The sequence below is a fragment of the Stenotrophomonas sp. Steno-Z10-HUANG genome (genome assembly GCF_056393075.1).
Map to the genome: position 1 here is coordinate 172255 of NZ_JBWJPA010000004.1, position 113741 is coordinate 285995.

Consider the following 113741-nt stretch of genomic DNA (forward strand, 5'->3'; position numbering starts at 1 on the left):
CAGGTCACCGAGCGAACGGCCATTGCGGCGGCTGGAGATGAACAGGATCATGAAATCCTGCACCGCGCCGGCCAGCACCACGCCGGCGATCAGCCACAGCGTACCCGGCAGGTAGCCCATCTGCGCGGCGAGCACCGGGCCCACCAGCGGGCCGGCGCCGGCGATCGCGGCGAAGTGGTGGCCGAACAATACGTGCTTGTTGGTCGGCACGTAATCCAGGCCGTCGTTGTGGATCACCGCCGGGGTGGCGCGGGTCGGGTCCACGCCCAGCACCTTGTTGGCGATGAACAGCCCGTAGTAGCGGAACGCGACCAGGTACAGCGACACCGCCGCGGCCACGATCCACAATGCGTTGATGTGTTCGCCGCGGCGCAGCGCCACGACACCCAGGCAGAATGCGCCGATCAGGGACAGCAGCGCCCAGCCGGCCTTGGAGAAACCTTTCATCGAGTCACCTCGCGGGAAGACCGTTGCAAGAGTCCTCCCGCCGCGGCCGGGGGTCAACGCTCCGGCGCGCCGGCGGCGTGCGACTTTGGTCTTAGCCGGCGCGGCTGCCGGGGTGGGATCGCCCGGCAACGCGACACCAACGCCTGTGCTGGAACAATCGGTTGCGGAGATGGCGATTGGCGTGGCCATGGCCGGCGCCCATTGTCGGGAGATCACAAGGGAGGCTTGACCATGAGCGACCACAACCTCGCGCGGGTGCTGCGCAGCATCCGCGGGATGCCCACCTCAGACGGTGCCGGCGTGCGCCTGACCCGGGTGATCGGCACCCCGGCGCTGCCCGATCTGGACCCGTTCCTGATGCTCGACGAGTTCGGCACCGACCGCCCGGAGGACTATATCGCCGGCTTTCCGGAGCACCCGCACCGCGGCTTCGAGACCGTCACCTACATGCTCGACGGACGCATGCGCCATCGCGACAACCACGGCAACGAAGGCCTGCTCACGCCCGGCAGCGTGCAGTGGATGACCGCCGGCCGCGGCCTGGTGCATTCGGAAATGCCCGAGCAGGAATCCGGGCGCATGCGCGGCTTCCAGCTATGGGTGAACCTGCCCGCGCGCGACAAGATGACCGAGCCGAAGTACCAGGAGTTCGCCCCGGACCGCATTCCGCAGGTGGCACCGGCCGAGGGCGTCACGGTCAAGGTGATCGCCGGGCAGGTGGGCGAGGTGCATGGCCCGATCGTGCAGCCGGCCACCGATCCGCTGTACCTGGACGTGGAGCTGGCGCCGGGGCGTGACTGGGCCTACGACCTGCCGGACGGGCACAACGCCTTCACCTACGTGTTCGAGGGCGGGCTGACCCTGGGCGACGGCGAGGCCGCGCGCGAAGTCGCGCGGCACGAGCTGGCCGTGCTCGGCGGCGGTCGCGGGCTGCGCCTGCGCGCCGGCACCGACGGTGCGCGCCTGATCGTGGTGGCCGGGCGCCCGCTGCGCGAACCGGTGGCGCGCCACGGGCCGTTCGTGATGAACACCCGCGAGCAGTTGATGCAGGCCTTCATCGACTACCAGGAAGGGCGCTTCTGAGCGCCGCGCGCGGCCCGGCATGACCGCCGGGACCGCGCCGGCGGGGCGTTACTTGCCGGCGAAGTTGGCGGTCGCGTCGCCGAGGGTGCCGGTCAACTGCTGCAGGCTGGCGAGCTCGGCGGCGTCGCCGGCGTCGATCCAGATCTGCGCGTAGCGGTTGCGGTCGAGCTTGACCGCGGTGATGCGCCGCGTCTCCAGCCCGGGCATGTCGCGCCCGCCCATGTCCAGCCTGTACCAGTACAGTTCCTCGCCGGCGAAACGGCCCTTTTCGGCGCGCAGCGCACGCACCAGGCTCAGCCCCGGGTCGCGCCCGGTCAGCATCACGTTCAATACCGTGCGGCCATCGCCGGTGGTGGCCTTGCAGACGATGAAATCGCTCTGCGCCTGCTTCTGCCACTGCAGGCCGCTGCCGGACGGCAGCAGCGGGCATTGCCCGGCCTGCTGGGCGGAAACAGCGGCGCTGCCGGCCAGCAGCAGCGCGCAAGCAACGATACGAGCGTGTTTGAGCATGCGTTGTCCCCCGGACGCCGGCCACCGCGGGCGCGGCGGCAATGTTGTCTGTCTGCAATCGGATACACCCGCGGGTGCTGTTGCCCCTGCCCGATGCGCGCGTCCCCGTTGCGCGCCAGGTGTGTTTCCACGGTATTACAAAAACGCCGGGCGCCGCAAACCGGCCGCTGGCCGACACGACGACGGCCCCGCGCGGGGGCCGTCGCCGGTGCAGGCCGCGGGCGGCGTCAGCGCGTGTCGCTGCCCATCCACTTGTAGGCCAGGCCGCCGATCAGCGCCCCGAGCAGCGGCGCCACCCAGAACAGCCACAGCTGGCCGATCGCCCCGGGCCCGGCGAACACCGCCACGGCGGTGGAGCGCGCCGGGTTCACCGAGGTATTGGTGACCGGGATGCTGATCAGGTGGATCAAGGTCAGCGCCAGGCCGATGGCGATCGGCGCGAAGCCCGCCGGCGCCTTGCCGTGGGTGGCGCCCATGATCACCACCAGGAACATGGCGGTCATCACCACCTCGCACAGGAACGCGGCGGCCACGCCGTAGCCGCCCGGCGACAGGCTGCCGTAGCCGTTGCTGGCGAAGGCGCCGGCCTGGGTGCCGTCAATGGCGAACCCGGCCTGGCCCTGCGCGATCTGCAGCAGGATGAAGGCCGCCAGCAGGCCGCCCAGCACCTGGGCGACCATGTAGGGCACCAGGTCCTTGCCGGCGAAACGGCCCCCGGCCCACAGGCCGAGACTGACCGCCGGATTGAAGTGCGCGCCGGAGACGTGCCCGAACGCATACGCGCCGGTCAGCACGGTCAGGCCGAACGCCAGCGCCACGCCATGGAAACCGATCCCCAGTGGATTGCCGTCACCGCCGAACTTGGCCGCCAGCACCGCGCTGCCGCAGCCGCCCAGCACCAGCCAGAAGGTGCCGAGGAACTCGGCCGCCAGTCGTTTCCCCATGCTCATCGTCCGCTCCCCCGCAATGACCCGGAATGGGCACCGCGAACATACCCAAGAACCGGCGGGGCGGCGTATTCAAAGCGTTAACCCGGCCCTCAGCCCGGCAGCGGGATGAACTCCTTGTCGTCGCCGGGGATGGTGCCGAAGCGGCCCTCGCGCCAGTCGTCCTTGGCCTGTTCGATGCGTTCCTTCGAGCTGGAAACGAAGTTCCACCACAGGTGGCGGGGGCCGTCGAGCGGCTCGCCGCCCATCAGCATCGCCTTGAGCGGGGTCCTGGCGCGCAGGCGCCCACGCGCGCCCGGCTCCGGGATCACCAGGTGCTGCACCGGGATGTCCACGCCGTCGAGCTGGGCCTGGCCCTCCAGCACGTAGAGCGCGCGTTCCACGTGCGAAGCGTCCAGGTCGATCTCCGCGCCCGGTTCCAGGTCGATGGCGACATTGAGGGTGTCGGCGAACACCCGCACCGGCGATTCCTCGCCGTAGGCGCGGCCGGCGATCACCCGCAGCCAGGCGCCGCCGCGGTGCTGCTGCGGCAGCTGCGCCGCGCTGAAGTGATGGAACTCAGGTGCGGTTTCCTCGTGCTCCTTGGGCAACGCCACCCAGGTCTGCATGCCGTGCAGCGGGTGGTCGTGCGCGCGCTCGGGCGGCGGCGTGCGTTCGGAATGGGCGATGCCGCGGCCGGCGGTCATCCAGTTGACGTCGCCGGGGCGGATGACCTGCTCCGAGCCGAGCGTGTCGCGGTGGCCGATGGCCCCGGACCACAGGAAGGTGACCGTCGCCAGGCCGATGTGCGGATGCGGGCGCACGTCGATGCCCTGGCCGGGCGCGAACACCGCCGGGCCCATGTGGTCGACGAACACGAACGGCCCGACGCTGCGCGCCTGCAGCGTGGGCACGGCGCGGCGCACCTGGAAACCGCCGAGGTCATGGACGCGGGGGCTGATGATCGTGGTCATGGGCGGGCTCCGGTACGGGGACGGGCAGGATGGCATGCGCCGCACGCGGTTGTCGGCGGCGGGACCGTAACGGACCGTTGCCGCGGTGGGCTCAGGCCGCGCCGCGGTCGCGGCGCGAGGCCAGGCGGTCGGCCAGGCGGGTGGGCTCGGGCAGCCGGTAGCGGGTGAGGCAGGCCAGCACCAGCGGCAGGCAGGCCTCCACCGAGACATGGTTGCCCGGGGAGATGAACAGCGGGTTGCAGCGCGGCTTGCTGCGCAGCACCCAGCCGACCTGGCGGCCCTTGTGCGACAGCGGCGCATGGTCGCCCCGCTGCGGACCGGGTTCGCTGTATTCGCCGACCAGCCGGCTTTTGCCCACGCCGATGCTGGGCAGGCCGGTCAGCACCCCCAGGTGCGCGGCGATGCCGAGCCCGCGCGGGTGGGCGATGCCGTGGCCGTCGACCAGCACCAACTCCGGCGCCTCGCGCAGTTGCGCCAGCGCCTGCAGCACCGCCGGCAACTCGCGGAAGCTGAGCAGGCCGGGGATGTAGGGCAGGGCGGTGGGCAGCCGCACCAGGGTCGATTCGAGCGGCTGCAGGCTGCCACCATCGACCCGCACCGCCACCGAACGGGTGGTGCGGCCCTCGTCCTCGAAGCCGCTGTCCACCCCGGCCACGCGCGACGGCAGCGCCGACAGGCGGTCGTCCAGCCGCACCTGCGCGGCCAGTTCGACCTGCTGGCGGCGCAGCGCGGCCAGGGCGGCGGGGGCGATGTCGGCGGGGGGCTGGAAGCGCATGCGGCAAGCCTGCCATGCGCGCCGTGTCGGCGCAGTGCAGGCGGGGCGCGCGGAGCGATGCGGCTACAATCAGCGCGTTGCCTTCCCCCGACCGGAGACTTTCGCAGTGACCCGCAAACTCGTGCTGTTGCGCCATGGCCAGAGCCAGTGGAACCTCGACAACCGCTTCACCGGCTGGGTGGACGTGGACCTGACCGAGCAGGGCCGCCGCGAAGCCGCCGCCGCCGGCCGGCTGATGAAGGAGGAAGGGCTGCAGTTCGACGTCGCCCACACCTCGGTGCTCAAGCGCGCCATCCACACCCTGCAGGGGGCGCTGGCCGAGCTGGGCCAGGACTGGCTGCCGGTGAACAAGTCCTGGCGCCTCAACGAGCGCCACTACGGCGGCCTGCAGGGCCTGGACAAGGCCGAGACCGCCGCGAAACACGGCGAGGAACAGGTCAAGGTATGGCGCCGTTCCTACGACATCCCGCCGCCGCCGATGGACCTGGAAGACCCGGGCCACCCGATCCACGACCGCCGCTACGCCGGCCTGGACCGCAATGCGCTGCCGGGTACCGAATCGCTGGCCACCACCCTGGAGCGGGTGCTGCCGTACTGGCACGATGCCATCGCCCCGCAGCTGAAGGACGGCAGGACCGTGCTGGTCACCGCCCACGGCAACTCGCTGCGCGCGCTGTACAAGTACCTCAACAATGTCAGCCGCGAGGAGATCCTCGAGCTCAACATTCCCACCGGCATCCCGCTGCTGTTCGAACTGAACGATGACCTGAGCGTGCAGTCGTTCCGCTACCTGGGCGACCCGGAAGCGGCCAAGAAGGCGGCCGAGGCGGTGGCCAACCAGGGCAAGGCGAAGTAACCCCGGCTTGCTTGAAGCATCGAGACACCCGGCTGCGGCCGGGTGTTCTCGTTTGTGTCCCCGCCGCTGCCGGTTACCCGACGCCCCCACTGCCCAGCGATGCACCTTCAGTACCGATACGGGACGGGCGCGGTCGCGAGGCAGCTCGGCGTTTGCACTGGACCGGATTGTCGGCGCAGCGCGCGTTGTCGCGCAGGGCGAGATCCTTGCCGACGCCGTAGCCGAACCAGGCCAATGCCAGCAAAAAGAGCATTGCCCAGGGAATGATCCTTTCAAGGTGATCCGGGTTCTGCATTGAAGCGGACGCTGCCTGCGGCGGCGTGTCGGCTTCGAGCAATCGTTCCGGTTCCACACCCAGCGCGGCAGCCATCGCCATCCGTGATTCGTGCGCGGCCCTGCCCCGGCTTCCAGCCGCTGCGCGGTGCGCGGGCTCAACCCGGCCACGGCCGCCAGATGCTCCTGCGACCAGCCGCGCGCCTCGCGCAGTGTCCTGATCCGGTTGCTGTCGATCTTCATCGGTTCCTGGTCCATGTGACCGCATCCATCCTGCCAAAGCAGCGGGCACACTGCCGCAGCGTCGTGGCGGCCGGCCACGACAGCCACACGCCAGATCCACGACAGCCCTTTCCGATCAACGGTTTGTGGAAAGGCCGGGCGCCCGGGCTATGCTGCGGCCGGTTGTTCCATCCAAACGCACGGGGAAGCGCATGAACACGTCCACGGAACGGCGCCATTTCTGGCGCGCACCCTTCCATTCCCCGGCCTGGCTGGTGCGCGCCGATGGCAGCATCCATGGCGGGCAGGTGCACGATGTGTCGCTCAAGGGGGCGTTGTTCGAGACCGAACCCGGTGGCGACTGCAGGCTGCACGAGCGCTGCCAGCTGCAGGTCGAACTGTCGCAGGACACACCGATCCGCATGCAGGCCACCGTGGTGCACGTGGAAGGGCGCCATGTCGGCCTGCGCTGCGACGAGATCGACCTGGACAGCATCACCGCGCTGCGCCGCCTGATCGAACTCAATGCCGCCGATCCGGCGCTGCTGGAGCGCGAACTGGGCGCGCTGGTCCGGTACGGCTGAGCCACGCCGGCCCCGGGGCCGCGCGATGTGCGGGTTGCCTCCCGAGATACGCCCCGCGTCGGCTCGCCGGACCATGACGGCTGGGGGCGTGGCGCTGCGCTACGCTGCACCGGCCCGGCGCCATCGCGTGCGCGTTGCGCCGCCGGCAGGCCTTTCCCGACGAGGAGCAGCGTGATGACCGGCAAGAACACGATCTGCCTGTGGTACGACGGTACCGCCCTGGATGCCGCCACGTTTTATGCGGCGACGTTTCCCGACAGCCGCGTGGGTGCCGTGCATCGCGCGCCCGCCGATTACCCCGCCGGCCGCCAGGGCGATGTGCTCACGGTCGAGTTCACGGTGCTCGGCATCCCGTGCCTGGGCCTCAACGGCGGCCCTGCGTTCCGTCACAGCGAGGCGTTCTCGTTCCAGGTTGCTACCGACGACCAGGCCGAAACCGACCGCCTGTGGAACGCGATCGTCGGCAATGGCGGGCAGGAGAGTGCCTGCGGCTGGTGCCGCGACAGGTGGGGCCTGTCCTGGCAGATCACGCCGCGCGCGCTGACCGCCGCCATCAGCGATCCCGACCCGGCCGCGGCCAGGCGTGCGTTCGAGGCGATGATGGGCATGCGCAGGATCGACATCGCCGCGATCGAGGCCGCGCGTCGCGGCTGAGTCGCGCATCGGCGCGGCATGACCTTCGGCCTATCCGCGGGCGGGCGCCATCGCCTACGCTCGCGGATTGGCCGCGCGCAGGCGCGGCGTTCCCTGCAAGGCCGGAGATCCGCATGACCCTTTCCAAGCTCGTCCCGTTGTCCCTGACCGTCGCCATCGCCGCCTCGCTGGCCGCCTGCGGCGGCAACAGCGACGCCGCACCGCCCGCCGCCGACGCGGCCGCCAAGCCGGCGTTCGACCTGTCGCAGATCAAAACCCCGTCGGTGGCGTTCAACGTGGCCGACCTGGACCCGGCGGTGTCGGCCTGCGCCGACCTCAATGGCTTCGTCAACGGCAAGTGGCTCAAGGCCAACCCGGTGCCGGGCGACCAGGTGACCTGGGGCAGCTTCGAGATCCTGCGCGAGCGCTCGCTGGAGGTGCAGCACGCGCTGGTGCAGCAGGCCGCCGCGGCCAACGCCAAGGCCGGCACCGTGCAGGCGCAGATCGGCGACATCTGGAAGACCGGCTCGGACGAGGCCGCGATCGAGGCCGCCGGCATCACCCCGCTGCAGCCGGAGCTGGACAAGATCGCCGCGCTCAACGACAGCGCCGCCATCGCCGGCTACCTGCGCCAGGCCTACGCCCAGGGCCAGGGCTTCCTGTTTTCGCTGTACGCCAGCCCGGACTTCAAGGACTCGGGCAATGTCATCGCCTATGTCGGCCAGGGCGGCCTGGGCCTGCCGGAAAAGGGCTACTACTTCGACGAATCGCAGGCCGGGATCCGCGAGGCCTATGTCGCCTACATCGAACGGATGCTGGTGCTGTCGGGCGTGGAGGCCGCGCAGGCCAAGGAACAGGCCCAGGCGGTCATGGCGTTCGAAACCCGGCTGGCCAAGGCGTCGCTGTCGCGCATCGAACTGCGCGACCCGGCCAAGCGCTACAACCCGGTCAGTGCCGCCGACGCCGACCGGCAGACGCCGAACTTCAGCTGGACCGCGCTGTTCGACACCCTGAAGGTGCCGGCCAAGGACAAGTTCTCGCTGGCGCAGCCGGGCTTCTTCGCCGAGCTCGACAAGATGCTGGCCGAGGTGCCGGCCAGCACCTGGCAGGCCTACCTGCGCTTCCATACCGTGGACAACGCGGCGCCGTACCTGAGCAAGGCCTTCGAGCAGGCCAATTTCGATTTCTTCAGCAAGACCCTGCGCGGCCAGCAGGAAATGCAGCCGCGCTGGAAGCGCGTGCTGGAGTCGGTCAACGGCGCGATGGGCGAGGCGCTCGGCCAGCTGTACGTGGACGCGGTGTTCCCGGCCGAGTCCAAGGTGGCCATGCAGCACCTGGTGGAGAACCTGTCGGCCGCGCTCAAGGCGCGCCTGGAGACCCTGCCGTGGATGGGCGAGGAAACCAGGAAGAAGGCGCTGGAGAAGTGGGCCAGCTTCACCCCCAAGATCGGCTATCCGGACAAGTGGCGTGACTGGTCGGGCCTGGCCACCCGCGGCGACAGTTACCTGGGCAACATGCAGGCCGCGCGCGCGTTCAACTACCGCTACATGCTGGACAAGATCGGCAAGCCGGTGGACAAGACCGAGTGGGGCATGACCCCGCAGACGGTCAACGCCTACTACAACGCGACCAAGAACGAGATCGTGTTCCCGGCCGCGATCCTGCAGCCGCCGTTCTTCGACGCCAAGGCGGACCCGGCGCTGAACTACGGCGGCATCGGCGCGGTGATCGGCCACGAAATGATGCACGGCTACGACGACTCGGGCAGCCAGTTCGCCGCCAACGGCAACTTCGACAACTGGTGGACCGACGCCGACCGCAGCGCCTTCAACGGCCGCACCGACCAGCTGGTCGCGCAGTTCGATGGCTACGAGGCGCTGCCCGGGGTGAACGTGAAGGGCAAGCTGACCCTGGGCGAGAACATCGGCGACCTCGGTGGCCTGACCGTGGCCTACGACGCGCTGCAGATGGCGCTCAAGGAAGACCCGTCGAAGAACGTGGCCGTCGACGGCTACAGCCAGGACCAGCGTTTCTTCATGAACTGGGCCACGGTGTGGCGCCGCAACTTCACCGAGGGCGAGCTGCGCGTGCGCCTGAACACCGATCCGCACGCACCGGCCAACTTCCGCGCCAACGGTGCGCCGTCGAACATGCCGTCCTTCGCCGCAGCGTTCCAGTGCAAGGCGGGTGATGCGATGGTGCGTGGCGACGACAAGCGCGTGGTCATCTGGTAAACCGCCGGTAGTCCGGCTGGCAACCGACGCAGGGCCCGGCGCATGCCGGGCCTTTGCGTTCTGGCGCCTGCTGCCGCGTACGCCCGCGTGGCGGGCCCGCTGCGGCGATGGCGGTGTCCTGCCGACGGTGGCCGCAGCGCCGGCCTGCGGCCCGCGCTGGCGTCCGTCGCGGGCGACTCAGTGCGCCCGGCGAAGCGGCGCCGCCGCGCGATGCCGTTCGCGCAGATACAGGAACAACGGCAACGCCAGCGACGGGCCGACCAGCAGGCACGACAGCGGCAGCCACAGCCGCGGCATCGCCAGCCTGCGGCCTTCGGCGACCACCAGCACGGCCACGGCGATGCCCGAGACCAGCACGTCCGCCCAAGCAAAGGCCGCGATGCGGCCGGAGGTGGCCTGCTGCACCAGCAGCGGCAGGTCGAGGCCATGCGCGGACAGCCACGGAACGAACTGCGACAGCGGCAATGCCGTGCCGGCGATGCACAGAAGCAGGTAGAGGAACTTCACGGTGTCTCCTGACGTGGGCAATGCGCCATGCGGCTGGGCGCTGCCGGCATGGAGGGGCGGTGGGACGGCACGCGCGCCGGTGCGCCACACCGGTAGCGGTAGCGCACGCATTGCTGGCCGGTGCGGGTGGCGACGCGCCGGCGCCGGTCCGCGTAACGCTGGAAGCCCGCGCCGGCGCGCCAGGTCGCACCCTCGCCGGACAGCCCGGCGATCAGCGCCGGCCCGGTGTCGCCGCGGACCACGACGGCTTTTGTCGGACCGTCGCTTTCCCGGCAGGCGAGGGGGCGGGGCGCGATACGCAGGGCAGGCTTGTCCGCGTCCGACGCGCAGGCGTCGGGGCTTCCGGCCCAATGCCCGGTGAAACGCGCCGGTACGGCCACCCTGCCAGCGCCCGCCAAAGCCGGCAGTGGCGGCAGCCACAGGGTCAACCACAGCAGGTTATCCATTGCTCTCCCTGGCGATCCCGCGCGGCGAGCCGCAGGGCCGGTCGGCCGGCCGCGCTCACCGTGGCGCGTATTGTGCGGCATGCAGCCGGTCACCGGGGCCGCTGCGGCGCTGCCGCGGAGATGCCGGCCGCGGTCGGTCGTGGTATTGATCGGCCACGCCACGGGATGGCGGATCATCGATCAACGGGAGGCACGCATGGTGCCGGAAGCAGGCGGGGCGCACGCGCCGCTGCAGTGGACAATCGCCGCGCTGGCATTCGCCGCGCACCTGCTGGTCGCCGCGCGTGCGCTGACCCGGGCCAACCGCACCCCGGCCTCGCGCGCGGCCTGGGTGGCGGTGGTGATGCTGGCCCCAGGGCTGGGGATGCTCGCGTACCTGCTGCTGGGCGAGACCAGCATCGGCCGCGCACGGTTCCGCCGGATGGAACAGGTACTGCGGCGGATGACGGCGGCCGCGGCCCTGGCGCCGCCGCCCGCAGCGGTTGCGGTGGTGGACGGCGCGGTGCCGCTGCTGGAACTGGCGCGCACCATCAACGGCCTGCCGGCGGTGGGCGGTAACCGGGTGGAGCTGCTGGGCGAGGAGGACAGCCCGGCCGATGCGCCCGAGCGCGATTGCCGCCGCGCGCTGGACGCGCTGGTCGCCGATATCGAACAGGCCCGCGAGAGCGTGCACATCGCCGTCTACATCTGGCTCGACGACGGCGCCGGCGGCCGCCTGGCCGACGCGGTGGCCGCCGCCGCACGGCGCGGGGTGGCGTGCCGGGTGATGGTCGACGCGCTGGGTTCGCGCGCCTTCATCGACGGGCCGCGCTGGCAACAACTGGCCCAGGCCGGGGTCCGGCAGCTCAAGACGCTGGACGACATCCATCGCCTGCAGCACGTGGCGTTCAGCCGCATGGACCTGCGCGACCACCGCAAGATCGTGGTCATCGACAACCGCATCGGTTACTGCGGCAGCCAGAACCTTGCCGATCCCGAGTTCCGGATAAAGCCGGCGCAGGCGCCGTGGATCGACCTGCTGCTGCGCTGCCAGGGGCCGGTGGTGGCGCAACTCCAGTTCCTGTTCCTCAGCGGCTGGATCCCGGAAACCGGCGAAGCCGGGCTGGATGGCTACGCCGCGGCGGCGGCCCCGGCGTGGCATGACGACGGCTGCGTGGCGATGGCCTTCGAGACCGGGCCGGTCGCGCGCCACAACGTCATGGCCGACGTGTACGTGGCCTGCATCTACGCGGCGCGGCGCGAGCTGGTGATCACCACGCCGTACTTCGTGCCGGACGAGTCGATCCTGCGCGCGATCTGCGCGGCGCCACGGCGCGGCGTGCGCACCACGCTGGTGCTGCCGCGGCGCAACGACTCGTGGCTGGTCGGGCAGGCCAGCCGCAGCACCTATGGCGACCTGCTGCGCAGCGGGGTCGAGCTCCACGAGTACCCGCTCGGCCTGCTGCATGCCAAATCCATGACCGTCGACGGACAGGTCAGCCTGGTCGGCTCGGCCAACATGGACCGGCGCAGCCTGGAGCTGAATTTCGAGAACAGCCTGCTGGTCGCCGACCCGCGGGTGACCGCGGCGATCCGCCAGCGCCAGCAGCGCTACCTGTCGGTGTCGGTGCCGGTGACCGTGGAGCAGGTCCAGCGCTGGTCCTTCGCCACGCGGCTGGTGCAGAACGCGGTGGCGATGATGTCGCCGGTGCTGTGAGCGCGCCGGCCCGGCCAGTCAGCCGGCCGGGCGCGCGTGCGCCCGGGCGCGCAGCAGGCCACGGAACTCGCCGAGCAGGCGCGCGTCGACCAGCCGGTTCTTCTCGCGGTTGAGGATCGCCAGCGCGTCGTCGGTGTGCATCGGGCCCCGGTAGGGACGGCGCGAGGTCAGCGCGTCGTAGCCGTCGGCGATGGTCAGGATGCGCGCCTCCAGCGGGATTTCCTCGCCCTGCAGGCCGTGCGGATAGCCGCTGCCGTCCCAGGCTTCGTGGTGGTGCAGGATCAGCCGCGCCACGGCGGCGGCGTCGTCGCGGCCGGTGGCCGCGAACAGGCGCGCGCCGCGCTCGGGATGGGTGCGCATCTTCTCCATCCGCGGTTCGTCCAGGCGGCCGGGATGCAGCAGCACGTCGTCGCGGATGCCGATCTTGCCGACGTCGTGGAAGCGCGCCGCCAGCGCCAGTTGCTCCAGCTGCGCGCCGGACAGGCCGCAGCGTTCGCCCAGGCCATGGGCGAGCAGCGAAACCCGGTCGCAGTGCTGGTCGGTGTAGCTGTCGCGTTCGTCCAGCGCGGCGGCCAGCACGGAGATGCCGCAGCTGTCGTTTTCAAGGGGAATGGACAGGCCCGGGGCCGAGAAGGTCGAAGACATGGAGCGCCGCACCGCAGTGGGAAAACGGCCTGGCCGGGAGGAGGGCGGCTATTGTCCTCGCCGCCCCCGTTCCTGGCAAACCTCTCATCCGCTCACGCCGGGCGCAGGGTGGCCAGCAGCGCGCGGGCGGCGTTGAAGCGGTCCGCGCCTTCCGGCAACGGGTGGCGGATGCGCAGCTTGTCCGGGCCATCCATCTGGTAGAGCCTGGGCTGCTTCTGGATCAGCTGGATCACCGCCATCGGGTCGATGTCGGGCTTGGCCTCGAACACGATGCGGCCGCCGTTCTCGCCCAGTTCCAGCTTGCGGATGCCCAGCGCATTGGCCTGCAGCTTGAGCTCGGCAATGGCGAACAGGTGCTTGACCGCATCCGGCAGCAGGCCGAAGCGGTCGATCATCTCCACCTGCAGTTCGCGCAGGGCGGCGCTGTCGCGCGCGCTGGAAATGCGCTTGTACAGGGTCAGGCGGGTATGCACGTCGGGCAGGTAGTCCTCCGGGATCAACGCCGGCACGTGCAGCTCGACCTCGGCACCGCGCACTTCCTCGCCGGCGTCCAGGTCGGGCAGCTTGCCGGAGCGGATCGAACGCACCGCGCGTTCCAGCAGTTCGGTGTAGAGGCTGAAACCGACTTCGGCCATCTGCCCACTCTGGTCCTCGCCGAGCAGCTCGCCGGCGCCGCGGATCTCCAGGTCGTGGGTGGCCAGGGTGAAGCCGGCGCCGAGCTCGTCCATCGAGGCGATGGCGTCCAGCCGCTTCTGCGCGTCGGGGGTGATCGAGCGCTTGTCCGGCACCACCAGGTACGCGTAGGCGCGGTGGTGCGAACGGCCGACGCGGCCACGCAGCTGGTGCAGTTGGGCCAGGCCGAAGCGGTCGGCGCGGTTGATGATGATGGTGTTGGCGTTGGGGATGTCGATGCCCGACTCGATGATGGTGCTGGCCAGCAGCACGTTGAAGCGCTGCTTCTGGAAATCCAGCATCACCTTTTCCAGCTCGCGCTCGGGCATCTGCCCGTGGGCCATGCCGATGCGCGCTTCGGGCACCAGCTCGGACAGCTCGCGCTGCATCCGTCCCATGCTCTCCACGTCGTTGTGCAGGAAGTACAGCTGGCCGCCGCGCGACAGTTCGCGCTGGAACGCCTCGCGCAGCTGCGCGTTGTCCCATTGGGTGACGAAGGTCTGCACCGCCAGCCGGTTCGGCGGCGGGGTGGCGATGATCGACAGGTCGCGCAGCCCGGCCATGGCCATGTTCAGCGTGCGCGGGATCGGCGTGGCGGTGAGCGTGAGCAGGTGCACGTTGGCGCGCATCGCCTTGAGCGCTTCCTTCTGGCGCACGCCGAAGCGCTGCTCCTCGTCGACGATGACCAGGCCCAGGTCCTTGAATTTCACGTCCGGCTGCAGCAGCCGGTGGGTGCCGACGATCACGTCGATGCTGCCGTCGGCCACCTTGTCCAGCTCGGCCTTGATCTCCTTGGTGCTCTTGAAGCGCGACAGCACTTCCACCTTGAGCGGGTAATCGGCGAAGCGGTCGCGGAAATTGCGGTAGTGCTGCTCGGCCAGCAGCGTGGTGGGCACCAGCACCGCCACCTGCTTGCCGCCGCTGGCGGCGGCGAAGGCGGCGCGCACCGCCACCTCGGTCTTGCCGAAGCCGACGTCGCCGCAGACCACGCGGTCCATCGGCTGCGACGACTGCAGGTCGCGCAGGGTGGCCTCGATCGCGGCCAGCTGGTCCGGCGTTTCCTCGAACGGGAAGCCGGCGGCGAACGGCTCGTACATGGCGCGGTCGATGTCCAGCGCCAGGCCGGCGCGGGCCTGGCGCCGGGCCTGGATCTCCAGCAGCTCGGCGGCGACGTCGCGCACCTTCTCGGCGGCCTTGCGCTTGGCCTTGGCCCATTGCTCGCCGCCGAGCGAATGCAGCGGCGCGGTTTCCGGCGAGGCGCCGGAGTAGCGGCTGATCAGATGCAGCTGCGCGACCGGCACGTACAGGCGGTCGCCCTTGGCGTACTCGATCTCCAGGAATTCGCCGGGCATGCCGCCCACGTCCATCGCGATCAGCCCGCGGTAGCGGCCGACGCCATGGTCCTCGTGGACGATGGGCGCGCCCTCGGTCAGTTCGCCGAGGTCGCGGATGATCGCCTCCGGCTCGCGCCCGGCGCGGCGGCTGCGGCGCGGCTGGCCGGCGCGCTCGGGGAACAGCTGGCGTTCGGTGAGCACCGCCAGCGGTGGCTCGGCCAGGGCGAAGCCGTCGTCCAGCGGCGCCACGGTGATCGCGAAGCGCGGCGTGTCGGCGGCCAGGAACGCCGGCAGCCCGGGCACCACCGGCGGCCGCAGGTCGGCGGCCTGCAGCACTTCCAGCAGCGCCTCGCGGCGGCCCGGCGAGTCGGCCGCCACCAGCACCCGGCCGGGGTAGTGCTCGAGGAAGGACTTCAGCGCCTGGCCGGCGGGGGCGTCCTTGGCCGCCACCGGCAGCGGCGGCAGCGGCTGGTCGCCCAGCGCCTGCGCTTCGGCGATGCGCGGGTGGTCGGCCGGCCACACGTCCACCCGCGGCTGCCGGTTGAACTGCTCGCGCAGGCTGTCCGGCGACTGGTAGATCTCCTCCGGCGGCAGCAGCGGCCGTTCGATGTCGTGGCGGCGCTGCTCGTAGCGGCTGCCGGTCTGCGCCCAGAACGCGTCGGCGGCCTCGCCCACGCCGGGCGCGACCACGGTCAGGAAGCCGCTGGGCAGGTAATCGAACAGGGTGGCGGTGCGCTCGAAGAACAGCGGCAGGAAGTATTCGATGCCCGACGGCAGCACGCCGGCCTTGAGGTCCTGGTAGAGCGGGCTGCGGCGGGTGTCCACGTCGAAGCGCTCGCGCAGCGTGGCCAGCACCTTCGCCAGGCTGGCCTCGTCCATCGGCACTTCGCGGCCGGGCAGCATCTTCACCGCCGCGACCTTGTCCAGCGAACGCTGCGATTCGGGGTCGAATTCGCGGATCGAGTCGATGTCCTCGTCCAGCAGCTCGATCCGCAGCGGCGTGTCGGCGCCCATCGGGTAGACGTCGAGCAGGCCGCCGCGCACGGCGAAATCGCCCGGATCCATCACCTGCGGCACGTTGCGGTAGCCCGCGCTCTCCAGGCGGCGCTTTTCTGCGTCCATGTCCAGGCGCTGGCCGACCCGCAGGTCGAAGCTGCCGCCCACGATGTAGCTCAGCGGCGCCAGCCGCTGCAGCAGGGTCTGCACCGGCACCACCACGATGCCATGGGTGAGCCCCGGCAGCCGGTGCAGCGCGGCCAGGCGCTGGGAAATGATGTCCGGGTGCGGGCTGAACTGGTCGTAGGGCAGGGTTTCCCAGTCCGGGAACGGCACCACCGGCAGCGTGGCGTCGTCGCCCAGCAGGGTCTGCAGGTCGGCCACGGCCTGGTGCGCGCCGTGGTTGTCGCGGGTGACCAGCAACAGCGGCTTGCCATGCGCCTGCGCGGCACGGGCCACGTGCCAGGCCAGCGCGCTGGTCGATGCGGGGGCGCGCCACCAGGCGCGGAGCTGGCCCGCGCGGGGCAGCGGCGGAACGGGATAGGAGGTGGGGAGCGACATGACGTCGCTGATTTTATAGGAGTGAGTGGAGAGGAGTGAGGAGTGAGGAAAAGCAGGGGCAAGTGAAGATGCGTGAGTAGTGGGAAGGGGCAACGGCAACGGCCAAAGCCGGGGTTGAAAGCCAAAGCCGTCCTTCCTTCGAAGGTGGAAATCGCGCTTGCTTCCCGCTCCTGCCTCTTCTCACTCCTTTCGCTCACTCCCGCGCTTCAGCCACCTGTGGGGCAAGAGCGATCTCCGCCGTCGCGGAGATGACGGCTTTTGCTCCTGCTTTTTCTCACTCCTCACTCCTCTTCACTCACTCCTGGCCCTCAGCTGGCCAGTTCCAGCACCATCCGCACCAGGCCCGGGGTGCCGGACGGGTGCGGCACCTGCTTGAAGCCCAGCGAAGCGGCCAACTGCAGCATCGGTTCGTTGTCCTGGGCGATATCGCCGTACATGCGGTCCAGGTACTTGCCGCGCGCCCACTTGACCAGCTTGCGCATCAATTGCCGGCCCAGGCCCTGGCCGGCCAGGAAGCGGCTGACGAGGATGGCGTACTCGGCGTCGCGGGTGCCGGGGATGATCGAGGCGCGGGCCACCGCGCCGACCACGGCCTCACCCGGCGGCAGCGGCTCGGCCGCGACCAGCGAGATTTCGGTCTTGGGATTGGGATGGGTCAGGCGCTGGGCGGTTTCGTCCGACAGCACGTCAACGGCCTGCAGGAAGCGGTCGCGGACTTCCTCCGGCCCGAACAGCGCGAATGCGCCCTGCAGCGGGGCACCGTCCTCGGGGCGGATGGGACGGATGAGCAGTTCCCGGCCGCTGGGTGCCTTGAAGTTTTCATGCCACGGGGGCATGCGGTTGCGGGTAGCCATGACTGCGGTTCCTCCAGAGTCCACCGATTCTTGCACCTGTGGCGTGAGGTTCTGTGAACGTGATTCAACCGTGGCGAGCGGGGCCGCCCAGGGGCCACGCGCCATGCCGGCAGGTCCGCCGCGGCCACCGCCGTCGCGCGCTGGCCCGGCTCAATCGCCGCTCTTTATCCACTCCAGCCGGGTCGAGGCGCCGGCTTCGCCCAGTTCGCGCTGCAGCACCGGCAAGGCCGGCGCCAACGCCTGGTCGAACTGCCAGGGCGGATTGAGCAGCAGCATGCCGCTGCCGTTCAGGCGCAGCGGCGAATCGTCCGGGCGCACCATCAGTTCGGCCACCAGCGCCGATTTCGCCGGCAGCGCGGCGGCCTTGCGGAAGAATGGCAGCAGGCTGCGGCGCTGCTTGATCGGGTACCACACCGCGCACTGCGCCTGCGGCATGCGCGCCAGGATCTCGCGCACGGTGGCGATGATCTGCGGGTATTCGGCGTCCTGCGCCTCGTAGGGCGGGTCGATCAGCACCAGCGCGCGGCCGATCTTCGTGGCGCCGGCTTTGGGCGGCAGCAGGGCGCGGATGCTGTCGTAGCCGTTGCCGGCCAGCACCTGCACGCGGCGGTCGCGCGCGAACAGCTCCCTCAGCGCCGCGGCTTCCTCCGGCTGCAGCTCGCAGGCGGCCAGCCGGTCCTGTTCGCGCAGGGCCTGGGCGGCCAGCAGTGGCGAGCCGGGGTAGGCAACCAGGCCACCCACCGGGTTGTTGGCCTGGATCGCGCGCAGGTAACGCTCGACCACTTCCGGCAGGGCCGGCGCGGCCATCAGCCGGCTGATGCCGACGTCGGCCTCGGCGGTCTTGCGGCTTTCCTCGGCCGACAACAGGTAGCGGCCGCGGCCGGCATGGGTGTCGAGCACGAAGAACGGCGCGTCCTTGCGCTTGAGCGCATCGATCAGGGCGAGCAGGACGATGTGCTTGAGCACGTCGGCATGGTTGCCGGCATGGAAGGCGTGGCGGTAGTTCATCGGTGCAGTGTACGGGCGCCGCCCCGGGGCGGCTATGCTGGCGCCATGTCCGAACAGCCTGCCCGGGTGCTCGTCGTCGAAGACGAGGCCGCCATCGCCGATACCGTCCTGTATGCGCTGCGCAGCGAGGGCCACGCGGCCGAGCACTGCGCGCTGGGACGGCTGGCGCTGGAGCGGGTGCGCGCCGGCGGCATCGACGTGGTGGTACTGGACGTGGGCCTGCCCGACCTGGGCGGCTTTGAGGTCTGCCGCCAGCTGCGCACGTTCAGCCAGGTGCCGGTGATCTTCCTCACCGCGCGCAACGACGAGTTCGACCGGGTGCTAGGGCTGGAGCTGGGCGCCGACGACTACGTCGGCAAGCCGTTCTCGCCGCGCGAACTGGTGGCGCGGGTGCGCGCGCGGCTGCGGCGGCCGGCGCAGCCGCTGGCCGCGGACGCCGAGCCCGGCTGGGTGCGGCAGGGGGTGTTCGCGATCGACCGCGAGGGTCGGCGGGTGCGCTACCGCGACGTGCCGCTGGACCTGACCCGCTACGAATACGCGCTGTTGGCGGCGCTGCTGCAGCGGCCGGGGGCGATCCTCAGCCGCGCGCAGCTGATGGAGCGCGGCTGGGACCATGCCAGCGACAGCGCCGACCGCACGGTGGATACGCACGTGAAGACCCTGCGCGCCAAGCTGCGCGCGGCGGGGGCGCAGGACGATCCGATCCGCACGCACCGGGGCGTGGGATATGCGCTGGATGTCTGATTGCGGAAGATCCAAGGCTTTCGCCGCCCTTCGGAGCGCGGGCTGTTTCTCTTTGCCTGTGCAAAGGGAAGCCGCCAGGGCAAAGCACGGACCGGACGCGAGCCGATGCGATCAAGCCGCATCGGTTCCCTGTGCTCCTCGCGGGCCAGGGAGACGACGCACCGCGCGCTTCATTCAGATGTGTGCGCATGTCCGCTCCTCGGGTCGCTGCGGTACTCGGCCCGCTTTACGGCCATGGGAAGTCAGCATCCAGGAGCAAAAGCACAGTCGCGGCACCGGCCGGATGGCAATGCTGGACGCCGGCAGCCAAGAGCAGCGGAATGGCGTCAGCTGCTTTTGCCTTTCGAAATCCCCTTCCGCCGCGACGGAGCCGGCGGGAAAAACCCGAAGGGCGACGTGCATGGGTGTACGTTTTTTTTCCACGCGCCAGGGATGCCGCGTAGCAAAATCCCGCCGGCGGAGTGGACCCGATGCGCTTGCGCAGCGGGCGCGGAGGCAGGGGCGTGCTTTCTCTTGGTTACTGCTCCTTGCACGAGCAAAGAGAACCAACTCGCTCGCCGAAGGGGACCGAAAGCGTTTGCTCCAGAAACGAAGGCGGCGATAAATGCGCCTGGGCCTGAAACTCTTCCTCGGCTTCTTCCTGATCGTCGGCATCGCCGCGTTCTTCGTGATGCGGGTGTTCGTCGACGAGGTCAAGCCGGGCGTGCGCCAGGCGATGGAGTCCACCCTGGTCGACTCGGCCAACGTGCTGGCGGTGATGGCCGCGCCGGATCTGAAGGCCGGGCACATCGCCGATGGCCGCTTCGCCGCGCACATGGCGACCGCGCAGCGGCGCGACCCGCGGGCGATGGTGTGGCGGTTCCCCAAGCGCAGCATCGACTACCGGGTCACCGTGACCGATGCCCGCGGCATCGTCGTCTACGACTCGCGCGGGCAGGACGTGGGCCGCGACAACTCGCGCTGGAACGATGTCTACCGCACCCTGCGCGGCCAGTACGGCGCGCGCTCGAGCCCGGGGACCCCGGGCGACGCCGACAGCACCGTCATGCACGTGGCCGCGCCGGTCTACGATCCGGACGATGGCCGCACCCTGATCGGGGTACTGACCCTGGCCCAGCCCAATGACAGCATCGATCCGTTCATCACCGCCAGCCAGCGCGCCATCGTCGCGCGCGGCGCGTGGCTGATCGGCTCGGCGGCGCTGATCGGGCTGTTGATGACCTGGTGGCTGGCGCGCGGCATCGGCAGCCTGAGCCGCTATGCGAAGGCGGTCAGCGCCGGCGAACCGGTGCCGCCGCCGAGGCCGCGCGGCGACGAGATCGGCGACCTCGGCCAGGCGCTGGAGACCATGCGCCGCAAGCTCGAGGGCAAGGCCTATGTCGAGCAGTACGTGCAGTCGCTCACGCACGAGATGAAGAGCCCGCTGGCGGCGATCCGTGGCGCTGCCGAGCTGTTGCAGGAACCGCTGCCCGAGGCCGACCGCCAGCGTTTTGCCGCCAACATCGCGCAGCAGGAGCGGCGCCTGACCGAGACCATCGACCAGCTGCTGCGGCTGGCCGAGGTGGAACAGCACGGCTGGCTGCAACGGCGCAGCGCGGTGGACCTGGCGGCGCTGTGCCGGCAGCTCGCCGAGGACGCGGCGCCGCGCCTGCAGGCCGCCCGCCTGGCGCTGCACTGCGAACTGCCCGCGCACGCCAGCGTGCAGGGCGATGCGTTCCTGCTGCGGCAGGCGCTGGACAACCTGCTGGACAACGCCATCGCGTTCTCGCCGGAAGGCGGGCGGATCGGGCTGCGGCTGGCGGCCGCGCAGGGCGGCTGGGAGGTGGCGCTGTCCGACCAGGGGCCCGGGGTGCCGGACTACGCGCTGGAACGGGTGTTCGAGCGCTTCTATTCGCTGGCCCGCCCCGGCAGCGGCCAGCGCAGTTCCGGGCTGGGCCTGCCGTTCGTGGCCGAAGTCGCGCGCCTGCACGGCGGCCACGCGTACCTGCGCAACCGCGTGGAGGGCGGTGCGGAGGCGAGCCTGTGGTTGCCAATGACGTAGGTGCCGGGCTTGCCCGGCACGGGGCTGCGCCGGGATAGCTTCATGCGGGGCAAGCCCCGCAGCTACGCCGGCGGTGATGCGTCATCGCCCAGCGGAGCAGGTTCCGGCGCAGGGCGGTCGGCGAAGACCGGATGGTCGGCGCGCGGCCGGTCCAGGTGGTAGCCCTGCACCATGTCCACGCCCAGCGCGCGCAGCATCTGCAGCGTCGCCTCGTCCTCGACGAACTCGGCCACGGTCAGCTTGCCCATGCCGTGCGCCACTTCGATGATGGCGCGCACGAACACCTGGTTGTCGCGCTCGCTGGGCAGGTCGCGGATGAACATGCCATCGATCTTGAGCACGTCGGCCTGCAGGTTCTTGAGGTAGGCGAACGAGGAAAACCCGGTGCCGAAGTCGTCCAGACAGATCGGGCAGCCGGTGTCGCGCAGGGCGGCGATGAAGCGCGCCGCGTCGCCCATGTCCGAGACCGCCGAGGTTTCGGTCAGTTCCACCAGCAGCCGCCGCGGCGCGACCTGCCACTGGCGCAGCTGGCCGCCGATCCATGCCGGCAGCTCGGGGTCGTCGAACGAGCGCCCGGAAATATTGACGGCGATGGCCGGCAGGTTCGGGTGGCTGGCCAGCAGTTCGATGCTGCGGCCGATCACCCAGCGGTCGATCTGCAGGATCTTGCCGCTCTTCTCGGCGGGTTCGATGAACTGCGCGGGCATGATGAGCTGGCCGGGGTTGGCCTCGTCCTCCATCCGGATCAGCGCCTCCAGGTGCGCCAGGCGGCCGTCGGCGGCGTGGTGCACGCCCTGGAAATGCAGGCGCAGCAGGTCGTGCTCCAGCGCGCGCGCGATGCGGTCGTTCCATGCCAGGCGGGTGGCCATCTCACGCGAGCTGTCGCGGTCGGGGCGGTAGACGTTCCAGCGGTTCTTGCCGGTGTGCTTGGCCTGGTACATCGCCGCGTCGGCATGGGCGACCAGGTCCTCGGCATTGTCGGCGTGGGTGGGGAAGTGGGCGATGCCCAGGCTGGTGGTCAGGCGCACGGTGTGTTCGTGCAGGCGCAGCGGCGTCTGCGAGATCCGCGCCACGATGCGTTCGGCCAGGTGCTGGGCGTCGTCCAGGCTCGCATGCGGCATCAGTACCGCGAACTCGTCGCCGCCGAGCCGGAACAGGGTCTCGCCGCTGCGCACCAGGGTGCGGATCTCGACCGCCATGCGGTTCAGCACCGAATCGCCGGCGCGGTGGCCGAAGGTGTCGTTGATGTACTTGAACTCGTCCAGGTCGAAGAACAGCAGCGCGGCCTGGCTGGGGATGCGTTCGGCGGCGTGGAAGAAGCGCGCCAGCTCGTCCTCGAAGCGGCGCCGGTTGTACAGGCTGGTCAACGGGTCATGCTGGGCCAGCCGTACCAGCTGTTCGGCGGTCTGGCGCTCGTGGGTGATGTCCTCCTGCACCCACAGCCGGCCGATGAAATGTTCCTGCGCGTCGCGCACCGGGTAGGCGTCGTGCATGACGATGCGGCCGTCGTGCAGGCGGATTTCCAGCCGCTTGTGCAGTTCGGGCGAGACCTTGGCCTCGTCCATGTGCCGGCGGAACTCCAGCGGGTCGATCATCAGCCGCTGCGACGCTTCCAGCCACTGGTCGGTGGTGTTGCCGACCACGGTGATGCCTTCGGGGAAATCCCACATGGCCAGGAACGCGGCGTTGCAGTAGGTGGCGCGGTTCTCGTGGCTGACGAACAGGATCCCCAGGTTCATCGCGCCGAGCAGCGCCAGCAGGCGCGCGCGCTCCTCCTCCAGCCGGGTCATGAACTGGCGGCGTTCGTCGATCTCGGTCTGCAGTGCCTGGGCGTGCGCGAACTGCAGGGCGCGCTGCTGCACCAGTTCCTCGACCATGTCGTCGAACGCGTCGGCCAGGTGCCCGAGCTCGTCGTTGCCCTGCATCGCGATCGGCCTGGGTTCGCGGCCCTGGCTGAGCTCGTCCACCGCCTGGGTCAGGCGGGTGAGCGGTGCCCCGAACAGCAGGCCGACCCGCCGCCGCAGCAGCCACATCGCCGGCAGCAGGCCGAGGATGCCGAACGCCGACACCGCCAGCAGGCCCCACATCAACACGTGGTCCACCCGTGCCTGCGGCAGCAGGAACACCTGGTACCAGCCGGGGCCGTGGATCCTGGACCATGCGACCCAGTGGCTGCCGTCCGGGGAGCGGCCCACGCCGTGGTCGCCGCGGCCATGGGCGATCATCCCGTGCACTTGGGCCAGCAGCGGGTCGTCGAGCGCGGACAGCTTCAGTTGCCCGTCGGCGGCGGCGATGCGGCGGCTGAACTGCGGGTGCGCGATGAGCGCGCCGTCCGCGGCCATGACCAGCTGCACGCCGGTGCTGTCGTTGTCGGTGGCGTGGTCGATCAGGCTCTGCACAAGCACATCGTGGCCGAGCGTGCCGACCCAGCGCCCCTCCCAGTCCAGCGGCTTGATCACCGACACCATCCAGGTATTGGCCTGCCGGTCCAGGTAGACCGGCGTCCAGAACACCCTGCGCTGCGGGTTGCGTCGCGGGTCCGAGCCCTGCATGGTCGGGTAGCCGGCATTGGTGGCGCTGGCGTCGGCGTTGCTGCCCCAGTCCATGCCATGCGCATAGACCATCAGCCCGTCCTCGACGAAGTCCATGTAGACCGAGAAGAACGGCGGCACCAGCGCCGGGCCCTGTTCGCGCAGCAGGTCGTAGGCGACCACCGCGCGCAGGCGCGCCGAAGCGTCCAGGCCGTGCGCGGGCTGGTGCAGGTACAGGGTGGGCGCGCGCTCCGGGTCCACCTGCCCGGGCTGCAGCCGCCACAGGCCGTCGGGGCTGCGCGCGAACAGGGTGTCGAAGCGGGCCAGCACGGCCTGCCGGTCGGCGTGGTCCAGCCGCCACAGCAGTTCCCGCTGCAGCCGCTGCACGCTCTGTTCGGCCTGCAGGAACTGGCCTTCGCTGGCCTGGGCGCGCAGGTCGACGCTGCGCTGCGCGACCATCGGCACCACCCGGTCGGTGATTACCCGCATGGCCACGTAGCCGAATGCGCAGAGCAGCACGAGGAGGGCGAGGAACAGGCCCCAGATGCTCAGGGACAGCCGGTGGATCAGCGACGTACGCGACCTGGCATGCAGCACGTAGGGTTCCTTCGGGGAATGGCGGCGCAGCCAGAGGGTGCCGGGCGGCGGGACAGCGCGGATTCATACTATGTCGTGGCAGGTGTCCGCAACCGGCCGCTGCCGCCGCTGCGCGGCACTCGCCGCCAGCGGCTTCACCCCCACTTCAAATTCGCCACAAACCGCGCCCATCCGGCACGGCCACGCTGTGCCCGTTTCCACACGAGGACGGGCCATGACTTCCCTGAAACTGCTGTTGCGCTTCGCCGTGGTCGGCGGGCTGGCGTTGCTGCTGCTGATTCCCCTGCTGCTGATCCGCGGCACCATCGCCGAGCGCGAGCGCTACCGTGACCAGGCCATCGAACGGGTGGCGCAGAGCCGCGCCGGGGCGCAGTCGCTGATCGGCCCGGTGCGGGTACTGCCGTGGACCCAGCAGCGCGAGGTCGAGGTGGTCGAGGCGGGCATGCGCAAGAGCGAGCTGCGGACCGAGCATGGCTATGACCTGCAGATGCCGCGGCAGTTGCGGATACAGGGCGAGCTGCGCCCGGACGAGCGCCGGGTGGGCCTGTTCCGGGTGCCGGTGTACAGCTGGCACGCGCGGGTGCAGGCCGAGTTCGCCGATGCCGCCTATGCCGCCGTGCCGGGCCGCGTCTACGGCCGGCCCTACCTGGCGCTGGGCATCGCCGACGTGCGCGGCCTGGTGGGTACGCCCAACCTGCGGGTGGACGGGCGCGCGCTGCCACTGCACGCCGGTTCGCTGGCGCTGGAGGGCGCGTCCAAGGGGCTGCACGCCATGCTGTCGCCGCTGGGCCAGCCGCAACAGGGCACCTTGGCCGAGGGCCGCAGGGTGGAGCTGGAGTTCGTGCTCGACGGCACCCGCTCGCTGTCGGTGGTGCCGGTGGGCGACGACACCCGCGTGTCGCTGGCCTCGACCTGGCCGCATCCGCTGTTCGGCGGCAGCTTCGCGCCCAATGAGCGCCACATCGACGATGCCGGGTTCAAGGCCGACTGGGCGGTGTCCTCGCTGGCCTCGGCCGCGCAGGAACAGCTGCGCCGCGACCTGCGCAGCGATGGCGGCTCGGTCGAGGCGCTGGAGGTGGCGCTGGTGGACCCGGTCGACGTGTACACGCAGGTCGACCGCGCCAGCAAGTACGGCATCCTGTTCGTGCTGCTGACCTTCGTCGGGTTCGCCCTGTTCGAGCTGATCAGGCGGCTGCGGATCCATCCGCTGCAATACCTGCTGGTCGGGCTGGCGCTGGCGATCTTCTTCCTGCTGCTGCTGAGCCTGTCCGAGCACATCGTCTTCTGGCAGGCGTACCTGGTGTCGGCGCTGGCGTGCATCGGCCTGCAGGGTTTCTACCTCAGCGGGGTGTTGCGCAGCTGGCGGCACGGGCTGGGCTTTGCCACCCTGCTGACCCTGCTGTACGGGGTCCTGTACCTGCTGCTGGCGTCGGAGAACAATGCGCTGCTGATGGGCTCGCTGCTGCTGTTCGGGATCCTCGCGGCGATCATGTGGCTGACCCGCAAGGTGGACTGGTACGACCTCGGCGGCGGTCTGCGGTGAACCCGATGCGGTTGAGCACACGGTTGCTCCGGCGGCTGCGGCAAGGGCTGCCGCCGGGGCTGGCGGCAGCGGTGCTGCGGGTGGAGCAGGGCGCTGGCTGGGCCGCTTCGCCGCTGGCGGCACTGGGACTGGGGACGGCCCCGCGCCACGGCTGCCTGTGCCTGCAACTGGACGCAACGCTGGCCGAGCGGATCCGCCAGCGCGGCGCCGCAGGCCTGCCCGCGCTGGACGGTGCGGGCCGCTGGCAGGCGCTGGGCCGTCGTGGCCTGCGCTTCAGGGCGGTGCTGCGGGAACGCCAGGTGGTGGTGTGCGATGCCGTGCACCGGCGGCTGTGGCTGTTGTGGCGCGAACCGGGAGCGGCCCGGTGCGCACGCGGTTACTGAAGCTGGAACGGGGGCGCGATGCGTTTCCATCATGGACTGTCACTGCTCGCGATCGTCGCGCTGCCGCTGCTGGCCGGCGTGGCGGTGGCCGTCGAGGCGGGGTACAGGAGGGTTCCGGCCGTCGGCGTGGTGTTGTCGGCGTTGCCCGCGATGGGGCTCGCTTTGATCGTCATCGTGCCGGTGGCATCCCGGTGCTCGGCGTCATGGGATGTCAGCCTGGCGATGCCACGGCTGCTCGCGCCGGAAGAACGCCGGACCCTGTGGCGCACGAGCGTGCTTTGCCCCACGGTCTACCGGTTCAGGCGCGATGGCCGCGGCGGATGCCTTGTCTCCGACGGGGATGGCGGTGCCCTGGTCGGCTGCGGTTGAGGCGCTGCTGCGCGGCAAACGCGCGGCGCTAGAATTCCGCCATGGACGCCTCTCCCTCCATCGCCGCCCTGCGCGGCACCGACCTGCTGCCGGTACTGGACGACGTGGCGCGCCTGCGCATCCGGGTATTCAAGGACTGGCCGTATCTGTACCGGGGCAGCCTGGACTACGAGCGCGACTACCTGGCCGCCTATGCGGCCACGCCGGATGCGGTGTGCGTGGTGGCGCGGGCCGGCGATGAGGTGGTGGGCGCCTCCACCGGCCTGCCGTTGCTCGATGACGGCCCGGCGTTCCGCGCGCCGTTCGAGGCGGCCGGCATCGATCCGGCGCAGGTGTTCTATTTCGGCGAGTCGGTGCTGCTGCCGGCCTGGCGCGGGCGTGGCATCGGCCATGCCTTCTTCGACGCCCGCGAGGCGCATGCGCGCGCGCTCGGGCGCTTCGCGATGACCGCGTTCTGCGCGGTGGACCGTGACCATGACGACCCGCGCCGGCCTGCCGGCCACCGCGACAACGACGGGTTCTGGCGCAGGCGCGGCTATGCGCGGCAGCCGGGCATGACCCTGCACCTGTGCTGGGACGAGGTCGGTCGCGGCGAGCTGTCGCACGCGCTCACTGTCTGGACCCGTGCCTTGGAGCCGGCCGCATGAAGATCGCCGTTGCCCGTTACCGGATCGGCGCTCCGGCCGGTTTCGACGCCTTCGCCGCGCGCCAGCGCCAGGAACTGGAGGCCGCCGCCGCGGCCGGCGCGCGCATCGCGGTGCTGCCCGAATACCTGTCGCTGGAACTGGCGGCCACCTTCGACGCGGGCATCCAGCGCGACCTTGCGGCGTCGCTGGCGGCGATCCAGCGTTACCGGCAACCCTGGCTGCAGCTGTTCGCCGGCCTCGCCCGCGACCTGGACATGCACGTGGTCGCCGGCACGTTCCTGCTCGACACCGGTCATGGCCGCTACCGCAACCGCTGCGACTGGCTGACGCCGCAGGGCACGCACCTGTGGCAGGACAAGCTGCAGCTGACCGGCTTCGAGCAGGCCACCGGGCTGATCGACGGCGGCGACGTACTGAAGGTGTTCGAGATCGACGGCATCCGCGCCGGCGTGGCGGTCTGTTACGACAGCGAGTTCCCGCTGCCGGTGCGCGCGCAGTACGAGGCGGGTGCGCGGCTGCTGGTGGTGCCCAGTTGCACCGACACCGAGGCCGGCGCCACCCGCGTGCGCGTGGGCTGCCTGGCGCGGGCATTGGAGAACCGCATGTTCGTGGCGCAGTCGGTGACCGCGGGCGAGGCCGGCTGGAGTCCGGCGCTGGACGTCAATACCGGCGAAGCGGCGGTGTATGCGCCGATGGACCGCGGCTTCCCCGACGACGGCATGCTGGCGCGCACCGCTGACGGCCAGCCCTGGACGGTCGCGGAACTGGATTTTGCCGCCTTCCAGGCCAGCCGCGCGCAGGCGCAGGTGGCCAACGACCGCGACTGGCCGGGGCAGTGGCGACCGGCGCTGCAATGCGCCGTGGTGTCGCCGGGCTGAGCCCGCGCCGGCGCTGCGCAGGCCCGCTGCGGCGGCAACGCGCCGCTGCCCATGCGCGACCATGACCATTGGCCGGCTCGGCCGCCGGCGGCGCTGGCTAGACTCGGGCCTTTGTCGTGATCGGCCGCGGGCCGGGGGAAATGATGATCAAGCGGTGCTTGCTGGTACTGGGCATGGGGCTGGCGTTCGCTGGTGGCGCGGGCGCGGCCGAACAGGTCGATCTGGACATGGTGGGCAAGATCCGCCAGGAAGCGTTCCACCGTTCGCAGGTCATGGATACCTTTTCCTATCTCACCGAAAGCATCGGCCCGCGCCTGACCAACTCGCCGGCCATGACCCGGGCCAATGCCTGGACCCGGCAGAAGTTCGGCGAATGGGGGCTGACCAGCGCGCATGACGAGGCCTTCGACGACTTCGGCCGCGGCTGGGAGTTCGAGTCGGCCAGCGTGGAGATGCTGGAGCCACGCCTGACCCAGCTGTATGCGCTGCCCAAGGCCTGGACGCCGGGCACCAACGGCACCATCGAAGGCGAAGTGGTCAAGGTCGACATCAAGAAGCTGGCCGACCTGGAAAAATACAAGGGCACGCTGCGCGGCAAGATCCTGCTGCTGGGCGACGCGCGCGAGTACAAGCGCGGCACCGAGGCCGACTCGCACCGGCACGACGCCACCTCGCTGGAGGGGCTGCAGGAGTTCACCATTCCCAAATCCGCGGACAAGGACCGCGCCAAGCGGGTCAAGGAGTACGCCGAACGCCAGGAACTGGTGCGTGCGACCAATGCCTTCTTCGCCGCGGAGGGCGCGCTGGCGTCGATCAGCATCAGCGGCTGGGACAACGGCATCATCCGCGTCGGTGGCGGCGGTTCGCGCAAGGCCGGCGAACCGGTGGGCATCCCCGAGCTGGCGATGATCGCCGAGCACTACAACCAGCTGGCGCGCGCGCTGGAGCGCAAGCAGCCGGTGAAGCTGCGGGTCAACGTCGATGCGCGTTTCACCGACGAGACCGACCAGCCGGGCCACAACACCATCGCCGAGATCCGCGGCACCAGCAAGGCCGACGAGATCGTGATGCTGGGTGCGCACATGGACTCCTGGCACACCGGCACCGGCGCGGCCGACAACGCCGCCGGCGTCGCGGTGATGATGGAGGCCATGCGCATCCTCAAGGCGGTGGGCGCCAAGCCCCGGCGCACCATCCGCGTGGCGCTGTGGAGCGGCGAGGAGCAGGGCCTGATCGGCTCGCAGGCCTACGTGGCCAGGCACTTCGCGCATTACCCCGAGCCCACCGACCCGGCGCAGAAGGCGCTGCCGGCCTCGCTGCGCGAGCCGACCGGTCCGCTGCAGAAGCTGCGCGACTACGACAAGTTCTCGGTGTACTTCAACATGGACAACGGCTCGGGCCGCTTCCGTGGCATCTATGCGCAGGAGAACATCGCCGCGATGCCGATTTTCGAGGCCTGGCTGAAGCCGTTCAACGACGTCGGCGCCGCCACCGTGGCCAGCCGCAACACCGGCAGCACCGACCACATCAGCTTCGACCGGGTCGGCCTGCCGGGCTTCCAGTTCATCCAGGACCGGCTGGACTACTTCAGCAACGTCCACCACAGCAACCTGGACACCTGGGACCACGCCGAACCGGAAGACCTGAAGCAGGCCGCGGCGATCGTCGCCGCGTTCGCCTACAACGCCGCCATGCGCGAAGAGAAGATGCCGCGCAAGCCGCTGCTGGAAGACTGACGCCACGCAACGCAGGCGGAAACGACAAGGGGCCGCATCGCGGCCCCTTCGTCTTCCGGCGGTCCTTCGCTGCCGCCGGCAGCGGCCATGGCTCAGCTCGACGCCGCGCGCACGGCCTCGGGCAGTGGCGCGCTGCGGCCGGTCTGGGTGTCCATCCACACCACCACCACGTTGCCGTCGGAGTACAACTTGCCCGGGTCCTTCTGGTCGACGATGCGGTGGCCGATGGTCACGCTGCTGTTGCCCAGGCGCTCGACGAACAGCTCGACCACGATGTCGTCGGGCCACACGATCGGCAGCCGGTAATTGACGTTGGTCGCGGCCACCACCGGGGCGATGCGGTCGGTCATCGACACGCCGTCCACGCCGAGCATCCAGCGCACGCGCGCCTCCTCCAGGTACGAAATGTACTTGGCGTTGTTGACATGGCCCATGCTGTCCATGTCGCGCCAGCGCACGCTGATCGGGATGCGGGCCAGGATCTTGTGTTCGCTGCTCATCAGGCGTCCTTCTTCTTGCTGGCAGTTGCGGTCTTGCTGGTCTTGCCGGTGCTCTTGGCGGCCACCGCCTTCTTCGCCACCTTTGCGGGCTTTTCCTTGCGCGGCGGTCGCGCGTCGGGCTTGTTGGCCACGGCCGCGGGCTGCTCCGGGCGCGCGCTGGTGGAGGGCAGCAGCTTGGCCAGGAACTGGCCGGTGTACGACTGCGGGCAGGCCGCCACGTCTTCCGGCGTGCCGGTGACCAGCACGGTGCCGCCGCGGTGGCCGCCCTCGGGGCCGAGGTCGACGATCCAGTCCGCGGTCTTGATCACGTCCAGGTTGTGCTCGATCACCACCACCGTGTTGCCTTCGTCGCGCAGCTTGTGCAGCACCCCCAGCAGCGCCTCGATGTCGTGGAAGTGCAGGCCGGTGGTCGGCTCGTCGAGGATGTACAGGGTGCGGCCGGTGTCGCGCCGCGACAGTTCCTTGGACAGCTTCACGCGCTGCGCCTCGCCACCGGACAACGTGGTCGCGCTCTGGCCCAGCTTGATGTAGCTCAGGCCCACGTCGACCAGGGTTTCCAGCTTGCGGGCGATGGCCGGCACCGGCTCGAACAGCTTCAGCGCATCCTCGACGGTCATTTCCAGCACGTCGTTGATGTTGTAGCCCTTGTACAGGATCTCCAGCGTCTCGCGGTTGTAGCGCTTGCCGTGGCAGACGTCGCAGGGCACGTACACGTCCGGCAGGAAGTGCATCTCCACCTTGATCAGGCCGTCGCCCTGGCAGGCCTCGCAGCGGCCGCCGCGCACGTTGAAGCTGAAGCGCCCCGGCGAATAGCCGCGCGCGCGCGCTTCCGGCACCTGCGCGTACAGTTCGCGCAGCGGGGTGAACAGGCCGGTGTAGGTGGCCGGGTTCGAGCGCGGGGTGCGGCCGATCGGCGACTGGTCGATGTCCACCACCTTGTCGAACAGGTCCAGGCCCTCGACCTCGCGGTACGGCGCGACCGGGTGCGAGGCGCCGTTGATCTCGTTGGCCGCCAGCGAGAACAGGGTGTCGTTGATCAGGGTGGACTTGCCCGAGCCGGACACGCCGGTGATGCAGGTCAGCAGCCCGGCCGGGATGTCCAGGTCCACGCCCTTGAGGTTGTTGCCGCTGGCCCCGCGCAGGTGCAGCGTCATCTTCGGGTTGGGCCTGTGGCGCCGCGCCGGGATCTCGATCGAGCGCTTGCCCGACAGGTACTGGCCGGTCAGCGAGCGCGGCGCGGCCAGGATGTCCTCCAGCCGGCCTTCGCCGACCACCTCGCCGCCGTGCACGCCGGCGCCGGGACCGATGTCCACCACGTGGTCGGCCAGGCGGATGGCGTCCTCGTCATGCTCGACCACGATCACCGTGTTGCCGAGGTCGCGCAGCCGGGTGAGGGTGCCGAGCAGGCGCTCGTTGTCGCGCTGGTGCAGGCCGATGGACGGCTCGTCGAGCACGTACATCACCCCGACCAGGCCGGCGCCGATCTGCGAGGCCAGGCGGATGCGCTGCGCCTCGCCGCCGGACAGCGTGTCGGCCTTGCGCTCCAGGGTGAGGTAGTCCAGGCCGACATCGACCAGGAAGCCGAGCCGCTCGCTGATCTCCTTGACGATCTTGGCGGCGATCTCGCCGCGCCAGCCCGGCAGGCTGAGTTCGCCGAAGAAGCGCTTGGCCTCGTCGATCGGCAGCACCGCCAGTTCCGGCAGCGGACGGTCGGCGACGAACACGTTGCGCGCGGCCTTGTTCAGGCGCGCGCCGCCGCACTCGGGGCAGGGCCGTTCGCTGATGAACTTGGCCAGTTCCTCGCGCACCGCCGGCGATTCGGTCTCGCGGTAGCGGCGCTCCAGGTTGGGGATGATGCCCTCGAAGCGGTGCTTGCGCTGGCTGCGGCCGCCGTTCTCGGTGAAGTAGGTGAAGGTGATCTGGTCCTCGCCGCTGCCGTACAGCACGGCCTGGCGCACGTCCGCGGGCAGCGACTGCCACGGCGCGTCGACATCGAACCGGTAGTGCTTGGCCAGCGAGGCGATCAGCTGGAAATAGTAGGCGTTGCGGCGGTCCCAGCCGCGCACCGCGCCGGCGGCCAGCGACAGCTCCGGGTGCACCACCACGCGCGCCGGGTCGAAGAACTCGGCCATGCCCAGGCCGTCGCAGCCGGGGCAGGCGCCGACCGGCGAGTTGAACGAGAACAGGCGCGGCTCCAGCTCCGGCAGCGCGTAGTCGCAGACCGGGCAGGAGTACTTGGACGAGAACAGCTGCGGCGGCGCCTGCGCGTCGTCCAGCGACTGCACGGTGGCCATGCCGTCGCCCAGCTTGAGCGCGGTCTCGAAGCTCTCGGCCAGGCGCTGCTTGAGGTCCTCGCGCGGGCGGAAGCGGTCGATCACCGCCTCGATGGTGTGCTTCTGGCGCAGCGCCAGCGGCGGCACCGCGTCGATCTCGTGCAGTTCTCCGTCCACGCGCACGCGCACGAAGCCCTGCGCGCGCAGCTGGTCGAACACCTGTACGTGCTCGCCCTTGCGCTCGCGGATCACCGGTGCCAGCAGCATGTAGCGCTGTTCCGGGTCCAGCGCCAGCACCTGGTCGACCATCTGGCTGACGGTCTGCGCTTCCAGCGGGTAGCCGTGGTCGGGGCAGCGCGGGCTGCCGACGCGGGCGTAGAGCAGGCGCAGGTAGTCGTAGATCTCGGTGATGGTGCCCACGGTCGAGCGCGGGTTGTGGCTGGTGGACTTCTGCTCGATCGAGATCGCCGGCGACAGGCCCTCGATGTGGTCCAGGTCGGGCTTCTCCATCACGCTCAGGAACTGCCGCGCGTAGGCCGATAGCGACTCGACGTAGCGGCGCTGGCCCTCGGCGTAGATGGTGTCGAACGCCAGCGACGACTTGCCCGAGCCGGACAGGCCGGTGATCACGATCAGCTTGTCGCGGGGCAGGTCGAGGTCGATGTTCTTGAGGTTGTGCGTCCGCGCGCCGCGGATGCGGATGAAATCCATCGCCATGGGAGGTCCGTTCTGGGCCGCGCGGCGGAAACCGGGCGCGGTGGGGGCAGGGGATGCAGCTGACGGCAGTCGATCAGCCTAGCGAGCTTGGGATTTGGGGGCAATTGCCGGAATTGCCAGCGCGCACGCCTGCGCCCGGGCCGGGTGCAGGCCGTTGTTCAGGCACGGGTTTTCCGCCCCGGGGGCGACTTGACCCGGGCAGCTTGGTGCCGGTAAAATCCCGCTTCTGTCCGCCCTCGATGGTGGGCAGATCCCAAGAATAACTACAGAAGAGACATCCCATGTATGCAGTCCTGGTAACTGGCGGCAAGCAGTACCGCGTCGCGCAGGGTGAGACCCTCCGCGTTGAGAAGCTCGAAGCCGAAGCCGGCAGCGAGATCAAGTTCGACACCGTCCTGATGCTCGGCGACGCCGACGGCATCAAGATCGGCGATGCCCTGAAGGGCGCTTCGGTGACCGCCAAGGTCGTGGCCCACGGCCGCGCCGACAAGGTGAAGATCATCAAGTTCCGCCGGCGCAAGCACCACATGAAGCGCCAGGGTCATCGCCAGTACTACACCGAAATCGAAATCACCGGCATCGCCGGCTAATCCAAGGAGAATCCGTCATGGCACATAAAAAGGGCGTAGGCTCCTCGCGCAACGGCCGCGACTCCAACCCGAAGTACCTGGGCGTCAAGATCTTCGGCGGCCAGGCCATCGAAGCCGGCAACATCATCGTGCGTCAGCGCGGCACCCAGTTCCACCCGGGCGCCGGCGTCGGCCTGGGCCGTGACCACACGCTGTTCGCGCTGGTCGACGGCAAGGTCGAGTTCACGGTGAAGGGCCCGAAGAAGCGCCGCACCGTCAGCGTCGTCGCGGAAGCCTGATCTTCCGCACGTGCAGGCGCCCGGGCCACGGCGTGGGCGCCGCCGACGAAAGCCCCGCTTCGGCGGGGCTTCTCGTTTGCAGGTGGTCCCGCGGGCCGCGCATGGCAGGAGGCAGGGAAGGTGATCCGTTACCGGGCTGTGGCCCTGCTGTGCGGCCTGCTGGCCTGCGCGGGATGCGCGGCCGACATTCCCAGCGACCGTGACACCCTGGCCGTGACCGGGCCGCTGGCATCGCTGCAGGCTGATACCCTGGCCCTTCCGCCGGGTTCGCCGCAGTTGCCGGCGTTGTTGGCCGATCCGCAGGGCTGGCGGCCGGCGCCCGGTGTCGGGGGCGTCGAGCGCAGCAGTGCCCGTGGCGATTTCGATGCCGACGGCTGGCTGCGCACCACGGTATTCAGCTGGGACGGGAGTCGCGGCTGGGAAGTCCACATGGCGTACGGCGAGGATGGGCGCGCGCCGCCGGCCACGGTGCGGATCTGGCTGCGGGCGCCGCAGGGCAGCGGGCAACCGGACTGGCCGATGGGCGAGGGCACGGTCCGCTATGCTGGCGCCACGCGCACCCTGCGCTATAAAGGCCAGCGTCCGGGCATCGAAGGTCGCGAGGACTTTGAAAGAACCCTGACCCTTGGTGCGTCCAACCGGGTCGAGCTGGAAGAGTCCACCAGCGTCGCGCCCGATGGCGCCCCCGTGCACAAGCGCCGCCAGGTCCTGGCGCGCGATGCGCAGGGGCGTCCACTGGACGACGCGGAGCTGCTGGAAGGTGCGCAATACCGCGTCTCCAATCACTATTTCCTGCCCGACGGGCGGGGCAACCCCCGCCGCATCGTGCGCCTGTACCGCGCCGCCGGCGCGGCGCAGGACGCGCCGGTGCTGCGGGCCGAAGTAATTCTGAGAACCTTGCGATACCAAGATGAAACTCGTTGATGAAGCCGAAATCTCTGTAATCGCCGGCAACGGCGGCAATGGCTGCGTCGGTTTCCGCCGCGAGAAGTTCATTCCGCTTGGCGGGCCGGACGGCGGCGACGGCGGCGACGGCGGCAGCGTCTGGCTGCGCGCCGACGAAAACCTGAACACCCTGGTCGACTTCCGCCACGAGCGCATCTTCAAGGCGCAGCGCGGCGAGAACGGCATGGGCCGCCAGGCCTACGGCAAGGGCGGCGAAGACCTGGTCATCACCGTGCCGGTCGGCACCGTGGTCATCAATGTCGACACCGACGAGGTGATCGGCGACATGACCCGCCATGGCGACCGCCTGCTGGTGGCCAAGGGCGGCAAGGGCGGCCTGGGCAACATGCACTTCAAGAGCTCCACCAACCGTGCGCCGCGCCAGGCGCTGCCGGGCGAGGAGGGCGAGCAGCGCCTGCTCAAGCTGGAGCTGAAGCTGCTGGCCGACGTCGGCCTGCTGGGCTTTCCCAATGCCGGCAAGAGCACCCTGATCCGCGCGGTCTCGGCGGCGACGCCGAAGGTGGCCGACTACCCGTTCACCACCCTGTACCCGAACCTGGGCGTGGTCAAGGTGGAGAACTACCGCAGCTTCGTGATCGCCGACATCCCCGGCCTGATCGAGGGTGCGGCCGATGGCGCCGGGCTGGGCGCGCAGTTCCTGCGCCACCTGCAGCGCACCCGGTTGCTGCTGCACCTGGTCGACATCTCGCCGATGGAGGGGGGCGTGGAAGGCGTTTCCCCGGTCGAGCAGGTGCGCGCGATCGAGCGCGAGCTGGGCAAGCACGACCCGGCGCTGCTGGAGAAGCCGCGCTGGCTGGTGCTGAACAAGGCCGACCTGATGTTCGAGGACGAGGCGCGGGCCGCGGCCGAGCAGGTGGTCAAGGAGCTGGGCTGGACCGGTCCGTGGTACCTGGTCTCGGCGCTGGGCCGCGAGGGCACCTGGCCGATCATGAAGGACATCATGGCCTTCTTCGACCAGCAGAAGCTGCTCGAGGCCGAGGCGCGCGAAGCGCAGGGCTGAGGCGGCGTTTGCCCCGGAACGCGCGAAAAACCCGGCCGCGGCCGGGTTTTTCGTTCCTGTCCGCGCCCCCGGCGCCCGCTCGTGGGGGCGCGGTTGCGGCCGCGATGCCCCTTTCCGATGGGCTCCGCCCATGCCGTCACGGCAGCTGCCGGATGCCTCGCGGCGCCGGGCGGCAGAAATCCGCAGGGGGAGGGGCTTCCCAGGTCTTCGGTCGGCGGCCCGGCTGGTGATCGGTGGAGGGGCAGTGCCCGGAAGCCGCCGGGAGCGGCTTTCGACCTGGCCAGTCGCCATGGTCCGCAGCGGGTCGGCGATGGAAGGCGGGCACAGGGAAGCTGCCTGGAGCGGTTTCCGGTATTGCCTGCCGATGGCCCGCAGGGTCGTCGTTACCGGATGGCGGGCACAAGGAAACCGCCGAGAGCGGTTTCCGACATCGCCTGTCGGTGGCCCGAAGGGTGTCCGCCCTGGATGGCGGGCACAAGGAAACCGCCGGGAGCGGTTTCCGACATCGCCTGTCGATGGCCCGAAGGGTGTCCGCCCTGGATGGCGGACACAAAAAACCCGGCCGGAGCCGGGCTTTTCGCGTCGGGAGCCGGGCGGCTCCCGGTGATCGCGCCGATCAGGCGGCCTTGAGGGCCTTGATGCGGGCGGTCAGGCGGCTCTTGTGACGGGCGGCCTTGTTCTTGTGGATCAGGCCACGGGCGCTGAAACGGTCGAGGATCGGCTGGGCGACAGCAAAGGCAGCCTCGGCGCCGGCGGCGTCATTGGCATCCAGAGCCTTGATCACCTTCTTGACGGCGGTGCGCAGCATCGAACGCTGAGCCGTGTTACGCGCGTTGCGCACAACGGTCTGCTTGGCGCGCTTCTTGGCGGACTTGATATTGGCCACGGTGGTGGTTTCCTGAAAATCGGTATGGTGGGAACAGCAAGCACGCAAGTATGATGGTTGGCCGAATGAACGTCAAGTCAAGTTGTCAAGGGGGCCGTGGGTGAGTTCACCGCGCATGTTGCGGGGGCTGCTGTCGTTCAGCAGCATGACGATGATCTCGCGGGTGCTGGGCCTGGTCCGCGACCAGGCGATTTCCATCACCTTCGGTGCCAATGCCACCACCGACGCGTTCTGGGTGGCGTTCCGCGTGCCCAACTTCCTGCGCCGGCTGTTTGCCGAGGGTTCGTTCGCCACCGCCTTCGTGCCGGTGTTCACCGAAGTGAAGGAGACCCGTCCGCACGCCGACCTGCGCGAACTGATGGCGCGGGTGTCCGGCACCCTGGGCGGGGTGCTGCTGGTGCTGACCGCGCTGGGCCTGATCTTCACCCCGCAGATCGCCTGGCTGTTCGCCGATGCCGACGCCGCCGACCCGGTCAAGTACGGCCTGCTGGTGGACCTGCTGCGGCTGACTTTCCCGTTCCTGCTGTTCGTGTCGCTGACCGCGCTGGCCGGCGGGGCGCTGAACAGCTTCCAGAAGTTCGCGATGCCGGCGCTGACCCCGGTGATCCTCAACCTGTGCATGATCGCCGGCGCGCTGTGGCTGGCGCCGCGGCTGGAGGTGCCGATCCTGGCCCTGGGCTGGGCGGTGCTGGTGGCCGGCATGCTGCAGCTGCTGTTCCAGCTGCCGTCGCTGAAGGGCATCAACCTGCTGACCCTGCCGCGTTGGGGCTGGAACCATCCCGACGTGCGCAAGGTACTGACCCTGATGGTGCCGACCCTGTTCGGCTCGTCGGTGGCGCAGATCAACCTGATGCTGGACACGGTGATCGCGGCCCGGCTCAGCGACGGTTCGCAGTCCTGGCTGTCGCTGGCCGACCGTTTCCTGGAGCTGCCGCTGGGGGTGTTCGGGGTGGCGCTGGGCACGGTGATCCTGCCGGCGCTGGCCCGGCACCACGTCAAGACCGATGGCGAGGGCTTCTCCAACGCGCTGGACTGGGGCCTGCGCATGACCCTGCTGATCGCGGTGCCGTCCATGCTCGGCCTGCTGCTGCTGGCCCAGCCGCTGATCGCCACCCTGTTCCAGTACCGCGAATTCACCGATTTCGATACCCGCATGACCGCGCTGTCGGTCTACGGGCTGAGCTTCGGCCTGCCGGCGTTCGCGCTGCTGAAGGTGGTGCTGCCGGCGTTCTATTCGCGCCAGGACACCAGGACCCCGGTGCGCGCCGGCGTGGCCGCGCTGGTGGCCAACATGGTGTTCAACTTCGTCCTGCTGGCGGTGCTGTACCAGGTGATGGTGCCCGAGGCACTGAAGGCGCAGGGCGTGATGGCGGCGCTGGCGGCGCAACCGGGCCTGCACCTGGCGCTGGGCATCGCCAGCGCATTGTCCAGCTACCTGAACCTGGCACTGCTGTGGTACTGGCTGGGCAGGACCGGGGTTTACCAGCGCCGCCCGGGCTGGGGCGGCTACGTGCTGCGTCTGGTCGTGGCGTGCGCGGCCATGAGCGCGGTGCTGCTGGGGCTGCTGCACTGGCTGCCCGGCTTTGGCGGCATGGACAAGTGGCAGCGCATCGGCAGCCTGGCGCTGCTGGTGGGCGGCGGCGGCCTGACCTACCTGCTGGCGATGCTCGCCATGGGCTTCCGCCCGCGCGACCTGCGCGAGCAGTGAGGCGGCCGTGCCCGCGCCGCCGCTATACTTCCCGGCTACACATGGCAAAGCGCCGGCCCGCCAGGGCCGGATCCGGGTTTGAATGAGCAGGCTGTTTAGAGACGTCGAGGGCGGGGTGTTGTTCCCGCAGGGAAGCGTGGTCTGCATCGGTGCCTTCGATGGCCTGCACAGGGGCCACCGGGTGCTGGTGCGCCACGCGGTCGAGCGCGCGCGCGCGCTCGGCGTGCCGGCGGTGGCGCTGGCCTTCGAGCCGCTGCCGCGCGAGTTCTTCGCCCGCGACACCCCGCCGCCGCGGCTGATGCTGGCCCGCGACAAAGTGGCCACGCTGCGCGGGCTGGGCATCGACAGCGTCGGCCTGCTGCGCTTCGACGCGAAGATGGCGGCCATCACCGCCGAGGATTTCGTGCGCGGCATGCTGGTGCGCCGGCTGGGCGCACGCGAGGTCTGGATCGGCCCGAAGTTCCACTTCGGCCATCGCCGCGGCGGCGACCTGGCGCTGCTGCAGGCCATGGGCGCCGAGCTGGGCTTCGCCGCCGGCGAGATCGCGCCGGTGCACCTGAACGGCGAGCGCATTTCCAGCACCCGCATCCGCGAACTGCTGGTGGCCGGTGAATTCGGGCAGGCCGCCGACCTGCTGGGCCGCCCGTACACGATCGGCGGCCGGGTGGTGCGCGGGCAGCAGCTCGGGCGCACCCTGGGCTTCCCGACCGCCAACTTGCGTTTCCCGCGGACGCCCGCACTTTCAGGGATCTACGCTACCTGGGTGCACGGCGTCTTCGAGCAACCGTGGCCGTCGGTGTCGAGCTTCGGCACGCGCCCGACCGTGCAGGGCGTGGAGCCGCTGCTGGAAGCCCACCTGTTCGATTTCCAGGGCGACCTGTACGGCCGCCACATCGAGGTCGAGTTCGTCGCCAAGCTGCGTGACGAAGAGAAATTCAACGATCTGCCGGCATTGACCGCGCAGATGCACCGCGATGCCGAACAGGCGCGCACCCTCCTCAACGAACAACGACTGCGAGCCACTGCGTGAGCCAGGACTACAAAGCTACCCTCCACCTGCCGGCGACGGAATTCCCGATGCGCGGCGACCTGCCCAAGCGCGAGCCGGGCATCCTGGCGCGTTGGGAAGAGCAGGGCATCTACGCGCAGTTGCGCGAGAACGCCAAGGGCCGGCCGCTGTTCGTGCTGCACGACGGCCCGCCGTACGCCAACGGCCAGATCCACCTCGGCCACGCGGTCAACAAGATCCTCAAGGACATCATCGTCAAGTCGCGCTACCTGGACGGCTACGACGCGCCCTACGTGCCGGGCTGGGACTGCCATGGCCTGCCGATCGAGATCGCGGTCGAGAAGAAGTGGGGCAAGGTCGGTACCAAGCTCGATGCCGGGCAGTTCCGGCAGAAGTGCCGCGAGTACGCCGAGGAGCAGATCAACCTGCAGCGCGCCGACTTCAAGCGCCTGGGCGTGATCGGCGACTGGGACAACCCGTACAAGACGCTGAGCTTCGATTTCGAGGCCAACGAGATCCGCGCGCTGGCCAAGATCGTCGCCAACGGCCACCTGGTGCGCGGCGCCAAGCCGGTGCACTGGTGCTTCGACTGCGGCTCGGCGCTGGCCGAGGCCGAGATCGAATACCAGGACAAGACCTCGCCGGCGATCGACGTTGCCTACACCGCGCGCGATCCGCAGCAGCTGGCCGCCCGTTTCGGCGTCGCGCTGCCGGCCGGGGTGGAGGTGGCGGTGCCGATCTGGACCACCACCCCGTGGACCCTGCCGGCCTCGCTGGCGGTGTCGCTGGGCGCGGACATCGAGTACGCGCTGGTCGAAGGCCCGGCCCACGACGGCCGGCCGCGCTGGCTGGTGCTGGCCGCGGCGTTGGCCGAGCGTTCGCTGGCCCGCTACGGCGTGGCCGAGGTGGTCGTGCACGGCCATGCCAAGGGCGCGGCGCTGGAGAACCAGCTGCTGGCCCACCCGTTCTACGCCGAGCGCGACCTGCCGCTGCTCAACGGCGAACATGTCTCCGATACCGACGGTACCGGTGCGGTGCACACCGCGCCCGGCCACGGCCAGGAGGACTTCGCGGTCAGCCAGCAGTACGGGGTGATGGATGCGTACACCGCCGCCCAGATCAACCCGGTCGATGGCCGTGGCGTCTACCTGCCGTCCACGCCGCCGGCCGGCGACGTCGAACTGGCCGGCGTGCACCTGTGGAAGGCGCAGCCGCTGATCGTCGACGTGCTGCGCGGCAACGGCGCGCTGCTGGCGTTCGCCGAGATCCAGCACAGCTACCCGCACTGCTGGCGCCACAAGACGCCGGTGGTGTTCCGTGCCACCCCGCAGTGGTTCATCTCGATGGACAAGGCCGGGCTGCGCGCCGATGCCATGGCCGCGATCGACAACGTCGGCTGGTTCCCGGGCTGGGGCAAGGCGCGCATCGCCAGCATGGTCGATGGCCGTCCGGACTGGTGCATCAGCCGCCAGCGCACCTGGGGCGTGCCGATCGCGCTGTTCACCCACCGCGAGACCGGGCAGCCGCACCCGCGCACGGTCGAACTGATGCAGCAGGTGGCCGACCGCGTGCAGGACGGCGGCATCGACGCGTGGTACTCGCTGGACCCGGCCGAGCTGCTCGGCGACGAGGCCGCGCAGTACGAGAAGGTCACCGACATCCTCGACGTCTGGTTCGACTCGGGCGTCACCCATGAAGGCGTGCTGCTGGCGCGCGGTTTCGGCAAGCCGGCCGACCTGTACCTGGAAGGCTCGGACCAGCACCGCGGCTGGTTCCAGTCCTCGCTGCTGACCGGCGTGGCCATCGACAAGGCGGCGCCGTACAGGCAGTGCCTGACCCATGGTTTCACCGTGGACGAGCACGGCCGCAAGATGTCCAAGTCGCTGGGCAACGGCATCGAGCCGCAGGAAATCATGCGCACGCTGGGCGCGGACATCCTGCGCCTGTGGATCGCCTCGGCCGACTACAGCAACGAGATGTCGCTGTCGCAGGAGATCCTCAAGCGCAATGCCGACGCCTACCGGCGCCTGCGCAACACCGCGCGCTTCCTGCTCGGCAACCTGGACGGCTTCGATCCGTCGCGGCACCTGCGCCCGCTCGAGGACATGGTGGCGCTGGACCGCTGGATCGTGCACCGCGCGTTCGAGCTGCAGGAGAAGATCAAGGCCGCCTACGCCAGCTACAACATGGCCGAGATCGTGCAGCTGCTGCTGAATTTCTGCAGCGTCGACCTGGGCTCGCTGTACCTGGACGTGACCAAGGACCGCCTGTACACGATGCCGGCCGATTCGCGCGGGCGCCGTTCGGCGCAGAGCGCGATGTACCGCATCGCCGAGGCGTTCGTGCGCTGGGTCGCGCCGATCCTGACCTTCACCGCCGACGAGCTGTGGGGCTACCTGCCGGGCGAGCATGCCGGCAACGTGCTGTTCACCACCTGGTACGACGGCCTGGCGCCGCTGCCGGCCGACGCGCAGCTGTCGGCCGCCGACTTCGAGCAGTTGCTGGCGCTGCGCGAGCAGGTGGCCAAGGTGCTGGAGCCGATGCGCGCCAATGGCGCCATCGGTGCCGCGCTGGAGGCCGAGATCACCGTGGCCGCCAGCCAGGAGCAGGCGGTGCGCTGGCAGCCGCTGGCCGATGAGCTGCGTTTCCTGTTCATCAGCGGCGACGTGAGCGTGCGCCCGGCGACCACCGACGAGGTGTTCGTCAGCGCCCAGCCGACCGAGAAGGCCAAGTGCGTGCGCTGCTGGCACCATCGCGGCGACGTCGGCGCCAACGCCGACCACCCGGAGCTGTGCGGCCGCTGCGTCGGCAACATCGACGGTGCCGGCGAAGACCGCCGCTGGTTCTGACCCGGGCGTTACCCGGGACGGAGGCCGTGCGATGGCGCCGCCTCCGTCCCATGCCACTCCACTACAGGCGCATTACATGCAAGCAAAGGCTGTCAAACCCAACGCATTGATCTGGCTGCTGGTGTCGGCAGCGGTCATCGGCCTGGACCAGTGGAGCAAGGCCTGGGTGCTGGCCAGCCTGCCCGAATTCACGCCGGTGCCGGTGATCGACGGCTTCTGGAACTGGTACCGCACCTACAACACCGGCGCGGCATTCAGCTTCCTCAGCGACGCCGGCGGCTGGCAGCTGTGGTTCTTCACCGCGCTGGCGGTGGCCATCAGCGGCCTGATGGCGTTCTGGCTGTCGCGCACCGCGCGCGGCAACTGGCGCGCGGCGCTGCCGTACGCGCTGGTGATCGGCGGTGCCATCGGCAACGTCATCGACCGCCAGCTCCACGGCCACGTGGTGGACTTCATCCAGTGGTATGTCGGCGACCACTACTGGCCGTCGTTCAACATCGCCGATTCGGCGATCGTGGCCGGCGCCATCGGCATCGCCCTGTCCGGGCTGTTCGACGGGAAGAAGCGCGAACAGGGCGCCGGGAGCGGGCAATGATGCGGCGCGGTTTCGCTCCGGTTCCCCTTGTTTCCCGTTGCCGCCGTTAGAATCGCCGCATGGACGTATTGCTTGCCAACCCCCGCGGCTTCTGCGCCGGCGTCGACCGCGCCATCGAGATCGTCAAGCGCGCGATCGAGACGCTGGGCGCCCCCATCTACGTGCGCCACGAAGTCGTGCACAACCGCTTCGTGGTCGACGACCTGAAGCAGCGCGGCGCGATCTTCGTCGAGGAGCTGCACGAGGTGCCGGACGGCAACACGGTGATCTTCAGCGCCCACGGCGTGTCGCAGGCGGTGCGCGACGAGGCCGACCGGCGCGGGCTCAAGGTGTTCGACGCGACCTGCCCGCTGGTGACCAAGGTGCATTTCGAGGTCGCGCGGCATTGCCGCGCCGGCCGCGACGTGGTGCTGATCGGCCACGAGGGCCATCCCGAAGTCGAGGGCACGATGGGGCAGTGGCGCAATGAAGCCGGGGCCGGTGCGATCTACCTGGTCGAAGACGAGGACGACGTGGCCGCGCTGGTCGTTGGCCAGCCCGAGAACCTTGCCTACACCACCCAGACCACGCTGTCGGTGGACGACACCCGCAGCGTGATCGCCGCGCTGCGGGCCAAGTTCCCCGCCATCCAGGGGCCGAAGAACGACGACATCTGCTACGCCACGCAGAACCGCCAGGACGCGGTGCGCGAACTGGCGCAGCAGTGCGACCTGGTGCTGGTGGTCGGTTCGCCGAACAGTTCCAACTCCAACCGCCTGGCCGAACTGGCCCGCCGCGAGGGCGTGGAGTCGTACCTGATCGATGGCGCGCACGAGATCGACCCGCAGTGGGTGGCCGGCAAGCAGCGCGTCGGCCTGACCGCCGGCGCCTCGGCGCCGCAGGTGCTGGTCGATGGCGTGATCGAGCGCCTGCGCGAACTCGGTGCCGGCGGCGTCGCCGAGCTGGCCGGCGAGCCGGAGTCGATGGTGTTCGCGCTGCCCAAGGAACTGCGCCTGCGCCTGGTCGATTGACCACATCGCCGGCCAGCCCCTACAATTCGCGGCTCCGCCGGAATAGCTCAGTTGGTAGAGCGGCGCATTCGTAATGCGTAGGTCGCAGGTTCGACTCCTGTTTCCGGCACCAGCATCGAACCAGAGGCCAGGCGTCCGCGCCTGGCCTTTTGTTTTGCCGCGCGTGCCGGCCGGCGGCGGTCAGTGGAACTGCAGGGTGAGCTGGAAATAGCGCCCCAGCGGATCGTCCAGGCCGGCGGACAGGCCGCCGTTGCCGGGCAGGTAGTTCACCGGCTGGGTGTCGAGCAGGTTGAGGACGTCCAGCGCCGCGGTCATGCGCGTGCCGATGCGGCGATCCAGGTGCAGGTTCCAGCGCAGCTGCGCCGGGTTGCTGCACTGGTCGTTGCCGCGCTGCGCCGCCGGGCAGCTGCCTGCGGCCGGCCAGGCGCGGGTGCTGCCGGCATAGCGCGCATGCAGCGCACTGCCCCAGCGCGCGCCCTGCCAGTGCAGCGAGGCATTGGCCGCCGTGCCCGGGGTGGCGTGGCCACGCAGGTCGATCCAGCGGTTGCCGGCGCGCTCGCGACGGCGCAGCGTCTGCTGGTGGACCGCATCCAGCGACAGTCGCCACTGCCCGGCGGCGGAGCTGCGCAGGTAGTCGCCGTGCAGCACCCAGTTGCGCGACACGGTGCGCCCGATGTTGTCGAAATACAGGCGCAACGACTGCAGCCGGCCGCGCTCGTCGATCAGCCAGGTATCCGCGTTCCAGCCGGCATCGGCCGGGCGCAGCGCCAGGATCTCGTTGCGCAGTTCGACGCGGTTGTGGGTGAGCGACAGGCTGAGTGCGGGCGTTGGGCTCCAGATGGCGCCCAGGCTCTGGTTGCGCGAGGTTTCGGCGCGCACGCCGGTGTTTTCCACCACCTGCACGTCCACCAGGCAGGCGCCATCGACGGGGTGCGCGCAGGCCGGCAGCGTGGGCGACCACGGCACGGCTTCGGCGCCGAAGTAACCCGGTGGGCGGCGTCGTTCGAACAGGCTCGGCGCGCGGTAGCCGCGGCCGCTCGAGAACAGCATCGACCACGCCGGCGAGGGGTTCCAGCGCAGCCCGGCGCGCGGCGAGAACGAGAATTCGCCGGCGTCGTGGTCCAGCCGTGCGGCCAGGTCCAGGCGCAGTGGCTCGGCCAGCGGCAGGCCCAGTTCGACGTAGCCGGCGTTGCTCTGGCTGGAAAGGCGCCGGCGGTCGGTGGGCAGGCCCAGCGCCAGTTCGCCGTCCTCGAGCAGCCGGTCCGGGCGCGAGGTCCAGGTTTCGTGCCGCAGGTCGATGCCCGTCGCCAGTTGCGCGGTACCGCCTGCCAGCGTGCCCAGGGCGTGGCGCACGCCCCACCACGCCAGCCACTGGTCGGTGCGGCCGCGGTTGCGGCTGCGCGGGAACAACTGCGCGCGCAGGGCCGGGTCCAGCGCGGTGAAGCCCGGGATGTAGCCGTCTGCCATGGCATCGAACAACCGCGCGGTGCGCACCGCGCCCTCGGTCGAGAGCGTGGTTTCGCTGCGCTGCCGGCCCAGCCCGGCTTCCCAGCCGCCATCGCCGCGGTCGCGGCCGATGCCAGCGGCAAGGTCCAGTTCGAGGCTGCGGACCGCCGGGCGCACGCTGCCGCCTTCTTGGAACACATGGTTGATCAGGCTGCCGTCGGCCAGGCGCAGGGCCGCCGCCGTCGGCCCCAGTTCGTAGCGCTGGCGGGCAAGGCTGGCGCGCAGTTCGGCATGGGCGTGCAGGCCGTTGCCCGCGTCGTGCCGCCAATGGCCGTAGGCGGCGGCGGTGGAGGCGGCGGGCTGCAGCGAGCGCGGGCGCGAACTGTCGTACCAGCAGCCGCTGTCCTCGCGCATGCCCGACGGGCACAGGTAGGCCGGCAGGTAATACCCGTCGCGGGTCAGCAGGCCGATCGGATAGCGCTGCCGTTCGCGGTGCCAGCCACGGCGGTCGCCGGCGACATGGTCGGTCCGTTGCAGGTCGATGCCGAGGAACCAGTCGTCGCCGGCAGCGCCATTGCCGGTGGCGGCCTGCACCCGGTACTGGGCGCCGTCGCCCTGGTTGCTGGTGCCGGTCTGCAGCATGGCCTCCGGGCCATCGGCGTGGTCGCGCAGCACGATGTTGACCACGCCGGCCATGGCATCGGCACCGTAGATGGCCGAGGCGCCGCCGCGCACCAGTTCGATGCGTTCGACAAAGCTCAGCGGCAGGCCGCCTAGGTCGGTGAGGGCGCCCTGCTGCAGCGACACCATGGGGTAGCGCGGCAGGCGCCTGCCGTTGACCAGGAACAGGGTGGCGCGCGGCCCCATCCCGTCCAGGCTGGTGGCCGCCGCGGCGCCGCCGGGCAGGTAGGGCGAATCGCCATCGCGCGCGCCTTCCACCGGCGGCCGCCCGTTCATGCCGGGCAGGTGGCGCAGCAGGTCGAACAGCGAGCCGTAGCCACTGCGTCGAATGTCGTCGCGCTCGATCACCTCCACGTTCATCGTGGTCTGCAGCGAGGTGCGCGGCAGGCGGCTGCCGGTGACGTGCAGCGGCGCCAGCTCGACCTCCGGCGCCGTCACCACTGGCGCGGCCGCCGCCGCAGGCGCAGCGGTGGGTTTGCGGACGGGGCGGGGCGCTGCCTGCTGGCGGCGTACGGTGAAGATGCCCGCCGGCGAGCGCGCCAGCCTGACCGGCAGTCCCTGCAGCAGGTGTTCCAGTGCGGCCACCGGCGGCAGCGTGCCCTCGACCCCGACGCTGTCCAGCCCGGCCAGTTCGCGGGCGTCGAACAGCAGCGGGGTGTCACCCTGTCGCGACCATTCGCGCAGGGCCTGCACCAATGGGCCGCGCGCGACCCGGTACTCCACCTTCTCGCCCGCCGGCGCGGCCATGGCCGGCGACACGGCCAGCAACGCCAGGTACAACAGGGTCGGGCGCAGACGGTCGATCAGCGTACCCATTGCGCGGTTCAGCGCTCGCCGCGCAGCTCGAGCGCACCGTCGGCGCGCGTGCGCGCGCTGACCGACCAGCCCAGTTCCAGCGCGGACAGCAGCGCGGCCTGGTCGCCGGCGGCGAAGCTGCCGCTCACGGCCAGCGGCGCCAGTGCCGGATCGCCAATGACCAGCGGCGTGGTGGTGTAGCGGTTCATCCGCGCGATCACCACCGGCAACGGCGTGGCGTCGAACAGCAGCCGGCCCTGCGGCCAGGCCTCGGCCTGTGGCTGCACAAGCGCGCGGGCGGGCTCGATCCGGCCCGACCGCAGCACCCGCAGCTGCTGCCCCGGGCGCAGCGTCGCGTGCATGCCCTGGGTACCCTGGCTGTCGATCTCCAGGGCGCCCTCGAGCAGGGCGATGTCGATATGTCCATCGTCCAGCAGCTCGACCTGGAAGGTGGTGCCGATATCGCGCAGCACGCTGTTGCCCGCCTGCACCCGCATCGGTCGGGACGACGCCGCCACCTGCAGTTGCATCCGGCCCTGCTGCAGTTCGATGCCGCGCCTGCGCCAGCCGAACCGGGCGGTCAGGGTGGTGCGGGCATCGAGCACCACGACGCTGCCGTCGCCGAGCACCTGGCGTTGCGGGGCCAGGCCGCTGTTGACGTAGGTGTGCGGGGTGGGGCTGCCGTCGGTGGCCAGTACCCAGGCGGTTCCCACCGCCAGGCACAGCGCCGCGGCCGCGGCCAGCCCGAACAGCGGGCGCCGGTAGAGAGGGCTCCGGACCACGGCGCGCGCGCCGGCGCGCAGCCAGGGGTCATCGCGCAGCGTGGCCGCGCGCGCGTGCAGCCGTTCGGCCTCGGCCCAGGCGTGTACGCGCGCCGGATCGGCCGCCAGCCACTCCTCGAACGCCGCGCGTTCGGCGCGCGTGCAGTCGGCGGCATCCAGCCGTGCCACCCAGGCCGCGGCGCGCGCGAACAGCGCGTCGCCGGCCGCTGCATCGCGCCCGCTCATTCATCCCCGCCCATGCCGAACGCGTCGGCACCCAGTTCCCGGCGCAGCCCCTGCAGGGCCCGCGCGACATGCTTTTCCACGGTCTTGGCGGTGATGCCGCGGTGGCGCGCGATCTGGCTGTAGCTCATGCCGGTGATGCGGTTGAGCAGGTAGACCTCGCGGCAGCGCTCGGGCAGTTTCAGCAGCGCCTGGCGCAGCGCATTGAGCATCTGCCCGGATTCGGCCTGGCGCAGCGGCCCTGGCGTGGTGAACGGCGCCTCGGTCGGCAGGTCCTGTTCGGCCAGTGGCAGGTGTGGCGCGGCGAGCGGCGAACGGCCACGGTCGGCCAGGCGGTTGCGCGCGATCCGGTACAGCAGCAGCTTCAACTCCGTGTGTGGATGCCCGCGGTAACGGATCAGCCGCTCCATGCAGTCCTGCACGATGTCCTCGGCGTCCTCCTCGCCGGCGCCGCGCGCGCGCAGGAAGGCGCGCAGCGGCTCGCGCTGTTCGCGCAGAAACAGCGCGAAGCCATCGCCGGCGGGGGCGGCACCATCGACCGGGGCACGGGAAGCGGACAGTCGGGGGATCCGATGCGGAAGATGGCGGAGAGTGTACGCAGCGCGGCGCCGGTGGGCAGCCCCGGGGGAATTCCGCGCGGCTTGATGAACGCGTTCATGTCCGGCGGACCGGGCGACTGGGGGTGGTGGGTGCCTCGTCGCGTTCTGCTGGGGTCCCGCAGGCGCGGGATGAGCGGGAATACCGCTGCAACCATGGAGAGAGAAGTGCGAATGAAACGATCGGTATTGAGTATGGCGCTGTCCGGACTGCTGGCCACCGCCGCTGTCGGTGTGGCCGGCGACGCGAGCGCGATGACGGTCCACGTCAACGGTGACCGCATCTTCCTGAGCGGCGACGTCACCCTGGCCGACATCGTGGCGCTGCCGGCGATGCTGGCCAAGGCCGAGGCCGAAGGGCGGCCGTTCCGCGAGGTGGTGCTGCGCACGTCCAACGGCGGCGCGCTGATCAGCGGCGAATGGCTGCAGGCGGTGATCCGCACCGCCGGCCTGAACACCATCGTTTCCGGCCGCTGCATCTCTTCCTGCTCGATCATGCAGTCCGGTGGCGTCGAGCGTTACATGGCCGGCGACCTGCCGACCGAAGTGGACTCGGTGCAGATCCACGCCGCCAGCTCCGGCGGCCGCGTGACCTACGGGCCGTCGCCGCGCATGTTCGGCATCTACACCGGCAACTACGGCGGCGGCATGGACGAGGGGCTGCTGTACAAGGCGCTGTTCGAGGTGACCCAGCCCAACGGCCTGCTGGTGTTCGCCGACCCGGCGCGCACCAACGGCGACTCGGTCAGCTTCGATCCGGACGGTACCGGCCGCGCGGAAGAGACCTTCCCCGGCCAGGACATGTTCAACAACAACATCATGACCTCGGCCGACTACCGCAACCCGGGCGACACCCTGCGGGTGACGTCCAACGTGACCGGCGACATCAATCCCGGCTACCTGCGTACCGGCCGGCTGCTGCAGGCGCTGGTGGACGACGATTTCGCCCGCTGGACCGACGCCGATTACGGCACCACCTACATCAACCTGGCCGTCACGATCTACAACCTGGCGCAGAACGGCCCCAACGGCATCGGCCAGTTCTCGCTCCAGGATTACCTGAGCGATCCGGGGATCCAGGCGCTGCTGGGCTCCAAGCTGCGGCTTGACCAGCTTGATGCGTCGGCCCTGGCCGACTCGGCCGGCGTGATCAGCATCGGCAACGGTGCGGTATGGCGGACCGCGGCCACCACCGGCGCCGACCTGATGCGCGTGGAGAACGGCACGATCGCACTGGAGGGCGGTGCCCTGCGCACCACCGAGCTGCGCGTGCAGCGCGCCGGCGCGCTGGTCGGCCATGGCGACATCGGTTCGGCGACCATCGACTCGGACGCCATGCTCGGCATCACCGGGCCGTCGTGGCGCGAGGACGGCTTCAGCCGCGTGGTCGTCAATGGCCTGCTGATGCCGCGTGGCGGCGACCTCACCACCCATGGCTACGTCAACATCCAGCCGGGCTCGCTGGTGGCCTTCGACGTGACCGAGGCCGGCGGCGCGGCCGCGGGCCGCCTGCGCGTGGGCGGGTTCTTCGACGGTGGCATGAACGAGGGCGCGCTGGTCGTGGCGCCGGGCGCACAGCTGGCGCTGAACGTGGCCGAGGGCTTCTATGGCGCCGACTATACCCGCGAGCTGATCGACGGCCCGATCTACATGGCCGGGGCCTACAAGGGCTTCCAGCAGGTCGCGCGCCTGGGCGATGACGCCTACAGCGCCAGCATCGTCGACGGCGAGGTGTTCCGCCCGCGCGCCAACTCGCTGCTGAGCTTCAACGTGCACCAGAGCGCCGATGGCCTGTGGCTGACCGCCAACACCGGCTTCGAGCAGACCGGGCTCTTCGCCAACACGCAGTCCGGCGATGGCCTGGGCCGCGCGCTGGCCGCGGCCGCCAACAGCGGTCGCGCCGGCATGAAGCCGCTGCTGGGCGCGCTGCAGTTCTCCGACCGCGACGTGATCCGGCAGCAGGCCGGTGCGCTGCGCGGCGACGCGCACGCCACCCTGCAGCTGGCCGACGCCGCGCTGGTCGACAGCATCGGCAACGTCATCCAGCGCCACCAGTTCGACATGCGCAGCAACGGTGGCGATGCCGATGGCCTGGCCGCGCGTGCGGCGCAGGCGGCGTCGGCGCAGCCGGGCATGGGCAGCAGCAGCCTGTTCAGCCAGCTGGCCATGCACCTGGTCGAGCCGGCCGCCAATGGCGAAGGCGAGGGTGGCATGCAGGGCGGCGACAGCCGCCGTGGCGTCGGCATCTGGGGCCGCGGCTTCAGCACCCAGGGCCGGATCAAGGCGCAGGGCGACGTTGCCGGGATGAAGCAGAACATCGGCGGCATCGTGGTCGGCGCCGACACCCGGGTGGCCGACGACAAGGTGGCGCTGGGCGTGAGCGTGGCCGCGGCCGACATGTCGGCCAAGGGCCGCGATGGTTCGGATTTCCACGGCGACGTGCGTGCCCTGGACATCGGCGGCTACCTGGACGCGGCCTATGCCAAGGGCTACGTGACCGCCTCGGTGCGCTATACCGACCTGCGCCACGACACCCGTCGCGGCATTGCCGGCATCGCCGGCCTGGACGCCCCGCTGCGCGCCAAGTACGACAGCGACGCGCTGTCGGCGCGCGTGGAGCACGGGCTGTCGTTCACCACCGCCGGCGGCACCGTGGTGCAGCCGCTGCTGCCGGTGGTCGACTACACCCGCCTGTCCAACGCCCGCTTCAACGAAGGCCAGGCCGTGGGCGCGCTGAGCGGCCGCAGCGGCAGCCTGGAGAGCCTGCGCGTCGGCGCCGGCCTGCAGCTGTTCAAGAGCTTCCACGGCAGCAACGGCGAGCGCATCACCCCGCACGCGCGAGTGCTGTGGCAGCAGGAGCTGGGCGATTCGCAGGCCCGCTTCACCTCGGCCTTCGCCGCGGCGCCGGACCTGACCTTCGGTGCGGCCAGCCAGGCCGTGGGCGAGCAGCTGCTGTCGTGGAACCTGGGCGTCAGCAGCCGCGCCAGCGAACGCCTGTCGGTGATGTTCGACTACGTCGGCGAGCGCCGCGACGGCCAGACCGTGAACGGCGTCATGCTGGGCGTCGGCTACCGCTTCTGACCCCGCAAGCCCCCCCGGTGGCCGGCGCCGGCCACCGGGAGGCGGCATGAATCCGCGCCCTGCGCGCGGGTGCGACAACATGTCGCATGCTGAATCGGGCTCCAGCTGCGCTGGATCATTGTCAATGCCTTTCTAAAGTGATGGGCGAAGCCTAGAATTGCCGCGCTGAATCCGGCAGTCCCGTATACGTTTTCCCCGGTGGTCCATCACCGGGTGGTCGTTTCGCGCAAGCGTGCAAGGGAGTGCCGGACCAGGCCCCCCCTCGCAATTGGATCGACCGATGATTCCGTTGAAATCACTTGGACGCAGCCTGCGTCCGGGCATGCTGCTTGTCCTGTCCGCGCTGTTGGCGGGCTGCGACGCGGCCATCCTCAACCCCAAAGGCCAGATCGGCCAGGACGAGAAGACCCTGCTGATCACCGCCACGGTGCTGATGCTGCTGGTCGTCGTCCCCGTGATCGTGATGACCCTGGCGTTCGCGTGGAAGTACCGCGCGTCCAATACCAAGGCCCGCTACGAGCCCAAGTGGTCGCATTCCACCGCCATCGAAGTGGTGGTGTGGTCGATCCCGTGCATGATCGTGCTGGTGCTGGCGGTGCTGACCTGGCGGTCCTCGCATGCGCTGGACCCGTACCGGCCGATCGAATCCGAGCGCGCCCCGGTGGTGGTCGAGGCGATCTCGATGGACTGGAAGTGGCTGTTTGTCTACCCGGAAGAGAAGGTGGCCGTGGTCAACGAGCTGACCTTCCCGGTCGATGCGCCGCTGAACCTGAAGATCACCTCCGACACGGTGATGAGCGCGTTCTTCATCCCCAGCCTGGGCAGCATGGTCTACTCGATGGCGGGCATGCAGACCAAGCTGCACCTGATCGCCAACGAGGCCGGTGCGTTCGAGGGCATGGCCTCGCATTACAGCGGCTCGGGCTTCAACAAGATGCATTTCACCGCGCATGCGGTGAGCGAGGAGCAGTACCGCGCCTGGCTGGACAAGGTCCGCGCCAGCGACAGGCTGCTGGACAAGGCCGCGTTCACCGACCTGGGCGCCGAGAAGAACCATGACTGGTATCCGGTGACCTATTACGGCCGCACCGAAGCCGGCCTGTTCGACTGGATCCTGGCCCGCCACATGGGCGACAACCACCACTTCGGCATGAAGAAGCACGACCCTGCGGCCGCGCCGCAGGACGCCGCTGCGCACGAGGGCCACGAGGGCCATGAGGGCCACGACGCGGGCGACAGCCGGCCGGACGCTGCCGATGCCGCTGGACACAACGCTGACGAGCACGCCGCCCACGCCGGGCACGGCGCCTCGGGAGAATGACAATGCTGGGCAAACTGACTATCGAAGCGGTCCCGTACCACGAGCCGATCATCATGGTCACGCTCGGTGCCGCCGGGCTGATCGGCCTGCTGGTGCTGGGCCTGATCACCCGCGCCAGGCTGTGGGGCTACCTGTGGAACGAGTGGTTCACCTCGGTGGACCACAAGAAGATCGGCGCGATGTACCTGATCGTCGCCTTCATCATGATGCTGCGCGGCTTCGCCGACGCGATCATGATGCGCCTGCAGCAGGCCGTCGCCGCCGGCGGCGCCGAGGGCTACCTGCCACCGCATCACTACGACCAGATCTTCACCGCCCACGGCGTGATCATGATCTTCTTCGTGGCGATGCCGCTGATCACCGGCCTGATGAACCTGGTCGTGCCGCTGCAGATCGGCGCGCGCGACGTCGCCTTCCCGTTCCTGAACTCGCTCAGCTTCTGGCTGTTCGTGGCCGGCGCGGGCCTGGTGATGATCTCGCTGGGCGTGGGTGAGTTCGCGCAGACCGGCTGGCTGGCGTTCCCGCCCCTGTCGGGCAAGGAATACAGTCCCGGCGTCGGCGTGGATTACTACATCTGGGGCCTGCAGGTCTCCGGCCTGGGTACCACGCTGAGCGGCATCAACTTCTTCATCACCATCCTCAAGATGCGCACCCCGGGCATGAAGCTGATGCACATGCCGGTGTTCAGCTGGACCGCGCTGGTGACCAACGTGCTGATCATCGCCGCGTTCCCGGTGCTGACCGTCACCCTGGTGCTGCTGACCCTGGACCGCTACCTGGGCATGCACTTCTTCACCAACGACGGTGGCGGCAACGCCATGCTCTACATCAACCTGATCTGGATCTGGGGCCACCCCGAGGTCTACATCCTGGTGCTGCCGGCGTTCGGCGTGTTCTCCGAAGTCATCGCCACCTTCTCGCGCAAGACCCTGTTCGGCTACAAGGGCATGGTCTACGCCACCGCCTGCATCGGCGTGCTGTCGTTCATCGTGTGGCTGCACCACTTCTTCACCATGGGTTCGGGCGCCAACGTCAATGCCTTCTTCGGCATCACGACGATGATCATCTCGATCCCGACCGGCGTGAAGATCTTCAACTGGCTGTTCACGATGTACCGCGGCCGCGTGCACTTCACCTCGCCGGTGCTGTGGACCATCGGCTTCATGGTCACCTTCGTCATCGGCGGCATGACCGGCGTGATGCTGGCGATCCCGGCCATCGACTTCGTGCTGCACAACTCGCTGTTCCTGATCGCCCACTTCCACAACGTGATCATCGGCGGCGTGGTGTTCGGCATGTTCGCCGGCATCACCTACTGGTTCCCGAAGATGTTCGGCTTCAAGCTGGACGAGACCTGGGGCAAGCGTGCGTTCTGGTGCTGGTTCATCGGCTTCTACGTGGCCTTCATGCCGCTGTACGTGCTGGGCTTCATGGGCGTCACCCGCCGCCTGCAGAGCTATCCGAACGCCGACTACCAGCCGTACTTCGTGGTCGCCGCGATCGGTGCGTTCATCATCGGCGCCGGCATCCTGTGCCAGGTCATCCAGATCATCGTGTCCATCCGCGACCGCAAGAAGAACGTGGACCTGACCGGCGACCCGTGGGATGCGCGCACGCTGGAGTGGGAAACCGCTTCGCCGGTGCAGTTCTACAACTTCGCCGTGCTGCCCAAGGGCGAGGAACTGGATGACTTCTGGGAGCGCAAGCAGCGTGGCGAAGCCTGGCCGAAGCCGGCCCGCTACAGCGACATCCACATGCCGCGCAACACCGGCACCGGCGTGGTGATCGGCGCGTTCAGCCTGGTGTTCGGCTTCGCGATGATCTGGCACATCTGGTGGCTGGCCATCGTCGGCCTGGTCGGCATGATCGGCACCTTCATCTACCGCACGTTCGACAACGACGTGGATTACTGGGTGCCGGCCGCCGAAGTGGAACGCATCGAAAACGAACATCGCCGCCACCTGGAAGCGCAGGGGCTGGTGAAGACCGAGGTGAAGGCATGAGCACGACCGCCCACACGCTGAACCATGGCCACGCCGCGCACGCGGCGGACCATGGCCACGACCACGAGCACCACCACGACACCGGCGAGAAGACCATCTTCGGTTTCTGGGTGTACCTGATGAGCGACCTGCTCATCTTCGCCTCGCTGTTCGTCACCTACGTGGTGCTGGCCGGCGGTACCAACGGCGGCCCGGGCGCCAAGGAGCTGTTCGACCTGAAGTTCGTGGCCGGCGAGACCGCGCTGCTGCTGATCTCTTCGCTGACCTTCGGCCTGGGCATGATCGCCATGCACCAGAAGAAGGTCGGCCTGATGTTCACCTGGCTGGTCATCACCTGGCTGCTGGGTGCCGGCTTCATGGCCATGGAGATCTGGGAGTTCAACCACCTGGTGCACCAGGGCTACGGCCCGGACCACAGCGCCTTCCTGTCGGCGTTCTTCGCCCTGGTCGGTACCCACGGCCTGCACGTCAGCGCCGGCCTGCTGTGGCTGCTGGTGATGTTCATCCAGCTCAAGCGCAACGGCCTGACCCAGACCAACAAGACCCGCATGGCGTGCCTGAGCCTGTTCTGGCACTTCCTGGACCTGGTCTGGATCGGCGTGTTCTCTGTCGTCTACCTGTCGGGAGCCCTCTGATGTCCGCACATGACAACCACGCCCACGGTGCCGGCGGCGAGAGCCACGGCAGCGTCAAGTCCTACCTGATCGGCTTCGTGCTGGCGGCCATCCTGACCATCATCCCGTTCTGGGTGGTGATGAGCGGCGGCCTGTCCTCGACCTTCGCCACGGCGATGGTGATCCTGGTCTCCGGCCTGCTGCAGCTGCTGGTCCACCTGGTGTTCTTCCTGCACCTGGACCGCTCCTCGGCCGCGCGCTGGAACGTCAACGCCGGCCTGTTCACCGTGGTGGTGATCGGCATCATCGTCGCCGGCACGCTGTGGGTCATGTGGAACATGAACTACCACATGATGCACTGACGCCTGACGACGCCGTGATCGAAAAGGCCGCCCTCGGGCGGCCTTTTCCTTTGCCGGGTGGCGGACGTCCGCGCCGCGCTGCGTGCGCGGCCCGCCTGCCCGCGCGCGCAGTGCGGCAGCCGTTCGCGGCCTGTGCGGTTCGCGGCGGCCGGGACCCCGACCCGGGCATGCGTGCAAGGCGGGCCGCGACGCCGGGCCCGCGCCATGGCGGTGGCCCGCGCCGCGGACGCCCCGCGCGCTCAACCGGCCTGGCGCAGGAACGTCTCCGGGTCCATCGGCCGGCCGAGGTGGTAACCCTGCAGCAGGTCGCAGCCCAGCTGGTCGAGGAAGTCGCGCTGGGCCTCGGTCTCCACGCCCTCGGCCACCACCTGCAGCTGCAGCGAGCGGCCCAGCGCTACGATCGAGGACACGATGGCCGCGTCCTCGGTGTTGTGCTCCAGGTCGCGCACGAAGGCGCGGTCGATCTTCAACTCCGTGGCCGGCATGCGCTTGAGGTACAGCAGGCTGGAATAGCCGGTGCCGAAATCGTCGATGGCGATCTTCACGCCCATCGCGGTCAGCGTGTTGAGCCGCTGCAGGCTGTCCTCCACGTCCCTCATCGCCGTGGTCTCGGTGACCTCCAGGGTCAGGTGGCCGGGGGCCAGCGCATGGCGCTGGAGCGTGTCGCGCACCGTCTCCACCAGCCCCGGCGAGGCGAACTGCAGCGGCGACAGGTTCACCGCCATCGACCAGCCGCCGTGGCCGGCATCGTGCCACGCGCGCAGCTGCGCGCAGGCGCGGTCCAGCACCCAGTCGCCGATCGGCAGGATCAGCCCGCTGCGCTCGGCGATCGGGATGAAGGTGTCCGGGCCGAGCAGGCCCAGTTCGGGATGCTGCCAGCGCAGCAGCGCCTCGGCGCCGATCACCGGGTGGCCGCTGGCCGGGAACTTGGGCTGGTAATGCAGCACCAGTTCGTCGCGGGCGAGCGCGCGGCGCAGGTCCTGCAGCAGGCGCAGGCGGCGGCTGGCGCTGGCCTGCATGGCGGGGGTGAAGAAGGTGTAGCCGTTCCGGCCCGACTGCTTGGTGTGGTACATCGCCGCGTCGGCGTGCGCCATCAGTTCGCGCTCGCTGGTGGCATCGTCCGGGTACAGGGCGATGCCGAGGCTGGCGCTGAGCTGCAGTTCGGCCGCCTCGATCACGAACGGCTCGGCCACGGCCGCGGTGATGCGTTCGGCCACCACCACCGCGTCGTCGGTGGTCTCCACGTCCAGCACCACGACGAACTCGTCGCCGCCCAGCCGCGCCAGGGTGTCCTGCGGCCGCAGCAGCCCGCGCACGCGCTCGGCCATGCGCACCAGCAGGCGGTCGCCGAACTGGTGGCCGTAGGCATCGTTGACCAGCTTGAACCCGTCCAGGTCGCAGAACACCACCGCCACCGCGGTGCCGCGCCGCTGCGCCTTCTCGATCGCCTGCTCGATGCGGTCCTGCAGCAGCATGCGGTTGGGCAGCCGGGTCAGCGGGTCGTGCAGCGCCGCCTCCACCAGTTCCTGGTTGGCGCGCGCCAGCGAGTCGGCCAGGCTGCCGGTACGCCGGTGCAGGCGCTTGTCGAACAGCGAGGCGATCAGGGTGATGCCGATGATGCCCAGGGTGGTGACCACCACCAGCACCGCCAGCCAGCGGGTCTCCAGCCCGCCGTCGACCACCGCGCCGCAGATGCTGCCGGGCGGGAAGTCGGCAGCGGCCATCCCGGTGTAGTGCATGCCGACGATCGCCAGCCCCATCACCAGCGAAGCGGCCAGCCGCAGCGGCCGCGTGTGGCGGCCTTCGCGGCGCAGGCGCAGGGCGATCCACAGCGCCGCGCCCGAGGCGCCGATGGCGACCAGGATCGACGCGCTGAACCACAGCGGGTCGTAGTCGATGCCCGGCTGCATGCGCATCGCCGCCATGCCCAGGTAATGCATGGCGGCGATGCCGCTGCCCATCAGCACGGCGCCGGCCAGCAGCCGCGGCCACGGCAGCTGCGGCCGCGACGCCAGCCACAGGGCATAGGCCGACGCGCCCACCGACGCGGCCATCGAATACAGGGTGATGGCCAGGTCGTAGCCGACCGGGATCGGCAGGTGGAAGGCCAGCATGGCGATGAAGTGCATCGACCAGATGCCCAGGCCCATGGCCAGGGCGCCGCCGGCCATCCAGCCACGCAGGCTGCGGCCGCTGGCCGTGGCCAGGCGCCCGGCCATGTCCAGGGCCGTGTACGAAGCCAGGATGGCGACCAGCAGCGAAATGACCACCAGGGTCGGGTTGTAGGTGCCAACCATGCGCGCAGCGTCCGCCGATTCGTGGCCAAAGAATGCACCAGACAACGGCATGCCGCCGTGCTTCTTTAGTCGTGCCGGTCGCATCGGCTGCGACGGCCGGCGGGTATCCTGTGCGCGCATCCACTCGAGGACCCCCGATGGCGAAGAACCGCACCGCCTATGTCTGCAGCGAATGCGGCGCCGAATACAGCAAGTGGCAGGGCCAGTGCACCGAATGCGGCGCCTGGAACGTGCTCGGCGAGGTCGTGCTGGAGAGCGCGGCCGCGGTGAAGGCGCCGGCCGCGCGTCGTGGCGGCTGGGCCGGCAAGGTCGAATCGCCGAAGATCACCGCGCTCAAGGACGTGCGCCAGAGCGAGCACGCGCGGGTGTCCACCGGCATCGGCGAGTTCGACCGGGTGCTGGGCGGCGGCCTGGTCGAGGGCGCGGTGGTGCTGGTCGGCGGCGACCCGGGCATCGGCAAGTCGACCCTGTTGCTGCAGGCGCTGGCGAAAATGGCCGGCACCCTGCCGGTGCTGTACGTGACCGGCGAGGAATCGCTGGCGCAGGTGGCCGGGCGCGCGGTGCGCCTGGACCTGCCGCTGGACGGCCTGGACGCATTGGCCGAGACCGGCATCGAACTGATCCTGCAGCATGCCGCCGCGGCGCGCCCGAAGCTGATCGTTGCCGACTCGGTGCAGACCCTGTGGACCGAGACGCTCACCGCCGCGCCCGGCTCGGTCAGCCAGGTGCGCGAGAGCGCCGCGCGGCTGGTGCGCTTCGCCAAGGAGACCGGCACCGCGGTGTTCCTGGTCGGCCATGTCACCAAGGAGGGCGGCATCGCCGGCCCGCGGGTGCTGGAGCACATGGTCGACGCGGTGCTGTATTTCGAGGGCGAAAGCGGCAGCCGCTTCCGCGTGCTGCGCGCGTTCAAGAACCGCTTCGGCGCGGTCAACGAACTGGGCGTGTTCGCCATGGGCGAGAAGGGCCTGAAGGAAGTGCCCAACCCCTCGGCGATCTTCCTGTCCGGCGGCAGCACCCGCCAGCCCGGCAGCTGCGTGATGGTCACCCGCGAGGGCACCCGGCCGCTGCTGGTGGAGGTCCAGGCGCTGGTCGATTCCTCGCCGTTGTCCAACCCGCGCCGGGTCGCGGTGGGGCTGGAGCAGAACCGGCTGGCGATGCTGCTGGCGGTGCTGCACCGCCATGGCGGGGTGATGGTCGGCGACCAGGACGTGTTCATCAACGTGGTCGGCGGCATCCGCGTGCAGGAGACCGCGGTCGACCTGCCGGTGCTGCTGGCGGTGCTGTCGTCGCTGCGCGACCAGCCGCTGGCGGACAAGACCATCGCCTTCGGCGAGGTCGGCCTGTCCGGCGAGATCCGGCCGGTGCCCAACGGCGAGGAGCGCCTGCGCGAGGCGGCCACGCATGGTTTCAAGCGCGCCATCGTGCCCCGTGCCAATGCGCCCAAGGCCGGGTCGGTGAAGGGCATGGAGGTGATCGCGGTCGAGCGCCTGGCCGAAGCGATCGAGGCGGCCTGAGTGGCGCGCGCTGGATCGGTGATGCGCCGCCGGGGCAGGGCATCGATGCGTATTTCCCGGGCCATGACCGGTGCCGGGGTGCTGGGCTTGCTGCTGGCGCCGGTGGCGCAGGCCGCACCCGCCTGCGCGGCCCCGCTGGCGGTGGCGCGGGCATTGTTCCAGGCCGGGACGTCCGCGCGCTTCCTCGACACGCCCGATGCCCTGCTGGCCCCGGGGTTCGCACGGCTGATCGCGGCCGAGCGCGATTGCCAGCAGCGCGAGCAGGGCATCTGCCGGCTCGACCATGACCCGTGGCTGGACGGGCAGGATGGCGAGGTGGATGCCGGACCCGGCTACCAGTGGGTGGCGCAGTCGCCGGCGGCCGGAACGGTGGAAGTGCGTTTCGCGGTATGGGGCGAGCCGCGCCTGGCGCGGTTGGCGATGCGCCGCCAGGCCGATGGCTGCTGGCGGGCCGAAGACCTGATCACCGATCGCGGGCAATCCCTGCGCGCGCTGCTGGTGCGGCCGTTTCCCTGAGTCGCCGGCGCGGCGCCGGGGCGTGGGTCAGCGCGCGTGCCCGAACACCAGTTCGATCACGAACTGGCTGCCGAAGAAGGCCAGCAACAGCAGCACCATCGCGCTCAGCGTCCAGTGCACCGCCTTCACCCCGCGCCAGCCATGCCGGCGGCGGCCGATCATCAGCGTGCCGAACACCAGCCACGACAGCACGCTGAGCACGGTCTTGTGCACCAGTTTCTGCGCCAGCAGGTCGTCCACGAACAGCACCCCGGTGACCAGGGTCAGGGTCAGCAGGCAGAAACCGACGGTGATGGTGCGGAACAGCAGCGTTTCCAGGTCGTTCAACGGCGGCAGGGCGCGCAGCCACGGCCGGAAATCACGCCGGCGCAGCGCCCGTTCCTGCAGCCACAGCATGATCGCCAGCAGCGCGGCGATGCTCAGCGTCGCGTAGGCCAGCAGCGCCAGCCAGGCGTGGGTGGCCAGGCGCCAGCCCAGCACCCGGCTCGGTTCATGGCCGTAGCCGTGGTAGGCCAGCAGCAACAGCGCGGCCATCGGGAACACCAGTACCCCCAGCGCCGCCATGCGCCCGCGCGCGCCCACCACGGTGGTGAGCGCGGCCATGCCCAGCGCCACCAGCGACAGCGCGGCGAAGAAATGCATGTCCGGCCCGCCACTGGTGCGCATCGCCACCAGCAGGTGGTAGCCGGCATGCAGCACCACCGCCGCGGACGCCGGCCACAGCCAGCTGCGCGAGCCGCTGGCGCGTTCGGCGGCCAGGCCATGGACGAGCAGGCCGGTGGACAGCAGGTAGAGCGCGGTCGCGATGAGAACGATTGTCATCGCCACAGTTTCGCACACGCGCCCGCCGCTGGCGATGCGCGCGGCGCCAGGGCGGCGGCAAGCGCCGGCGGCCGCTATAATTTGGCCTCTTTGCCAACGTTCCCGCAGGTTGCACCGCATGTTCGAGTCCCTGACCCAGCGCCTTTCCGGCACCATCGAGCGCCTGCGCGGCCGTGGCCGCCTGACCGAGGAGAACATCCGCGAGGCGACCCGCGAGGTGCGCATCGCGCTGCTGGAGGCCGATGTCGCGCTGCCGGTGGTGCAGGCGCTGATCGAGAAGATCAAGGTGCGCGCGGTCGGCCAGGAGGTGCTCAAGTCGCTGACCCCGGGCCAGGCGCTGATCAAGGTCGTGCGCGACGAACTCACCGCGGTGATGGGCTCGCAGGCCACCGACCTGAACCTCAACGTGCCGGCGCCGGCGATCATCCTGATGGCCGGCCTGCAGGGCGCGGGCAAGACCACCACGGTCGGCAAGCTCGCCAAGCACCTGAAGGAAAAGCGCAAGAAGAAGGTGATGGTGGTCTCGGCCGACGTCTACCGCCCGGCCGCGATCGAGCAGCTGAAGACGCTGGCCGAGCAGGTCGGCGTGCTGTTCTTCCCGTCGTCGGCCACGCAGAAGCCGGTGGACATCGTGCGCGCGGCCATCGACGACGCCCGCAAGTCGTTCGTCGACGTGCTGCTGGTCGACACCGCCGGCCGCCTGGCCATCGACGAAGCGATGATGGCCGAGATCAAGGCCCTGCACGCGGCGGTCAACCCGGCCGAAACCCTGTTCGTGGTCGATTCGATGACCGGCCAGGACGCGGCCAACACCGCCAAGGCGTTCGGCGAGGCGCTGCCGCTGACCGGCGTGGTGCTGACCAAGACCGACGGCGACGCCCGCGGTGGCGCCGCGCTGAGCGTGCGCTACATCACCGGCAAGCCGATCAAGTTCACCGGCACCGGCGAAAAGGTCGACGGCCTGGACGTGTTCCACCCCGAGCGCGTGGCCAGCCGCATCCTGGACATGGGCGACGTGCTGTCGCTGGTGGAGCAGGTCGAGCAGCAGGTCGACAAGGACAAGGCGCAGAAGCTGGCCGAGAAGGTCGCCAAGGGCAAGAAGTTCGACCTCAACGACATGCGCGACCAGCTCGAACAGATGCAGAACATGGGCGGAATCGGCGGGCTGATGGACAAGCTGCCGGGGCTGGGGCAGATCCCCGAGCACCTCAAGCAGCAGGTGCAGCAGAGCAAGGAAGTGCCGCGCATGATCGCCATCATCAACTCGATGACCAAGAAGGAGCGGCGCAACCCGGGCCTGCTCAACGGCTCGCGCCGCGCCCGCATCGCCCGCGGCTCCGGCACCCAGCCGGCCGACGTCAACAAGCTGATGAAGCAGTACATGCAGATGGAAAAGATGATGGGCAAGCTGTCCGGCGGCGGCATGAAGGGCATGCTGCGCAACATGAAGGGCATGCTCGCGATGGGCGGCAAGGGCGGGCTGCCGTTCCGCTGAGCCGCGCAGGCGCCGGTGGCGGCGCTTGTGCCGGTGCGGCCGAACCCGGCACCCGCCATCGCGTCGCCGCCGGGCGGGCCACCGTTGGCGGCGCCGCACGGCCCGGCGATGATGGTGGCTCCCGATTGGAGTGCGGCATGAACCCGGACATCCGTCAACGCACCGAGCGTTTCTGCCGGCGTTTCGGCCTCGAACTGCCGGTGCTGCTGGCGCCGATGGCCGGTAGCTGTCCGGTGGCCCTGTCCGCCGCCGTGGCCAATGCCGGCGGCATGGGCGCGATGGGCGCGGTGCTGTCCACGCCGGAACAGATCGGGCAGTGGATGGACGACTTCCGCCGGCAGTCGCGCGGCCCGGCCCAGGTCAACGTCTGGGTGCCGGACCCGGCGCCGGTGCGCGATGCCGCCGCCGAGGCCGCGACCCGCGCCTTCCTCGAGCGCTGGGGGCCGGCGGTGCCAGCCAGCGCCGGCGATGCCGGCCCGGCCGATTTCGACGCGCAGTTCGACGCCCTGGTCGCGGCGCGGCCGGCGGTGGCCTCGACCATCATGGGCTTGTTCTCCGCCGCGCAGGCCGCACGGCTGAAGGCCGCCGGCATTGCCTGGTTGGCCTGTGCCACCACGCTGGACGAGGCGTTGCAGGCGCAGGCCGCCGGCGCCGACGCGGTGGTCGCGCAGGGGATGGAGGCCGGTGGCCACCGCGGTGCGTTCGTGGACGCGCGCGCCGAGGCGCAGATGAGTGGCCTGTTCGCGCTGCTGCCGCGCCTGGCCGACCGGCTTGAGGTACCAGTGATCGCGGCGGGCGGCATCGGCGACGGTCGCGGCGTGGCCGCGGCGCTGCTGCTGGGCGCCAGCGCGGTGCAGGTGGGCACGGCGTTCCTGGCCGCCGACGAATCCACGATCGCCGAGACCTGGAAACAGGCGCTGCCCGTGGCGGAACCGGAACATACCCGCACCACCCGCGCTTTCAGCGGCCGCCTGGGCCGCGCGCTGGACACCGCCTACGTGCGGGCCGCCGAGGCCGCCGATGCGCCACCGCCGCGGCCGTACCCGGTGCAGCGCGGGCTGACCGCCGGCATGCGCCGGCAGGCCCAGGCCGACGACCGCCTGGACGCGATGCAGGCCTGGGCCGGGCAGTCGGCGTGGATGGCGCGGCGCGGCCCCGCCGCCGGCCTGGTGCAGGGGATGTGGCAGCAGGCGCAGGCGCTGCTGTGACGGCCGTGTCCTGCAATGGCCAACCGGTCGATGCCGGGCTGCTCGACGCGGCCCTGGTCAACTATGGGCATTTCACTTCGCTGCAGGTGCGCGGCGGCGCGGTCCAGGGCTGGGCGCTGCACCTGCGGCGCCTGCAGCAGGGCACGCGCGAACTGTTCGACGCCGAACTGGACGAAGCGCGCCTGCTGGGCTGGCTGCGCCAGGCGCTGCAACGCAGCGGCATGACGGACGCCTCGCTGCGCATCACCGTGTTCTCGCGCGCGTTCGACTTCCGCCAGCCGTCGCGGGCGGTGCCGGTGGACGTGCTGGCAAGCGTCGCGGCGCCGGCCACGGTGCCCGCCGACGCCCGCGCGGTGCTGCCGGTGCGCTACCAGCGCGACTCGCCGCAGCTCAAGCACGTCGGCACCTTCCCGTTGTTCCGGCAGCGGCGCCTGGCCATGCGCCAGGGCTTCGACGATGCGCTGTTCGTCGACGCGGCCGGGCGGGTCAGCGAGGGCAGTACCTGGAACATCGCCTTCCTGGCTGGCGAAGAGGTGGTGTGGCCGCAGGCGGAAGCGCTGCGCGGCACCGCCGAACAACTGCTGGTGGCCGGACTGCAACGGCTGGGGCGGGCGCAGGCGTGGCGCGAGGTGCCGCTGGAGGCCCTGCCGGGCTTCTCCGGGGCCGTGGCCTGCAACGCCACCGGGCTGTGGCCGCTGGCGCGCGTCGGCGACTGCCGGTTCGCGGAGTCGGCGGCATTGCTGGAGCGGCTGCGGCAGGCGCTGGCGCAGGAACCCTGGCGGCCGCTCTGAACCGGCCCGTTCAGGCAGGGCAGGGGGCGGGCTTGGAATGGGCCGGGGGCGCGGCTATAATCGCCGGCTTACCGCGCCATCCTGGCGACTGGGCTACAAAGGAAAAACCACCATGGTCAAGATTCGACTGACCCGCGGCGGCGCCAAGAAGCGTCCGTTCTACCACATCATCGTCACCGACGTCCGTAGCGCCCGCGACGGCCGCAACATCGAGCGCGTCGGCTACTACAACCCGGTCGCCCAGGGCGCCGAGCAGCGCGTGGTGCTGGACATCGCCGCGGTCGACAAGTGGGTCGCCAACGGCGCCCAGCTGACCGACAAGGTTCGCAACCTGTACAAGGAAGCGACCAAGGCCCAGGCCGCAGCGGCCTGATCCTGGCGGACCGCGCGCAAGCGCGGCCCGACTGCTTTATGAAGAAAGATTCCGAGCGCCGGATCCTGCTGGGCAGGGTGACCGGCGCTTTTGGTGTGCGCGGCGAGCTCAAGCTCGAGTCCTGGACCGAGCCGCGGCTGGCCATCTTCAACTATCAGCCCTGGATCCTGCGCAGCCCCTCGGGGCAGGAGTCGCAGATCTCCGGCGTGCGCGGCCGCGAGGCCGGCAAGACGCTGGTGGCGACCTTCCCCGGGGTGGACGACCGCAACGTGGTCGAGGCCATGCGCGGCACCGAGATCCATATCCCGCGCAGCGCGCTGCCGCCGCCGAAGCCGGACGAGTACTACTGGGTCGACCTGGAAGGCCTGGACGTGCGGACCGTGGACGGCGTCAGCCTGGGCCGCGCCTCGCACCTGTTCAATACCGGCGCCAACGACGTGCTGGTGGTGCGTGGCGACCGCGAGCGCATGGTGCCGTTCGTGATGGACGACTTCGTCAAGTCGGTCGACTTCGATGCCAACCTGATCGTGGTCGACTGGGACCCGGAGTTCTGAGCCCGGTGCGCATCGACGTCATCACCCTGTTCCCGGAGTTCATCGCGCAGTCGGCCGCGCTGGGCGTGGTCGGCCGCGCCCGGGAGCGCGGCCTGCTCGACCTGCACGGCTGGAACCCGCGCGACCATGCCGAGGGCAACTATCGCCGCGTGGACGACCGCCCGTTCGGCGGCGGCCCGGGGATGGTGATGCTGATCGAACCGCTGCGCGCGGCGCTGGCCGCCGCCCGTGCCGCCGACCCGGCCCCGGCGCCGCTGATCTACCTGAGCCCGCAGGGCCGGCCGCTGACCCAGGCCCGGGTGCGTGAACTGGCGGCGTTGCCGCGGATGATCCTGCTGTGCGGCCGCTACGAGGGCGTGGACGAGCGTTTCCTGGCCGCCGAGGTGGACGAGGAAATCTCCCTGGGCGACTACGTGCTGTCCGGTGGCGAGCTGGGCGCGGCGGTGATCATCGACGCGGTGACCCGGCTGCAGGAGGGGGCGCTGAACGACGCCGAATCCGCGGTCCAGGACAGTTTCGAGGGCGACGGCCTGCTGGACTGCCCGCACTACAGCCAGCCGGCCAGCCACGCGCTGGGCGACGTGCCGGAGGTGCTGCGCTCGGGCAACCATGCCGCGATCGCGCGCTGGCGCCGGCAGCAGTCGCTGCTGCGCACCGCCCTGCGCCGTCCCGACCTGCTGGACGAGGCCCGCCTGGGCAAGGCCGACCGCAGGCTGCTGGACGAGGCGCGGCAGGCCCTCGCCGGCGAAGGGGATGCCCCCACTGGCGCCGGCGGCGGCGCATAGGCTAGAATTGCGGATTCCCATGGCCCCCGGGCCCTGCGGACCGCCAGAACAACAATCGTGCAGCGCAATCCGGCGACTGCATCAGCCCAAGTTGTCGAAACGACACGTCCACCCGAATACATCGGTGCAATCATGAGCAAGCTGAACAAATCCATCGTCGCGGACTTCGAATCCGCCCAGATCACCCGCGAACTGCCGAAGTTCAGCCAGGGCGACACCGTTGTCGTCAACGTCAAGGTCAAGGAAGGCAACCGCGAGCGCGTGCAGGCCTACGAAGGCGTCGTGATCGGCACCAAGAACGCCGGCCTGAACTCCTCGTTCACCGTGCGCAAGATCTCGCACGGCTACGGCGTCGAGCGCGTGTTCCAGACCCACAGCGCGCTGATCGACTCGGTCGAAGTCAAGCGCCGCGGCAAGGTCCGTGCCGGCAAGCTGTACTACCTGCGTGGCCTGGAAGGCAAGGCCGCCCGCATCAAGGAAGACCTGGCCGCCGCTGCGCAGGCCAAGGCTGCCCGCCAGGCCGCCAAGTCCGCCGAGTAATTCCCGCCGCGCGGGCCTCGTGCCCGCCGTCGCGCAACGGCCGCCTACGGGCGGCCGTTTGCGTTTGTGCCTTCCACGCGGGGAAGTGCGGCATCCAACGACGGCGCGCCTGCGCTGCCGCGCCTCGGGCGTGGAGGCGCCGGTTGCTTCCGGTTGCGGGTGCAGGTGCCCGGAACGGGCGGATGAGGGCACGGCGAAGCCGCACGGCATGTCTGCCGCCCGTGTTTCGCGCAACGCGCGGGGTGGTGCGGTTGCCGCCGCGCGGGCTTGCGGCACGACGGGTTCCCCACGTGCGCCGCCCGGGTTCCGGCCACGTCTGCGGCGCGCAGCCGCGCGTTGCCGCTCCGGGCGAGGGCCGGGTTGCGGGGGCCGTCCGGTTCCGGCCTATGCCGCCGCTTCGGCGACCACGACCTCGATGCCGCGGCGCTGCAGCCCCTCGCGCGTGGCCTCGTCGATGCCGGCGTCGGTGATCACCGCGTGGATCTGGTCCAGGTAGGCGATGCGGTGCAGGCTGACGCGGCCGAACTTGGAGGCGTCGGTCAGCACCACGATGCGCCGCGCGCGCTCGACCATGCGGTGGTTCAGGCGTGCCTCGGCCTCGTCGTGGGTGGTCAGCCCGAACTGCAGGTCCAGCCCGTCCACGCCGAGGAACAGGGTGTCGAAACTGTAGGGGTTGAGGCTGGCCTCGGCCTGGCTGCCCTGCAGCGACAGCGACTGCTTGCGCAGCTGGCCGCCGGTGAGCAGCACGTTGACGCCCGCGGCGTTGGCCAGCTCCCAGGCGATGTTCAGGCCGTTGGTCATCACCGTCACGTCGCGGTGCCCGCGCAGGTGGCGGGCCAGGGTCATGGTGGTCGAGCCGGAGTCGATGATGATGTTGTCGCCGGGCTGCACCAGCTGCGCGGCGCGCGCGCCGATGGACTCCTTGAGTGGCAGGTTCAGCGCATCCTTTTCGTGGATGTTCTGTTCCTCGGGCGGGGTGCGCACCAGGGTGGCGCCGCCATGGGTGCGGGTGGCCAGGCCCTGCTCCTCGAAATGGCCCAGGTCGGTACGGATGGTCACTGCCGACACTGCGTAGCGCGCGACCAGTTCGGCGACCTGCACCGAGCCCTGCTCGATCAGTTGCTGCAGGATCTGCTGGCGGCGGGAGCGGGTGTTGCGCATGGCCATTGCGTGCTTTCTCCGGGAAAGGGCGAGCTTAGCCGTTCGCAAGGTTTGCCGGGGCGGAACTTGCGTTGTGCCTGCGCGGGCCGGCGCTGTTGGCGGCGCAGGCGCGCGCGTACGCGTCCAGGCACAGGCCGATGCGGTGCCGCACCAGCGCGTCGGGCGTGTTCGCCAGGCTGCCCTCGCGCACCGCGCGGAACTGCTCCGGCAGGTATTGGCTGAGCAGTGGCAGCGGCGGCGCGTGCCGCTCCAGGTTGGCGAACAGCGTGCGTACCGCCTCGCGCAGCGCCGGCTCGCCCCAGTAGTAGCGGCAGCGGTCGCTGAAGGCGAACGCGCGCAGCCGCCGCAGCGTGTCCGCGTCGCCGTGGTAGTGCGCCTGCCAGTGCCGGGGCTGCGCGGTCATTACCTCTTCCAGCACCTGCGGCAGCCGCGAGCATTGCGCCGCCGGCAGCAGCTCGGCTTCGATCGCCGCCAGCGCGAACAGCGCCTCGCGGTAGGCGAAGGTCGCGGCCGGGCCGACCTTGAGGATGGCGAAATGGTCGCGCACCAGCGCGTGCAGGCCGCTCTCGCGCTGGTAGTCGGTGGAGTGCGCCTCGAACACGATGCGCGGCTGCCGCTCCAGGAACGCGGCCAGCGCGTCCGCGGCGGCCGGGTCGTAGTCGTGCACGCTGCTGTGGTCGAAGTCCACGCCCGGCTGCACCACCATCGCGATCACCCGCTGCCAGGCGTCGCGCAGGTGCGGGGTGTCGAACGCCTGGCGGTGGATTTCCAGCGTCTGCGCGGCCGCGGCCGGCGTGGTCACCTGCAGGCCCCCGGCCAGCGAGGCTTCGCCACCGGGAACCGGCACCTCTGTGCCGATCACGTAGACCGGCGGCGGCAGGCCGTGTTCGGCGGCGGTGCGCTCGGCGATGGCGGCCAGCTCGGCCGAGCGCGCGGCGACGATGGCGTCCGGCAGCGGCACCGGATCGTCGGCGCAGGACATGCTGCAATCGAGGTGGATCTTGTGGAAGCCGGCGGCGACGTAGGCTTCGATCAGCACGCGCGCATGGGTCATCGCTTCGGCGGCCGGGCGCTTCTGCCAGGCATTCGGGCCGAGGTGGTCACCGCCCAGGATCAACCGCTCGCGCGGGAAGCCTTCCCCATCGGCCAGCGCGCACACGTAATCGCGGTACTGCGCCGGGGTCATGCCGGTGTAGCCGCCGAACTGGTCGACCTGGTTGGAGGTGGCTTCGACCAGCAGCACGGTGGCGTGGCGCGCGGCCACGTCCAGCGCCGCGCGCAGCACCTGTTCATGGCTGCAGCAGACGCTGTACAGGCCGACGTTGTGGCCGGCGCGATGCGCGGCGAGCAGGGATTGCAGCGGGGACATGGACCAACTCCCGGGGTCAGGAAAAAGTGGGCTGGCAGGCGAGCAGGGCGGCGCCACGCGCGCCACCGGCATCGCCGAAGCGGGGCGGCACGATCGGCGGCACCTGCACGCCGGCGAAAAGGTGCGCGGCGATCGCCGCCGGCAGCTGCTGGTACAGCGGCGCGTACTGCGACAGGCCGCCGCCGAGCACGATCACATGCGGGTCCAGCGCCAGTACCAGCGCCGCCAGGCTGTGGCCGAGCAGGTCGCAGTGGATGTCCAGCGCCTGCCGCGCGCGCGCGTCGCCGGCCTCGGCCAGGGCGATGACGTCGCTGGCGTTGCCGGCGCCGCCGCCGAGGTGGCGCTCGATCATCGCCACGCCGCTGCCGGAGACATAGCGCTCCACGCAGCCGCGCAGGCCGCAGCCGCAGTCGAGCAGCGGCAGGCCGTGGCGCTGCAGCAGGTTGGCGGGCACGCTCCAGTGGCCCCATTCGCCGGCCAGGCCGTTGAAGCCGCCGATCAGCCGGCCCTGCACGCAGTAGCCGCCGCCGGCACCGGTGCCGAGGATCGCGCCGAACATGCTGGGGTAGCCATCGGCGGCCCCGCCATGCGCTTCGGACAGTGCGAAGCACTGCAGGTCATTGCCGAAATGCAGCGGGCGCTGCAGCAGCGCCTGCAGGTCGCGGGCGACGTACTGGCCGGTGAGGGCCGGTACGTTGGCACTGAGCTGGCGGCCGCTGGCGCGCTCGCGCACCCCGGGCAGGGCGATGCCGATGGCCCGTGCGCCCCGGCCCAGTGCCGCATCGGCATCGGCGACCAGTTGCTGGACGGCCAGTAGGAAGCCGGCATAGTCGCCCTGCGGGGTGGCGATGCGCTTGCGCCAGGCCACCTGCAGCGCCGCATCGCAGGCCACCAGTTCGATCTTGGTGCCGCCGATATCGATGCCGTAGCAGGCGTTGGCGATGGACTCAGCCATGGTGGATGGTGACGCCCTTGACCACGCGGTTGACGGTGCCGTCGGGGAACGGGTTGTCCGGCGTCAGCCCCAGCGCGGCCGAGCGGCGCAGCGCGTAGAGCTGGGCGAACGGCAGCCACGCCGGCGCCAGCCAGGCATCGGCCAGCGCCGGCACCTGCAGGGTGAAGTCGTCGCCGGCGCCGATGTCCGAATGCGGGCCGAGCGACAGCACCCTGCCGGCCACGCCGTCGCCGCGCAGTTCTTCCAGCAGGTCCTGCTCGTAGCGGCGCGCCAACGGTTGCACGCTGCGCAGCATCACCACCAGGGTGCGCGGGTCGAGGGTGGATTTGGGGCCATGGCGGAAGCCCAGCGGGGTGTTGGCCATCGCCAGCACGCGGCCGGCGGTGAGCTCCAGCACCTTCAGCGCGGCTTCGCGCGCCAGTGCCTCCAGCGGGCCGCTGGCCAGGTAGATCACCCGCTCGAACGGCTGCGTGGCGAGCGCGGCCACCGGCGCGTCCCATGCGCGCAGGCCCTGCCGCGCCAGCGCGGCGACCTGGCCGATGCGCGCGCCGCGTTCGTTCCATGGGGCGCGCTCGAACACCGCCAGCGCCGCCAGCAGCATGCAGCTCAGGCTGCTGGTCATGGCGAAGGCGCGGTCGCAGCTGGCCGCCGGCATCAGCAGGGTGCAGGTGTCGGCGCGGCCGGCGCCACGCCGCGCCAGTTCGCCGTCCGCATTGCAGGTGATATCCAGGAAACAGGCATCGTCCACGTCGGCACGCACGCGCTCGACCGCGGCCACGCTTTCCGGGCTCGAGCCGCTGCGGCCGAAGGACACCAGCAGGGTCGGGCGTTCGCGCTGCAGATACAGCGCCGGATGGGTCAGCAGGCTGGTGGTATGCACCGCGCGCACGTCCGCCGGCCACTGCGCGTTGATATGGTCGGCGACCATCTCGGCGATGAAGCCAGAGCTGCCGGCGCCGGTGAACAGCACGCGCTGCGCCGGGTCGGACAGGCGCTGGCCGAGGAACGCCTGCAGGCGTTCGCGGTCGCGCCCCAGGTCTGCGGCCAGGGCGTCCCACAACGCCGGCTGCTGGGCGATTTCGGCGGCGGTATCGGCTCCGCCCAGGCGCTGCCAGGCAGATAGATCGGTAAGCAGGGTGGCGTCCATTCTTGGTTCCTGTTGGGCCAGCGCACGATCTGCTTTTTCTTTCGAAATGTCAAACATCGAAAGAAAAAGGAAAGATAACTTTCGGCGCACGAGCCTGTGCGGGTCATGACGCCGAACGAAAGTTCTGTGCGCCCTATCTTTCGTTGCCACGATACGGCAGGTGAATGCCGATAAAGAAAGTGGTGCTTTGCACAAACTTTCGATTTATCAAAAAATCCTTATCTTTTGCTTTCATTTTGTTGACATCTTTCGAATTGCTGCCCTAGAGTCGGCGCAACGCCATCGGATGCCCGATCGGGCCTGGGGAGCAAGGGTGCACAACCGCGTACGACGTCTGCCACTGCCGGTGGCGCTGCTTTCCGTCCTGCTGCTGCCGGCGCTGCCGGCGCAGGCCGAGCCGGTGGGCAACCTGCGTGCGGTCAGCGCCGGCGATGGCCGCGACGGCGTGCGTGGCTGGGACCTGCTCACCGACACCGGCACGCGCGTGCGCATCGAACTGCCGGCCGCCGACATCATCCGCGTGCAGGCCGGGCGCAAGGGCAGGCTGAGTGGTGCCGGTGACAAGGCCGCGCCCATCGTGCTGCCGCAGCCCACGGCCGGCGTGCAGGCGCAACTGGAACAGGACGCGCAGGAAATCCGCGTGCGCACCGATGCCCTGGTGCTGCACGTGCAGCGGCAGCCGCTGCGGCTGCGCCTGGAGCGGCTGGACGCTGGCCGGCCCACCGCCCTGTGGCAGGAACTGCAGCCGCTGGACCTGGATGCCGCGCAGAGCGTGCAGGTGCTGTCCTCGCAGGCCGACGAGGCGTTCTTCGGCGGCGGCCAGCAGAACGGCCGCTTCCAGTTCAAGGGCCGCGAGCTGGAGATTTCCTATTCCGGCGGCTGGGAGGAGGGCGACCGCCCCAGCCCGGCGCCGATGCTGCTCAGCTCGCGCGGCTGGGGCATGCTGCGCAACACCTGGAGCGATGGCAGCTACGACCTGCGCCAGCCCGACCAGGCCACGCTGCTGCACCGCGAGGACCGCTTCGACGCCTACTACTTCGTCGGCGCCGACCTGCCGCGGCTGATCGAGCGCTACACGCAGCTGACCGGCCGCCCGAACATGGTCGCGCGCTGGGCGCTGTCCTACGGCGATGCCGACTGCTACAACGACGGCGACAACATCAAGAAGCCCGGCAGCGTGCCCGAAGGCTGGAGCGATGGCCCCACCGGGACCACGCCGGACGTGGTCGACAGCGTCGCCAGGCAGTACCGCGAGCACGACATGCCCGGCGGCTGGATCCTGCCCAACGACGGTTACGGCTGCGGCTACAAACAACTGCCCGAGACCGTGCAGGGGCTGGCGAAGTACGGCTTCAGGACCGGCCTGTGGACCGAGAACGGGGTGGACAAGATCGCCTGGGAAGTGGGCAAGGCCGGCAGCCGCGTGCAGAAGCTGGACGTGGCCTGGACCGGCCAGGGCTACCAGTTCGCGATGGACGCCAACCGCCAGGCGTTCAACGGCATCCTCGACAATTCCGACTCGCGCCCGTTCCTGTGGACGGTGATGGGCTGGGCAGGGATCCAGCGCTACGCCGTGGCCTGGACCGGCGACCAGAGCAGCAGCTGGGACTACATCCGCTGGCACGTGCCGACCCTGGTCGGCTCGGGCCTGTCCGGCATGGCCTACGCCAGCGGCGACGTCGACGCGATCTTCGGCGGCAGCGCCGAGACCTTCACCCGCGACCTGCAGTGGAAGGCGTTCACCCCGGTGCTGATGGGCATGTCGGGCTGGTCGTCCAACGCGCGCAAGCACCCGTGGTGGTTCGACGAACCCTATCGCTCGATCAACCGCGACTACCTCAAGCTGAAGATGCGCCTGACCCCGTACATGTACGGGCTGGTGCACGAGGCCGCGCAGACCGGCGCGCCGCCGGTGCGCGGGCTGATGTGGGACTACCCTCGCGATCCGCACGCGCGCGACGAAACCTACAAGTACCAGTTCCTGCTCGGCCGCGACCTGCTGGTGGCGCCGGTGTACCGCAGCCAGGCCGCCAGCCGCGGCTGGCGCCGCGACATCCACCTGCCGGCCGGCGGCTGGATCGACTACTGGGACGGCCGCCGCGTGCAGGCCGGCGCCGACGGCCGCCAGCTCGACCGCCAGGTGGACCTGGCGACGCTGCCGGTGTTCGTGCGCGCCGGCGCGATCCTGCCGATGTACCCGGCCATGCTGTTCGACGGCGAGAAGCCGCTGGATGAGGTGACGTTCGACCTGTATCCGCAGGGCGATTCGCAGTACACGCTGTACGAGGACGACGGCAACACGCGCCGCTACCAGCAGGGCGAATCGAGCACCCAGCAGATCCGCGTGCAGGCGCCGGCGCAGGGCAGTGGCCCGGTGCAGGTGCGCATCGAGGCGGTGCAGGGCGAATACCGCGGCCAGCTGGCGCAGCGCCGCTACGGCCTGCGCGTGCTCAACCGGCAGGCACCGGCCGCGGTGCGGCTGGACGGCCGCGCGCTGCCCGCGCTCGCCGATGCCACCGCTTTCGATGCGGCCGGCGAAGGCTGGTACTTCGACCCCGGCGAGCGCCGCGGCACCCTGCACGTGCGCACCGCGGCGGTGGACATCCGCCAGCCGCTGCAGCTGCAGCTGGACTTCCCGGTGGCCGCCGCGGCAGCCGACGACGCGTTCCCGGCCGCCCCGGAACAGGGTCGGGCGCTGCCGCCGGACAGCCTGCTGGTGGTCAACCGCCCGGCCGAGGAAAACGGCTACCCGCTGGAGAACGCCTTCGACGACGATCCGGCCACCTGGTTCCGCACCGTGCGCAACCAGGCCATCCGCACCGGCGCCCACGAATGGGTGATCGGCTTCGGCGAGCGCAGGATGATCGACGGCATCGAACTGGCACCGCGCAACGACCAGCACTGGAAGCACGGCCAGGTACGCGACTACGAGGTCTACCTGGCCGACAGCAACGGCGAATGGGGCGAGCCGGTCGCACGCGGCCGCCTGCCGCTGAAAGAAGGCCTGCAGCGCATCGATTTCCCGGCCCATGCCGGCCGCCTGCTGCGCTTCCGCGTGCTGGGCGTGCAGAACCCGGACGGCGACGGTGCCGCGGCCAGCGACCCGATGGTCAGCGCCGCGCAGGGCGCCATGGCACGCGCCGTCGATGCGCTGCGGCCGCGCGACGTCGGTCCGATCGCACTGTCCACTTTCCGCATCCTCGAGCAACGCCGACCGGAGCGGCCGGCACGGCAGCAATACCTCTCCCGGCTGCCGCTGCCCGCCGCGCTGGCCGGCCAGGTGCGGGCCGACCGCGCGTTCCGCGGCGATGCCGGCATGCGCATGAACGGCCTGCAGTTCCGCAGCGGGCTGGGCGTGGGGGCCGACAGCCGCATCGACCTGGCACTCACCGGCCACTGGCAGCTGCTGCGCGCCGACCTCGGCATCGACGATGCCTGCCGCGCCGCCGGCGGCCTGCAGTTCCAGGTCTGGGGCGATGGCCGCCTGCTCTACGACAGTGGCCTGGTGAAGGCGCCCGGCGTGGTCAAGCCGGAGCTGGACATCCGCGGCCTGTCCGCGCTGAGCCTGCGCACGCTGGGTGCGCAGGGCAGCCAACCCGCCCAGGTCTGTGGCAACTGGGCCAATGCCGTGCTGATCGGCGAGGAGGGCGACTCCGCCGAACTCGTCGCCCCATGACCCCCGCGTAACACCGCTGCTCCCCCAACACACCGCCCACGGCCGTCGCGGCCGTGGAACGGGATCGCCATGCCCGCCATCCGCTGTTCCGTGCGTCACCGCCAGGAGAGAACCCCGATGTTGCCAGCCCGCCGCAATCCCACCCGTTGCCTGTCCACGCCGCTGTCGCTGGCCGTGGCCAGCGCCCTGATCGCCATCGCCGCGCCGGCCCTCGCGCAGGATGCCGGCAAGGACAAGGACAAGGAAAAGACCACCGAACTGGCCCGCGTCGAGGTCACCGGTTCCAACATCCGCCGCACCGACGTGGAAACCGCCTCGCCGGTACAGGTGATCAGCAAGCAGGACATCCAGAACATGGGCGCCCGCACCCTGCTGCAGGTGCTGGACAACCTGCCGGCCGCGCGCCCGGCCCAGGTCGATTCCAAGTCGCTGTTCACCGGTTCCGACGGCGCCTCGCAGGCCAACCTGCGCGGCCTCGGCCCGCAGGGCACGCTGGTGCTGCTCAATGGCCGCCGGCTGTCGTACTACGGCGCGCCGTCGGGCTTCCAGACCCAGTTCGTCAACATCGACGCCATTCCCGCGGCCGCGATCGAACGCATGGAAGTGCTGACCGACGGTGCCTCCGCGGTGTACGGCACCGATGCGGTGGCCGGCGTCATCAACGTCATCACCAAGCGCAGCTACCAGGGCCTGGAGGTCAGCGGCACCTGGGACACCGCGCCGCGCTTCGACTCCTACGGCGAGAAGCAGGCCAGCATCACCGGCGGCTTCGGCGACCTGTCCCGCGACCGCTACAACGTCTACGCCAGCGTCAACCTGTACGAGCGCGACGGCATCCCCGACAGCGAGTGGTACGACAAGAACCCGGCCCAGTTCTACGTCAACAATCCGGACTACATCAAGAACCTGCGCCTGGGCACGGGCAGTGCGCCGGGGGTGTTCAACCCGGGGTACTACTTCGCCTTCGACCCGGTCACCAAGGCGCGCGTGGACGAGGCCGCGCCGGGCTGCAAGAACGTGCTGCAGGTGAGCAGCGGCACCCGCTGCATCTGGCAGACCTGGATGAACCGCCAGATCAACGGCGGCGCCGACTCCCGCCGGGTCACCGCCTACGTCAACGGCCACTTCGTGGTGAACGATGCCACCGAGGCGTTCGCCGAGGTCACCTATACCGACATCGACCTGCGCGCCAATGGCGGCACCCCGCGCGCCTACGGCACCACCACCGGCAACCCGCAGAGCTGGTTCTCGCGCAATACCGGCAACACGGTCAACCAGTTCCTGTATCCGTTCCTCGGCCCGAACAACGAGTACAACCACGCCAGCCCCGAGCTGAAGGCGCTGATGGGCGGCGTGGTCGGCCTGGGCTACCTGCTGCAGGACGTGGGCGGCAACCACTTCGGCCAGCGCAATACCGACAAGAGCTACCGCGCGGTGGCCGGCCTGCGCGGCAGCATCGGCGACTGGAACTGGGAAACCGCCTTCGCCACCGCCGGCTCGCATTCGGTCACCTACCAGACCACCAACGTCAACCTGCGCGGCTTCGAGAAGGCCTTCGGCCCGTACACCGTCGACCCGGGCACCGGCCGGGTGATCATTTCCGACCACCCGGCGTACAAGTTCGGCGAGCTGAGCGAAGCCAATGCCGCGCTGATCCGCGAGGCATTCCCGACCTTCGACATCCAGTCGTGGACGCGCCTGCATACCCTGGACGGCAAGATCGAAGGCCCGCTGTTCAACCTGCCGGCCGGCGAAGTGCGCGCCGCGTTCGGCTTCAACGCCACCCGCGAGACCTTCTATACCCCCGGCAACCCGGACGCCGCCAACGGCCTGATCACCCAGCAGGGCGGCTCGTGGTTCGACGGCAAGCGCAACACCTACGCGCTGTTCTCCGAAGCGGTGGCGCCGATCACCGACAAGCTGGAGCTGGACGCCGCGCTGCGCGTGGACAAGTACCCCGGCTTCAGCGCCAACCTGGCGCCGAAGATCGGCCTGAAGTACCAGGCGCTGCCGCAGCTGATGCTGCGCGGTACCTATTCCGAAGGCTTCCGCGCGCCCAGCCTGGCCGAGTCCGGCAGCGGCGGCGTGTACGCGCAGATCGGCGGCTACCGCGACGAGACCCGCTGCGCCGAGACCAATGCCATCGCCGGCCTGCTGCGCCAGTCCGCGCGCGGCGTCGACAAGGACCTGGGCAACAGCCTGTGGAACAGCGACTGCAGCCGCAACGTGGCGCGCATGACCCAGCCCAACCCCGAGCTGAAGCCGGAGAAGGCCAAGATCGCCACCGTCGGCTTCGTGCTCGAGCCGACCGACTGGCTGTCGCTGTCGGCCGACTACTGGTTCGTGTACCGCCGCAACGAGATCGTCGCGCCGGACTACAGCAAGCCGGAAGAAATCAGCGCGATGACCCGCTTCCCGATCACCGAGACCGACCTGGCCAACCTGGCCGCGCTGGCCCGCATGTGCGCCGACCCGGCCAGCGGCGTGGCCTGTCCGGCGACCCTGCCGGGCTACAGCACCGGCAACGTGGCCAGCGTGATCGGCCAGTACAAGAACCGCGGCCGCACCCTGGTCGACGGCCTGGACGTGGACGCCCGCGGCCGCTTCGACCTGGGCGAGTGGGGCCGGCTGAACGTCGGCGTGGCCGCGACCATCGCCAACCGCAACATGTACAACGCCGATGATGCCGACGGCTGGTACTACGGCAACTTCGTCGGTTACTACAACAACCCGCGGCTGCGCGCCACGTTCAACACCAACTGGACCTACGGCAACTGGGACACCGGCTTCTACATCAACTATGTCGGCGGCACCAAGTGGGCGTATGACCGCATCGACGCGGAAGACAACAACGCCGAAACCTGCACCGGCAGCTACGTCGACGTGTCGCCCAGCCAGTGCGAGGGCGCGCCGTCGTGGTGGACGGCCAACCTGAGCGTGAACTGGCGGCCGGTCGAGAAGCTGAGCGTGGGGGTGACGGTGAAGAACCTGTTCAACCGCCTGCCGTTCTACGACCCGAACGACTGGATGAACTTCCCGGGCTACACCAACAACTTCGGCCGCATCTACAGCGTGACCGCCACCTACCGGTTCTGATGCCGCACCGTTGCGTGCTCCCCCGCGTGCATGGCATGAAGAGGAGCACGCCTGCTTCGCCCGCCCGGGGCGTGCCATGGCGGCCGCCACGGGCGTGATTCCAAGCCAAAGAGGACATGCAATGAAACGCAGGGAATTCATCCTGGCCGGCGCCGCGCTGGCCGCCACCAGCCTGTTGCCGGAGACCCCGGCCTGGGCGCGCGGACGCAGGCTGCGGCTGGGCATGATCGGCACCGGCATGCGCGGCCAGGTGCTGCTCAAGGAACTGCTGCGCCGTGACGACGTGGACATGGTGGCGCTGTGCGACATCGAGCCGATCATGCTCGGCCGCGCCACCGCCATGGCAACCCGGGCCGGCAAGCCGGTGCCGCGGACCTACGGCGCCGATGGCGATGCCAACGCCTGGAAACGCCTGCTGGAGCAGCGTGGCCTGGACGGGGTGATCATCGCCACGCCATGGGAACTGCACGCGCCGATGGCGATCGCGGCGATGCAGGCCAGGGTCGCGGTGGGCTGCGAAGTGGTGGCCGGCATCACCCTGCAGGACCACTGGGACGTGCTCAACACCCAGCTGCAGACCGGCACCCCGTACATGCTGCTGGAGAACGTGTGCTACCGCCGCGACGTGATGGCGGCGCTGCAGATGGTGCGCGAAGGCCTGTTCGGCGAGCTGGTGCACCTGCAGGGCGGTTACCAGCATGACCTGCGCGGGGTGAAGTTCAACGACGGCAATCCCGACCATCCCTACGGCAGCGGGGTCGAATTCGGGCCCAAGGGCTGGTCCGAGGCGCGCTGGCGCACCGAACACTCGGTCACCCGCAACGGCGAGCTGTACCCGAGCCATGGCATCGGCCCCTGCGCGATGTACACCGGCATCAACCGCGGCAACCGCTTCACCCACATCAATGCCTTCGCCAGCAAGGCGCGCGGGCTGCATGAATACACCGTGGCCAGGAGTGGCGGCACCACGCATCCGAGCACCCGGGTGCAGTTCAAGCTCGGCGACATCGTCACCACCACCCTGGCCTGCGCCAACGGCGAGACCATCCTGCTGCAGCACGACACGTCGCTGCCGCGCCCGTACTCGCTGGGCTTCCGCGTGCAGGGCACCAAGGGCCTGTGGATGGATCTCAACCACGGCATCCATATCGAGGGCCGCAGCCCGCCGCACGAGTGGGAGGACTTCAAGGCCTACCAGGACCAGTACGAGCACCCGCTGTGGAAGCAGCATGCCGATACCGCCGCCGGCGCCGGCCACGGCGGCATGGACTGGTTCGTGATCCACGCCTTCGTCGAGGCGCTCAAGGCGCAGGCGCCGATGCCGATCGACATCTTCGACGCGGTGACCTGGAGCGCGATCACGCCGCTGTCCGAGCAGTCCATCGGCAACGGTTTCCAGACCCTGGAGTTTCCGGATTTCACCGGTGGCCTGTGGCGCCAGCGCAAGCCGATCTTCGCGTTCGACGGGCGCTATTGAGCCCGCAGCAGCGCACCCCGGTGCGCGAGGGGGCTTTCCCCGGATATCCCGCACCTGGGTGTGCCGGCAATGCGAAGGGCCTGCGTGCAGGCCCTTCGCGCACTGAAGTGGGCGCCTGCCGCCTGCCGGCTTTCAGCGGGTGGCGGTTTCCGCATCGGCGTCGGCCACCGGCGAGGGCGGGCACGCCGGCACTTCGGCCGGCGTCGCCAGCTCCCCGGCATGCGCCGGCGGCGCCAGCATCCTGGCCCTGCGCCAGCCGCCCCAGCGGTAGTAGGCCAGCGACAGCAGCATCGAGACCAGCGAACTGACCGGGAAGCTCCACCAGATCGCATCGGCGCCCCAGTACGGCTGCAGCAGTTCGGCAAACGGCACGCGCACGCCCCACAGTGCGGCGGCCAGGATCAGCAGCGGGGCCATCACCGCACCGGTGGAGCGGACCACGCCGGAAATCACGAAGCTCACGCCGAAGAACAGGAACGACCACACCGCGATGTGGTTCAGGTGCCGCGCGACCGCCAGCGCCTGGCTGCCGTCGGGCAGGAACAGTGCCAGCGAGTGCCGGTCCAGCAGGACCAGCGGCAGGATCAGCACCCCGGTGAGCACGAAGTTGTACAGCACGCCCTTGCGCGCGGTGCCGCGGACCCGGCTCCAATGGCCGGCGCCCACGTTCTGCGCGGCCATGGACGAGCATGCCGCGCCGATCGCCATCGCCGGCATCTGCACGTAGGTCCACAACTGCAGCGACGCGCCATAGGCCGCGGCGGTATCGGTGCCGTAATCGTTGACCATGGTCATCAGCATGATCATCGACAGCGAGATCAGCACCATCTGCAGGCCCATCGGCACGCCCTTGACCACCAGTGCGCGCAGGATCGCCAGGTCGATGCGCAGCAGCCCCAGGTCCTTGCGCCCCAGCCACAGCACATGGCCGCGCTGGCGCATGTAGGCCAGCAGGCCGAGCAGCGACAGCGACTGCGCCAGCAGCGTGGCCCACGCCGCACCGGCGATGCCCAGCCGCGGGAACGGGCCCACGCCGAAGATCAGCAGCGGGTTGAGCGCGATGTCCAGCGCCACCGACAGCAGCAGGAAGCGGAACGGCGTGCGCGAGTCGCCGGCACCGCGCAGCGCCGCGCTGAGGAAGGCGAAGGCGTACAGCGTCGGCGTGGCCAGGAAGATGATCCGCAGGTAGGCCTCGGCCAGCGGCAGCGACGCGGCCGGGGTACCCATCGCCCGCAGCAGCGGATGCGCCATGAACCAGCCGGCGATGGCGATCAGCACCGAAATGCCGATGAAGAAGGTGGCGCTGGTGCCCATCACCCGCCGTGCCTGGACCACGTCGCGCGCGCCCATCGCCTGGCCGATGAGGATGGTGGCGGCCATGCCGATGCCGAACACCGAGCCGATCAGGAAGAACATGATGTTGTTGGCGTTGGCCGTGGCGGTCAGCGCCGCTTCGCCGAGGAACCGGCCGACCCAGATCGCGTTGACCGAGCCGTTGAGCGACTGGGCGATGTTGCCGGCCAGGATCGGCAGGGCGAACAGCAGCAGGTTGCGCCCGATGGGGCCTTCGGTCAGCGAGCGGGCGGCAGGGGCGGGGGCGGTCATGGGCGGCGGTCGGCGACTGAATGCGGACACTAGCATTGCCGGTGTGACGGTGGACGCAGGTCCCGCTACGATGGCGTCCGGGTATGTCCAGTGGAGGAACGGGAGTGCGCAGACAGCTGTGCGGCGCAATGGCGGTGCTGGCCCTGTCGGGCTGCGCCAACAGCGCGCGGCTGATGGACGCCGGCGTGCGCCCGTCCGACCATGCCGACTGCCTGGTCGGCGCCGGGCCCGCCGAGCCGGTGCCCAGGGGGGCCGCGCCATCGATGCGCAGCCGGCGCTGCAACCCTGACGAGGGCCTGAACTGGACCATCGGTTCGTCGCGCAGCGAGACGATGGACGTGGACTTCAAGAAAAAGCATGACTGAAACGCAACAGGTACCGGCGACCATCCGCCTGGACGTGTGGCTGTGGGCCGCGCGTTTCTTCAAGACCCGCAGCCTGGCCAAGCACGCGGTGGAGACCGGCAAGGTCGAGGTGGACGGGCAGCGCCCGAAATCCTCGCGTGCGGTCCGCGTCGGCGACGCCCTGCGCGTGCAGCGCGGCGATGAGGTTTTCGAGATCGGCGTGCGCGGTCTCAGCGACACGCGCGGGCCGGCACCGGTGGCGCAGGCGCTGTACCAGGAGACCGAGGCCTCGCGCAGGGCGCGCGAGGAACAGCGGCTGCAGCGCGCCGCCGCCCGCGACGGCTACCTGCCCCCGGAGCACAAGCCGGACAAACGCGCGCGGCGGCTGATCCGCGCGCTGGGCGACATCGACGCGCTGTAGGCGAGGCCGCGCCCTGGCGGCGCGTGGCAACGGCCGCCTGCGGCACGGGCGGGGCCGCTCCCCGCCGCCAGCGGGTGCCGTTCAGACCGCGCGGGCGCCGGCTCAGCGCTTGCCGCTGCCGAGCAGGCCGCTGCCAAGCCGGATCAGGTCGGATACGCCGAGCTGGCCATCGCCGTCCTGGTCGAGCAGGCTGCCGAGCAGGCCGCCGGCGACACCGCCCTGCTGCACCACCTGTTGTCTTTCCTCGCCAAGCAGGCGGCCCAGGCCACCGGCGTCGACCTGGTCGCCCGCGGACAGGCGCTGGGCCAGGTAGGCCATCACCACCGGCGCCAGGATCCGGAGCAGTTGCCCGGCGCGCTCGCCGCCCAGGCCGGTGGCCTGCGCCAGCCCGGCCTCGGCGCGGCCCTGGTTGCCGCCGAAGATGTGGCCGAGGATGCCCGCGCCGTTGGTGGCCGGGCTGCTGCCGCCGCCCAGCACCGCGCCGAGCACGCCGCCGATGTCCAGGCCGCTGTGGTTGTCCTGCAGCGCGCCGAACAGCGCCTCGGCGCCCTGCGGCCGCGCGGCGTTGTTGCCCAGGGCGCCCAGCAGCAGCGGCAGTGCCGCGCTGACCGCGCCGGCGGCCTGCCGGCTGTCCAGTCCCAACTGCTGGGAGACCTGTTGCAGCGGCGCGCCCTGCAATTGGGAAAGAAGCTCGTCGGTAAGGCTCATCGGGCGGATCCTTGCGGTGGGTATGCCCGGCCATGGTAGCGCCGGCGGACGCCATGCGCGGCCGCCGGCGCACGGGGCAGGCGGCAGGGGGGCACGCTGGATGCGGCCGGTATGCCGGTGCGGTGCGCGCCCGGCGGCCATTGCGGCGGGGGCGCGGACCGCCAGCGCAGCGCCACCCCGGCGCCGGTCACGGCCGGCGCGGCGCCGGCATGTCCGCCCTGGCGGGGAGCGGGCGGTGGGGCGGCAACCGCCCGCTCCGCGTGGCGGCGCAGGCGCCGCTTGCAGGTGTCCGCGGCCCCGCCGCGCAGGGCGGGGCCAAGGGCGTCACAGCGTGATGTCTTCCGCGCCCGGCGTTGCCCTGGGGAACGTCGCTTCCGGCTGTGCCGGCGCGAACGGGTCGGCCGGCCCCGCCTCCGCCAGCTTCTTCAGTGCCGCCGCGACGCCGGCGCCATAGGCCGGGTCGGCCTTGCTGCAGTTGTCCACGTGGCGCTGCTTGATGAAGTCCGGGGCGTCGCCCAGGGCGCGCGCGGTGTTGTCGAACAGGCGCTGCTTCTGCGCGTCGTCGTAGCTGCGGAACAGCGCGCCGGGCTGGCTGAAGTAGTCGCTGTCGTCCTCGCGGAAGTTCCAGAAGTCGGCATCGCCGCGGATGCGCAGCGGCGGCTCGCGGTACTGCGGCTGCTCCTGCCACTGGCCGTAGCTGTTGGGCTCGTAGTGCGGCAACCCGCCGTAGTTGCCGTCCACCCGCATGGCACCGTCGCGGTGGTTGCTGTGCACCGGGCAGCGCGCCGCGTTCACCGGGATCTGGTGGTGGTTGACGCCCAGCCGGTAGCGCTGCGCGTCGGAGTAGGCGAACAGCCGCGCCTGCAGCATCTTGTCCGGCGAAGGACCGATGCCCGGTACCAGGTTGCTCGGCGCGAACGCCGACTGCTCCACGTCCTGGTACCAGTTCGCCGGGTTGCGGTTGAGCTCGAACTCGCCCACCTCGATCAGCGGGTAGTCGCTCTTGGGCCACACCTTGGTCAGGTCGAACGGGTGGATGCGGTAGGTCTCAGCCTCCAGCTCCGGCATGACCTGCACGAACAGCTTCCACCGGGGGAAGTCGCCGCGCTCGATCGCCTGGAACAGGTCGCGGCCGTGGCTTTCGCGGTCGTGCCCGACCAGCACCTGCGCCTGCGCGTCGGTCAGCGCTTCGATGCCCTGCTGGCTGTGGAAGTGGAACTTCACCCAGAAGCGCTCGCCGTCGGCGTTGGTGAAGCTGTAGGTATGCGAGCCGAAGCCATGCATGTGGCGGAACGTGCGCGGGATGCCGCGGTCGCTCATCACCACGGTGACCTGCAGCAGCGCCTCCGGCAGCAGGGTCCAGAAATCCCAGTTGTTGCGCGCGCTGCGCAGGTTGGTGTGCGGGTCGCGCTTGACCGCCTTGTTGAGGTCGGCGAACTTGCGCGGGTCGCGCAGGAAGAACACCGGGGTGTTGTTGCCCACCAGGTCCCAGTTGCCTTCCTCGGTGTAGAACTTCAGCGCGAAGCCGCGGATGTCGCGCTCGGCATCGGCCGCGCCGCGTTCGCCGGCCACGGTGGTGAAGCGGGCGAACATCTCCGTCTTCTTGCCGACCTCGGAGAAGAGCCTGGCGCGGGTATAGCGGGTGATGTCGTGGGTGACGGTGAAGGTGCCGAACGCGCCGGAACCCTTGGCGTGCATGCGCCGCTCGGGGATCACTTCGCGGTTGAGGTTGGCCAGCTTCTCCAGCAGCCACACGTCTTCCATCAGCAGCGGTCCGCGCGGCCCGGCGGTGCGGCTGTTCTGGTTGTCCACCACCGGCGCGCCGAACGCCGTGGTCATTGGCGTGGTCGGCGCGTCACCGTGCTTCTGGGCCGGGGTGGTACTGGTGTCGCGCTGCGACTGCGCGGCCTGCGCCGGCGTGGGCGCGGCATGGTACGGGCAGGTGGGTTTGCTGTCGTTGCTGCTCATGGCGGGCTCCTGGCTGGCATCGGGAAACATAGTGCGACGACGATAGCGACGGGACGGTGAAATGAAAAATCGAATGATCCGCTCGGAACCATAGGGTCCGCCTATGGCGTTGCAGGCCGGTCGAGCCCGCCGCCTGCGCTCAGTCGCGGTCCGGCGCGCCCAGCGGGAACAACGCGCGATACGGCCGCGCCGCGGCGACCGCGCGCGCGAACGAAGGGCGGGCGAGCAGCCGCGCCCGGTAGTCGCGCAGCACCAGGTAGCGGGCGTCGATGCGGTGGGTCCAGTCGGCATAGAACAGCGCCGGCGCGGCGGCGCAGTCGGCCAGGGTGAAGTCCGCCCCGGCCGCCCACCGCCTGCCGGCCAGCGTGTCCTCGAGCCAGCCGTAGGCCAGCTCCAGCCGTTCCACCGCGCTGGCCAGGGCATCGCCGGCCTTGCCGGCGTCGCCGCTGAGCGCGCCGCCGACCGCGTGCTGCACCGGGCTCATCACATGCAGGTCGAAGAAGCGGTCGAGGAAGCGCACCTCCAGCGCGGCGCCGGCATCGTCCGGCAGCAGCGGCACCGGTCCGCGGTGCCGCTGCTGCAGGTATTCGATGATGATGCTGCTCTCCACCACGCTGCGCCCGTCGTCCACCAGCAGCGGGAACCTGCGCAGCGGCCAGCGCTGCAGCCATTCGGCCGCGTTGAGCGGCGCATCCGGGCCGAGCATGCGGAACTCGAACGCGGTGGCGTTCTCGTACAGGGCGATGAGCACCTTCTGCGTGTACGAGGAGAACGGGTGGCCATACAGCAGCAGCGACATGGAAGCCCTCCGCGGCGGATGCCGACGCCGGCAATGTGGGCGCAATGCCGGCGCCGCGCAAGGTGGCCCGGCCGGTGCCGGATGTCGGCGGTGGCCGGCATCTGCCAGACTGCGCCTGCCCCCGGACCGCCCTGGATTGTCCCGCATGAGCGAACGTGCCACCCGCCTGCTGCACCTGCTGGACGAACTGCGGCGGCGGCGCAAGCCGGTGCGCGGCGCGCACCTGGCCGAGCACCTGGGGGTGAGCCTGCGCACGCTGTACCGTGACATCGACGCGCTGCGCGGGCAGGGCGCGGACATCGGCGGCGACCCCGGCGTCGGTTACCAGCTGCGGGGCGGATTCCTGCTGCCGCCGATGATGTTCTCGGCAGAGGAACTGGAGGCGATCGTGCTCGGCGTGCGCTGGGTGGCCTCGCATGCCGATCCGGACCTGGCCGTTGCCGCCGGCGCCGCGCTGGACCGGGTGACCGGGGTGCTGCCGGAGAACCTGCGCCTGCAGGTCGAGACCAGCGGCCTGTACGCGCCGCAGTGGCACCCGACCGAGCCCGAATCCTGGTTGCCGGCGCTGCGCCGCGCGATCCGCGCCGGGCATGCGGTGCGCATCCATTACCGCGATGCCGAAGACCGCGCCAGCGAGCGGGTGATCTGGCCGTTCGCGATGGCCTTCCTGGCCGAGGTCCGGCTGTTGGCGGCCTGGTGCGAGATGCGCGGCGACTTCCGCCATTTCCGCGCCGACCGCGTGCTGGCCCTGCACGACACCGGCCAGTGCTACCCGGAGCAGCGGCACCGCCTGCTCAAGCGCTGGGGCGAGCAGCGGCGCCAGCGCCAGGCACTGGCGGCTGACTGCTGACAGCGGCTGTCAGCAGTCCCCGCGCACACTGCCGGCTCCTTCCCGTACCGGAGCCCGCCATGACCACGCTGACCTTCTACACCCATCCGTTCTCCCGCGGCCGCATCGCGCGCTGGATGCTGGAAGAGACCGGCCTGCCCTACGAGGAGGTCATCCTCGATTACGGCACCACGATGAAGGCGCCGGCGTACCTGGCGATCAACCCGATGGGCAAGGTGCCCGCGCTGCGCCACGACGACACCGTGGTGACCGAGAACGCGGCCATCTGCCTGCACCTGGCCGACCTGGTGCCGGAAAAGGTGCTGCTGCCGCCCCCCGGCACCGCCGCGCGCGGTGCGTGCTATCGCTGGGTGCTGTTTGCCGCCGGTCCGCTGGAGTCGTTCATCACCGCGCGCCGGCACGGCGCGCTGGCGCCGGCGAGGGAGGCTGGCTACGGCAACGAGGCCGACCTGATGCGCACCGTGGAGGGCGCGCTGGCGGGCAGGCGGTATCTGGTGGGTGACCGGTTCAGCGTCGCCGATCTGTACATGGCGGCGTTGCTTGGCTACTACATGCGTATCGGCGAGCTGGAATCGCGGCCGGTGTTCGAGGCGTATGCGGCGGCGCATCTGCAGCGGCCGGCGGCACAGCGGGCCAATGCGCGCGACGATGCGCTGGTGGCGGAACGGGCAGAGAGCGCCTGAGAGCGGCACGCTGCCCACCGTTGCTGTTGCCGTTGCCATGCTTGTGAAGTTGCTCCGCTTTTGACTTCCGGATCCCTTTCCGCAGTGACGGAGCCAACGGACAAGACCCCGCAGGGGCGACGTGCAGGGACGCACGTCGTTTTTCGACACGACAGGGGCGAACCGGAAATAGGCGAAGCACTGCTTCGCCCCGGTGAGCGGGCTGGCGCCGTGAGGCGACTGCCCCGGCCCCAGCTGCATCGCAGCTGGGTCGTGTCGAAAAATCCCACCGGCGGAGTGGACCCGGCGCGCGCAGCGCGTCGGGCGCGTAGACAGGGGCGTGTTGACCAGCCATCCGGCTGTTGAAAAGCGCCTCTTTGGGCCACGTTTCTTTGCACGAGCAAAGATGCGTTTTTCAACAGCCGGATGGCTGGTCAAGGTGGCTCGCGCACCGAAGGGGAGCGAAAGCCTTTGATCCTGTTTCTGCCCTTGCTCTCGCTTCTCTTGGAGGCGTGTGTCAAAGCGATAGGCAAAGGACCAAGCCAGAGGCCAAGCCAGTGCCAGAGGAAAGGATAGAGCCCAAGGCTAAGCGCAAGGCAGAGGCCAAGCATGAAGCGGAAGCTTGAAAGCAGAGCTTTCGCCCCTGCTTCGCAGGAGCGAGTTACTTCTCTTTGCTCGTGCAAAGAGAAGTAACCAAGAGAAAGCACGCCCCTGCCTACGCGCCCAGCCCACTGCGCGGGCTGGGTCCACTCCGCCGGTGGGATTTTTCGACGAGACGTCCCTGTCTCGTCGAAAAACGACGCGCGTCCCTGCGCGTCGCCCTTCGGGTTTTTCCCGCCGGCTCCGTCGCTGCGGAAGGGGGCCCGGAAATCAAAAGCTGGAGAGCAACAGCACAATCACGGGCAACCGCAACCGCAACCGCAACCGCAACCGCAACTGCAACTGCAACTGCAACTGCAGGGGCGTGCAGCCGGCGGGCGTGCGCTCACAGCAGCGACTTCATGCGGTACAGCGCCTCCAGCGCCTGTTTCGGCGTCAGCTCGTCCGGGTCGATCGCCTGCAGCGCCTCCAGTGCCGCCGAGGAAACCGGCGCGAACAACCCGAACTGCTGCGGTGCGTCCAGCGCCTGTGGCGCCATCTGCGCGGCGTGGGTCTCGCCGCCACGCTGTTCCAGCTCGGCCAGGCGGCGCCGCGCCTGCGCCACGGTGGCGCGCGGCAACCCGGCCAGCGCGGCCACCTGCAGGCCGAAGCTGCGGTTGGCCGGGCCGTCCTTGACCGCGTGCATGAACACCAGTGTCTCGCCGCCGCTTTTATCGTGATGTTCCACCGCGTCCAGGTGCACGTTGGCGATACCACTGGGGCCGCCCTCGTGGGTTTCATCGGCCAGCGCGGTCAGTTCGAAGTAGTGGGTGGCGAACAGGGTGTAGCAGCGGTTGACGTGGGCCAGGTGGCGCGCGACCGCGTCGGCCAAGGCCAGGCCGTCGTAGGTGGAGGTGCCGCGGCCGATCTCGTCCATCAGCACCAGCGAATGCGCGGTGGCGTGGTGCAGGATGTAACTGGTCTCGGCCATTTCCACCATGAAGGTCGACTGGCCCTTGGCCAGGTCGTCGCCGGCGCCGATGCGGGTGAGGATGCGGTCGATCGGGCCGATCACCGCGCGGCTGGCCGGCACGAAGCTGCCGATGTGGGCCAGCAGCACGATCAGTGCGTTCTGCCGCATGTAGGTCGATTTGCCGCCCATGTTCGGGCCGGTGATGACCAGCATGCGCCGCTGTGGGTGCAGGTCCAGGTCGTTGGGCTCGAACGGCGCCTCGCGCACCGCTTCCACCACCGGATGGCGGCCGCGCTCGATCTTCAGGCACGGCGCGGTGTCCAGTTCCGGTCGCGCCCAGTCCAGCGCCTGCGCGCGCTCGGCGAAGCAGGCCAGCACGTCCAGTTCGCTGAGCGCGGCGGCGCAGCGCCGGAGCGGTTCCAGGCGCTCGCCGATGCTGTCCAGCAGGCCTTCGTACAACAATTTCTCGCGCGACAGCGAGCGCTCCCGCGCCGACAGCACCTTGTCCTCGAAGTTCTTGAGCTCCTCGGTGATGTAGCGCTCGGCGTTGGCCAGGGTCTGCCGCCGGGTGTAGTGCACCGGCGCCTTGTCGGCCTGGCCCTTGCTGATCTCGATGTAGTAGCCGTGCACCCGGTTGTAGCCGACCTTTAGGGTCGGGATGCCGCTGCTCTCGCGCTCGCGCAGTTCCAGGTCGATCAGGAACTGGTCGGCGTGGGTGGACAGCCGACGCAGCTCGTCCAGTTCGGCATCGAAGCCCTCGGCGATCACCCCGCCGTCGGACAGCTTGAGCGGCGGTTGCGTGGCGATGGCGCCGGCCAGCAGCTGCGCGCTGTCGTCATGCGAGCCGAGCTCGGCGCGCAGTTGCTGCAGGCGCGGCGAATCCAGCGCCTGCAACTGCGTGGCGATCGCCGGCAGCATGCCCAGGCCGTCGCGCAGGGTGGAGAAATCGCGCGGGCGCGCCGAGCGCAGCGCCATGCGGGTGAGAATGCGCTCGATGTCGCCAAGCGCGCGGAACGACTCGCGCAGGTCGGCATCGACGCCGCGGTCGATCAACGTCGCCACCGCGTGGTGACGCTGCTGCAGCACCTCGCGCAGGCGCAGCGGGCGGTGCAGCCAGCGTCGCAGCAGGCGCCCGCCCATCGGCGTCACCGTGCTGTCGAGCACGCCCAGCAGGGTGTTGCGGGTGTCGCCGTCCACGCGCGTGTCCAGCTCCAGGTGGCGGCGGGTGGCGGCATTCATCGCGATCGCCTCGCCGGCGGTTTCCACCGCGATCGAGGTCAGGTGCGGCAGCCGCTGCTTCTGGGTTTCCTCGACATAGCCGAGCAGCGCGCCGGCGGCGGCGGTGGCGCGCGGCTTGTCGTCGATGCCGAAGCCGGAAAGGTCGTGCAGCTTGAAGAAGGCAAGCAGCTGCCGGCGGCCGCTGTCGGCGTCGAACAGCCACGGCGCGCGGCGCCGCACGCCACTGCGCTGGCGCAGGAATCCCGGCCAGTTCTCCTCGTCCGGCACCAGCAGCTCGGCCGGCTCCAGCCGTGCCAGCTCCGCTTCCAGCGCGTCCTCGGTCTCGACCTCGTTGACCAGGAAGCGGCCGCCGGCCAGGTCGGCCCAGGCCAGGCCGTAGCCCTGCTTGCTGCGCGACAGCGCCATCAGCAGGGTGTCGCGGCGTTCGTCCAGCAGGGCTTCGTCGGTGACCGTGCCGGGGGTGACGATGCGCACCACCTTGCGTTCGACCAGGCCCTTGGCCAGCGCCGGGTCGCCGATCTGCTCGCAGATCGCCACCGACTCGCCCAGCGCCACCAGCCGTGCCAGGTAGCCCTCGTAGGCATGCACCGGCACCCCGGCCATCGGGATCGGCGCGCCGCCGGAGCTGCCGCGCTGGGTCAGGGTGATGTCCAGCAGCCGCGCGGCCTTGCGCGCGTCGTCATAGAACAGCTCGTAGAAATCGCCCATCCGGAAGAACAGCAGCAGGTCTGGGTAATCGGCCTTGGCTGCGAAGAACTGCTTCATTAAAGGCGTGTGTTCTGCGCCACCCTTGCTGGGCTTGCTTGTTTCATTGGTATCAGTGGCTTGCAAAATAATCGGCCTCGGTTTGTAGCGGTCGATACCGGCCAGAAACGGCGAGTAACGGGGTTTTCTGTTGCGATCATGTTGCGACGGGTTCCGGTTGAGGCCAGAATCCTGTTGCGACGACAAGGATCGAGGTTTCGGCGATGGCCAACGGTGTTGCGACGAAGGCAGGTGCCCGCCGAGCGGGCTTCAAGTTTAGTCTGACCCACGCGCAGGTGATGCAGCTTTCCACAAGCGTCGTGCCGGAGGTCGTTGGGAGCGGGCGGATCAAGTTGGTTCCCCGTCCCAAGGCCGACCAGGGCAAGCCCTATCGGATCGTGGACGCCAGCCAGGGCGCCCCGGTGGGTTTCGGCTTCTACGTGGGCAAGACGAAGGTGACCTACGAGATGGTCCGGCGCGGCCCCAACGGGGTGCGCCGCTTCGCCTTGGGCAATGTGACGGACATAGGCCTGGCCGAGGCCCACGAGAAAGCGCGGCAGCAGGTGGCGATCCTGCTGAGCACCGGCGAGAACCCGAAGGCCCACCAAGCCAAGGCCAGGGAAGCGGCCCAGAACATCGAGCGGCTGGCGAACATCACGGTCCACGAGTGCATGGCTGCCTACCTGGCGGACATGGAAGATCGCCTTGCCCGGGGCCAGGTCAAGGCGAACAGCGTCGAGGCTTACCGGGACAGCATGGCGCGGTTGGCCCGGCCGGAAGTGGGCATGGCTGATCGGATCGTCAAGGACCTGCGCGAGAAGGACATCAAGGCGGCTTACGTCGCCATGCGCAAGAGCGCCATGGTCCGCTCCAACCGCATTCCCCCGCACCTTCGAGCCGTCCTCGCAGAGTATGAGGACTGGGCGGAACTCGACACCGCCAAGCTCGAATCGTTGGGCATCACGGGCAAATACATCCAGCGGGTGAAAGCCGCCGGGGTAGCCGCGGCTGAGCACACGTTCACCGACGCCTACCGGGGCGTGAAGCACGTGGTGCTCAAGGAAGTGGAATTGGCCAGCATTGAGGGGCGTGCGCCGCTGCTGTCCTTCAACCCCTTCTCAATCATCTTCAGCAAGAAGCTGGTGCGCAGCGCTCGGGAACTGCGTCGGCACTACGAACGAGCGGAGGTCCGAAACCCCCTCAACGACGACACCTTGCCCAAGGTGCTCAAGGCCATCGTGGCTCGGCGGGACGAACAGGGAGGGCACAACGCAGGGGCTTCCGATTACCTGCTGCTGACCCTGCTCTGGGGAACGCGCCGCAGCGAAGCGGTGCAGTTGCGCTGGTTCGACCGGTGCTCCAAGGGCGAGCTGTCCCAGCGGGAGGTGTCCTGGGTCTGGCTCGGGGCAGCGGACGCGGTGAACCCCTACACCGGCCGCACCGGACCGCAGGTGTTCATGAGCGACACGAAGTCAGGGGAGAGCCGATTCCTGCCGGTGAGCTATTTCGCCGAGCGGATTCTGCGCCGCCGTTTCGAAACCCGCCTGGACGACACCGCCGCCAAGAAGGAACTGACTGCAGCACGGCAACTGCTGGAGTCGGCGCGCAAGAGCGGTGCGAGCAAGGCCGTGATCGCGGGGCTCCAGGAGGCCGTGGAAAAGGCAGAGCACGAGGTTCAGCGGTCGAAGTATGTGTTTCCCGCCCGCTCCAATCGCAGCAAGACGGGGCACTACTCGGACAGCAAGTCGATCCTAGCCAACGTTCGCCGCGATGCCGGCCTGGCAGACCTTCGGGACGAAGTCGACCAAGGCCTGACCCCCCACGATCTGCGCCGGACCTTGGGGCGCTACGCCAGCCTCCACCTGGGGGACAGCCGAGTGGTCTCGCAGATGCTCCACCACCACGTGTCCCAGCCGGGAGACCACGGCATGGCCGAGGTGAGCAAGCTCTACACCGATCAGGAATGGAAGCGCCTGCGCGAGGCGTTTTCCGAGGTAGAGGAATTGATGATCGCCAGTAGCCCCCGGGTCTGGAACCGGCTCAAGGGGGTGGACAAGCCCCGGCTGGACGAGTCGCGGGATGAACCGGTTACCATCTTTGCTCCCCGCAACCAGATCACCGCGCTGGATGACGATTGAGCTTCAACGCACCGAAGAGCAATACCTGGCGCTTCAGACCACGGCGGTAGACCGGGAGCTGGAACGGGCTGCGGCTGGCCTGCCGCCTCCCACGGTGAGCACCAAGGCCGCGGCGAAGTTCTTGGGCGTCCACTTCGACACGCTTGGCGAATGGCGGCGGCGCTCGCCTCCCCTGGGCCCCCCGTTTCAAAAAGGTGCAGGACAGGTTGGGGGCGGGCTGAACCAGCACGTGCGCTACCTCTACAGCGACCTGGTGGAGTGGCAGAACGCCCGGTTGGGCAAGTCACCGAAAGAACGCCGCCTGCAGAACGAGCTGGATCTGGCCCAGCAGCGCGTGCGCGAGCTGGAACTGGAGCTTTCCCTCCGCCAGGCAAAGGAAGAACTGGCCAAGCTCCAGAAGAAGTTGGGCCGCATTTCAAACCTGGCCACCCTTTCGGACGTGGCGGTGGTGTTGCACGACTGGGCGCTGGTTGGGGATCGCATTGCGGGCCATGTCCTGGCCGTGGACGACGCCACGCTTGCTCAGGCCTTGGCCGAGGGCAACGTGTGGGAGGGCACTGTAGAAGATGCCTTGGGCCAGCCGTGGATCAACACCGAGAGCCGACAGCCCTACCAGGACGCGTTCGTGGGAGTGCTTACCAGCACCCAGCACGCCATCGAGGCGGCGCGGTCACGCCAACGCGCCAGTGATCTGGAAGGGCGGTTGAGCGGCAATGTGGTGGAAGGCAATGGGGTCCGGCCATTCGGAAAAGGGAAAGGTCGGCTTTGAGCACTCGCGACAATGGCCTCATGGGTGGACGGCCTGGCCGTCCGCCTAAGGCGCCTGGCCCCCTTACTATGACCGTCACTGAAGAAGAAGAGCTGGCCAAGGCGAAAGCGGGCGCGCGCGAATGGGTAGGGCCAGGGGTAGCGGCCTACATGCTGGGCATCTCCAAGGACGCGTTGAAGAAACGTCGCCAACGCAACGAAGGGTTGATCCCGGAGCACCGGCAAGCGAAAAGCAATCGCCAAGGCGCGCAATACCGGTGGTCATCGGTGGTGCGATGCGCTGGTGCCGAACGCATTCAATCCGACATCCTGGCGCAACGCCTCGAGGACGTCGTCGCCGCGCTGAAGAAACGTGGCCTTGAAGGCCTGGAGCAGGACCTCCCCTGGGCCTATAACCACGCCGATCGCCTGGTGGGGTTTGCGTCGCTTCATCCCCAACTGCCAGCGCGTGCCCTCACGGTGCTTGAAGCCCTTGATGCCCCCTGGGTCAGCAGCGAGGCGCGCCAACCATTCCACGACTGGGCCATGGGCGTCCTTCAGGCCGCCGCCGAAGGCGCCGTTCAAGCCGCCTGTTAAGTCTCACATCCTGTCTATTTAACGGGAAACGCTCAGGCGAAGCGAACCAGTGCTTCCCAGCCTTTATCGGGACAATTGTCCCGATAAAGGGACGTTTTCGCGTGGCTGCTCTACAGGTGCACACCCGCAATCTCGCGTCCGTTCCGATCGGGAACGACATGCGAGATCGACATGCAGTCCAACGTTCTTCAATTCAAACCGGCTGCCCGCCCCAAGCGCCTCTCAGCGTCCAGGGCCACCCGGCTCACCACCGCTTGCTACAAGGCCTGCGACAAAGACCACTCGACCGTCGATTGGTATACCCCTCCGGCCATCGTGGAAGCGCTGGGTGGCACTGAGGGGTTTGACCTCGACCCTTGCACGCCGGAAGACCCCTACCGTCTGCCGGCACGCACGGCCCGCCGGATGATCCGGCCCAGCGAGGATGGCTTGGCCACACCGTGGTGTCCGCGGGCCTTCGTGTGGTTGAACCCGCCTTACGGCAAGGGGATGGACAAGTGGATGGCCAAGCTGGCCAACCACCCCGGTGGCGGCGTCGCGCTGGTGCCAGCGCACATGGATCCGGGCTGGATGCACGAGTTCGTGCTCAACCACCGCAACACCACCGCGCTCCTCCTCACCCGTGGCCGCCTGAAATTCATGCGTCCCGATGGAAGCACTGGCACGGCGGCGCCGACCGGGTCGGTGTTCGTGGCTTACGGCCAGCGCGCTGCACGCAATCTCCAGAGGGCGCAGGCAAGCGGTGTGCTGCACGGAAAATTCTTTGCCATCCAGCGGGTAACGAAGGTGGCCAACGCCAACCAGGAGAGTGCCAACGATGAGTAATCAGACCGACGGTGCCCTGCGCGTGTTGCAGTGGCTTGGGAACATGGAGGCTCGCGTCAGCAACCTCTCGAATACCGAGGACGGGCGGCAGGTTCCTGGAAAAGTCCCGGTTCGCCCGTGCAACCGCGATTTCAAGAAGGAGTGGGAGCAGAAGGTCGCCCATCGCAAGGGAGCAGCGAACAAGCGGTTGGTGAAGGCTATTCGGGCCATCCCCGCCAGCAACAACCGCGAGCGGATGACCTTGTTCGTCAACTACGGACTAAAGGCGGCTGTCCATCGGCAGCTCGAAAAGTTCGTGGCCAGCTCTGGATTGCCCGTGATGCCGTGGGTGGACATGGACTTGCTGGGAGCCCTGAACGAAAAGCAGGCCGATTGGCACGGGGAGGCAACCGATGCCTACGTGTCCGCCATGCAGCACGCCGCACCCTTCGAATGCCTGCTGGGGGAGCTGTTCAATGTGGTCGTGGGGGCGGGGCAGAAGTCGGATTGTCAGCACTTCACGCCCTGGGGCGTGGCCAGTGCAATTCCGCGATTTCTTCCCGAGGGCATGCAGGTGACGGAGGAAGCCAGCGCGGCGCCGGTCACGGTGATGGACCCCGCGAGTGGCGCTGGAACACTGCTGTTGGCTCAGATCCAAGACCATCTTTTGAAGGGGGGCAGTCGCCCTGACGCCTTGAGGAATCTGGTGGTGATGGCCAATGACCGGGATCCGCTTTGCGCCGCGATGACCTCCCTTCAGTTGCTCATGAACCAACTCGTGTGGGAATGGCCGATTGGTCTGGTCAACGTGGAGTGCAAGGACGCCATCACTCAACACCTGGAGCCTAAGCCGGTGTTCGGAACGGTGATTGCGAAGTGGATGACGGAAATGACTTCGAAGGAGAGCTCTCATGGCGCCTAAGGAAATGTCTTCCAAGATGGCAAGTAGGCTGATCGAGGCGATCCGTGGAATTCCTACGCGGCCGAACCATCCCTGGAACGCCCGTGAAGCCATGGAGCTGTTTGTCCAGCACACCCTGGTGAGTTTCATCCAGGCGGGGAATGAGATGGTGATCGACAAGCTGGGTGCATCCTTCAACGGCCCCGCGCTTGGTTTCCAAACGTTGAAGGAACACAGCCCTCCCGTGGAGCCATTGGCTCATGCCATCAGGGCCTACACGGAATTGGTGATCGAGTGCCGACCATTCGAAGACGTGTTGGTGTGGGTGCATGCCGAGTTGTTGGCCACCAAACGCGGCGACGGACTTGGTCAGTTCTTTACGCCGCCAGACCTGGTGGAATTGCAAGCCGCACTTTCTCGGCAATTCAAACCTCATTCTGCAAATCCTCGCCACATCAGGATTCACGAGCCTGCATGCGGTGCCGGTGGGTTGCTGTTGGGTCAGATTCGTTCGCGAATGGAAGAATTTCCCACCGAGACGATCGAGGTGAGTGCCATAGATCTGGATCCGTTCTGCGTGGCGATGACGGCTTTGCAGCTGCAGGCAGCCCAGGTGCTGCACTACTCCCCGCTCAAGCACGTCGATCTCTGGGTGGGAAATACTCTGGCAGGGCCACGGAAGCTGGGTTACGTCACCAACCGGTGGAAAGGAACGATGGTGGAGTTGTCGCGCCGGATGAGTTTGATTGATGTTTAGTCAAGCGTGGTCTCTGTTTTAGCAGTAACAAGCACCTGTTACACCCGTCACGGGTGCTTGTTACGGAGCAATCTCCAGTTGATTCAATGGCTTTGCAGTTGTGGCAGTGCTTGTAACGGGTGTAACGGGTAGGGGGGTATTACTTCCCAGTGCATTGGAGAGACTGGCGTCAAATGTCGTCTAGTTTTTCAGATTGATGGATCCACTTGTTACACCTGTTACACCCGTGACAAGCCTTGTCTGGTAAGGGTTTCAGCGGTAACAGGGGGTGTAACAAGCACCTGTTACACCCTGGGCTGAAAGCGCGAACTACCTCACGCATTTGAAAAAAATGCTGTTGAGGCAGCAGAAATTGGTTTTAGTCAAAAGATCGGTCTGGACAAGTTCGTGAGCTCTGTTTGGATGGAGTTGTGGCCACAACGAGGCCACATAATCCAGGACACGAGCAATGACGAACATCCAGACATCGAAGAAGGCGACTCAACCGCGAGACGAATTGTTGAAGGCTCGGGTAAGCCGGGCGTTCAAGCAGCGGCTACAAGCGGCGGCTGATTCCCAGGGCAAAACGCCATCAGAAGCCATGCGCCAAGCGCTGGTGGAATGGATGAGTCGCGTCCAGCAGGCCGCGTAACCAATAAAAAACCCCGGCGGCAACCGGGGTTTGAAAGGGACAACACACACATGAACGATACAACACCAACTTCGGGTGTCAATGGACGCCCCACCAACATTCTTTCCTTCCGGGGAAATGCGGCGCCCAAGGCGGCCTTTGGCGCGCCAGCGCCCAAAGCAACCTTGAGTGACCAAGCGTTTGAGGCCGATTTCGCCGACCACCTGAAAGCCACGGAAGAGTATGCGATCGGCGGCAAGCTGCCGGATGGCGACGACGATTGCAGCTTCTTTCGTTGGCTGCCCGAGCAAGGCTACTGGGATCGGTGCTCCGAGAAAGACATGGCCGCCAAGGCGCTTTCCTGGCTTCGATTGGAGCGCAAGGACAAGGCGAACGCAGGTCACGCCACCAGTTGCATCAACACCGCCGTGCTGGAGTTGATGGGGGATCGGAAAAGCTGGCTGCCCAAGAAGTCCGATCGCCGGGCCATCGTTCCCCTCAAGGGTGGCTACCTTGAGATCGTCAAGCCGGACGAACCGAGCCGCGCTGAGGCGGCAGATGGTGGTGAAGTGGTGGTCGATCAAGACGTCTTCTCACCCACCTACGGTCAGAGCTTGGGGCTGAGGCAGGCCATCTTGTTTCCGGAAGACGTGGCTCCCTCCCGGGCGCGAATCCGGGTGCTTGCGCCGAACAAGGACTATGGCATCACTTACCAAGTTCCGGCCAAGCTGCGGATGGATCAGGTTGACGGCGATGGCTACTACACCCCCATGCCGTTGAACCCCAATTCGAAGTTCGGTCAATACCTGGATCTCTTCCAGCCTGACCTGGAGGTGCGTGCGCTCCTTCAGGAGGCGGTGGCCAGCTCGCTGATGTCGATCTGCTTTGAGAAAGCGTTCTTCCTGGTTGGGTCGGGCAGCAATGGCAAGTCCACGTTCCTTCACATCCTGCGCGCCCTTCATCCCCGAAACGTGTCGCTTCGCCTGGAGAAGCTGGACGGCACTTTCGCCATGGCCCCGTTGGTGGGCAAAAGCGCCTACATCGTCACGGAGACGCCAAAGGTCCTGGCCGCTTCTATCCAGGAAGTGCTGAAAGCGCTCATTTCGCGTGACCCCATCCAGGTCGAGGCCAAGCGCAAGGACGCCTACACCACGCTCCCGATCGGAACCCTGTTCGCCAGCGTCAACTCCTGGTTCACGGTGTCAGGGCACGAGCACGGGTTCTGGCGAAAGGTTCTGGCCATCCCCTTCAACGTTCGGATGGGTGAGAAGGCCCATGAGTGTGCGAAGGGTGGAAATGGAAAGAAGCGTGAGCCTGACTTCCACCTCCAGATCACCGAAAGCGAGGAGGAGATGGCCCAGGTGCTGGACTGGGTGCTGGAAGGCGCGCTGCGCCTCATGGAGCGGGGCGGGTTTTCCGAGAAGCTGCCCGACGCCGTGCTGGCGCTGGCTGAGCAGAACCGGATGGAGTCGGACACCACGATGGCCTACATGGCTGACCGGGATGCGGCCTACGACAGCGGTGTCTGCACCGACAAGACCGCCATCTACGCCGACTACCGCCAATACGTGTTGGAGGAGCTGGGCAAGAAGCCCGTCAACGCCGAGGACTTCTGGAAGCGCGTTCGCGAGAAGTTCCCGGAGGCCGGCATCTACCAGATCTCCCATGGGGGCAAGAAACCACGTGTGGCCGAGATTCGGATTGCTGGCATCAAGCCGCTGCGGGACCTAGCCGACCTGGAGACGCCTGTATGAACCCCAATCCTGACCTTCAAGCCCGCCTGGCCGTAGCCGCCAACCTGGGGAACCTCGACGAATGCCGCCGGCTGCTGGCAGCGGGCGCCGACCCCGCCTTCGCTGACGCAGACAAGTTCACCCCGCTACACGAAGCCGCCCAAGGAGGTCATCCGGCCGTGTGCGCCTTGCTCCTCGAGGCCGGCGCCCCACTGGACGCGGTCGACAAGACGAACAACACGCCACTTCACTATGCCGCGCGGTTCAACCATCCCGAAGTGGTGCGCACCTTGGTGAAGGCAGGGGCAGAGCTGGAGCGTCCAGCCTTCGAAGGGCGGACCCCGCTGTGCCAAGCCGCGCTCTACGGGTCAAAAGATGCACTGGAGGCCTTGATCGACGTCGGCGCCGACGTGAACGCCCGAATCGACCACGTCACCAGCAGGAGCGAGTCCGGCAAGAAGCTGGGCTATCTGAAGCTCGATATCGGCGTGACAGTGGAGACCCAGTTCAGCGGCACGACGGCGCTTCACCTTGCCGTTCAAGCTGGAACGAGCTGCTCAACGCCCAACCGCCCCGACCACCTGGGGTGCGCCGAACGCTTGCTGGCCGCAGGGGCCGACGTGGGCGCCAAGGATCGAACCACGGAAACGCTGAAGAACCTGCTTCCCACCGGGGACGTGCTCCATTCGGCCACCGCTCTGATCCCACTCAACTACGCCGGCACGCTGGACATGGCCAAACTGCTCGTCGCCCACGGTTCCCCGTTGGACGCCTCTCACTCACCCTTCGCCAGTGCGGTGGGTGTGCTCAAGGGCCAGCAAGGCATGGACATCGCGGCCTTTCTGTTGAACCAAGGCTACGAGCCGAACGACAGCGATCGGGCGGTCATGACGAAGGCGGGCGTGGAAGAGGCTGTGGTCCACCATCGGGCCCACGAGATGCGCGCCACCGAGCGGCAGAAGCATCTAGAAGAACGGTTGAACCAGGCCTCATCCGCGGCTCCCCATGCGAGCGCCCCCAACACACCTTCCATGGTGATCGGCGGTGCGGTCTGGAATCCGCGTGAGGAGGTCCAGGCGCAGCCAGCGGCTGTCCAGCAAGCGCCACGTCAGCGGATGCGCTTGTGATGGTTGCAATGTCCAGCCGGGGCTCCGTGCGAGCGAATGGCTATCAGGCAGCGACCAACAGGATTTCTCTGGAATCTTGAGCTTGTTGCAGCAAGCCCGGACGACGAGAGTCAAGTTCGATGACATCGGCCTGATATGTAATTGCAGGAGTCATGTCGCGTCCGGATTTCAAGAAGTCGGAAATCTTTGTCAATTGCGCTTGCTTCATTCGAGTCGCTACATCGACGCTGCGCATGGCTTCAATTCGCTTGGCGTTGAGGGAGCTGATGTCGCTGGAAAGCTCAATCAGTGTTGCCCTGCCAAAGGCTGGTGCTCCAGTCTTCATTTGAACATGAGTCAATCCTAGCCCAAGATTAATGAGGCGGCTCTGAAGAAGCTCAAGCTCATTGAAGTTGTCAAGATTACTTGCTCCGATCAGGGCATTGCGTTCAAGCACCAGCTTGGTGAACTGATATTCCTGATGGAACTGGGGTATCAGCGATTTGAGATAAGCCACATCTCCTTGTTCGCAGAACTGTTGTGTAGAAAGGATCAAAGACCGAAACCTGGCTTCATCGTTCAGCAGGCTTCTTTCATGAATTTGTCCAACGACGTGTAGCGTGCGAGCGATCCCTTCAGACTGCGCCTCAATCTGCGCGCTGATCTTGTTGAGCTTCTTGCACACGATGACGAAGCCGGCTGTCGTGACAGCTAGATTCAGTCCTGTCATCACCAAATTGGCGGTTTGAAGGCCCTGAAGAACATTCATGCTCTGCTGAAGGCCTTCCATGCCGCTCTGCAGTGTGTTCATCCCGTTGGATATCGTTGACTGCAGCTCCTGAAGTCGCTGCTGCGTCTGCATGGAATCGCCTGGGAAAAGGAGGTGACCAACAATCTGCCCACCTCGACCCGTTCCTGCAGCATGCCGAACGACACCACCGTGAAGCGTGTAGGCTCCATCTGCAAGCTTGGCAAGAATGTCAGGTAGTTCGGGTAGCGAACGCACGAGGGAGTCTGGACTTACATGCATGCTTCTAGTGCCTTGTGGTAGTTGGCCAAATCGGCCTCAAAACGGATGCGTCGGATCTTCGCGATTTGAAGAACGGCCGGCATAGTAATTCTCGTTGCAGGAGAAGAGGCCTGATAGAGCGCTGTTCCTGCGGCAATCACTGCGAGTGGGGGAGCAACCAGTGATGCTGCTCTGCCTCCTATGAATCCTGCTACCCCAGTAGCACCCGCCGTAGCTGTGGATCCCACCAGGCTCCCAGAGGCAACGACCAGAGAGCTGACGATTGGGCCTAACTTCGCAGTCAATACGCTAGGAATCATGTCTGAAAGGTCGGGTGACTTGCCTTCAAACTTCAATACCGCGCCTTCGATAGCTATATCTTCTACACCGAAGATATCGTGGTCCTGGGTTGGCTTTCCACCAAGCTCTTTAGCGACATCCATTGAAATTTCTTTGTAGCTAACCTTCTCTGAGCGAAAGAGGTTGGCCAGCGTATTGCCCCCAAATGCGCGAATTTCAGATTCGAGGACGTCAGCTATCGACTGCAGGTCGCCTAGCTCTTTTCGCTTCAGGATGATCACCTTTACCGAGCTGTCCAGCGCGAGCCGTCCCTTACCGCCATCCGTGATGAGGTCAGCCAAAACATTCAGGTCCTCAGACGAGGCTTTTGAAAGCAAGTCGGTGAGTTCCCGATCGCGTGGCACAACCAAATCCATGTGATCCCCCTTTGACCGGTAAAAAATGTAGTCCAGCGTGGTGCAGAAGCATGAGCCTGCACGATCCCCGTCTCAATTCTAGCGAAACCCCGTAAGCTGGTGAGGAACCGGTATGGGACTTGCTAAATCCTGACGCCGTCGCATGCTGAAGCCATGGACTTTTCCGACGCCCTCCACGAACCCGCTCTCGATCGCCAGGACGCTCTGGCGGCGTCCCCCCGTTTCGTGGTCCTCAAGACCCCCGGCGGCATCCGCCTCCAGCTCCAGGACGACGATGGGGACCCCGACACGCGGCTGACCATCGACCGAGCGATGGCATTGCTGGAGAGCGCGTTGGAACAAGGCCGAGCCGTCACCCTCCACGATTAACCCACCCACCACCATCCGCACCGCCGACAGGGTGCGTCTTCTTCCCAGGAGATCCCTGTCGTGTCCGATTCAACCAACGAAAGCTTCCTTCAGCGCCACTCGCGCGATGTCGTCGAACGCCTGATCCGCCAGATGGAGGAGGGAACCGGTCCCTTCGTCCAGCCGTGGGACGCCCGCATGGACCTGGGGCTCCCGATGAACCCCACGACCGGCAAGACCTACAAGGGCGGCAACCTGCTGCACCTCTGGGCCTTGCAGAACGCCTGGGACCTGAAGGACAACCGTTGGATGACCTACAAGCAAGCCGCGGCGGTTGGTGCCCAAGTCCGCAAGGGCGAGAAGGCCAGCGTCATCGAATTCTGGGACTGGTCACCGGTCGAAGAAGCGAAAAGGAGCGGGGACCCGGAACTCATCGCGAAGGCGCACCCGAAGGTGTTCTTCCCCAGAGTTTTCAACGCATCCCAGATCGACGGATTGCCGGAGTTGGCGCTGACGGCGCAGCGGCCAGAACCGGAGATCCACCAGGCCTGCGAGAAGGTCATCCAAGACAGTGGGGCCAAGATCAGCCACGACGGGGGCAACCAGGCGTTCTACCGCCCGATGACCGATAGCATCCACCTGCCCGAGCGCAGCACCTTCCACTCGGCCAGCGGCTACTACGCCACCGCCCTCCACGAACTGGGCCACTGGACCGGCTTCCCCTCCCGCTTGAATCGCCCGATGACGGGCGGCTTCGGCTCCGTGGACTACGCGAAGGAAGAACTGGTGGCCGAAGTGTCGTCCATGCTGATGGGCGAACGCTTGGGCATCGGCCACGACCCCACTCAGCACGCGGCTTACATCCAGCACTGGATTCAGATCCTCCGCAATGACCCCCGCGAACTCTTTCGAGCCGCGGCAGCGGCCGAGCGGGTGGTGGAGTTTCTGAGGGTCCCCGAGCTCGTCCACGAACCACTGCCGAAGGTGGAACAGGAACGGCAGCCGGTGGCGGCCACCCAGCAGGAGCTTGAAAAACCTAGCGTCGAAAAGTCCTGCGCCTGGGGGCATGCGAAGACCAAGCAGCGGGAACACGTGATGGTGGCCTGACTCCCCTTGCGTGTTTGCAATTCTCCATTATGAGTAAGTGAGGTCAAGCAGTAATGGGAGGTTGCATGAACATTGAGCAGCGCAGAAAGGAAGTCGTTCGCTTGGTGGGAGAAGGAATGTCAGTTAGGGAAATAGCGCAGTTGTTTGATAGATCACTGTTCTCGATCTATACAGACCTCAAGTTCATGGGCGTTCCGGCCAGCGGGTCCATCAACAGAAAATCGATCGAGACAAAGCGGAAGGTGGATGAGCGGTTGAAGCAAGGTGTTAGTAATCGTTCGATTGAATTGGAGTTTGGCCTATCGAGTTCCTACGTTTCATGGCGGCGGAGAAAGCTTGGGCTGCAAGTCCGTTATCGCTCACCGCCGGATGTCCTGGCCCGCAGAAGGGCGATTGTTCCAGCCTTGGTGGCTCAAGGGCTAAGCGCAAGTGCAATTGCAGAAGTGCTTGAGGTCGCTGTTGAATCGATCGCGGATGATAAGAGAATGACAATGTCGTTCACGAGGTGCTTCAAGAAGCCAATTGACATCAGCGTGGCTGATCTGGACGCGTGGGTTGCTCAAGGAAAGTCCTTCAAGGAGATGGCATGCCATCTCGGGGTCCATGTCGGGCGACTGCGGTATGCGGCGGATAAGCTCGGCTGGAAGCGTCCCCGCCCATCGCAACCAATCCCAGAAGAATTGCGTGGGGTCTTGCCAAGCCTCTGCGGTCCGGAGCGCGTGCAAGATCTGATCGACGAAGGGCACTCACTCGGCAAGATTGCGAGGCACCTTGGCGTGAGCAGGCAGGGGCTCTCTGACTACTGCCGGCGAAAGAACTTGAAGATCAACCCAGTTATTAAAGTTAAACGTTCACGTGCAAGTTTGACCCCTTGCGGATCCACCAATTCGAGTTATGCATAGGGATACCTACTCACGAATTGGAGGTGTCCCTTGAAACCCATCGTTCTCGCCATCGCCCTGGCCGCACTCGTCCCCTCGGCCTTCGCCGCCGACAACACCTCCTCGCGCCGCTACGGCACCTCCGAAGCCCTGTCCGTCCAGGACGCCCGATTGGGTGAGGTGTTGATGGTGCGACCCGTCGAGCTCAAGAGCGACAAGAAGGTCAACGCCGGTTCGGCCATCGGTGGGGCCGTGGGCTACGGCGTGTCGCGCCAGGTCAAGGGCGACCAGCGCCGGGCGGCCCAGGTGGCCGGCACGGTCATTGGTGGGGTGGCGGGCACCGCGGTCCACAACGCCATGACCGGCAAGCGCGGGCTGGAAATCTACGTGCGCGATTTCAGCGACAAGCGAGGCCGGGTGCTGGTCGTCGTCCAGGAGGCGGACGTGATGGTGCGCCAAGGCGATCGCGTGTTCCTGGTGGGCAAGGGCAAGAAGACGCGGGTGGTGCCCGTGATTCCCCAAGCGCTTCTGGACCCCACCCGCATGGCTCCATGCGACGCCAGCGTAGGGACCTGGGACCCCGATGCTTGCCCTGCCCCTCGACTTACCCGTGTGGGAACAGGGCTCGAAACGCTGATTGCTGATGGAATGACCGTCCAAGAGGCGATTGAGGCGTCCGGGGCACTCGCCGCGCTCGAACGTCGCATCCACGCGATGGATGCAGCACCGCCCATGAGCAACCCGCAGTTCACGCCCGTGGGTTCAACGGGCATTGGCGGCCCCACGCAAGCAGCTGGCGCGTGCGGCGAAGAGACGCAGACGCGCATTGGTTGCGTGGCTCGCTGACATGTGGGCCTTTCTGAAGGGTCTGCTCACTCCGCGCCGCATCCCAGCGGATCGTCGTCCCCTAGACGAGCTTGGCGATGCGGGCTTGTCAGACGATGCAAAGGCGGAAATCGACCGGCTGCGTGAGGCTCGAGGCTGGGGGGTCAGCCGCACCGGTATGACCAACTGCCATTTGCGTCCCGTCGCGCGGCAATGGTGCGCCCGCACCGGCGGCAAGTGATGGGCCCGGACTGGACCGCCGTGTGGTTCGCCCTTTGGACCACGGTCGCGTTCGCGGGCTGGCTGGCAGTGCTGGCATGCACCGCCTTCCTCCTGCCCACGTGGACGGGCCGCAGGTTTCGCGCGGCCGCTGACGCCTGGCCCAGCCGGCGGGCTGGCTTGAACGTGGTGGGCTTCTATTTCGGGGTTTGCGTCCTGGCCTGGTGGTGGGCACTGCTGCTGTCCGTCGTGGTCGTCCAGGACGCCGACGTGGACGTGCGCCAGGGGGATCAGGTGTTCCTGGTGGGGAAGGGCAGCAAGACCCGGGTGGTTCCGATCCCGATGGTTCCGCGCCAAAAGCCTATTCCTCGAACGGCTTGCGGTGGCGGTGGTTGCTTGAACAGCAATCCGCCCCCCATTTCATACGGGTTTACTCGTCCTTACGTGGCTTGTGGGTGGGGTGGCTGTTCGAATAACAATGCAGAAGATGGTCCGTGGAATGGAACAGTCCAGAGCGCATCCCATCGGGACACCTACTGATGGACGCCTCCACACATGAAAGCTGCCTAACGAAACGGGACAAGGAGTTGTTCGAGTTGTTTTCACTTCGTCTGAGGCTTGAACAGATGGAGATTCAGGCGAAGAGACAAATGGGAGCCACCGAGCACGAGCTTCAGGTCAACTGGTGGCACGGATTCTTCATTGGCGTATTGGTGACATTAGCCGCCATTGGGCTATGGGTGGCCGCAATTTTGTGGATCGCCGGTTACTGGGAAAAACCATGAATCCCAAGCGCCCAACCTCCCACGGCCATCTCCGCCCCGGCCCGATCGACGTGCGCGACCCTGCGGATCTCCTCTTCCTGCCCGACGGGAAACGCGACCTGCTGCTCCAGGCCCTCTACACGGAATCGCTGGTCAACCGCCGGGACGTGGACCCCATCGACCGACTGCTGGACGCCCACCGGATGGCTTACGGCGAGCCGGAGCAGGTGGCCTACGCCCAGCAGCGGGATGGTCTACATGACCGGCCGGTGCCCTTGGTGAGCAGCGATGGGTGCGTTGGCGACGCTGGCCTCCAGCACTACCTGGAGGAACACCGCGCCTGGAATCCGGTCACCCAACGGGAGCGCGCCTTGTCCTCGCAGACCCTGGGGATGAGCGCATGAGCCTGTCTGCTTACCACGTGGCGCGGGAGGACATGCGAGCACTGCGACGCCAAACGTTGGCCAAGGTATTCCGTCACGGGATGACGGCCATTGAGGCATCGCACGCGCTCGCCATGGAACTGGGCTACAGCTTCACGGACACCACCATTCATTCCGATCTGAAGGCGCTCGGGCTCAAGCCCGAATCGGGCACCGAAAGGGTGAGGGCGATGACCAAGGCTCGCCGAATGGAGGTCAAGAAGGGCGTGCTCGCGGGGGAGTCGGTCCAGTCCCTGGCCGAGCGATTGAGGGTCCCTGTTCACACCATCAAAGCCGATTGCCACGTCCTGGTCGAGGCCGGGGATCTCCCCGCCGACATGCTTGCGCGGGGTCGAGTTCAACGTCGCCTGGCCGCGATGACGGCGGACATGGCTCGCTTGGGGCCGGAAGCCCGAGCTGCCTATGAGGCCTTGTGGGAAGCGGTGGCGGACGATCCCTATGGGTTGCCTGGGAGCTCCCCATGAACCTCATTCGTAGCGCCGCGTCCTGGTGGAACGCACGCCGAAGCCCTTCGCTTCAAAGGACATTCGACGAGCAGCAGCGCAACCTTGATAAGGAGCGTTGGCGGAAGAATCGTCTGGCTCGGGGCGCTGAAAATGCACCGGGCTGGTTCAATCGCGGTGGCGTTGTGCAGGAGGTGCTTTATTTTCTGCTTATTCTCACCGTCATTGGGCTGCGCTATTTCGTCTTCTTCATGGCGGCCCTACTGGTCCTCACTCTATTTTTCGGTCGCTGAAGCCAGCCGTTCACTTCAAGTATGCACCGGGCAGTGGCCTCTTCACTGGGAATCTTGGCTCCGCTTGCCCCTCCCGCAAGGGCAGGCCTCCTCCACGGTGTTCCGGCCCTTCGCTGCGCGCCTGGCGGTGCTCGCTCCCGGGTGCGGGAGTTGCTGATCGCTTCGCCCATCGGTTCCCACGAGGCGCATCCCGCGCCGGTGGAGAAAGCAGATGAAGCGAGCGAACGACATCCGGGCCCAATATCAGCTGACGATGGACGAGGAGGGCATCCTCCTGGCCGCCTCGCAAATCCTCGAACGCCGCCTGCAGCGCCAGGGCGCCATCACCGACCCCAGCGACGCCGCCGACTTCCTCAAGGCCCGCTGCGCCGGCCTGCCGCACGAGGTGTTCGGCGTGGTCTTCCTGGACACCCGCCACCGCATCATCGCCACCGAGCATCTCTTCCAGGGCACCATCGACGGGTGCGAAGTTCACCCCCGCATCGTGGCCAAGCAGGCCTTGGACCACAACGCCGCGGCGGTCATCTTCTTTCACAACCATCCCAGCGGAAACCCGGAGCCCAGCGCGGCCGACCGCGCCCTGACGGCCCGCCTGAAGCAGTCACTGGCACTGCTGGACGTTCGAGTGCTGGACCACCTGGTGGTTGCGGGAACCTCGCACGTGTCGATGGCTGCACGGGGGTGGGTGTGACCACCCCCTTTCTCACTCAGGAAAGGCCTGTCGCCGCCACCGGCCGCTGCGCGACCGGCGATCTGAAAAACCCTCGATGGAAGAAAGACAGCGTCGCCTTCGGCACGCATTCGATGTTAGGAATATTTGCGTGAAATCACGCAGTATTTGATTTTAGTCTTGAAAAGATCCATTGCAGCCATGGACATTTTCATGTGGCGATCTACCTTGAAGGTGTGGAGGGCAACCCGCTAACCAAACGCAAAAAAGGAAGATCAACATGAACATCAAACCCTATACCCCCGCCGAAGCCCTTCAAGCCGCCACCGCTGAAGGCTCCATTGAAATGGTGTGTGGGGTCTATCTGAATTCCCGGGAAAACATTCTTGCGGACCAAGCCGATTGGGCCGACGAGGACGAGGAGAAGCGGTTCGACTTCTCGAAAGCCCCGTTCTGGATCACCAGCCCCTACGGCCTGGCCCCCCAACCGGTTTATGGCGAGGACGACGAGATTCTGTTCAACGTCCTGGCCGAGGCCTGAGCCTTTTATTGCGGATTCAAGGAGCCCTTCATGAGCAACCACGATCAAAATGATTCATTGTTCACCAGCACCGTTACAGCAAGGGAGGCGAGAGAGAGGGTTCATGCTTTAGCTGCAGAAAACCCCAAACATTTCGCCGGCCTTTCAACATACGTCGAATCATCCCTGGAATATACCGGGGATCTTGGGGATGCTCTTGTTTCCGCTCTGTTGAAGAGTAAGCCAGATGATTTCAGCGAAGGGGTGGAGGGCCTTATTCTTGACCAGGCAATATCTCTGCATGCCATGCTGGATGCTGATGGGCGGCCTCTCTATGAGTTCGCTTTTACGACATGGATTTCTGATTCAGGAAGAATTCCCGACTGCTCAGTTGGAGATTTAACAGAGGACAATTGGTTGTTCTCCTCCACCAGCAGGGCTGGGAGGGCTCTGATACTGCTCCGGCATGTTTCGCCCACGCTGGCCACGTCCGTTTCCTCTGCCACGCGCCAGGGCATCCGTGAGTTCCTGGCGTTCGCAGAACCCACCGGGATGTTCCTGGACACCATTGCCCAGGAGATTGATCCCCTGGTGTCCACGCTCTCCGGCCAACCCCACGCCTATCTCCAGGCCATACTCGCGATGCAGCGCCTGCGCGACTGGGGACGTGACGATGAACCATTGAACACCAACGGTTCTGCCGATGATGCGTTGGGGCTGGCGTTGCTGATCCAGGCCGAGCTCAAGAATCTGCAGCCGCCCGTCCAGGGGGACTTGTTTCACGACGGGGAGGGTGAGGTCTGCATTGAGCAACGTCAGTGGTGACCAAGATGAGCTTCGATCTAGATTTTTCTCTGCCAGAACGCCGATTGTTGTTCGACTTTGATTTCTCAGATGTTCAACAAAGGCTTCTTGTCCTCAAGTCGCATCGTAAAACGCTGAGGTTTCTTGCTCGATTCAGCGGTGAAAAAGATTCGCGCGGCCAGGTGCAAGCCAAGTGGGAAGCTCGCAAGCGTGCGCGGAGCTTAGCCGGGAAACTTGATACCGTGCCAGTGGCCGATGCGCCACCGAAACCCCGCGCCCGCCTATGAGATTCTTTCGCCGTTCTTTCGGCACCCCTTGCCAACTCGCCGATTCCAGGTATCGGTAGAGGGATGGTCCATGTCGGGCCACTCACCCCTACTCACATTCCTAACAAGGAGCCGATACCCATGAATCGCAAGTCCATCCTCCGTTCCATCCTCCCCATCGCCTTGGTCGCTCTGGCGGCCCCGGCTTTCGCCGGCGACACCACGGCTGACCTGAACATTCAGGGCACCTTGAACAACAGCTGCAATTTGTTCGTTTATTCGGTCACCGATCTGGATTGGTCGGGCACTTCCAACAATTCCGCCGTTAATTCTTCGCTGAGCATCACCTGCAACCAGGGAACCACTTACTCCATCTCCCCGGGGCAGGGTCAGAACTTCGGTGCATTGGCGGGTTACGAAACCTACCGCGCCGTGACCAACGGAGCTGGAGCCTTCATCCCCTATGGCTTGTTCAAGGACATTCCGGGCACACAAGTGTGGGGCGATGGAGTCGATGCGTTCGCGGGCACCGGCAACGGTGAGGTGCAGACCCACGAATTCGCGGTGAAGTTCCTCGCGCTCAAGCAGGCCGTGGGTGGCAACTACACCGACACGGTCACCATCACTGCCACTTACAACTGATCCCCGCCGTTGGCCTGCCCCCGGTTGTTGCCGGGGGCTTTTTTTGTGTTGAAAAGATGAGTAGGCATGGGTTGACGGAAATTCATTCCGATCTAGCTTGAAAGGAGACCTTGTAGAGGAGACCCCATGACGCATCCCCAACAACACCTGGCCATGGCTGCCGCGTGCTTGCTGTCGTTTTCTGCCTCAGCCGGTTCCATTTCCGTCGGCCCGACCACCCTCATGGCCGATACCTCCGCCAAGCACGTTGCCGTGACGCTGCACAACAACGGCGACACCGCGGTGCGTTACCAGGTGAAAGCCGTGGGGTGGGATCAGACCACGGGGAAAAACGTGTTCGCCCCCACGTCAGAAATCGTTGGCGCACCCACCCTGGTGGAGGTGCCGCCTCGATCCAAGCGCACCGCTCGGCTGATGCGGGTGGGCGGAGTGGGGGAGCGGCGCTACTACCGCGTGCTCCTGATGCAGCTCAAGGATCCTGACGCCCAAGGCGTTCAGTTGCTGGTCAACCAGGACTTGCCTGTGGCTTTCGAGCTTACGAACGCGCCCGCGCCCAGGGTCACCGTCCAGGCGGTTACGAACGGCTATCGACTGACGAACCACGGCGAGACCGCGGCCCGCGTCTCGTCCATCGGCCCCGCCGCGGGCACGCCTTGGCGCGACGGTGCATTGGGTTGGACGCTGCCGGGTGCATCGATGACTTACGAGACCCAGCCCGGTCAGCGCGCCGAGGTCCTTTCGATCACCATCAACGGCCAGCCGATCACCGTCCCCGTGGATCGGTGACCCATGCGAGGCCACGCCTTGGCCTTGTTGTTGTGGGCTGCATCGTCGGCCGGCGCTGCGGTGCCCGACGGAGTGGAGCCTGCGTTCCTGGTGCCGGTCATCGGGGGCAAGGCCAAGGCGGACCCACTCACGTTCTGGCAACAAGGCGGGGAGTGGTTCGCCGATCCGGCGACGTGGCGCGAGGTCGGACTCCAACTCCCGATGGACCAGACGGGGCCCATGAGCGCCCAAGCGCTCGGCGTGGGCTTTGTTGTGGACGAGGCCACCGCCACGGTCGCATTGAATTTGCCAGCCGATCGGCTCAAGGCTCAACACGTGGGGCATGTTCGCACCGAGCGCGGCCCGATGGCGCCACCTGCTCCCGGGGTGCTGGTGAACTACAGCGTTTCGGGCCTGGTGTCCGATCAGGAGCAGGCGCTCTCCCTAGGCCACGAGGTCCGCAAGGCGGGGCGTTGGGGGGTCATCAGCACCAGCGGGCAGCTCAACGCCGACGCGGCGGGCACCAGCTATGTCCGCGGCGTGACGCGCTGGCAGAAAGACGATCCCCGGCGGCTGCTGACCTACCAGGCCGGCGATGTGTTCGCCGGCCCCTCATCCTCTCCGGTCAACCTGGGTGGGGTGCGAGTGGCCAAGGATCCGCGAGGCTTGGATCCGTTGACGCCCACGTATCCGGTCCCAATGCTGGGCGGCGTTGCGCTCGATCCGACCACGGTGGACGTCTTGGCCAACCGCGCCCGGGTGTTGCAAGGCCAAGTGGGGAAGGGGCCGTTCACGGCCGATGGCAGCGCCTTGGGGACCGGTGCGCAGCAGACCCAGGTGGTGGTGCGAGACCGTTACGGGCGCGAAACGGTGGTGAGCGATCAGCGCTTCTACGTGGCGCCCACCCTGCTTCGCAAAGGACTGACCACGTGGGAGGTCGCCGCCGGCCGGGTGCGTGATGGGGAGAACGATTACGGAACATTGGGAGCGACAGGGTCGGTGGCCTGGGGCTTCAACGACCGGTGGACCCTGCGCGCCACCGCTCAAACCTCATCGGACGGGAAAGCCAACCTGGCGTTGGGAGCCACCACCGTGCTTGGAACTTACGGCACGCTGGATCTGGAAGTCGGCACCTCCACCCAAGGTGGACAACGGCAGGCGATGGCTTACGACTACCGCGGCCCCCGCTTTGGCCTGCGCATGGAGCACGAACGCCAGCAGGACTATTGGCGCCTGCGCGCTCCCGGGGCGGTGGAGATCGAGCAGCGGACGCGGGGCTCGGTGTTCTGGCGGCCCACGCCCCAGTGGTCGCTTCGAGCAGGGTTCTCCGACGTGCGCACGCCGCTCTTTCGCACCGCCTACGCCGACGCCGGGCTGACTTGGCGTGGCAACGGGCACGCCCTGGCCGTCTCGGCCCTGCGGGATCTGGATCGCAAGGAAACCCGCGTGGAGGTGGGTTACAGCTACGATTTCGGCCGAGGCAAGGGCGTGAGCGTCAGGGTTCGGCAGGCCCCCGATGCCTCCGCCTGGGCCGTCCATGGGCGCGCCCGGCCCACGGTAAGAGGAACTCCGGTGGGGCTGTCCGCTTCGGTGGACGATGGAGCAACTGGCCGGACGGCCCGGGCCAGCGCCGCTTGGACCACCCCGGCAGGGTGGGCCCAGATCAACGCCGAGCACGGTCCCCGCGGCACTTGGGCTTCCGGTTCGATGGCCGGCGCCGTCCACCTGGACCGACAGGGCGTCACGTTCCTGGGTCCAGCCGAATCCTTCCTGGTGGTGGACGTGCCGGGCCAACCTGGGGTGCCGGTGAGGGTGGGCGGCCGCTTGGCGGGGAAAACCAACGCCCAGGGCCGCTTGGTGGTGGGCGAGGTGACCCCGATGGTGTCCACCGAGGTTCGCGTGGACGACAGGGCGCTGCCGCTGGGCACCCAGTTGGCCGAGATCGAACAAACCGCCACCGCGGGCCGCCAATCCGGCATGCACCTAACTTTCCCCGTGCTCACCGAAACCGCCCGCACCTTCCGCCTCACCGGCCCGGCCCTCGAGGCGGGCACGGTGGCCAAGACAGCGACCGAGACCACCCAAGTCGGCTACGACGGGGTGCTCTACCTGAAGCACCCGGTGCCGGGGCAGGTGGTTGAGGTGACGGGGGTCTGCAAGGCCCTGCTGCCACCAGACCTTGGGTCTGCGCAAACGGTGGCGCGACTCACCTGTCAGTGAATGACGCGCCGTGTGTGCGCAGCGGTGGCTCCGAGGTGAGCAGTCATTCGATCGGCACCATTGCAGTTCAACGGCTTGCAGGACACCTGGATGTTCTAAAAGACACTAACTTGCTGATTGTATTGGCTGCGGTGAGAATGGGGCGGGGGCAAGTTGCGACCCGTGTGGGGTGCAACGGCTGTGCGGCGGCGCAGTCTATGAGACAGGGACGAGCTATTTTCCGACCACGCGTCTCAGGGGTTGCGAGAACGCCGAGCTCATGGCCGAACTGGGCCATTTTTTTGCGGCTGGTCCGCGACGAGAAACGAAGGCGAGTGGAATGAAATACGAGGAACTGCCCAGGTCAGCGCTCATCAAGCTGCTGCAAGAGCACGACGCGGAACGGGCCGAGGCGGGGAAGGACGGCATCGTTCTGAACTACACCGGGCGCGCAGCGCCCTGGCAGATCGTGCGTCAGGTCAAGCCCCGCATGTGCGAACTCAACAAGCGGGCAACCATTGACAGCGCTGCAGAAGAAGTCGCCAACGAGTTGTGGGACGGCGAAAACCTTGCGGCGATGGTCACGCTCTACAAGTATCGCGGCCAAGTGGACCTTGTGCTGACCGATCCGCCCTACAACACGGGTGAAGATTTCCGCTACAACGACAAGTGGGACAAGGACCCCAACGACCCGGATATGGGCGAGCTGGTGGCCAAGGACGACGGTTCGCGCCATAGCAAGTGGTTGCGCTTTATGACGCCGCGCCTATGGATGAT

101 protein-coding genes, 1 tRNA gene and 1 pseudogene (2 of these 103 only partly in view) are annotated in these 113741 nt (G+C 68.4%); 70 read left to right on the forward strand and 33 right to left on the reverse strand.

The genetic code is table 11. From position 1 onward, the window contains the following. Window positions 1-447 carry the beginning of a carbon starvation CstA family protein gene (locus AC06E6_RS07660; RefSeq protein ID WP_104938334.1) on the reverse strand. 1620 nt of this gene lie to the left of the window's left edge, so the window shows 447 of its 2067 coding nt (coding positions 1-447); the start codon lies at window positions 445-447; its stop codon lies off the left edge, out of view. A 231-nt stretch (window positions 448-678) separates the two neighbouring features. Here AC06E6_RS07660 and AC06E6_RS07665 point away from each other — a divergent pair, with 231 nt between their 5' ends. Beyond that, entirely contained in the window at window positions 679-1530 is an 852-nt protein-coding gene (locus AC06E6_RS07665) for a pirin family protein (protein ID WP_478060786.1), read from the forward strand. A gap of 48 nt (window positions 1531-1578) precedes the next feature. Here AC06E6_RS07665 and AC06E6_RS07670 read toward each other — a convergent pair whose 3' ends face one another. The 4 genes from AC06E6_RS07670 to nfi all read right to left on the reverse strand — a co-directional run bounded on the left by AC06E6_RS07670 (window position 1579) and on the right by nfi (window position 4715). Continuing rightward, window positions 1579-2040, reverse strand: a complete 462-nt coding sequence (locus AC06E6_RS07670) for a hypothetical protein (RefSeq protein WP_478060788.1) — start codon at window positions 2038-2040, stop codon at window positions 1579-1581. Between the two features lie 227 nt (window positions 2041-2267). Beyond that, window positions 2268-2990 (reverse strand): aquaporin Z, encoded by a 723-nt coding sequence (aqpZ, locus tag AC06E6_RS07675; RefSeq protein WP_161614110.1) that lies wholly within the window; start codon window positions 2988-2990, stop codon window positions 2268-2270. Between the two features lie 89 nt (window positions 2991-3079). Beyond that, window positions 3080-3940, reverse strand: coding sequence for a pirin family protein (locus AC06E6_RS07680; RefSeq protein ID WP_478060790.1), 861 nt, complete (start codon window positions 3938-3940; stop codon window positions 3080-3082). Between the two features lie 91 nt (window positions 3941-4031). After that, a complete protein-coding gene (gene nfi / locus AC06E6_RS07685) occupies window positions 4032-4715 on the reverse strand; it encodes a deoxyribonuclease V (protein WP_240211614.1) in 684 nt (227 codons plus the stop codon). 106 nt (window positions 4716-4821) lie between these two features. Between nfi and gpmA the strand changes: the two genes are divergently transcribed. Next, window positions 4822-5571, forward strand: a complete 750-nt coding sequence (gene gpmA / locus AC06E6_RS07690; RefSeq protein WP_104938339.1) for a 2,3-diphosphoglycerate-dependent phosphoglycerate mutase — start codon at window positions 4822-4824, stop codon at window positions 5569-5571. Window positions 5572-5644: 73 nt separating this feature from the next. Here gpmA and AC06E6_RS07695 read toward each other — a convergent pair whose 3' ends face one another. Beyond that, entirely contained in the window at window positions 5645-5947 is a 303-nt protein-coding gene (locus AC06E6_RS07695; protein ID WP_240211613.1) for a hypothetical protein, read from the reverse strand. Between the two features lie 35 nt (window positions 5948-5982). Continuing rightward, window positions 5983-6102 (reverse strand): annotated as a pseudogene (locus AC06E6_RS07700) (helix-turn-helix domain-containing protein); the annotation flags it as partial. 176 nt (window positions 6103-6278) lie between these two features. Here AC06E6_RS07700 and AC06E6_RS07705 point away from each other — a divergent pair. The 3 genes from AC06E6_RS07705 (at window position 6279) to AC06E6_RS07715 (ending at window position 9517) form a co-directional block, all read left to right on the forward strand. Beyond that, on the forward strand, window positions 6279-6650 hold the full coding sequence (locus AC06E6_RS07705) for a PilZ domain-containing protein (protein ID WP_313247491.1): 372 nt from the start codon (window positions 6279-6281) through the stop codon (window positions 6648-6650). 174 nt (window positions 6651-6824) lie between these two features. Further along, complete coding sequence (locus tag AC06E6_RS07710; protein WP_104938341.1) at window positions 6825-7304, forward strand: VOC family protein; 480 nt, start codon at window positions 6825-6827, stop codon at window positions 7302-7304. Between the two features lie 113 nt (window positions 7305-7417). Then, window positions 7418-9517, forward strand: coding sequence for a M13 family metallopeptidase (locus tag AC06E6_RS07715; protein WP_240211612.1), 2100 nt, complete (start codon window positions 7418-7420; stop codon window positions 9515-9517). Window positions 9518-9694: 177 nt separating this feature from the next. On the opposite strand, the gene AC06E6_RS07720 is transcribed toward AC06E6_RS07715, so the two are convergent. Next, window positions 9695-10024: a DUF2834 domain-containing protein gene (locus tag AC06E6_RS07720; protein ID WP_104938342.1), complete on the reverse strand. Its 330-nt coding sequence runs from the start codon at window positions 10022-10024 to the stop codon at window positions 9695-9697. Continuing rightward, window positions 10021-10470, reverse strand: coding sequence for a hypothetical protein (locus tag AC06E6_RS07725; RefSeq protein ID WP_478060794.1), 450 nt, complete (start codon window positions 10468-10470; stop codon window positions 10021-10023). Before AC06E6_RS07725 ends, AC06E6_RS07720 begins: the two co-directional genes overlap by 4 nt. A 196-nt stretch (window positions 10471-10666) precedes the next feature. On the opposite strand from AC06E6_RS07725, the gene AC06E6_RS07730 reads away from it, so the two are divergent. Then, window positions 10667-12166, forward strand: a complete 1500-nt coding sequence (locus AC06E6_RS07730; RefSeq protein WP_478060795.1) for a phospholipase D-like domain-containing protein — start codon at window positions 10667-10669, stop codon at window positions 12164-12166. 18 nt (window positions 12167-12184) lie between these two features. Here AC06E6_RS07730 and AC06E6_RS07735 read toward each other — a convergent pair whose 3' ends face one another. The 4 genes from AC06E6_RS07735 to AC06E6_RS07750 all read right to left on the reverse strand — a co-directional run bounded on the left by AC06E6_RS07735 (window position 12185) and on the right by AC06E6_RS07750 (window position 18236). Further along, window positions 12185-12811, reverse strand: a complete 627-nt coding sequence (locus AC06E6_RS07735) for an HD-GYP domain-containing protein (RefSeq protein ID WP_104938344.1) — start codon at window positions 12809-12811, stop codon at window positions 12185-12187. A 92-nt stretch (window positions 12812-12903) separates the two neighbouring features. Next, a complete protein-coding gene (gene mfd, locus AC06E6_RS07740; protein WP_478060797.1) occupies window positions 12904-16374 on the reverse strand; it encodes a transcription-repair coupling factor in 3471 nt (1156 codons plus the stop codon). A 308-nt stretch (window positions 16375-16682) separates the two neighbouring features. After that, the gene (locus tag AC06E6_RS07745; protein ID WP_054664133.1) at window positions 16683-17228 is read right to left on the reverse strand and encodes a GNAT family N-acetyltransferase; all 546 of its coding nucleotides are present in this window, start codon (window positions 17226-17228) and stop codon (window positions 16683-16685) included. Between the two features lie 150 nt (window positions 17229-17378). Then, the gene (locus tag AC06E6_RS07750; protein ID WP_312344276.1) at window positions 17379-18236 is read right to left on the reverse strand and encodes a 23S rRNA (adenine(2030)-N(6))-methyltransferase RlmJ; all 858 of its coding nucleotides are present in this window, start codon (window positions 18234-18236) and stop codon (window positions 17379-17381) included. A 45-nt stretch (window positions 18237-18281) separates the two neighbouring features. Between AC06E6_RS07750 and creB the strand changes: the two genes are divergently transcribed. Both creB and creC read left to right on the forward strand, forming a co-directional pair. Beyond that, window positions 18282-18980 carry a two-component system response regulator CreB gene (gene creB, locus AC06E6_RS07755; RefSeq protein WP_104938348.1) on the forward strand — a complete coding sequence of 233 codons (699 nt, stop codon included), beginning with the start codon at window positions 18282-18284 and terminating at the stop codon, window positions 18978-18980. Between the two features lie 604 nt (window positions 18981-19584). Continuing rightward, a complete protein-coding gene (gene creC, locus AC06E6_RS07760; RefSeq protein ID WP_478060799.1) occupies window positions 19585-21021 on the forward strand; it encodes a two-component system sensor histidine kinase CreC in 1437 nt (478 codons plus the stop codon). A 62-nt stretch (window positions 21022-21083) separates the two neighbouring features. On the opposite strand, the gene AC06E6_RS07765 is transcribed toward creC, so the two are convergent. Then, the gene (locus AC06E6_RS07765) at window positions 21084-24149 is read right to left on the reverse strand and encodes a bifunctional diguanylate cyclase/phosphodiesterase (RefSeq protein ID WP_478060800.1); all 3066 of its coding nucleotides are present in this window, start codon (window positions 24147-24149) and stop codon (window positions 21084-21086) included. A gap of 214 nt (window positions 24150-24363) precedes the next feature. Between AC06E6_RS07765 and creD the strand changes: the two genes are divergently transcribed. The 6 genes from creD to AC06E6_RS07795 all read left to right on the forward strand — a co-directional run bounded on the left by creD (window position 24364) and on the right by AC06E6_RS07795 (window position 29705). Beyond that, window positions 24364-25692 carry a cell envelope integrity protein CreD gene (gene creD, locus AC06E6_RS07770; RefSeq protein WP_478060802.1) on the forward strand — a complete coding sequence of 443 codons (1329 nt, stop codon included), beginning with the start codon at window positions 24364-24366 and terminating at the stop codon, window positions 25690-25692. 5 nt (window positions 25693-25697) lie between these two features. Further along, a complete protein-coding gene (locus AC06E6_RS07775) occupies window positions 25698-26075 on the forward strand; it encodes a hypothetical protein (protein WP_478060804.1) in 378 nt (125 codons plus the stop codon). Window positions 26076-26093: 18 nt separating this feature from the next. Continuing rightward, window positions 26094-26444 carry a hypothetical protein gene (locus AC06E6_RS07780; RefSeq protein ID WP_478060806.1) on the forward strand — a complete coding sequence of 117 codons (351 nt, stop codon included), beginning with the start codon at window positions 26094-26096 and terminating at the stop codon, window positions 26442-26444. Between the two features lie 41 nt (window positions 26445-26485). Further along, the gene (locus AC06E6_RS07785; RefSeq protein WP_409476493.1) at window positions 26486-27091 is read left to right on the forward strand and encodes a GNAT family N-acetyltransferase; all 606 of its coding nucleotides are present in this window, start codon (window positions 26486-26488) and stop codon (window positions 27089-27091) included. Further along, complete coding sequence (locus tag AC06E6_RS07790) at window positions 27088-27969, forward strand: carbon-nitrogen hydrolase family protein (protein WP_478060807.1); 882 nt, start codon at window positions 27088-27090, stop codon at window positions 27967-27969. Before AC06E6_RS07785 ends, AC06E6_RS07790 begins: the two co-directional genes overlap by 4 nt. Before the next feature lie 143 nt (window positions 27970-28112). Then, window positions 28113-29705: a M20/M25/M40 family metallo-hydrolase gene (locus AC06E6_RS07795; RefSeq protein WP_478060808.1), complete on the forward strand. Its 1593-nt coding sequence runs from the start codon at window positions 28113-28115 to the stop codon at window positions 29703-29705. A gap of 92 nt (window positions 29706-29797) precedes the next feature. Here AC06E6_RS07795 and AC06E6_RS07800 read toward each other — a convergent pair whose 3' ends face one another. Together AC06E6_RS07800 and uvrA are read right to left on the reverse strand one after the other, a co-directional pair. Then, complete coding sequence (locus AC06E6_RS07800; RefSeq protein ID WP_313247483.1) at window positions 29798-30205, reverse strand: acyl-CoA thioesterase; 408 nt, start codon at window positions 30203-30205, stop codon at window positions 29798-29800. Then, on the reverse strand, window positions 30205-33195 hold the full coding sequence (gene uvrA, locus AC06E6_RS07805) for an excinuclease ABC subunit UvrA (protein WP_312344258.1): 2991 nt from the start codon (window positions 33193-33195) through the stop codon (window positions 30205-30207). Before uvrA ends, AC06E6_RS07800 begins: the two co-directional genes overlap by 1 nt. Window positions 33196-33476: 281 nt before the next feature. On the opposite strand from uvrA, the gene rplU reads away from it, so the two are divergent. The 4 genes from rplU to obgE all read left to right on the forward strand — a co-directional run bounded on the left by rplU (window position 33477) and on the right by obgE (window position 36029). Then, a complete protein-coding gene (rplU, locus tag AC06E6_RS07810; protein ID WP_054664165.1) occupies window positions 33477-33785 on the forward strand; it encodes a 50S ribosomal protein L21 in 309 nt (102 codons plus the stop codon). A 17-nt stretch (window positions 33786-33802) separates the two neighbouring features. Continuing rightward, on the forward strand, window positions 33803-34063 hold the full coding sequence (gene rpmA, locus AC06E6_RS07815) for a 50S ribosomal protein L27 (RefSeq protein WP_104938357.1): 261 nt from the start codon (window positions 33803-33805) through the stop codon (window positions 34061-34063). Window positions 34064-34183: 120 nt separating this feature from the next. Beyond that, the gene (locus AC06E6_RS07820) at window positions 34184-34987 is read left to right on the forward strand and encodes a hypothetical protein (RefSeq protein ID WP_478060811.1); all 804 of its coding nucleotides are present in this window, start codon (window positions 34184-34186) and stop codon (window positions 34985-34987) included. After that, window positions 34974-36029: a GTPase ObgE gene (gene obgE, locus AC06E6_RS07825; protein WP_161614127.1), complete on the forward strand. Its 1056-nt coding sequence runs from the start codon at window positions 34974-34976 to the stop codon at window positions 36027-36029. The genes AC06E6_RS07820 and obgE overlap by 14 nt, the downstream gene beginning before the upstream one ends. A 616-nt stretch (window positions 36030-36645) precedes the next feature. Here the strand turns inward: obgE and rpsT are convergent. Further along, a complete protein-coding gene (gene rpsT / locus AC06E6_RS07830; protein ID WP_054664179.1) occupies window positions 36646-36915 on the reverse strand; it encodes a 30S ribosomal protein S20 in 270 nt (89 codons plus the stop codon). Window positions 36916-37030: 115 nt separating this feature from the next. Between rpsT and murJ the strand changes: the two genes are divergently transcribed. The 6 genes from murJ (at window position 37031) to AC06E6_RS07860 (ending at window position 44198) form a co-directional block, all read left to right on the forward strand. Continuing rightward, on the forward strand, window positions 37031-38623 hold the full coding sequence (gene murJ, locus AC06E6_RS07835; RefSeq protein ID WP_478060814.1) for a murein biosynthesis integral membrane protein MurJ: 1593 nt from the start codon (window positions 37031-37033) through the stop codon (window positions 38621-38623). 82 nt (window positions 38624-38705) lie between these two features. Further along, window positions 38706-39653: a bifunctional riboflavin kinase/FAD synthetase gene (locus AC06E6_RS07840; RefSeq protein ID WP_478060816.1), complete on the forward strand. Its 948-nt coding sequence runs from the start codon at window positions 38706-38708 to the stop codon at window positions 39651-39653. Then, complete coding sequence (ileS, locus tag AC06E6_RS07845) at window positions 39650-42481, forward strand: isoleucine--tRNA ligase (RefSeq protein WP_478060817.1); 2832 nt, start codon at window positions 39650-39652, stop codon at window positions 42479-42481. Before AC06E6_RS07840 ends, ileS begins: the two co-directional genes overlap by 4 nt. Before the next feature lie 76 nt (window positions 42482-42557). Beyond that, window positions 42558-43076 carry a signal peptidase II gene (lspA, locus tag AC06E6_RS07850; protein WP_240211598.1) on the forward strand — a complete coding sequence of 173 codons (519 nt, stop codon included), beginning with the start codon at window positions 42558-42560 and terminating at the stop codon, window positions 43074-43076. Between the two features lie 59 nt (window positions 43077-43135). Then, on the forward strand, window positions 43136-44086 hold the full coding sequence (gene ispH / locus AC06E6_RS07855) for a 4-hydroxy-3-methylbut-2-enyl diphosphate reductase (protein ID WP_161614130.1): 951 nt from the start codon (window positions 43136-43138) through the stop codon (window positions 44084-44086). 36 nt (window positions 44087-44122) lie between these two features. Continuing rightward, window positions 44123-44198, forward strand: a tRNA-Thr gene (locus tag AC06E6_RS07860). A gap of 68 nt (window positions 44199-44266) precedes the next feature. On the opposite strand, the gene AC06E6_RS07865 is transcribed toward AC06E6_RS07860, so the two are convergent. From AC06E6_RS07865 to AC06E6_RS07875, 3 genes are read right to left on the reverse strand one after another with little or no spacing between them, the layout of a single operon-like run. Continuing rightward, on the reverse strand, window positions 44267-47029 hold the full coding sequence (locus tag AC06E6_RS07865; protein WP_478060820.1) for a TonB-dependent receptor plug domain-containing protein: 2763 nt from the start codon (window positions 47027-47029) through the stop codon (window positions 44267-44269). Between the two features lie 8 nt (window positions 47030-47037). Continuing rightward, a complete protein-coding gene (locus AC06E6_RS07870; protein ID WP_478060822.1) occupies window positions 47038-48015 on the reverse strand; it encodes a FecR family protein in 978 nt (325 codons plus the stop codon). Next, window positions 48012-48515 carry an RNA polymerase sigma factor gene (locus AC06E6_RS07875; protein ID WP_313229800.1) on the reverse strand — a complete coding sequence of 168 codons (504 nt, stop codon included), beginning with the start codon at window positions 48513-48515 and terminating at the stop codon, window positions 48012-48014. The genes AC06E6_RS07870 and AC06E6_RS07875 overlap by 4 nt, the downstream gene beginning before the upstream one ends. 267 nt (window positions 48516-48782) lie before the next feature. Between AC06E6_RS07875 and AC06E6_RS07880 the strand changes: the two genes are divergently transcribed. The 5 genes from AC06E6_RS07880 to cyoD all read left to right on the forward strand — a co-directional run bounded on the left by AC06E6_RS07880 (window position 48783) and on the right by cyoD (window position 55989). Continuing rightward, a complete protein-coding gene (locus AC06E6_RS07880; protein WP_240211595.1) occupies window positions 48783-51689 on the forward strand; it encodes an autotransporter outer membrane beta-barrel domain-containing protein in 2907 nt (968 codons plus the stop codon). A gap of 280 nt (window positions 51690-51969) precedes the next feature. Then, window positions 51970-53010 carry a ubiquinol oxidase subunit II gene (gene cyoA, locus AC06E6_RS07885; RefSeq protein WP_478060825.1) on the forward strand — a complete coding sequence of 347 codons (1041 nt, stop codon included), beginning with the start codon at window positions 51970-51972 and terminating at the stop codon, window positions 53008-53010. A 2-nt stretch (window positions 53011-53012) separates the two neighbouring features. Next, window positions 53013-55013, forward strand: a complete 2001-nt coding sequence (cyoB, locus tag AC06E6_RS07890; RefSeq protein WP_104938368.1) for a cytochrome o ubiquinol oxidase subunit I — start codon at window positions 53013-53015, stop codon at window positions 55011-55013. After that, window positions 55010-55648 (forward strand): cytochrome o ubiquinol oxidase subunit III, encoded by a 639-nt coding sequence (cyoC, locus tag AC06E6_RS07895; RefSeq protein ID WP_054664219.1) that lies wholly within the window; start codon window positions 55010-55012, stop codon window positions 55646-55648. Before cyoB ends, cyoC begins: the two co-directional genes overlap by 4 nt. Next, the gene (gene cyoD / locus AC06E6_RS07900; RefSeq protein WP_054664221.1) at window positions 55648-55989 is read left to right on the forward strand and encodes a cytochrome o ubiquinol oxidase subunit IV; all 342 of its coding nucleotides are present in this window, start codon (window positions 55648-55650) and stop codon (window positions 55987-55989) included. The genes cyoC and cyoD overlap by 1 nt, the downstream gene beginning before the upstream one ends. 239 nt (window positions 55990-56228) lie before the next feature. Here the strand turns inward: cyoD and AC06E6_RS07905 are convergent, their stop codons facing one another. Next, on the reverse strand, window positions 56229-58286 hold the full coding sequence (locus AC06E6_RS07905) for a putative bifunctional diguanylate cyclase/phosphodiesterase (RefSeq protein WP_313229469.1): 2058 nt from the start codon (window positions 58284-58286) through the stop codon (window positions 56229-56231). 137 nt (window positions 58287-58423) lie between these two features. On the opposite strand from AC06E6_RS07905, the gene radA reads away from it, so the two are divergent. Both radA and AC06E6_RS07915 read left to right on the forward strand, forming a co-directional pair. Next, window positions 58424-59800 carry a DNA repair protein RadA gene (radA, locus tag AC06E6_RS07910; RefSeq protein WP_104938370.1) on the forward strand — a complete coding sequence of 459 codons (1377 nt, stop codon included), beginning with the start codon at window positions 58424-58426 and terminating at the stop codon, window positions 59798-59800. A gap of 45 nt (window positions 59801-59845) precedes the next feature. Beyond that, entirely contained in the window at window positions 59846-60316 is a 471-nt protein-coding gene (locus AC06E6_RS07915) for a hypothetical protein (protein WP_240211592.1), read from the forward strand. Window positions 60317-60343: 27 nt separating this feature from the next. Here AC06E6_RS07915 and AC06E6_RS07920 read toward each other — a convergent pair whose 3' ends face one another. Further along, the gene (locus tag AC06E6_RS07920) at window positions 60344-61138 is read right to left on the reverse strand and encodes a cytochrome C assembly family protein (RefSeq protein WP_240211591.1); all 795 of its coding nucleotides are present in this window, start codon (window positions 61136-61138) and stop codon (window positions 60344-60346) included. A 118-nt stretch (window positions 61139-61256) separates the two neighbouring features. Here AC06E6_RS07920 and ffh point away from each other — a divergent pair, with 118 nt between their 5' ends. The 7 genes from ffh (at window position 61257) to rplS (ending at window position 66884) form a co-directional block, all read left to right on the forward strand. Continuing rightward, complete coding sequence (gene ffh, locus AC06E6_RS07925; protein ID WP_478060830.1) at window positions 61257-62633, forward strand: signal recognition particle protein; 1377 nt, start codon at window positions 61257-61259, stop codon at window positions 62631-62633. Window positions 62634-62770: 137 nt separating this feature from the next. Beyond that, window positions 62771-63841, forward strand: a complete 1071-nt coding sequence (locus tag AC06E6_RS07930) for an NAD(P)H-dependent flavin oxidoreductase (RefSeq protein WP_240211589.1) — start codon at window positions 62771-62773, stop codon at window positions 63839-63841. A 5-nt stretch (window positions 63842-63846) separates the two neighbouring features. Then, a complete protein-coding gene (locus AC06E6_RS07935) occupies window positions 63847-64632 on the forward strand; it encodes an aminotransferase class IV family protein (protein WP_240211588.1) in 786 nt (261 codons plus the stop codon). Window positions 64633-64744: 112 nt separating this feature from the next. Beyond that, window positions 64745-65005: a 30S ribosomal protein S16 gene (gene rpsP, locus AC06E6_RS07940; protein WP_054664242.1), complete on the forward strand. Its 261-nt coding sequence runs from the start codon at window positions 64745-64747 to the stop codon at window positions 65003-65005. A 38-nt stretch (window positions 65006-65043) separates the two neighbouring features. Beyond that, window positions 65044-65559, forward strand: coding sequence for a ribosome maturation factor RimM (gene rimM / locus AC06E6_RS07945; RefSeq protein ID WP_104938375.1), 516 nt, complete (start codon window positions 65044-65046; stop codon window positions 65557-65559). A gap of 5 nt (window positions 65560-65564) precedes the next feature. Next, window positions 65565-66344, forward strand: a complete 780-nt coding sequence (gene trmD, locus AC06E6_RS07950) for a tRNA (guanosine(37)-N1)-methyltransferase TrmD (RefSeq protein WP_104938376.1) — start codon at window positions 65565-65567, stop codon at window positions 66342-66344. 132 nt (window positions 66345-66476) lie between these two features. Continuing rightward, window positions 66477-66884: a 50S ribosomal protein L19 gene (gene rplS, locus AC06E6_RS07955; RefSeq protein ID WP_054664251.1), complete on the forward strand. Its 408-nt coding sequence runs from the start codon at window positions 66477-66479 to the stop codon at window positions 66882-66884. Between the two features lie 384 nt (window positions 66885-67268). Here rplS and AC06E6_RS07960 read toward each other — a convergent pair whose 3' ends face one another. The 4 genes from AC06E6_RS07960 to AC06E6_RS07975 are packed head-to-tail and all read right to left on the reverse strand — an operon-like array spanning window position 67269 to window position 71516. Next, complete coding sequence (locus AC06E6_RS07960; protein WP_478060834.1) at window positions 67269-68045, reverse strand: DeoR family transcriptional regulator; 777 nt, start codon at window positions 68043-68045, stop codon at window positions 67269-67271. Window positions 68046-68079: 34 nt separating this feature from the next. Then, the gene (locus AC06E6_RS07965) at window positions 68080-69414 is read right to left on the reverse strand and encodes a D-tagatose-bisphosphate aldolase, class II, non-catalytic subunit (protein WP_240211587.1); all 1335 of its coding nucleotides are present in this window, start codon (window positions 69412-69414) and stop codon (window positions 68080-68082) included. Window positions 69415-69430: 16 nt separating this feature from the next. After that, window positions 69431-70369, reverse strand: coding sequence for an ROK family protein (locus tag AC06E6_RS07970; protein WP_240211586.1), 939 nt, complete (start codon window positions 70367-70369; stop codon window positions 69431-69433). After that, window positions 70362-71516: an SIS domain-containing protein gene (locus AC06E6_RS07975; RefSeq protein WP_104938379.1), complete on the reverse strand. Its 1155-nt coding sequence runs from the start codon at window positions 71514-71516 to the stop codon at window positions 70362-70364. The genes AC06E6_RS07970 and AC06E6_RS07975 overlap by 8 nt, the downstream gene beginning before the upstream one ends. Before the next feature lie 313 nt (window positions 71517-71829). On the opposite strand from AC06E6_RS07975, the gene AC06E6_RS07980 reads away from it, so the two are divergent. The 3 genes from AC06E6_RS07980 to AC06E6_RS07990 all read left to right on the forward strand — a co-directional run bounded on the left by AC06E6_RS07980 (window position 71830) and on the right by AC06E6_RS07990 (window position 79765). Beyond that, entirely contained in the window at window positions 71830-75192 is a 3363-nt protein-coding gene (locus AC06E6_RS07980) for a TIM-barrel domain-containing protein (RefSeq protein WP_478060837.1), read from the forward strand. 117 nt (window positions 75193-75309) lie between these two features. Next, window positions 75310-78288, forward strand: coding sequence for a TonB-dependent receptor plug domain-containing protein (locus AC06E6_RS07985; RefSeq protein WP_313229496.1), 2979 nt, complete (start codon window positions 75310-75312; stop codon window positions 78286-78288). Window positions 78289-78409: 121 nt separating this feature from the next. Continuing rightward, window positions 78410-79765 carry a Gfo/Idh/MocA family protein gene (locus AC06E6_RS07990; protein WP_293765458.1) on the forward strand — a complete coding sequence of 452 codons (1356 nt, stop codon included), beginning with the start codon at window positions 78410-78412 and terminating at the stop codon, window positions 79763-79765. A gap of 132 nt (window positions 79766-79897) precedes the next feature. Here AC06E6_RS07990 and AC06E6_RS07995 read toward each other — a convergent pair whose 3' ends face one another. Further along, a complete protein-coding gene (locus AC06E6_RS07995; RefSeq protein ID WP_478060839.1) occupies window positions 79898-81370 on the reverse strand; it encodes an MATE family efflux transporter in 1473 nt (490 codons plus the stop codon). Window positions 81371-81474: 104 nt separating this feature from the next. Between AC06E6_RS07995 and AC06E6_RS08000 the strand changes: the two genes are divergently transcribed. Further along, entirely contained in the window at window positions 81475-81735 is a 261-nt protein-coding gene (locus AC06E6_RS08000; RefSeq protein ID WP_478060841.1) for a hypothetical protein, read from the forward strand. Beyond that, window positions 81728-82135: an RNA-binding S4 domain-containing protein gene (locus tag AC06E6_RS08005; protein ID WP_104938384.1), complete on the forward strand. Its 408-nt coding sequence runs from the start codon at window positions 81728-81730 to the stop codon at window positions 82133-82135. The genes AC06E6_RS08000 and AC06E6_RS08005 overlap by 8 nt, the downstream gene beginning before the upstream one ends. Before the next feature lie 102 nt (window positions 82136-82237). On the opposite strand, the gene AC06E6_RS08010 is transcribed toward AC06E6_RS08005, so the two are convergent. The 3 genes from AC06E6_RS08010 to AC06E6_RS08020 form a co-directional block, all read right to left on the reverse strand. Next, complete coding sequence (locus tag AC06E6_RS08010) at window positions 82238-82843, reverse strand: DUF937 domain-containing protein (RefSeq protein WP_478060843.1); 606 nt, start codon at window positions 82841-82843, stop codon at window positions 82238-82240. Between the two features lie 324 nt (window positions 82844-83167). Continuing rightward, window positions 83168-84811, reverse strand: coding sequence for a catalase (locus tag AC06E6_RS08015; RefSeq protein WP_427852807.1), 1644 nt, complete (start codon window positions 84809-84811; stop codon window positions 83168-83170). A 139-nt stretch (window positions 84812-84950) separates the two neighbouring features. Then, entirely contained in the window at window positions 84951-85610 is a 660-nt protein-coding gene (locus AC06E6_RS08020; protein ID WP_478060845.1) for a glutathione S-transferase family protein, read from the reverse strand. A gap of 145 nt (window positions 85611-85755) precedes the next feature. Here AC06E6_RS08020 and AC06E6_RS08025 point away from each other — a divergent pair, with 145 nt between their 5' ends. Then, the gene (locus tag AC06E6_RS08025; protein ID WP_478060847.1) at window positions 85756-86460 is read left to right on the forward strand and encodes a helix-turn-helix transcriptional regulator; all 705 of its coding nucleotides are present in this window, start codon (window positions 85756-85758) and stop codon (window positions 86458-86460) included. Between the two features lie 59 nt (window positions 86461-86519). Then, window positions 86520-87143, forward strand: coding sequence for a glutathione S-transferase family protein (locus tag AC06E6_RS08030; protein WP_478060849.1), 624 nt, complete (start codon window positions 86520-86522; stop codon window positions 87141-87143). Between the two features lie 964 nt (window positions 87144-88107). Here AC06E6_RS08030 and mutS read toward each other — a convergent pair. After that, window positions 88108-90678: a DNA mismatch repair protein MutS gene (mutS, locus tag AC06E6_RS08035; protein WP_240211710.1), complete on the reverse strand. Its 2571-nt coding sequence runs from the start codon at window positions 90676-90678 to the stop codon at window positions 88108-88110. 203 nt (window positions 90679-90881) lie between these two features. Between mutS and AC06E6_RS08040 the strand changes: the two genes are divergently transcribed. From AC06E6_RS08040 to AC06E6_RS08080, 9 genes are all read left to right on the forward strand, one after another. Further along, a complete protein-coding gene (locus AC06E6_RS08040) occupies window positions 90882-92795 on the forward strand; it encodes an integrase (RefSeq protein ID WP_478060851.1) in 1914 nt (637 codons plus the stop codon). After that, entirely contained in the window at window positions 92785-93564 is a 780-nt protein-coding gene (locus tag AC06E6_RS08045; RefSeq protein WP_478060853.1) for a nucleotide-binding protein, read from the forward strand. The genes AC06E6_RS08040 and AC06E6_RS08045 overlap by 11 nt, the downstream gene beginning before the upstream one ends. Window positions 93565-93632: 68 nt before the next feature. Further along, complete coding sequence (locus AC06E6_RS08050; RefSeq protein ID WP_478060855.1) at window positions 93633-94139, forward strand: hypothetical protein; 507 nt, start codon at window positions 93633-93635, stop codon at window positions 94137-94139. A gap of 171 nt (window positions 94140-94310) precedes the next feature. Beyond that, on the forward strand, window positions 94311-94964 hold the full coding sequence (locus tag AC06E6_RS08055; RefSeq protein ID WP_478060857.1) for a DNA N-6-adenine-methyltransferase: 654 nt from the start codon (window positions 94311-94313) through the stop codon (window positions 94962-94964). Continuing rightward, a complete protein-coding gene (locus AC06E6_RS08060) occupies window positions 94957-95865 on the forward strand; it encodes a hypothetical protein (protein WP_478060859.1) in 909 nt (302 codons plus the stop codon). The genes AC06E6_RS08055 and AC06E6_RS08060 overlap by 8 nt, the downstream gene beginning before the upstream one ends. Before the next feature lie 4 nt (window positions 95866-95869). Then, window positions 95870-96601: an N-6 DNA methylase gene (locus tag AC06E6_RS08065; RefSeq protein ID WP_478060861.1), complete on the forward strand. Its 732-nt coding sequence runs from the start codon at window positions 95870-95872 to the stop codon at window positions 96599-96601. Window positions 96602-97049: 448 nt separating this feature from the next. Then, complete coding sequence (locus AC06E6_RS08070) at window positions 97050-97232, forward strand: hypothetical protein (RefSeq protein WP_161613945.1); 183 nt, start codon at window positions 97050-97052, stop codon at window positions 97230-97232. Between the two features lie 50 nt (window positions 97233-97282). Then, window positions 97283-98965 (forward strand): DNA primase family protein, encoded by a 1683-nt coding sequence (locus AC06E6_RS08075; RefSeq protein ID WP_478060864.1) that lies wholly within the window; start codon window positions 97283-97285, stop codon window positions 98963-98965. Beyond that, on the forward strand, window positions 98962-100071 hold the full coding sequence (locus tag AC06E6_RS08080) for an ankyrin repeat domain-containing protein (RefSeq protein ID WP_478060866.1): 1110 nt from the start codon (window positions 98962-98964) through the stop codon (window positions 100069-100071). The genes AC06E6_RS08075 and AC06E6_RS08080 overlap by 4 nt, the downstream gene beginning before the upstream one ends. A 43-nt stretch (window positions 100072-100114) precedes the next feature. Here AC06E6_RS08080 and AC06E6_RS08085 read toward each other — a convergent pair whose 3' ends face one another. Together AC06E6_RS08085 and AC06E6_RS08090 are read right to left on the reverse strand one after the other, a co-directional pair. After that, the gene (locus AC06E6_RS08085) at window positions 100115-100861 is read right to left on the reverse strand and encodes a hypothetical protein (RefSeq protein ID WP_478060868.1); all 747 of its coding nucleotides are present in this window, start codon (window positions 100859-100861) and stop codon (window positions 100115-100117) included. 209 nt (window positions 100862-101070) lie between these two features. Continuing rightward, a complete protein-coding gene (locus tag AC06E6_RS08090) occupies window positions 101071-101775 on the reverse strand; it encodes a YaaW family protein (RefSeq protein WP_478060870.1) in 705 nt (234 codons plus the stop codon). A gap of 153 nt (window positions 101776-101928) precedes the next feature. On the opposite strand from AC06E6_RS08090, the gene AC06E6_RS08095 reads away from it, so the two are divergent. From AC06E6_RS08095 to AC06E6_RS08170, 16 genes are all read left to right on the forward strand, one after another. Next, window positions 101929-102144, forward strand: coding sequence for a hypothetical protein (locus tag AC06E6_RS08095; protein ID WP_478060872.1), 216 nt, complete (start codon window positions 101929-101931; stop codon window positions 102142-102144). Window positions 102145-102204: 60 nt separating this feature from the next. Then, window positions 102205-103230: an ArdC family protein gene (locus tag AC06E6_RS08100; protein WP_478060873.1), complete on the forward strand. Its 1026-nt coding sequence runs from the start codon at window positions 102205-102207 to the stop codon at window positions 103228-103230. Window positions 103231-103295: 65 nt separating this feature from the next. Then, window positions 103296-104132 carry a hypothetical protein gene (locus AC06E6_RS08105; protein ID WP_478060875.1) on the forward strand — a complete coding sequence of 279 codons (837 nt, stop codon included), beginning with the start codon at window positions 103296-103298 and terminating at the stop codon, window positions 104130-104132. Window positions 104133-104162: 30 nt separating this feature from the next. Continuing rightward, window positions 104163-104957, forward strand: coding sequence for an outer membrane lipoprotein (locus AC06E6_RS08110; protein WP_478060877.1), 795 nt, complete (start codon window positions 104163-104165; stop codon window positions 104955-104957). 692 nt (window positions 104958-105649) lie between these two features. Continuing rightward, entirely contained in the window at window positions 105650-105940 is a 291-nt protein-coding gene (locus tag AC06E6_RS08115) for a hypothetical protein (protein ID WP_478060878.1), read from the forward strand. Further along, on the forward strand, window positions 105937-106323 hold the full coding sequence (locus AC06E6_RS08120; protein ID WP_478060880.1) for a hypothetical protein: 387 nt from the start codon (window positions 105937-105939) through the stop codon (window positions 106321-106323). The genes AC06E6_RS08115 and AC06E6_RS08120 overlap by 4 nt, the downstream gene beginning before the upstream one ends. Then, complete coding sequence (locus AC06E6_RS08125) at window positions 106320-106826, forward strand: hypothetical protein (RefSeq protein WP_478060882.1); 507 nt, start codon at window positions 106320-106322, stop codon at window positions 106824-106826. Before AC06E6_RS08120 ends, AC06E6_RS08125 begins: the two co-directional genes overlap by 4 nt. Next, on the forward strand, window positions 106823-107098 hold the full coding sequence (locus tag AC06E6_RS08130) for a hypothetical protein (protein ID WP_478060884.1): 276 nt from the start codon (window positions 106823-106825) through the stop codon (window positions 107096-107098). Before AC06E6_RS08125 ends, AC06E6_RS08130 begins: the two co-directional genes overlap by 4 nt. A gap of 211 nt (window positions 107099-107309) precedes the next feature. After that, on the forward strand, window positions 107310-107789 hold the full coding sequence (locus AC06E6_RS08135) for a JAB domain-containing protein (protein ID WP_478060886.1): 480 nt from the start codon (window positions 107310-107312) through the stop codon (window positions 107787-107789). 259 nt (window positions 107790-108048) lie between these two features. Then, complete coding sequence (locus AC06E6_RS08140; protein WP_478060888.1) at window positions 108049-108309, forward strand: hypothetical protein; 261 nt, start codon at window positions 108049-108051, stop codon at window positions 108307-108309. A 30-nt stretch (window positions 108310-108339) separates the two neighbouring features. After that, window positions 108340-109113 carry a hypothetical protein gene (locus AC06E6_RS08145; protein ID WP_478060890.1) on the forward strand — a complete coding sequence of 258 codons (774 nt, stop codon included), beginning with the start codon at window positions 108340-108342 and terminating at the stop codon, window positions 109111-109113. Between the two features lie 5 nt (window positions 109114-109118). Then, on the forward strand, window positions 109119-109379 hold the full coding sequence (locus tag AC06E6_RS08150) for a hypothetical protein (RefSeq protein ID WP_478060891.1): 261 nt from the start codon (window positions 109119-109121) through the stop codon (window positions 109377-109379). Window positions 109380-109499: 120 nt separating this feature from the next. Next, complete coding sequence (locus AC06E6_RS08155; RefSeq protein WP_478060893.1) at window positions 109500-110000, forward strand: Csu type fimbrial protein; 501 nt, start codon at window positions 109500-109502, stop codon at window positions 109998-110000. A gap of 126 nt (window positions 110001-110126) precedes the next feature. Further along, window positions 110127-110786, forward strand: coding sequence for a fimbrial biogenesis chaperone (locus AC06E6_RS08160; protein ID WP_478060895.1), 660 nt, complete (start codon window positions 110127-110129; stop codon window positions 110784-110786). A 3-nt stretch (window positions 110787-110789) separates the two neighbouring features. Further along, entirely contained in the window at window positions 110790-112985 is a 2196-nt protein-coding gene (locus tag AC06E6_RS08165; RefSeq protein ID WP_478060896.1) for a fimbria/pilus outer membrane usher protein, read from the forward strand. Window positions 112986-113304: 319 nt separating this feature from the next. Further along, window positions 113305-113741 carry the 5' portion of a site-specific DNA-methyltransferase gene (locus tag AC06E6_RS08170; RefSeq protein ID WP_478060898.1) on the forward strand. The gene runs 1576 nt beyond the window's last position, so 437 of the gene's 2013 nt are visible here — the first part of the coding sequence; the start codon lies at window positions 113305-113307; its stop codon lies beyond the right edge, outside the window.

Bases quoted from the DNA above. Each gene is read 5' to 3' on its own strand.
- AC06E6_RS08095 (WP_478060872.1), top strand. From the start codon at position 101,929: ATGGACTTTTCCGACGCCCTCCACGAACCCGCTCTCGATCGCCAGGAC.
- AC06E6_RS08120 (WP_478060880.1), top strand. From the start codon at position 105,937: ATGAATCCCAAGCGCCCAACCTCCCACGGCCATCTCCGCCCCGGCCCG.
- nfi (WP_240211614.1), bottom strand. From the start codon at position 4,715: ATGCGCTTCCAGCCCCCCGCCGACATCGCCCCCGCCGCCCTGGCCGCG.
- AC06E6_RS07785 (WP_409476493.1), top strand. From the start codon at position 26,486: ATGGACGCCTCTCCCTCCATCGCCGCCCTGCGCGGCACCGACCTGCTG.
- AC06E6_RS07705 (WP_313247491.1), top strand. From the start codon at position 6,279: ATGAACACGTCCACGGAACGGCGCCATTTCTGGCGCGCACCCTTCCAT.
- AC06E6_RS07735 (WP_104938344.1), bottom strand. From the start codon at position 12,811: ATGTCTTCGACCTTCTCGGCCCCGGGCCTGTCCATTCCCCTTGAAAAC.
- AC06E6_RS07840 (WP_478060816.1), top strand. From the start codon at position 38,706: ATGAGCAGGCTGTTTAGAGACGTCGAGGGCGGGGTGTTGTTCCCGCAG.
- AC06E6_RS08105 (WP_478060875.1), top strand. From the start codon at position 103,296: ATGAACATTGAGCAGCGCAGAAAGGAAGTCGTTCGCTTGGTGGGAGAA.
- AC06E6_RS08145 (WP_478060890.1), top strand. From the start codon at position 108,340: ATGAGCAACCACGATCAAAATGATTCATTGTTCACCAGCACCGTTACA.
- AC06E6_RS07920 (WP_240211591.1), bottom strand. From the start codon at position 61,138: ATGACAATCGTTCTCATCGCGACCGCGCTCTACCTGCTGTCCACCGGC.
- radA (WP_104938370.1), top strand. From the start codon at position 58,424: ATGGCGAAGAACCGCACCGCCTATGTCTGCAGCGAATGCGGCGCCGAA.
- rplU (WP_054664165.1), top strand. From the start codon at position 33,477: ATGTATGCAGTCCTGGTAACTGGCGGCAAGCAGTACCGCGTCGCGCAG.
- uvrA (WP_312344258.1), bottom strand. From the start codon at position 33,195: ATGGCGATGGATTTCATCCGCATCCGCGGCGCGCGGACGCACAACCTC.
- AC06E6_RS07665 (WP_478060786.1), top strand. From the start codon at position 679: ATGAGCGACCACAACCTCGCGCGGGTGCTGCGCAGCATCCGCGGGATG.
- AC06E6_RS07960 (WP_478060834.1), bottom strand. From the start codon at position 68,045: ATGCGCAACACCCGCTCCCGCCGCCAGCAGATCCTGCAGCAACTGATC.
- creB (WP_104938348.1), top strand. From the start codon at position 18,282: ATGTCCGAACAGCCTGCCCGGGTGCTCGTCGTCGAAGACGAGGCCGCC.
- cyoB (WP_104938368.1), top strand. From the start codon at position 53,013: ATGCTGGGCAAACTGACTATCGAAGCGGTCCCGTACCACGAGCCGATC.
- rpmA (WP_104938357.1), top strand. From the start codon at position 33,803: ATGGCACATAAAAAGGGCGTAGGCTCCTCGCGCAACGGCCGCGACTCC.
- AC06E6_RS07780 (WP_478060806.1), top strand. From the start codon at position 26,094: ATGCGTTTCCATCATGGACTGTCACTGCTCGCGATCGTCGCGCTGCCG.
- AC06E6_RS08050 (WP_478060855.1), top strand. From the start codon at position 93,633: ATGACCGTCACTGAAGAAGAAGAGCTGGCCAAGGCGAAAGCGGGCGCG.
- AC06E6_RS08015 (WP_427852807.1), bottom strand. From the start codon at position 84,811: ATGAGCAGCAACGACAGCAAACCCACCTGCCCGTACCATGCCGCGCCC.
- mutS (WP_240211710.1), bottom strand. From the start codon at position 90,678: ATGAAGCAGTTCTTCGCAGCCAAGGCCGATTACCCAGACCTGCTGCTG.
- AC06E6_RS08155 (WP_478060893.1), top strand. From the start codon at position 109,500: ATGAATCGCAAGTCCATCCTCCGTTCCATCCTCCCCATCGCCTTGGTC.
- AC06E6_RS07975 (WP_104938379.1), bottom strand. From the start codon at position 71,516: ATGGACGCCACCCTGCTTACCGATCTATCTGCCTGGCAGCGCCTGGGC.
- cyoD (WP_054664221.1), top strand. From the start codon at position 55,648: ATGTCCGCACATGACAACCACGCCCACGGTGCCGGCGGCGAGAGCCAC.
- rplS (WP_054664251.1), top strand. From the start codon at position 66,477: ATGAGCAAGCTGAACAAATCCATCGTCGCGGACTTCGAATCCGCCCAG.
- ffh (WP_478060830.1), top strand. From the start codon at position 61,257: ATGTTCGAGTCCCTGACCCAGCGCCTTTCCGGCACCATCGAGCGCCTG.
- AC06E6_RS08075 (WP_478060864.1), top strand. From the start codon at position 97,283: ATGAACGATACAACACCAACTTCGGGTGTCAATGGACGCCCCACCAAC.
- AC06E6_RS07905 (WP_313229469.1), bottom strand. From the start codon at position 58,286: ATGGTTGGCACCTACAACCCGACCCTGGTGGTCATTTCGCTGCTGGTC.
- AC06E6_RS08135 (WP_478060886.1), top strand. From the start codon at position 107,310: ATGAAGCGAGCGAACGACATCCGGGCCCAATATCAGCTGACGATGGAC.
- AC06E6_RS07695 (WP_240211613.1), bottom strand. From the start codon at position 5,947: ATGGCGATGGCTGCCGCGCTGGGTGTGGAACCGGAACGATTGCTCGAA.
- AC06E6_RS08130 (WP_478060884.1), top strand. From the start codon at position 106,823: ATGAACCTCATTCGTAGCGCCGCGTCCTGGTGGAACGCACGCCGAAGC.
- AC06E6_RS08085 (WP_478060868.1), bottom strand. From the start codon at position 100,861: ATGAACACACTGCAGAGCGGCATGGAAGGCCTTCAGCAGAGCATGAAT.
- AC06E6_RS07680 (WP_478060790.1), bottom strand. From the start codon at position 3,940: ATGACCACGATCATCAGCCCCCGCGTCCATGACCTCGGCGGTTTCCAG.
- AC06E6_RS08030 (WP_478060849.1), top strand. From the start codon at position 86,520: ATGACCACGCTGACCTTCTACACCCATCCGTTCTCCCGCGGCCGCATC.
- AC06E6_RS07985 (WP_313229496.1), top strand. From the start codon at position 75,310: ATGTTGCCAGCCCGCCGCAATCCCACCCGTTGCCTGTCCACGCCGCTG.
- AC06E6_RS08080 (WP_478060866.1), top strand. From the start codon at position 98,962: ATGAACCCCAATCCTGACCTTCAAGCCCGCCTGGCCGTAGCCGCCAAC.
- AC06E6_RS07800 (WP_313247483.1), bottom strand. From the start codon at position 30,205: ATGAGCAGCGAACACAAGATCCTGGCCCGCATCCCGATCAGCGTGCGC.
- AC06E6_RS08040 (WP_478060851.1), top strand. From the start codon at position 90,882: ATGGCCAACGGTGTTGCGACGAAGGCAGGTGCCCGCCGAGCGGGCTTC.
- AC06E6_RS08045 (WP_478060853.1), top strand. From the start codon at position 92,785: ATGACGATTGAGCTTCAACGCACCGAAGAGCAATACCTGGCGCTTCAG.
- AC06E6_RS08165 (WP_478060896.1), top strand. From the start codon at position 110,790: ATGCGAGGCCACGCCTTGGCCTTGTTGTTGTGGGCTGCATCGTCGGCC.
- creC (WP_478060799.1), top strand. From the start codon at position 19,585: ATGCGCCTGGGCCTGAAACTCTTCCTCGGCTTCTTCCTGATCGTCGGC.
- AC06E6_RS07670 (WP_478060788.1), bottom strand. From the start codon at position 2,040: ATGCTCAAACACGCTCGTATCGTTGCTTGCGCGCTGCTGCTGGCCGGC.
- AC06E6_RS07750 (WP_312344276.1), bottom strand. From the start codon at position 18,236: ATGAACTACCGCCACGCCTTCCATGCCGGCAACCATGCCGACGTGCTC.
- AC06E6_RS07795 (WP_478060808.1), top strand. From the start codon at position 28,113: ATGATCAAGCGGTGCTTGCTGGTACTGGGCATGGGGCTGGCGTTCGCT.
- rpsP (WP_054664242.1), top strand. From the start codon at position 64,745: ATGGTCAAGATTCGACTGACCCGCGGCGGCGCCAAGAAGCGTCCGTTC.
- AC06E6_RS07730 (WP_478060795.1), top strand. From the start codon at position 10,667: ATGGTGCCGGAAGCAGGCGGGGCGCACGCGCCGCTGCAGTGGACAATC.
- AC06E6_RS08060 (WP_478060859.1), top strand. From the start codon at position 94,957: ATGAGTAATCAGACCGACGGTGCCCTGCGCGTGTTGCAGTGGCTTGGG.
- AC06E6_RS08020 (WP_478060845.1), bottom strand. From the start codon at position 85,610: ATGTCGCTGCTGCTGTATGGCCACCCGTTCTCCTCGTACACGCAGAAG.
- AC06E6_RS08150 (WP_478060891.1), top strand. From the start codon at position 109,119: ATGAGCTTCGATCTAGATTTTTCTCTGCCAGAACGCCGATTGTTGTTC.
- AC06E6_RS07930 (WP_240211589.1), top strand. From the start codon at position 62,771: ATGAACCCGGACATCCGTCAACGCACCGAGCGTTTCTGCCGGCGTTTC.
- AC06E6_RS07970 (WP_240211586.1), bottom strand. From the start codon at position 70,369: ATGGCTGAGTCCATCGCCAACGCCTGCTACGGCATCGATATCGGCGGC.
- lspA (WP_240211598.1), top strand. From the start codon at position 42,558: ATGCAAGCAAAGGCTGTCAAACCCAACGCATTGATCTGGCTGCTGGTG.
- cyoA (WP_478060825.1), top strand. From the start codon at position 51,970: ATGATTCCGTTGAAATCACTTGGACGCAGCCTGCGTCCGGGCATGCTG.
- AC06E6_RS08010 (WP_478060843.1), bottom strand. From the start codon at position 82,843: ATGAGCCTTACCGACGAGCTTCTTTCCCAATTGCAGGGCGCGCCGCTG.
- AC06E6_RS07990 (WP_293765458.1), top strand. From the start codon at position 78,410: ATGAAACGCAGGGAATTCATCCTGGCCGGCGCCGCGCTGGCCGCCACC.
- AC06E6_RS08070 (WP_161613945.1), top strand. From the start codon at position 97,050: ATGACGAACATCCAGACATCGAAGAAGGCGACTCAACCGCGAGACGAA.
- AC06E6_RS07915 (WP_240211592.1), top strand. From the start codon at position 59,846: ATGCGTATTTCCCGGGCCATGACCGGTGCCGGGGTGCTGGGCTTGCTG.
- AC06E6_RS08160 (WP_478060895.1), top strand. From the start codon at position 110,127: ATGACGCATCCCCAACAACACCTGGCCATGGCTGCCGCGTGCTTGCTG.
- AC06E6_RS08055 (WP_478060857.1), top strand. From the start codon at position 94,311: ATGCAGTCCAACGTTCTTCAATTCAAACCGGCTGCCCGCCCCAAGCGC.
- ispH (WP_161614130.1), top strand. From the start codon at position 43,136: ATGGACGTATTGCTTGCCAACCCCCGCGGCTTCTGCGCCGGCGTCGAC.
- obgE (WP_161614127.1), top strand. From the start codon at position 34,974: ATGAAACTCGTTGATGAAGCCGAAATCTCTGTAATCGCCGGCAACGGC.
- AC06E6_RS07790 (WP_478060807.1), top strand. From the start codon at position 27,088: ATGAAGATCGCCGTTGCCCGTTACCGGATCGGCGCTCCGGCCGGTTTC.
- AC06E6_RS07710 (WP_104938341.1), top strand. From the start codon at position 6,825: ATGACCGGCAAGAACACGATCTGCCTGTGGTACGACGGTACCGCCCTG.
- AC06E6_RS07995 (WP_478060839.1), bottom strand. From the start codon at position 81,370: ATGACCGCCCCCGCCCCTGCCGCCCGCTCGCTGACCGAAGGCCCCATC.
- AC06E6_RS07965 (WP_240211587.1), bottom strand. From the start codon at position 69,414: ATGTCCCCGCTGCAATCCCTGCTCGCCGCGCATCGCGCCGGCCACAAC.
- AC06E6_RS07865 (WP_478060820.1), bottom strand. From the start codon at position 47,029: ATGGGTACGCTGATCGACCGTCTGCGCCCGACCCTGTTGTACCTGGCG.
- AC06E6_RS07745 (WP_054664133.1), bottom strand. From the start codon at position 17,228: ATGGCTACCCGCAACCGCATGCCCCCGTGGCATGAAAACTTCAAGGCA.
- AC06E6_RS07880 (WP_240211595.1), top strand. From the start codon at position 48,783: ATGAAACGATCGGTATTGAGTATGGCGCTGTCCGGACTGCTGGCCACC.
- AC06E6_RS08005 (WP_104938384.1), top strand. From the start codon at position 81,728: ATGACTGAAACGCAACAGGTACCGGCGACCATCCGCCTGGACGTGTGG.
- creD (WP_478060802.1), top strand. From the start codon at position 24,364: ATGACTTCCCTGAAACTGCTGTTGCGCTTCGCCGTGGTCGGCGGGCTG.
- aqpZ (WP_161614110.1), bottom strand. From the start codon at position 2,990: ATGAGCATGGGGAAACGACTGGCGGCCGAGTTCCTCGGCACCTTCTGG.
- cyoC (WP_054664219.1), top strand. From the start codon at position 55,010: ATGAGCACGACCGCCCACACGCTGAACCATGGCCACGCCGCGCACGCG.
- AC06E6_RS07725 (WP_478060794.1), bottom strand. From the start codon at position 10,470: ATGGATAACCTGCTGTGGTTGACCCTGTGGCTGCCGCCACTGCCGGCT.
- AC06E6_RS07775 (WP_478060804.1), top strand. From the start codon at position 25,698: ATGCGGTTGAGCACACGGTTGCTCCGGCGGCTGCGGCAAGGGCTGCCG.
- AC06E6_RS08065 (WP_478060861.1), top strand. From the start codon at position 95,870: ATGTCTTCCAAGATGGCAAGTAGGCTGATCGAGGCGATCCGTGGAATT.
- AC06E6_RS08140 (WP_478060888.1), top strand. From the start codon at position 108,049: ATGAACATCAAACCCTATACCCCCGCCGAAGCCCTTCAAGCCGCCACC.
- AC06E6_RS08125 (WP_478060882.1), top strand. From the start codon at position 106,320: ATGAGCCTGTCTGCTTACCACGTGGCGCGGGAGGACATGCGAGCACTG.
- murJ (WP_478060814.1), top strand. From the start codon at position 37,031: ATGTTGCGGGGGCTGCTGTCGTTCAGCAGCATGACGATGATCTCGCGG.
- AC06E6_RS07870 (WP_478060822.1), bottom strand. From the start codon at position 48,015: ATGAGCGGGCGCGATGCAGCGGCCGGCGACGCGCTGTTCGCGCGCGCC.
- rimM (WP_104938375.1), top strand. From the start codon at position 65,044: ATGAAGAAAGATTCCGAGCGCCGGATCCTGCTGGGCAGGGTGACCGGC.
- AC06E6_RS08090 (WP_478060870.1), bottom strand. From the start codon at position 101,775: ATGGATTTGGTTGTGCCACGCGATCGGGAACTCACCGACTTGCTTTCA.
- AC06E6_RS08025 (WP_478060847.1), top strand. From the start codon at position 85,756: ATGAGCGAACGTGCCACCCGCCTGCTGCACCTGCTGGACGAACTGCGG.
- mfd (WP_478060797.1), bottom strand. From the start codon at position 16,374: ATGTCGCTCCCCACCTCCTATCCCGTTCCGCCGCTGCCCCGCGCGGGC.
- AC06E6_RS07715 (WP_240211612.1), top strand. From the start codon at position 7,418: ATGACCCTTTCCAAGCTCGTCCCGTTGTCCCTGACCGTCGCCATCGCC.